This is a genomic window from Lachnoclostridium sp. An118 (assembly GCF_002160985.1).
GTDB lineage: Bacteria > Bacillota > Clostridia > Lachnospirales > Lachnospiraceae > Claveliimonas > Claveliimonas stercoravium.
The window spans coordinates 173,015-260,896 of record NZ_NFLQ01000004.1 but is presented as its reverse complement, the minus strand read 5'-3'; the positions used below and the strand labels follow the sequence as shown (position 1 = coordinate 260,896).

Annotated in this window: 83 protein-coding genes, 1 tRNA gene, 1 pseudogene and 1 riboswitch; of the genes and pseudogenes, 15 read left to right on the top strand and 70 right to left on the bottom strand. The window is 53.3% G+C overall.

Annotated features, from left to right (window positions below):
- Positions 1–189: 189 nt before the first annotated feature.
- The 16 genes and pseudogenes from B5E62_RS05690 to B5E62_RS05615 all read right to left on the bottom strand — a co-directional run bounded on the left by B5E62_RS05690 (position 190) and on the right by B5E62_RS05615 (position 15,612).
- Complete coding sequence (locus tag B5E62_RS05690; RefSeq protein WP_087173651.1) at positions 190–1,149, bottom strand: carbohydrate kinase family protein; 960 nt, start codon at positions 1,147–1,149, stop codon at positions 190–192.
- The gene (locus tag B5E62_RS05685) at positions 1,142–2,518 is read right to left on the bottom strand and encodes an MFS transporter (protein ID WP_087173650.1); all 1,377 of its coding nucleotides are present in this window, start codon (positions 2,516–2,518) and stop codon (positions 1,142–1,144) included. The genes B5E62_RS05690 and B5E62_RS05685 overlap by 8 nt, the downstream gene beginning before the upstream one ends.
- Before the next feature lie 19 nt (positions 2,519–2,537).
- The gene (locus B5E62_RS05680; RefSeq protein WP_087173649.1) at positions 2,538–2,936 is read right to left on the bottom strand and encodes a VOC family protein; all 399 of its coding nucleotides are present in this window, start codon (positions 2,934–2,936) and stop codon (positions 2,538–2,540) included.
- An 80-nt stretch (positions 2,937–3,016) separates the two neighbouring features.
- The gene (locus tag B5E62_RS05675) at positions 3,017–4,066 is read right to left on the bottom strand and encodes an NAD(P)-dependent alcohol dehydrogenase (protein WP_087173648.1); all 1,050 of its coding nucleotides are present in this window, start codon (positions 4,064–4,066) and stop codon (positions 3,017–3,019) included.
- A 219-nt stretch (positions 4,067–4,285) separates the two neighbouring features.
- Positions 4,286–5,413 (bottom strand): ROK family transcriptional regulator, encoded by a 1,128-nt coding sequence (locus B5E62_RS05670; RefSeq protein ID WP_087173647.1) that lies wholly within the window; start codon positions 5,411–5,413, stop codon positions 4,286–4,288.
- Positions 5,414–5,893: 480 nt separating this feature from the next.
- On the bottom strand, positions 5,894–6,481 hold the full coding sequence (locus B5E62_RS05665) for a LysE family transporter (RefSeq protein ID WP_087173646.1): 588 nt from the start codon (positions 6,479–6,481) through the stop codon (positions 5,894–5,896).
- A gap of 182 nt (positions 6,482–6,663) precedes the next feature.
- Positions 6,664–7,188, bottom strand: coding sequence for a GNAT family N-acetyltransferase (locus B5E62_RS05660; protein ID WP_087173645.1), 525 nt, complete (start codon positions 7,186–7,188; stop codon positions 6,664–6,666).
- A 114-nt stretch (positions 7,189–7,302) separates the two neighbouring features.
- Positions 7,303–7,602: pseudogene (locus tag B5E62_RS05655) on the bottom strand (HAD-IA family hydrolase); the annotation flags it as partial.
- A gap of 72 nt (positions 7,603–7,674) precedes the next feature.
- Positions 7,675–8,502 carry a LysR family transcriptional regulator gene (locus B5E62_RS05650; protein ID WP_087173643.1) on the bottom strand — a complete coding sequence of 276 codons (828 nt, stop codon included), beginning with the start codon at positions 8,500–8,502 and terminating at the stop codon, positions 7,675–7,677.
- Positions 8,503–8,551: 49 nt separating this feature from the next.
- Positions 8,552–8,920 (bottom strand): ACT domain-containing protein, encoded by a 369-nt coding sequence (locus B5E62_RS05645; protein ID WP_087173642.1) that lies wholly within the window; start codon positions 8,918–8,920, stop codon positions 8,552–8,554.
- A 119-nt stretch (positions 8,921–9,039) separates the two neighbouring features.
- Positions 9,040–10,371, bottom strand: a complete 1,332-nt coding sequence (locus B5E62_RS05640; RefSeq protein WP_087173641.1) for an MATE family efflux transporter — start codon at positions 10,369–10,371, stop codon at positions 9,040–9,042.
- A 22-nt stretch (positions 10,372–10,393) separates the two neighbouring features.
- Positions 10,394–11,734 (bottom strand): MATE family efflux transporter, encoded by a 1,341-nt coding sequence (locus tag B5E62_RS05635; RefSeq protein WP_087173640.1) that lies wholly within the window; start codon positions 11,732–11,734, stop codon positions 10,394–10,396.
- 59 nt (positions 11,735–11,793) lie between these two features.
- Positions 11,794–12,333 carry a nitroreductase family protein gene (locus tag B5E62_RS05630; protein ID WP_242957729.1) on the bottom strand — a complete coding sequence of 180 codons (540 nt, stop codon included), beginning with the start codon at positions 12,331–12,333 and terminating at the stop codon, positions 11,794–11,796.
- Positions 12,334–12,964: 631 nt separating this feature from the next.
- Positions 12,965–13,819, bottom strand: a complete 855-nt coding sequence (locus B5E62_RS05625) for a S8 family serine peptidase (RefSeq protein ID WP_087173638.1) — start codon at positions 13,817–13,819, stop codon at positions 12,965–12,967.
- A gap of 71 nt (positions 13,820–13,890) precedes the next feature.
- Positions 13,891–14,505: a rubrerythrin family protein gene (locus B5E62_RS05620; RefSeq protein ID WP_087173637.1), complete on the bottom strand. Its 615-nt coding sequence runs from the start codon at positions 14,503–14,505 to the stop codon at positions 13,891–13,893.
- 90 nt (positions 14,506–14,595) lie between these two features.
- Positions 14,596–15,612: a glycosyltransferase family 2 protein gene (locus B5E62_RS05615; RefSeq protein ID WP_087173636.1), complete on the bottom strand. Its 1,017-nt coding sequence runs from the start codon at positions 15,610–15,612 to the stop codon at positions 14,596–14,598.
- Between the two features lie 186 nt (positions 15,613–15,798).
- On the opposite strand from B5E62_RS05615, the gene B5E62_RS05610 reads away from it, so the two are divergent.
- On the top strand, positions 15,799–17,025 hold the full coding sequence (locus B5E62_RS05610; protein ID WP_087173635.1) for a 6-phosphofructokinase: 1,227 nt from the start codon (positions 15,799–15,801) through the stop codon (positions 17,023–17,025).
- 65 nt (positions 17,026–17,090) lie between these two features.
- Here the strand turns inward: B5E62_RS05610 and B5E62_RS05605 are convergent, their stop codons facing one another.
- From B5E62_RS05605 to B5E62_RS05550, 12 genes are all read right to left on the bottom strand, one after another.
- On the bottom strand, positions 17,091–17,471 hold the full coding sequence (locus tag B5E62_RS05605; protein ID WP_242957728.1) for a hypothetical protein: 381 nt from the start codon (positions 17,469–17,471) through the stop codon (positions 17,091–17,093).
- Between the two features lie 129 nt (positions 17,472–17,600).
- Positions 17,601–18,368 (bottom strand): phosphonoacetaldehyde hydrolase, encoded by a 768-nt coding sequence (phnX, locus tag B5E62_RS05600; protein ID WP_087173633.1) that lies wholly within the window; start codon positions 18,366–18,368, stop codon positions 17,601–17,603.
- 57 nt (positions 18,369–18,425) lie between these two features.
- A complete protein-coding gene (gene phnW, locus B5E62_RS05595; RefSeq protein ID WP_087173632.1) occupies positions 18,426–19,535 on the bottom strand; it encodes a 2-aminoethylphosphonate--pyruvate transaminase in 1,110 nt (369 codons plus the stop codon).
- A 43-nt stretch (positions 19,536–19,578) separates the two neighbouring features.
- Positions 19,579–22,254, bottom strand: coding sequence for an extracellular solute-binding protein (locus B5E62_RS05590; protein ID WP_242957727.1), 2,676 nt, complete (start codon positions 22,252–22,254; stop codon positions 19,579–19,581).
- Positions 22,255–22,265: 11 nt separating this feature from the next.
- A complete protein-coding gene (locus B5E62_RS05585) occupies positions 22,266–23,021 on the bottom strand; it encodes an ABC transporter ATP-binding protein (RefSeq protein WP_087173672.1) in 756 nt (251 codons plus the stop codon).
- Positions 23,022–23,193: 172 nt separating this feature from the next.
- Positions 23,194–24,072: a MurR/RpiR family transcriptional regulator gene (locus tag B5E62_RS05580; protein ID WP_087173631.1), complete on the bottom strand. Its 879-nt coding sequence runs from the start codon at positions 24,070–24,072 to the stop codon at positions 23,194–23,196.
- Between the two features lie 128 nt (positions 24,073–24,200).
- Entirely contained in the window at positions 24,201–24,863 is a 663-nt protein-coding gene (locus B5E62_RS05575) for an HD domain-containing protein (RefSeq protein WP_242957726.1), read from the bottom strand.
- Positions 24,864–24,892: 29 nt separating this feature from the next.
- Positions 24,893–26,266 carry a PhoH family protein gene (locus tag B5E62_RS05570; RefSeq protein ID WP_087173629.1) on the bottom strand — a complete coding sequence of 458 codons (1,374 nt, stop codon included), beginning with the start codon at positions 26,264–26,266 and terminating at the stop codon, positions 24,893–24,895.
- 579 nt (positions 26,267–26,845) lie between these two features.
- Positions 26,846–27,253: a HEPN domain-containing protein gene (locus B5E62_RS05565; protein WP_087173628.1), complete on the bottom strand. Its 408-nt coding sequence runs from the start codon at positions 27,251–27,253 to the stop codon at positions 26,846–26,848.
- Complete coding sequence (locus B5E62_RS05560) at positions 27,246–27,581, bottom strand: nucleotidyltransferase domain-containing protein (protein WP_087173627.1); 336 nt, start codon at positions 27,579–27,581, stop codon at positions 27,246–27,248. The genes B5E62_RS05565 and B5E62_RS05560 overlap by 8 nt, the downstream gene beginning before the upstream one ends.
- A 104-nt stretch (positions 27,582–27,685) precedes the next feature.
- On the bottom strand, positions 27,686–29,488 hold the full coding sequence (locus B5E62_RS05555) for a YARHG domain-containing protein (protein ID WP_087173626.1): 1,803 nt from the start codon (positions 29,486–29,488) through the stop codon (positions 27,686–27,688).
- Positions 29,489–29,502: 14 nt separating this feature from the next.
- On the bottom strand, positions 29,503–30,357 hold the full coding sequence (locus tag B5E62_RS05550) for a zinc ribbon domain-containing protein (RefSeq protein WP_087173625.1): 855 nt from the start codon (positions 30,355–30,357) through the stop codon (positions 29,503–29,505).
- A 249-nt stretch (positions 30,358–30,606) separates the two neighbouring features.
- Between B5E62_RS05550 and B5E62_RS05545 the strand changes: the two genes are divergently transcribed.
- Positions 30,607–30,927 (top strand): helix-turn-helix domain-containing protein, encoded by a 321-nt coding sequence (locus tag B5E62_RS05545; RefSeq protein WP_087173624.1) that lies wholly within the window; start codon positions 30,607–30,609, stop codon positions 30,925–30,927.
- Here B5E62_RS05545 and B5E62_RS05540 read toward each other — a convergent pair.
- A complete protein-coding gene (locus tag B5E62_RS05540; RefSeq protein WP_143468807.1) occupies positions 30,911–31,222 on the bottom strand; it encodes a DUF6809 family protein in 312 nt (103 codons plus the stop codon). The genes B5E62_RS05545 and B5E62_RS05540 overlap by 17 nt on opposite strands.
- A 249-nt stretch (positions 31,223–31,471) precedes the next feature.
- On the opposite strand from B5E62_RS05540, the gene B5E62_RS05535 reads away from it, so the two are divergent.
- Positions 31,472–33,304 (top strand): GBS Bsp-like repeat-containing protein, encoded by a 1,833-nt coding sequence (locus B5E62_RS05535; RefSeq protein WP_087173622.1) that lies wholly within the window; start codon positions 31,472–31,474, stop codon positions 33,302–33,304.
- A 70-nt stretch (positions 33,305–33,374) separates the two neighbouring features.
- Here the strand turns inward: B5E62_RS05535 and B5E62_RS05530 are convergent, their stop codons facing one another.
- The 26 genes from B5E62_RS05530 to B5E62_RS05405 form a co-directional block, all read right to left on the bottom strand.
- Positions 33,375–34,415, bottom strand: a complete 1,041-nt coding sequence (locus tag B5E62_RS05530; protein ID WP_087173671.1) for an alcohol dehydrogenase — start codon at positions 34,413–34,415, stop codon at positions 33,375–33,377.
- Between the two features lie 34 nt (positions 34,416–34,449).
- Positions 34,450–36,303, bottom strand: a complete 1,854-nt coding sequence (locus B5E62_RS05525; RefSeq protein WP_087173621.1) for an Ig-like domain-containing protein — start codon at positions 36,301–36,303, stop codon at positions 34,450–34,452.
- The gene (locus B5E62_RS05520) at positions 36,288–37,838 is read right to left on the bottom strand and encodes a serine/threonine-protein kinase (protein ID WP_087173620.1); all 1,551 of its coding nucleotides are present in this window, start codon (positions 37,836–37,838) and stop codon (positions 36,288–36,290) included. Before B5E62_RS05520 ends, B5E62_RS05525 begins: the two co-directional genes overlap by 16 nt.
- A gap of 154 nt (positions 37,839–37,992) precedes the next feature.
- On the bottom strand, positions 37,993–39,423 hold the full coding sequence (locus B5E62_RS05515; RefSeq protein ID WP_087173670.1) for an MATE family efflux transporter: 1,431 nt from the start codon (positions 39,421–39,423) through the stop codon (positions 37,993–37,995).
- 25 nt (positions 39,424–39,448) lie between these two features.
- Positions 39,449–40,090, bottom strand: coding sequence for an ATP-binding cassette domain-containing protein (locus tag B5E62_RS05510; protein ID WP_087173619.1), 642 nt, complete (start codon positions 40,088–40,090; stop codon positions 39,449–39,451).
- A 32-nt stretch (positions 40,091–40,122) separates the two neighbouring features.
- Positions 40,123–40,887 (bottom strand): ABC transporter permease, encoded by a 765-nt coding sequence (locus tag B5E62_RS05505; RefSeq protein ID WP_087173618.1) that lies wholly within the window; start codon positions 40,885–40,887, stop codon positions 40,123–40,125.
- Positions 40,859–41,914 (bottom strand): ABC transporter substrate-binding protein, encoded by a 1,056-nt coding sequence (locus tag B5E62_RS05500; protein WP_087173617.1) that lies wholly within the window; start codon positions 41,912–41,914, stop codon positions 40,859–40,861. Before B5E62_RS05500 ends, B5E62_RS05505 begins: the two co-directional genes overlap by 29 nt.
- A gap of 211 nt (positions 41,915–42,125) precedes the next feature.
- Entirely contained in the window at positions 42,126–43,364 is a 1,239-nt protein-coding gene (locus B5E62_RS05495; RefSeq protein ID WP_087173616.1) for a 6-phosphofructokinase, read from the bottom strand.
- A 163-nt stretch (positions 43,365–43,527) separates the two neighbouring features.
- Positions 43,528–45,024 carry a glycerol kinase GlpK gene (gene glpK, locus B5E62_RS05490; protein WP_087173615.1) on the bottom strand — a complete coding sequence of 499 codons (1,497 nt, stop codon included), beginning with the start codon at positions 45,022–45,024 and terminating at the stop codon, positions 43,528–43,530.
- Positions 45,025–45,153: 129 nt separating this feature from the next.
- Complete coding sequence (locus B5E62_RS05485; protein ID WP_087173614.1) at positions 45,154–45,876, bottom strand: 4Fe-4S double cluster binding domain-containing protein; 723 nt, start codon at positions 45,874–45,876, stop codon at positions 45,154–45,156.
- Between the two features lie 50 nt (positions 45,877–45,926).
- Positions 45,927–46,202 (bottom strand): acylphosphatase, encoded by a 276-nt coding sequence (locus B5E62_RS05480; protein WP_087173613.1) that lies wholly within the window; start codon positions 46,200–46,202, stop codon positions 45,927–45,929.
- Between the two features lie 78 nt (positions 46,203–46,280).
- Positions 46,281–46,880, bottom strand: coding sequence for a thiamine phosphate synthase (locus B5E62_RS05475; protein WP_242957725.1), 600 nt, complete (start codon positions 46,878–46,880; stop codon positions 46,281–46,283).
- A gap of 7 nt (positions 46,881–46,887) precedes the next feature.
- Complete coding sequence (gene thiH / locus B5E62_RS05470) at positions 46,888–48,105, bottom strand: 2-iminoacetate synthase ThiH (protein WP_087173611.1); 1,218 nt, start codon at positions 48,103–48,105, stop codon at positions 46,888–46,890.
- 28 nt (positions 48,106–48,133) lie between these two features.
- A complete protein-coding gene (locus B5E62_RS05465; RefSeq protein WP_087173669.1) occupies positions 48,134–48,922 on the bottom strand; it encodes a thiazole synthase in 789 nt (262 codons plus the stop codon).
- Between the two features lie 77 nt (positions 48,923–48,999).
- Positions 49,000–49,638, bottom strand: coding sequence for a sulfur carrier protein ThiS adenylyltransferase ThiF (gene thiF, locus B5E62_RS05460; protein WP_087173610.1), 639 nt, complete (start codon positions 49,636–49,638; stop codon positions 49,000–49,002).
- A 5-nt stretch (positions 49,639–49,643) separates the two neighbouring features.
- Complete coding sequence (thiS, locus tag B5E62_RS05455) at positions 49,644–49,838, bottom strand: sulfur carrier protein ThiS (RefSeq protein ID WP_242957732.1); 195 nt, start codon at positions 49,836–49,838, stop codon at positions 49,644–49,646.
- A gap of 261 nt (positions 49,839–50,099) precedes the next feature.
- Positions 50,100–50,205, bottom strand: a riboswitch (TPP riboswitch).
- A 49-nt stretch (positions 50,206–50,254) separates the two neighbouring features.
- Positions 50,255–51,283: an ABC transporter substrate-binding protein gene (locus B5E62_RS05450; RefSeq protein ID WP_087173609.1), complete on the bottom strand. Its 1,029-nt coding sequence runs from the start codon at positions 51,281–51,283 to the stop codon at positions 50,255–50,257.
- A 118-nt stretch (positions 51,284–51,401) separates the two neighbouring features.
- Positions 51,402–52,325 carry a sensor histidine kinase gene (locus B5E62_RS05445; RefSeq protein ID WP_076778390.1) on the bottom strand — a complete coding sequence of 308 codons (924 nt, stop codon included), beginning with the start codon at positions 52,323–52,325 and terminating at the stop codon, positions 51,402–51,404.
- A gap of 50 nt (positions 52,326–52,375) precedes the next feature.
- Complete coding sequence (locus B5E62_RS05440; RefSeq protein WP_087173608.1) at positions 52,376–53,245, bottom strand: hypothetical protein; 870 nt, start codon at positions 53,243–53,245, stop codon at positions 52,376–52,378.
- The gene (locus tag B5E62_RS05435; RefSeq protein WP_087173607.1) at positions 53,238–54,155 is read right to left on the bottom strand and encodes an ABC transporter ATP-binding protein; all 918 of its coding nucleotides are present in this window, start codon (positions 54,153–54,155) and stop codon (positions 53,238–53,240) included. Before B5E62_RS05435 ends, B5E62_RS05440 begins: the two co-directional genes overlap by 8 nt.
- 89 nt (positions 54,156–54,244) lie before the next feature.
- Entirely contained in the window at positions 54,245–54,922 is a 678-nt protein-coding gene (locus B5E62_RS05430; RefSeq protein ID WP_087173606.1) for a response regulator transcription factor, read from the bottom strand.
- Positions 54,897–55,682: a LytR/AlgR family response regulator transcription factor gene (locus B5E62_RS05425; RefSeq protein ID WP_087173605.1), complete on the bottom strand. Its 786-nt coding sequence runs from the start codon at positions 55,680–55,682 to the stop codon at positions 54,897–54,899. Before B5E62_RS05425 ends, B5E62_RS05430 begins: the two co-directional genes overlap by 26 nt.
- Entirely contained in the window at positions 55,682–56,950 is a 1,269-nt protein-coding gene (locus tag B5E62_RS05420) for a sensor histidine kinase (RefSeq protein WP_087173604.1), read from the bottom strand. The genes B5E62_RS05425 and B5E62_RS05420 overlap by 1 nt, the downstream gene beginning before the upstream one ends.
- Positions 56,951–57,012: 62 nt before the next feature.
- Positions 57,013–57,351: a thioredoxin family protein gene (locus tag B5E62_RS05415; RefSeq protein WP_087173603.1), complete on the bottom strand. Its 339-nt coding sequence runs from the start codon at positions 57,349–57,351 to the stop codon at positions 57,013–57,015.
- A 143-nt stretch (positions 57,352–57,494) separates the two neighbouring features.
- On the bottom strand, positions 57,495–60,410 hold the full coding sequence (locus tag B5E62_RS05410) for an insulinase family protein (RefSeq protein ID WP_087173602.1): 2,916 nt from the start codon (positions 60,408–60,410) through the stop codon (positions 57,495–57,497).
- Positions 60,411–60,679: 269 nt separating this feature from the next.
- Positions 60,680–61,687, bottom strand: coding sequence for an Rpn family recombination-promoting nuclease/putative transposase (locus tag B5E62_RS05405; protein WP_083582550.1), 1,008 nt, complete (start codon positions 61,685–61,687; stop codon positions 60,680–60,682).
- A gap of 477 nt (positions 61,688–62,164) precedes the next feature.
- On the opposite strand from B5E62_RS05405, the gene B5E62_RS05400 reads away from it, so the two are divergent.
- The 5 genes from B5E62_RS05400 to B5E62_RS05380 all read left to right on the top strand — a co-directional run bounded on the left by B5E62_RS05400 (position 62,165) and on the right by B5E62_RS05380 (position 68,119).
- Positions 62,165–63,109 (top strand): ketopantoate reductase family protein, encoded by a 945-nt coding sequence (locus B5E62_RS05400; protein WP_087173601.1) that lies wholly within the window; start codon positions 62,165–62,167, stop codon positions 63,107–63,109.
- Between the two features lie 31 nt (positions 63,110–63,140).
- A complete protein-coding gene (locus B5E62_RS05395) occupies positions 63,141–64,913 on the top strand; it encodes an ABC transporter ATP-binding protein (protein ID WP_087173600.1) in 1,773 nt (590 codons plus the stop codon).
- Entirely contained in the window at positions 64,906–66,675 is a 1,770-nt protein-coding gene (locus tag B5E62_RS05390; RefSeq protein ID WP_076778423.1) for an ABC transporter ATP-binding protein, read from the top strand. The genes B5E62_RS05395 and B5E62_RS05390 overlap by 8 nt, the downstream gene beginning before the upstream one ends.
- 134 nt (positions 66,676–66,809) lie before the next feature.
- Positions 66,810–66,883: transfer RNA gene (locus B5E62_RS05385), tRNA-Arg, on the top strand.
- A gap of 330 nt (positions 66,884–67,213) precedes the next feature.
- Positions 67,214–68,119, top strand: coding sequence for a pyridoxamine kinase (locus B5E62_RS05380; RefSeq protein ID WP_087173599.1), 906 nt, complete (start codon positions 67,214–67,216; stop codon positions 68,117–68,119).
- Here B5E62_RS05380 and B5E62_RS05375 read toward each other — a convergent pair.
- A complete protein-coding gene (locus B5E62_RS05375) occupies positions 68,061–69,782 on the bottom strand; it encodes an ABC-ATPase domain-containing protein (RefSeq protein ID WP_087173598.1) in 1,722 nt (573 codons plus the stop codon). The genes B5E62_RS05380 and B5E62_RS05375 overlap by 59 nt on opposite strands.
- A 24-nt stretch (positions 69,783–69,806) precedes the next feature.
- Positions 69,807–70,397, bottom strand: coding sequence for a xanthine phosphoribosyltransferase (locus B5E62_RS05370; RefSeq protein ID WP_087173597.1), 591 nt, complete (start codon positions 70,395–70,397; stop codon positions 69,807–69,809).
- A gap of 181 nt (positions 70,398–70,578) precedes the next feature.
- Between B5E62_RS05370 and B5E62_RS05365 the strand changes: the two genes are divergently transcribed.
- Both B5E62_RS05365 and B5E62_RS05360 read left to right on the top strand, forming a co-directional pair.
- A complete protein-coding gene (locus B5E62_RS05365; protein ID WP_087173596.1) occupies positions 70,579–71,295 on the top strand; it encodes an HAD family hydrolase in 717 nt (238 codons plus the stop codon).
- A gap of 156 nt (positions 71,296–71,451) precedes the next feature.
- The gene (locus B5E62_RS05360; protein WP_087173595.1) at positions 71,452–73,551 is read left to right on the top strand and encodes a sodium-translocating pyrophosphatase; all 2,100 of its coding nucleotides are present in this window, start codon (positions 71,452–71,454) and stop codon (positions 73,549–73,551) included.
- Between the two features lie 87 nt (positions 73,552–73,638).
- On the opposite strand, the gene B5E62_RS05355 is transcribed toward B5E62_RS05360, so the two are convergent.
- From B5E62_RS05355 to B5E62_RS05350, 3 genes are all read right to left on the bottom strand, one after another.
- The gene (locus B5E62_RS05355; protein WP_143468806.1) at positions 73,639–73,935 is read right to left on the bottom strand and encodes a hypothetical protein; all 297 of its coding nucleotides are present in this window, start codon (positions 73,933–73,935) and stop codon (positions 73,639–73,641) included.
- Positions 73,936–74,026: 91 nt separating this feature from the next.
- A complete protein-coding gene (locus tag B5E62_RS16885; protein WP_162610260.1) occupies positions 74,027–74,173 on the bottom strand; it encodes a hypothetical protein in 147 nt (48 codons plus the stop codon).
- A 106-nt stretch (positions 74,174–74,279) separates the two neighbouring features.
- Entirely contained in the window at positions 74,280–75,170 is an 891-nt protein-coding gene (locus tag B5E62_RS05350; protein ID WP_087173593.1) for a DUF362 domain-containing protein, read from the bottom strand.
- Between the two features lie 227 nt (positions 75,171–75,397).
- Here B5E62_RS05350 and B5E62_RS05345 point away from each other — a divergent pair, with 227 nt between their 5' ends.
- The 3 genes from B5E62_RS05345 (at position 75,398) to B5E62_RS05335 (ending at position 76,610) form a co-directional block, all read left to right on the top strand.
- Complete coding sequence (locus B5E62_RS05345) at positions 75,398–75,697, top strand: hypothetical protein (RefSeq protein WP_087173592.1); 300 nt, start codon at positions 75,398–75,400, stop codon at positions 75,695–75,697.
- A 22-nt stretch (positions 75,698–75,719) separates the two neighbouring features.
- Positions 75,720–76,157, top strand: a complete 438-nt coding sequence (locus B5E62_RS05340) for a cupin domain-containing protein (protein WP_087173591.1) — start codon at positions 75,720–75,722, stop codon at positions 76,155–76,157.
- 174 nt (positions 76,158–76,331) lie between these two features.
- Complete coding sequence (locus B5E62_RS05335) at positions 76,332–76,610, top strand: type II toxin-antitoxin system HicB family antitoxin (protein WP_087173590.1); 279 nt, start codon at positions 76,332–76,334, stop codon at positions 76,608–76,610.
- A 37-nt stretch (positions 76,611–76,647) separates the two neighbouring features.
- Here the strand turns inward: B5E62_RS05335 and B5E62_RS05330 are convergent, their stop codons facing one another.
- From B5E62_RS05330 to B5E62_RS05320, 3 genes are all read right to left on the bottom strand, one after another.
- Positions 76,648–78,558 (bottom strand): ABC transporter ATP-binding protein, encoded by a 1,911-nt coding sequence (locus tag B5E62_RS05330; RefSeq protein WP_087173589.1) that lies wholly within the window; start codon positions 78,556–78,558, stop codon positions 76,648–76,650.
- A 184-nt stretch (positions 78,559–78,742) separates the two neighbouring features.
- A complete protein-coding gene (locus B5E62_RS05325) occupies positions 78,743–79,624 on the bottom strand; it encodes a DMT family transporter (RefSeq protein WP_206414300.1) in 882 nt (293 codons plus the stop codon).
- An 11-nt stretch (positions 79,625–79,635) separates the two neighbouring features.
- Positions 79,636–79,983, bottom strand: a complete 348-nt coding sequence (locus B5E62_RS05320) for a metal-sensing transcriptional repressor (RefSeq protein ID WP_087173588.1) — start codon at positions 79,981–79,983, stop codon at positions 79,636–79,638.
- A gap of 320 nt (positions 79,984–80,303) precedes the next feature.
- Here B5E62_RS05320 and B5E62_RS05315 point away from each other — a divergent pair, with 320 nt between their 5' ends.
- Together B5E62_RS05315 and B5E62_RS05310 are read left to right on the top strand one after the other, a co-directional pair.
- The gene (locus B5E62_RS05315; RefSeq protein ID WP_087173587.1) at positions 80,304–80,696 is read left to right on the top strand and encodes an ArsR/SmtB family transcription factor; all 393 of its coding nucleotides are present in this window, start codon (positions 80,304–80,306) and stop codon (positions 80,694–80,696) included.
- A gap of 8 nt (positions 80,697–80,704) precedes the next feature.
- Positions 80,705–81,361 carry a nitroreductase family protein gene (locus B5E62_RS05310; protein ID WP_330398014.1) on the top strand — a complete coding sequence of 219 codons (657 nt, stop codon included), beginning with the start codon at positions 80,705–80,707 and terminating at the stop codon, positions 81,359–81,361.
- Between the two features lie 3 nt (positions 81,362–81,364).
- Here the strand turns inward: B5E62_RS05310 and B5E62_RS05305 are convergent, their stop codons facing one another.
- The 7 genes from B5E62_RS05305 to B5E62_RS05280 form a co-directional block, all read right to left on the bottom strand.
- Positions 81,365–82,216 (bottom strand): aldo/keto reductase, encoded by an 852-nt coding sequence (locus B5E62_RS05305; RefSeq protein ID WP_087173586.1) that lies wholly within the window; start codon positions 82,214–82,216, stop codon positions 81,365–81,367.
- Between the two features lie 27 nt (positions 82,217–82,243).
- The gene (locus B5E62_RS05300) at positions 82,244–82,882 is read right to left on the bottom strand and encodes a flavodoxin family protein (protein WP_242957724.1); all 639 of its coding nucleotides are present in this window, start codon (positions 82,880–82,882) and stop codon (positions 82,244–82,246) included.
- An 89-nt stretch (positions 82,883–82,971) separates the two neighbouring features.
- Positions 82,972–83,577 carry a cytidylate kinase-like family protein gene (locus tag B5E62_RS05295; RefSeq protein WP_087173584.1) on the bottom strand — a complete coding sequence of 202 codons (606 nt, stop codon included), beginning with the start codon at positions 83,575–83,577 and terminating at the stop codon, positions 82,972–82,974.
- Positions 83,578–83,579: 2 nt separating this feature from the next.
- A complete protein-coding gene (locus B5E62_RS05290; RefSeq protein ID WP_330398013.1) occupies positions 83,580–84,611 on the bottom strand; it encodes an MATE family efflux transporter in 1,032 nt (343 codons plus the stop codon).
- Between the two features lie 14 nt (positions 84,612–84,625).
- Positions 84,626–84,838, bottom strand: a complete 213-nt coding sequence (locus tag B5E62_RS17485; RefSeq protein WP_330398012.1) for a hypothetical protein — start codon at positions 84,836–84,838, stop codon at positions 84,626–84,628.
- Between the two features lie 265 nt (positions 84,839–85,103).
- The gene (locus B5E62_RS05285) at positions 85,104–86,474 is read right to left on the bottom strand and encodes an ATP-binding protein (protein WP_087173583.1); all 1,371 of its coding nucleotides are present in this window, start codon (positions 86,472–86,474) and stop codon (positions 85,104–85,106) included.
- 148 nt (positions 86,475–86,622) lie between these two features.
- Entirely contained in the window at positions 86,623–87,822 is a 1,200-nt protein-coding gene (locus tag B5E62_RS05280; RefSeq protein ID WP_087173582.1) for an ATP-binding protein, read from the bottom strand.
- Positions 87,823–87,882 lie beyond the last annotated feature (60 nt).

Genomic DNA, 87,882 nt, shown 5'->3' with positions numbered 1-87,882 from the left:
TCTCAGGGCAGCGCCCTGAGCCCTCGGAGAGCTTTTCAATATCAATATCTGCAATTTTCAAGGTTCTTCTGAGCCTATTTTTTATGACTTATTTTTTCATAGATTACTTGACACTACCCATATCCATTTATTTGCTTTTCTAATTTGCATTACAACTTAACGGATTACCTATGTATTGCATCCAATTAATCAAATACGATTAACAATAAGAGCGCAGACCTCTTCTTTATTTGGCATAGAACAAATCGCACCTTTCCGAGTTGTAACAATAGATGCGGCAGCATTGGCAAACAACAGCATCTGTTCCAATTGGTCCTTTTCCAGATTATTTAATCCGTTCTCCAATATAAAAGCAAGAACACTGGCACAAAACGTATCCCCTGCCCCTGTAGTATCAACTGTATCTTCGCTGAGAAACGGCTGACCAAAGATTTTTTTATTGGAATAGTATGAAATGCTTCCGTTTTTACCTAATGTCACATTAATCAGTTTTGCCTTGGAATGTTCCCTTATTATCTTTACACCCTGATCGTAATCATTTACTCCAGTGAGCCATTTTATTTCATCGTCAGCAATCTTCAGAATGTCACACTCTCTTATTCCATACCAAATAGCTGCCCTTGCCTGTTCCAAATCAATCCACAATGGTTTTCTTAAATTAGGGTCAAAAGAAATCCATTTACCTATCTCTTTTGCATAAGTAACAGCAGCTTTTGTCGCTGAAGCGGCCGGTTCGTCGGTCAAAGAAAGGGAGCCAAAATGAAAAATACGACAATGTTCAATCAATTCTTTACAAACGTCTTTCTCCTCCAGCATGATGTCAGCCCCTGGTTTTCTATAAAATGAAAAGTCTCTGTCCCCATCTGCCATCGTATGAACAATTGCAAGTGTAGTATTCGCTCCGTTATCATAAATCAAGCCTTCATCAGAAATACCAATCCTTTTGATCGTATTCCCGAGCATTTTCCCAAAGTAGTCGTCTCCCACCTTCCCTATAAAAGCGGTTTTATAGCCCAAACCGGCCAACATTGATAATACATTACATGGCGCTCCTCCTGGATTTGCTTCAAATATCGGATTTCCATTGGAACTGCTGCTATTTTGAATAAAATCAATTAGCAGTTCACCTAATGCAACAACATCATACATGATTGTTCTCTCCCTTTCTTACCTGTATTTCATGCACAATCTTATTATATGTTTTCTTATTTAAACGATAGAAATACAAGACTACAGCCGTTATAATCCAAAGTATCCCCGGAACCGTTGTAAACGAATGCTTAATAACTGACAGTACAGCTGCATTCTGCTGTTGGTTTGCAGCATATCCGAACATACCCAAAATTCCTGCAAGCACGGAAGTTCCAATCGCCATTCCGATTTTGTTTCCCAGTGAAATAAACGCATACTGAAATCCGTCATTTCTAAGCCCTGTCTTCCATTCACCATACTCCACACAGTCCGGAACAATAGCATAGATTGCAGTATTAAAACCCGAAAAGAAAAATTGTGCCAAGCAGGAAAATATATAAAATGGAACAGGGGTTTCTCTGACTGTAAAGAAATACATGCAAAACATGCTAATTCCTGTCAACAGTGCAAAAATGGATGCAGACCGTCCTTTATTATTCGTAAGCCGAAATACAAACGGAAAACATGCTGCACCAATAATGGATGGAAGAATGATAAACATGGAATAGGTGCTAAATAGTGCTTGGTTTCCCTCCACATAGGTAAAATAGTATAATGCATCCGCATTTCTTCCATAAAGTGTCACACCAAACAGAAACTGTCCAGCAAGAGCGATCATATATGGACGATTTTTCATCACAGTTCCTAATTGAACCTTTATGGAAATTTTTTCTTTCTCTGGTACTTCCACCACTTCTTTCGTTTTTGCAAAACAGAAGATATGACATGCTGCAAAAATACATCCATATAAAACAGCAATCAGCAAATATCCTCTTTTATCATTTCCATTACCAAGGGTCTCAATAAGCGGAACCGTCACGATATTGATAATGCCAATCGCAATCATTGCGCTGACAGATCGAAATGTATTGATTTTAGCACGTTCCTCTATATTTTGTGTCATCGCTCCGCACAGCGTACCATAAGGAATATTCACACAAGTATAGCCCAAAACAAGAATACAATAAGTAATTGCCATATAGATAATCTTGGCAGTAGACGACCAATCCGGATGTGCCCAAAATGTCATAATCAATACGATTGCTGTCAATGGTGCCGCAATCAGCAGCCACGGTCTGTATCTTCCCCATTTTGTATGCGTTTTATCACTTAACCCACCAATAACTGGATCATTAATCGCATCCCAAAATCGTGAGAACAACATCAAACCTGCTACGGCTCCCATACCAATCCCAAAAACGTCTGTATAGAAAATCATCAGGAAATTTCCTACAAACATCCAACTGAAATTACATCCTACATCACCCATGCCGTATGCAATCTTACTAATCAACGGCACTTTTACGTTTGTATCTTTCTGATCCATTACAATCCCCCTTTACCACTTATAAATACTGGCTGAACTCTACTTTTTCCCTGTTGGGACCGGTAATTGTAAAAAATCTTACCCCACGTTCCCAAAATGGAAGAAACTGGATTCCCTTTTCCAAAATTGAAAATCCTGCTTTCGTTACCAATTTGTATACATCTTCAATATCTGTAACATTCAGCGCAATATGATCCAACGCACCATTTTCCATCGCTGCATGTTTATTTTCATAAGTCTCAATTACCGTATGACCCAGCTTTAAGAAAGTAACCTTCTCATCTGCTTCCTGGTTCACAGTTTGAAAAACAACCCGAAATCCCAGCAATCTATAAAAATCCTTTGTTTTTTCAATGTCATTTGTAGGGATTCCTATATGCTGTAATCCGGTAATATACTTTTTAAAATCCTTTTCCATCTTTATCTATCCTTTTCAGGCACCTGTTGGATACGACCATGCAGGTGCCATGCCAGCCTTTCCTGCTTTTGACTCTTCTCTTATTCTGCAATACGAATAACAGCCTTTACAATATCAGCTTTGTTATTCACGCTGTAGTCCATTGCTTTCTGCGCTTCATCCAACCTAAATACATCCGTTACAATTCCTTTCAGGTTTACCTTTCCTGCCGCAACCGCATCAATTGCCATCGGATAAATATGGCGGTACCGGAATACGGTCTTAAAGGTCAGTTCTTTGTCCAGCACAAGGCTCATGGGAAGTGTCATCTCGCCGGTCTTGCTATATCCTACAAGAACAATGTTGGAACCTTTTTTAGCCATATGAATTGCCTGCCTTGTTGTAATTTCTGTACCTGCTGTCTCAATTACCAGATCCATACCTGCTCCATCTGTCAGTTCCTTTACCCGTTCCAGGACATCCTCCTTCGCCCCATTGATTACTCCGGTTGCCCCCAGTTCCAATGCTTTCTCAAGACGTTTCTCCATAATGTCCACCACATATACCTCAGATACTCCTCTGGCTTTCAGCGCCATCATGGAAACAAGACCGATGCAGCCTGCACCCATGACAACAGCTTTCTGCCCAAGATGCGCATCTCCCTGGATTGCTGCATGGAATCCCACTGCTAAAGGCTCGATCAAAGCCCCCTCCAATGTACTTACATTGTCCGGCAGTTTGAAGCACAGCTCTGCTTCGTGGGCGACATATTCTTGAAATACGCCATCTACAGGAGGCGTTGCAAAGAACACCACATCCGAACACAGATTGTATCGCCCCGTTTTACAAAATTCACAATGACCGCACGTCTTTCCCGGCTCCAGTGCAACTCTATCTCCAACTTTCAGATGCTTTACATTCTTCCCGACTTCAACAACCGTTCCACCTGGCTCATGTCCCAGTACAAAGGGCGGCTCTACCACATAATCCCCGATTGCCCCTGTTTCGTAATAATGCAGGTCGCTTCCGCAGATACCCACGTATTCCAGTTTTACCAATACCTCGTCATCTTTTACTTTTGGAATCTCCCGTTCTTCAAAACCCATTTTTCCGATTCCCAGCATGACTGCAACTTTCATTTTTCCTTCCATTGTCGCATCCTCCTTTTTTGCTTACTTTTATTTATACTTTATTAAATAGTTTTATTATGTTTTTTATTTTATATCCCCTATACAATTTTGTCAATGCATTCCTATCAATCAAGTGGTATTTCGTCATTATACTCAAAAACACATTCTATATTTTAGTAAAACTGCATCAAAAAAGGAGATTTCATTTCTGAAATCTCCTTTTAAAGCATCGTGTGCTTCCTATATCTGCTTTATAAAATTTTCAATTACTTCAAGTGCTGCTCCCAGTGCAGCTGCCCCAACCTGATATCTGCAGCTATTTACAAATTGCCGATCCTCTGTAAATGTATTCCGCTCTGATACTTTATTCCATATATCCAATAAATAAGGCTCTACATAACTTCCCACATATCCCCCCAGAATAATATCACAGTCAAGAAGCATATGGATGTTATTCAATGCCACAGCCAGATAACCTGTATAGACATCCCATATTTCCGCTGCCCCTTGGTCTTTCTTTTCCAACAGTTCAAAGAACTTTCCTAACTTTCCTTCTGCCGCACCTGACAAAATTGCTGCACTGCAATACGCATCCAGACATCCTTTTTTTCCGCAATAACATATTTTCCCATCAGGGATCACAGTCATATGCCCGACTTCCCCGCATCGGAAATGCTCCCCCTGTACAAGTCCATTACGATCAAAAATTGCTCCTCCAACTGTATTACTTAAAGACAAGTAGAAAAACCGTTTCCGTTCATCGGAACAGATTCCTTCCGCATAAGCTCCTGCATTTGCATCATTTAAAAAACAGCAGGGGTATGCAAAAAAGCTGCTTATGGAACCAAAAGATATCATTTTTACACCAAGGATATGTGAATATGTAATCAACTGTCTGTCTAAATCAACAATTCCAGGGAAAGAAATTCCTATACCCAAAATCCTCTTCCGATCAATCTTGCTTTCCTCCAAAAAAGCTTCCAGTTCATCATTCACCCTGCGATAATACGTCTCCTCATGTGCATAGGGAAGAAAAATACGCATATGTTTTAAAATCTCACCTGTAAGGTTGGTAAGTACAAAACCAATATGATTTTTTGTAATATCCACCCCAACCGCCTGCTTTACATTAACCGCAACCGACAGCGCCTTTGCACGTCTTCCTCCCGTAGACTGCAATTCTCCGGTTTCTTCAATTAATCCCTTCTCAATCAGTTCCTTTGTAATCTGCGTTACAGTGGGAAGGCTCATCTTCATATCATACGAAATCTCCGGATTTGAAACCGTTCCATGCTTGCAGATATAGCGGAAAATGCGATTTCTGTTTTTTTTCTTTACCTCTATGTTTGTTGTCTGCTTTCTTTCCATGTTATACCGCCTATACTTTATTAAAGTGTTTTCTTTAGTATAACACCTCGCCTTCCAAAAAGCAACTTCACCATTTCGACACGGTATACTACTGTTACATCTGGGAAAGTAAAGAACAACAAATACCACCAATCAGATTTAATTAGTATTGAAACGGAAGTTTTACGCTGCCCTGATTACTTCTTGAAAGTTGTTTATACATTGTTTTTATGATAAAATACAGTTATTAATTTTAACCGGAGGTGCTATATGGCTATCAGTTCCAACAATATACAGGTTTATACAACTCTTTCAAAAGAGTTGGTAGCCGAAATCGACAAGGACGCAAAAGAGAATTTCCGCACACGTTCCCAGCAGATTAATATGATCCTGACCGAGTATTATAAAGTCAGAATATTCCCTCATAGCCAGAAAAGGTAAAACACTGATACAGCCTGCAAATGCAGGAAATATCAGTGTTTTCTTTATTTTTCGCTTGTTTTATGAGAACAGGATGCTGACCACACACTCCAGCAGGGTCAGCGCCAAAATAATGTTAATGGCACGGAAATATTTTCGATACCAGGTCTGGATCAGCAGCCCCATGCCTACCCATGTCATGGTAGCGATAGAGCCGATGGTAGCAATGACCAGTTCAAAGCCGCAGAGCACCCAGAATGAAGTGCTGTAATCTGTAACATAGCCCGTCAATGCTGTGATTCCGAAAAGATAGATCTTTACATTGACGAATTGGAGCAGAAAGCCTTTCAAAAACGAGGCGGAGGCTTCCGCATCTTCCTCCGGCAGCTTGCTGACAGCAATGTGAACGGCCAAAAACAGGATATAGACTGCGCCTATGTATTTCATGACGCCCAGAACACCGGGCAGAAAACTGCTCAGCCCGAACACAAAGACAGCGCATAGAATCTGGACGACATAATATCCTGCGAAGATTCCCAGGAACAAAGGCCGTCCCTTTTTATATCCGTAATTTGTCACAGTATTCAGCGCCAGGATATTGCCCGGCCCCGGCGTGAACGCGTTGATCAGAGAAAAAATAAAAAAATTACCTATCACATAGGCAGGCATTCTGCCACCTCCTTCCAATCTAGCATACCACGGAAAGGAGAGCGATAGGTAATATCGATATTCTATGCTATAACATAGGATGAACCTATAAGTAATTGACTGGCGCCGTATCAGACAAAGTCAGGTTTTCAGACGGGAATACAGAAATCCGTACACAGCATTTCTAAATGGCAGTCGGAGATTTACAGCAATATCTCATAGAGAAGGAATTTTTTGGGCGTTCCGATATCAGGATACGTGATCCTGACAGAATCAATATATTGAAAGCCAAGGGACTGATACATTTTCTGAGGAATGTCATTGCCTTCAATGCAGTCTAGACGAATTGCTTTTTGTCCCATTTCTTTTGAAATCTGGATAGCATGTCTGACCAACTGTTTGGAATATCCGCGCCTGCTATATTCAGGAAGAACGCGCAGCGCATGCAGGATCATAACCTCTTCTGTTTTTGTATTTATCTGCCACTGAACAGAATGATATGCCGGATCACAGTTGTGATCGATGATATAAGCAGCGATGATTTTCTCATCTTCTATCCCGACAAACTGCGCTTTCGCTGCGATAGATTCCCGTATCATTTCTTCTGACGGAAAACCGCCTTTGTCTCCCTCGGGCAGAAAATCCTGCTCCCCCAATACACTGCACATCCTGTTATAGAAAGACAGTAATTCCGAAAAATCTTCTTTATTTGCAGTACGAATTTCCATATGTTCTCTCCTCATTCTTCATTTATCTATCAGTAAAGTCAAAAGTTCCGGCAATCCCCGGATCTCATAGTCGGGGAGCGTATCGGATGGATTTGGCTTCTTTGTCCTGTTCAGCTAGCAGGTTTTTAGACCGCTTTTCGCTCCGCCGGCAATATCAGCCTGCAGGCTGTCTCCGACCATCAACACTTCTTCCGGGCGAAAATGAATCCGATGCAAACATTTTGAAAAAAATCGGCTGTCCGGTTTTTCAAAACCCATCTCATCAGAAACGAAGACATCAGAAAAATACGAAAATAATCCGGCGCTTTTCAAACGGGAAAGCTGCATCTGCAGTATCCCGTTCGATGCGGCAAACAGCGGAAAACTCCCGGACAGAGAGCGGAGGACATGGTCAGCGCCCGGCACCAGAGCTGTCTGCGCAGATAAGGTCCGTTGAAACGCCCCAGACCGGAGCGCCGGACCAGAACAGACGGCGCAAAATGAGGGCTATCGAAAATTTTTTAAGGCTTCCACATAAATCCTGCCCAGTTCGGACAGTTCCTTATCCCGGTTGATGACATAGCCAATCCGCATGGTTTCCTGCTCATCCAATGGAAGGGAGACAATGTCGTCCCCCTGCAAATATTTGGGGAAAATGCCGCTGGAGATCGTATATCCATCGACACCGATCATCAGGTTTACAATGGCCGCCCGATCACTGACTTTGATGCTCTTTTCCACTGGCACAGTACTGAACAGTTCTTCCGAAAAATAGGCGGACTCATAATTGCCCTGCACAAAGCTCAGACGGGGATAGGGTTTCAGATCCTCCAGTTTCAGCAACGGGCGCTGCGCCAGGGGATGGCCTCTGCGCAGGAACACATGAGGGGAAGCACAGAGCAGCTCGTAAAATTGCAAATCATATTCTTCCAGCAGTTTCGTCAGAACGCTCTCGTTCTCCTTACTCAGGTAGAGGATGCCTATATCGCTGAATCGGTTGCGCACATCCTCCAGGATCTGGTGGGTCTGCGTTTCATTGAGGATAAATTCAAACCGCTCCTGTCCGAATGTCTGAATCAGCTCCACGAAAGCGTTCGTTGTAAAGGTATAATGCTGGGTGGAAACACAAAACCGCTGCCTGGGCGGCTCATTGTTGATGTATTTTGCTTCCAGCAGCTCCATCTGCTGAACCACCTGACGCGCATATCCCAAAAATTCCATCCCTTCTTTGGTCAGCGCTACACCGGCCCGGCAGCGGGTAAAAATAGTCACGCCCGCTTCTTTCTCTACCTGCCGCACCAATGCGATTTTACAACTGTTTTCTATGTCTTTCATGGCGGTAGATTTATCCTTCCTGAAAATTTCGATTCACCGCGCTGTGCGGTCACTCTATTATTTTGTATCCGGCGGCTTCAAGCGCTTGTATCGCTTTCTCATAATTCTCCTTTTTGACCAGAAGATAGTCCGTATTGTAAGTAGATACTGCAAAAATCGGAATGTTATGATCTGCTAAGATCGCTGCGATTTTAGACAGTATCCCGATCAACGAAAACTCCAAAACGCCTTGAATTCGAAGCGCTTTCCAGCCATCATCACGCCGAATTACATTTGGCGGGACTTCGCTTGTGAGGCAAACAAGAGATTTTTCTTCGTCCGTTTTCCCGATAAAGCTATACTCGGAATCTAAATTTACAAAGGAATAATCTTCTACCTGACATACTGAAAATTCCTGATGGATTTTTTTTATTTCCATCGTAGTGCCTCCTTTCATTTGTCACTGTCTCCATTATACGATAGCTGCTCATCTTAGAGAAGCAGGAATTTATCCGGCGCGGTGGAGTAAGGACGGTGTACATGGCTTTCGGACCGCCGTCACGGGCCTGTGATTGCCTTGCGGTAAATGACAAGGGAAATGATCGCAGTAATCGCTTCCGTGATCCAAAACGCATTCCAGACGCCAACTGCTCCGAAAAACCTGCTGAGTAAAAACGCAGCCGGGATGATGACCACTACATACCGGCAAAGAGAAATCAGTAAGGAGGGCGTGCCTTTCCCCAGCCCCTCCAATGCGCCGGAAGAAGTAACAGAAACCGCCGAGACGATAAATCCGGCCCCGATGATGCGCAAGGCAGTTTCCCCGGCCTGGATCGTCGCTTCCGTGTGGGTAAACAGCCCTATCAGCTGGCCGGGGATCAGCAGACATAGCGCGGTTCCAAGCACCATAATGATACCGCTCATGCACAAAACAATCTGATAAATCTGGCTGACTCGTTTGTGCTCCCCTGCACCGTAGTTATAGCCGATCAGGGGGCGCATCCCCTGCACAATGCCATTCGCCGGAAGATAGATGAAGGTCTGCAATTTGTAATAGATCCCCAAAACCAGAATATACACTTCGGAATAGGCAGCTAAAATCGCATTGAGCGCCGAAATCAAAAGAGACGGAAGTGCAAGATTCAGGGTTGCGGGAATGCCGATAGAATACAGCTTGATGACCATCTTTTTGCTGGGCAAAATGTACTGCCTGCGGATATGCACGCGAATTGGCCGCAAAAGATAGACTACAAGGTAAATCGCCAGTGTCAGAGCCTGTCCGATGCCGGTTGCCAGCGCAGCGCCTTCAATTCCCATTTCCGGGAATGGGCCATAGCCAAAAATCAGAACGGGGTCTAAGACGATGTTTGTGATGCACCCGCACATCAGGCTGATCATGGTTGTCTTCATGTTTCCTACTGCCTGGAACAGTTTCTCAAACGCCATGCTGACGGTAACAATGAGCGTAAAGGCGAACGCAACGATAGAATAGCGGACGCCAAGTTCAATGACCGCTTCGGATGAAGTGAACATCCGCAGGAAAACCGGCATGATGGCGATACAGCAGACTGTCATAACAACGCCATGAATCACGGCAAGCACAAGTCCCTGCGTGGCGGCCTGATCCGTTTTTTCATGATCCCCCGCGCCCAGATAGAAGGCGATCACTGCATTGATCCCAACGCCAAATCCAATTCCGGCAGCATTGATAAAATTTTGAACCGGGTAAACCAACGATAATGCCGTCATAGCCTCCTCGCTGATCTGCGCGACGAAAAAACTGTCCACAATGTTGTAGAGGGAATTGACCAGCATGGATAACACCATAGGCAGGGACATGGATAAAATCAGCGGTAATACCGGCTTTTCTTTCATGAAAGTGTCGTTCATCATTTTTCCTCCCTGGAACACGTTATGAGATATTTTTGCGGCGATGCCATGCCATCATCACAAGAGCAACGAGCAAAGTGGCAGTTTCGGCAACAGGAAATGCAAGCCAGATCCCGTTCAGATGGAACAATTTGTCCAGACACCATAAGGATGGAACAAGGAAAAGCAGTTGCCTGCATAATTGAATTGCCATGCTGGAACCTACTTTTTCTGTGGCCTGAAAATAGGTGGAAATCATAGTAGAAAGACCGCAAAACAGATAGCTTGTCGCCATAATCCGCATAGCGGATATTCCAAAGGAGCGCATGGCTTCCGATGCCGTAAACAATCCCAAAATCTGCGCCGGAAAAAGGATGACAGCCAACGTTCCCAGTATCATCATGCCGGTGACCAAAGCAGTTCCGTATCGGAAAGCGGAATGCAGCCGTTCGCTGCTCCCTGCGCCGTAGTTAAACCGCATGACTGGCAAACAACCCTGGATTAAGCCATTTACCGTCATAACAATCAACTGCTGCACCTTAAAATATGCACCGAAGAATGCGATCGCCGTATCGGAATACGCCACCAGAAACAGATTGACGAAGGTCACCATAAACGAACTGAGGGCGTTCATAATAAAAGATGGCAGGCCAAAGGCAAAAATATGGCCGATCATCTGTTTCTGCAAATGAAAGCCTTCGATCTTTACCTTCACCTTCTGCTTTTTCCCCAGCAGCAGAGCCAACGCCAAAATCATGGACAGCAAATAGCCCGCGACAGTAGCCACTGCAGAGCCAAGGATTCCCATAGCCGGGAAAATGCCAATGCCAAAAATCAGAATGGGGTTGAGCACAAAGTTAACAACGACTCCTGCAATCTGGAACCACATGGGAGCAACCATATTTCCGGTGGCCTGTATCATCTTCTGGATTGCGATATGCACCATATTTGGTATTTGCATAAACGAACATACGCTCATATAGGCGATACTCAACTGATAGATTTCTTCATTACTGGTAAATGCCCAAAAGTAGGGCCTCATAATCAATAACGCAAAGAGATTAAGTAACGCACCGATTCCAAATGCCAGCAGCAAACCGTGCGTGACAACCGTATCCGCATTGTCCTGTTCCTTCTTTCCCAGATATCCGGCAATCAGCACATTCACACCAACGCCAATCCAGATAGAAGCCGCATTCATAAGTGTTGTAATGGGAAACGACAGAGAAACAGCCGTTAGTGCATTCTCACTCAACTGCGCCACAAACGCGCTGTCTATCAGGTTATAGGAATATTGCAGGAACATGGAGATCAGCGGCGGTATCGACATTTGCCAAATGAGCTTTCCAACAGGGGCAACCGCCATTTTATTATTGGTCTGCATACTTTCCCTCCTCTCCACAAAGTATCCGGCGCAAAAACATTGCGCCGGACAGCAGGACATTAAATCCGAACAATATAGTTTTGTTTGCGTGCTGCGGGTTGACCGGCTTCCTGGGCTGGATAACCCAATGCAATCGCCCCGACGCCGCACAAGGTTTCCGGCAGCTTCCACTCCCGCAGGAGAGCCTTGCCTTTTTCGCTGTCAAAAATCTCACGTTCTCGATGTACCCATACGGTTCCAAGGCCAAGGGCATGGGCGGCCAGCATCATATTTTCAAGGACGCAGCTTCCGTCCTCCACAAAGGTGCTTGCACCGCCATCTGCCAAAACCAAAACCACGACAGGCGCGCCATAGTAGGGGTCTGTGCTGCTCCCCATCACTTCGGCGTTTAACTTTGCGATCTCCTGTCTATATTTGGGGTCTGTAATGGCGATAATGGTGGGGGATTGACGTCCGCCACCGGTAGGCGCGTAAGTTCCCGCTTCCAGTACAGCGTCCAACGCCTCGGGAGGGACCGGTTCCGCTTTATAGGCCCTTACGCTGCGGCGCGTCTTGATCAGAGACAAGAAATTGTTTTCCATACAAAAATCATCCTCCATTCTGTCAACATTTCCGGAATGTAGGCATCAAAAAAAACCACATAACTATCATAAGATAGCTGTGTGGCAAAAAGATGACCGAATCCGGAAAAGTCCACTCAAATTTTACGCTCATTATTATAGCGTTCTTTCAGGAGACTGTCAAGCATCAATCATTACGGAATTGTGGCGCCTTGATTTTGTTTTTCCGATAATGATTTGAATAAAAGGCAACATAACAGTAGACATTCGCCGACTCGTAACAATCGGTGCTCAAATTTTAGTAAGTTGAAACCTTCGCATTTCTGTGATAAACTGCTTTTCATAAAGAATAAATTTTTACGATCCAATACACTTAGATTGCGTTGTTCCAACATCATAAACTTTATAGAATAGATTTGTAAAAACAAATATGGAGGTATACATATGGCTATCAGTTCCAATAACATCCAGGTTTATACCACTCTATCCAGAGAGCTTGCTGCTGAGATTGACAAAGATGCGAAAGAAAATTACCGCACACGATCTCAACAGATCAACATGATCCTCACTGAGTATTATAAAGCCAGAACATCTTCTCATAACCGGGAAAAGTAAAACACTGATACAGCCTACAAACGCAGGAAATATCAGTGTTTTCTTTATTCTTCCCTTAATTATAAGGTTCATGGGCCCCGTATGTGTTCCCAAAGCTGACATTTACGGCCAGGGGCATCCGGTATTCCAGAGACCTCCTCACCACGTAGTCTATGCCCGCCATCAGCTCTGTTGTCCTGGGAAACCCCTCCTCTCTGGATACGCCCAGCTTTACGACAAGCAGGCTGCTGCGGGGTGCCACGCCCCTGTAGCGGCTCTCCCCACCCCCGTTTCCCGCTGCGATAGCGGCCACGGAGGTGCCGTGCCCGGAGGTGTCCATGCTGGGAACGATAGCTCTTCTCTCCTCCTCCCCGGGAGCAGCTATGGCCTCGTTGATCTGCTCCCGGGCATACTCTGTTCCCAGGGCATACCCCGGCGGGGGGCCCTCCCCCCGGTCCTGCCGGGGCGCCGCCGACTGGTCCCACAGGGAGAGGATGCGGGTCCGTCCCTCCTCATCCCGGAAATCCGGCAGCATATAGTCGATCCCGGAGTCTATGACAGCCACCAGTATCCCCTGTCCAAAAAGAGAGAGGCGCGTGTCCTGCACCGTATCTATACAGGACACGCGCCTTGCGTCGGCAGTCTGAAAGAACAGCCGCTTTGGCTTTTCGATGTATTCCACCTCTGTCAGCGCAGCCAGGCCGGCCAGCCGGGACTCCGTCACGGTAACAATGGCATACTCATTGAGGAGCTCCGTCACTCCGGATGCCAGCGCTCTTATATTGTCCAGGCTGCCGGAATATTTTACGATCACATCCCACTCCCTCTCGATGGGATCGTACCCAACGTCCAGCTCCAGGGACTTTTCCCTCTCCTCCTGCGTGGTGTCCAGGGCCAGATTCAAAAGATTTTCTATCTTCTGTCCCGCCATCTGCTCTCACTTCCTTCCACTGATTTCTTTTCCTCGATCCCTGTCCCGCGCGTCAGCATCATGCCGCCTGTTTACATGGACTCGATACTGCCATCCGTGTAGGGAGCCAGCGACAGGGGTACGAAGAAGCCCTTCTCGTGCCTGCACAGAGGACACACCTCCGGCGCCTTTGTCCCGCGGTGGATGTGGCCGCAGTTGAGGCACATCCAGGCCCCCTCCTTCGCCAGCTCAAAGTAGGTGTTCGTCTCCATCAGCTCCCGCATTTTCCCGAAACGCTTCGCATGGGTCTTCTCCACCTCGGCGATCTGGTAAAAGGCAGAGGCCGCCTCCAGAAAGCCCTCCTCCTTCGCCTGGTCGCCGAAGGAGCGGTACACGTCTTTATACTCCTCCGTCTCGTTGTGCTCCGCCGCCCGCAGGAGGTCTGTCAGGGAGTCAAAAGTATCCGCGGGAAACCCGCCGCAGATTTCTATGGTCTCCCCCGCGGCCTCCTTCAGCAGCTCATAGTAGCGCTGGGCATGAGCCCTCTCCTGGTCCGCGGTGAAGAGAAAGATCTGTCCCACCGAGTACATGTGGTGCTCCATGGCCATCTCCGCCGCGATGGTGTACCTGTTCCTTGCCTGGCTCTCCCCCGCAAACGCCTTCATCAGATTTTCCTTTGTCCTGCTCTTGCAAAAATCAACTGCCATGATACATACTCCTTTATCTTTTTACATAGAGTATGTACCATGGCAGTTATTTTATACCTGGTATCCCACGCTTCTCCGGCCCGGCTGTCCCTACTGGAAGCCGATCAGCCTTCTGGCCACCAGATAGGCCAGGGAAGATATCTTCCTGCCGGACCTCCCCGGCAGGTTCATGGTCTGTCCCAGTATGCCGTAGCGGATCTTCAGGTAGGTCCTGGCGTCCTTCTTCCTCAGATACAGCCAGAGCTCTTTTTTCTTATCCAGATTCTCCTTCTCCTTGGACCGGATACACAGGATAGAGGAGACCGTCATCATAATGGCCAGGTAGTTGACCATGTATCTCTTAAGCTTCTTGTTGGTTATCTCCTTCATCTGGTACATGTCGATCATCTTCTTCGTCACAAAGATCTGCTGGTCCAGCCGCCGTATCATCACCTTCTCGTTGACCGACTGGTCCTCACGCCCGATATAGTAACGGTAGAAATCCTCATCCATATAGTAGAGCTTTCTCACATGGGGCAGAGGATAATATACATAAATATTATCCACATAGAAAGTGTGCTTCGGCAGCCTGAGCTGGCACAGGAGCAGGAGCTCTGTCCGGTAGATCACGGAGTGCATGAGGATATACTGGTCCAGATGGAAATGGCCGATATCCGTCCAGTGGAATATCTCATCCTGGGGCAGCACATTTCTGTAGTGGATGCACTTTTTGTTGTCCACCCCCTCCTTCTCGTACACGTAGTTGGCGATGAGCATATCCACCTCCTCCCCCTCGTCCTCAAATCTTCTGAGGACCTGCAGGATATTGTGGAGGGACTCCTCCTTCACCCAGTCGTCGCTGTCCACGACCTTAAAATATTTTCCTGTCGCGTTGGCAAGGCCGCAGTTTACCGCGTCTCCGTGTCCGCCGTTTTCTTTGTCGACCACCTTGACAATATCCGGATATTTCTCTGCGTACTCATGTCCTATCTTTGATGTGTCATCGCTGGATCCGTCATTTACAATGATGATCTCCACGTCCTCCCCTCCCGGGAGGATGCTCTCGATCGCATGCGCCATGTAATCCTGAGAATTATAGCACGGGATCGCAAACGAAATGTACTTCATGATTTTCTTCCTCCTGACCATTATAGTATATAGTATTCCTCCCTTTTTTCCAACTTAAACTTTGCAAAATCTTCATCACACAATTGTAAAAGGAAAGGTTTTCCGGTATAGTTATGTATATAAGTGCGGCGGGCCGCCAATCTCTGGAGAGCCCCGTCCGCTGAACAAAAGCTTGGAGGAGAGAACATGAAGAAAAATATCATCGTGGGACAGTCCGGAGGTCCCACCGCAGTCATCAACGGGAGCCTCTACGGCGTTGTGTCCGAGGGAGTAAAAAAGACAGCACAGATAGGCACTGTGTACGGCATGGTCAACGGGATAGAAGGATTTCTCCAGGGGCACTACATGGACCTTGGCGCCCTGGACAAGACCAACGAGCTGGAGCTTGTGCGCACCACGCCGGGCGCCTACCTCGGCTCCTGCCGCTACAAGCTGCCGGAGGACCTGCACGACCCGGTGTACCCGGAGCTGTTCCGCCGCTTTGAGGAGCTGGATATCGGCTACTTTTTCTACATCGGGGGGAACGACTCCATGGATACAGTGAGCAAGCTGTCCCGGTATGCCGGATTCATGAACAGCACCATCCGCTTTATCGGCGTTCCCAAGACCATTGACAACGACCTGGTGGAGACCGACCACACGCCGGGATACGGGAGCGCTGCCAAGTATGTGGCCACCACTGTCCGCGAGATAGCCATCGACGCTTCCGTGTATGACAACAAACAGTCAGTCACCATCGTGGAGATCATGGGCCGCCATGCCGGATGGCTGACAGCCGCCAGCATGCTGGCCAGAAAATTCAAGGGGGACAATCCGGTGCTCATCTACCTGCCGGAGGTTGCCTTTGACCAGGACGCCTTCATAGAGAAGGTGCGGACCTCCCTGGAGACGACCCCCAATCTGGTTGTCTGCATCTCCGAGGGCATCAACGACGGAAAGGGCACCTTCATCTGCGAGTACGCCAGCGAGGTGGGGACGGACACCTTCGGTCACAAGATGCTCACCGGCTCCGGAAAGTATCTGGAGAACCTGGTAAAGGAGCGGCTGGGCGTCAAAGTCCGCTCGGTAGAACTGAACGTCTGCCAGAGGTGCTCCTGCTCACATCTGTCCCGGGTGGACCTGGACGAGGCTGTCAATGCGGGCGTATACGCCGTGCAGGCCGCCCTCGCCGGGGAGAGCGGGAAAATGATCACTTTCATAAGAAACAAAAGTGTGCCCTACGAGCTCTCTTACAGCACGGCAGACGTGAATATCATCTGCAATAAAGAAAAATGTGTCCCTCTCGAATGGATCATTAATGACGGCTCCGACATCAGCGACGCCTTCGTCGACTATGTACGGCCCCTGACCCAGGGCCATGTGGAGCTTCCCACAAAGAACGGCATCCCGCTCTTCGCCTACCGCAAGGCGTAGACAGGGAACAAAAGAAGGAACCGAAGACATGTATGAAAGAAAAGCAGGACAGCATAGCTTTACGGCTACGCTGTCCTGCTTTTCTTTCTGGCTCTGTCCCGCTCCAAGACGGCCTCTGCTTTCATCATCTTCCCAATGGTCCGGCGTACATCCTCCTCTGTCGTCTCCGGGTTAACGATGCACATGCGCAGCACCTTCTTCCCTGTCAGCTCTGTCGTAAAGACCTGGGCGAAGCCGCTACCGGTCATCTCCACGGATATCTCCTGGTTGGTCTCGTCCAGTTCCGCCTCAGTCAGGGAGCCGTCCGCCCTGTAGCGGAAGTTCACGATCCCCAGCCAGGGACCGGACAGAAGCTCCCACTCCGGCGCATTCCTGATGAGCCCCGCCGCCAGCTCTGCCAGCTCGCAGCCGTGGTCCACCACACGCCCCATCTCCTCTGTCCCCATAGTCTGGAGCGTGAGCCACAGCTTCAGGCCCCTGGCCGGCCGCGTCAGCTCCGGTCCCAGATCCCAGGCAGGCAGGATAAAACCTCTGCCCGCCTTTTTATCATATATGATAACCTTTTGACCCTGGCATCATATGTACTCCAGGATGCCCCGGATATCTCTCACCACGGCGTCCGCCCCCGCGGCCCTGTACTTTTCCTCTCCCTCCTTCAGGAGCTTCTCCTTCTCCGCCTCAGGGAGAGACTCATACTCCTCCCTGGACAGTCCCAGGAGGGAGCTTCCCTCCAGGATACCGATGGTAAAGACGCCGGCGTTCTTTCCCTCCCTGATGTCAGAGATGGTATCTCCCGCCTTTATTACCCTGTCCACAGCACTCACCTTCAGCTCCTCCATGTTCCTGAATATCATGTAGGGATGAGGGCGGCCCATGCCGCCGGTGGAGTCGGGGCTGAACCAGCAGTCCGGCTCATATCCCAGCTCCCTTGCTCTGGGGACCACAATGCCCATCATCACATCCGTGTAGCCTGTGGTGGACCCAATCTTGATCCCCTTATCCCTCAAGGCCTGCACTGTCTCCAGCACATAGGGTTTGGGGTCCGAGTACTGGTCCAGTATCTTCAGAAGAGAGGGCTCATAGCTCTCGTACAGCTTGTCCGCGTCCTCGTCCTCGGGCTCCCTCCCGTACAGCTCCTTCCAGGCCGATCTGATCCTGGGCATCTCCAGCATGGTCCTTATGTGGTCCCACTTCAGCATGCCCATGGGCTCCCGCACCTCCTCCATGGTGGGCTCCACGCCCGCGTTTTTAAACACCTCTGTAAAGACCTGGACCGGGGCAAAGCACCCGTAATCGACAGTCGTGCCCGCCCAGTCAAAGATCACCGCTTCTATCCTGCTCATTTGCGTTCTCCTCCGCATTACCTGACTTTGTATATTTTTTTATTTCTTTTTCTTCTTTTAGCTTGCTTTCTTTTCCTTCATCCGGGCAAAGAACTCCTCAAAGATGTCACACAGCTTCAAAATGTCCTCCTCGTATATCTCCCCGATATTGCCGATGCGGAAGGTGTCCGCGTCTGTCACCTTGCCGGGGTAGATGGCGTAGCCTCTCTCCTTGATGAACTCGTACATCTCCTGGAAGGAGAAATTGTGGTGCTCCGGATAGAAGAAGGTGGTGATGATAGGGCCCTGGTGCTCCTCTCCGATGTAGGCCTGAATGCCCATCTCCTTCATCTTGCGTATCAGCAGACGATTGTTGTCATAGTACCTCTTTGACCTGGCGGGGATCCCGCCCTCCTCCTTCAGCTCCTCCATGGCCTTCGCAAAGGCAAGCACTGTGTGCGTAGGAGAGGTAAATCTCCACTTTCCATCCTTTTCCATCGTCTTCCACTGGTCATAGAGGTCAAGAGACAGGCTTCTGGCCTTTCCCGCGCTCTCCATCAGCTTCTGCCTGTTGCAGATGATAAAGGAAAATCCGGGCACTCCCTGGATGCACTTGTTGGCGCTGCTGATGATAAAGTCAATACCCAGCTTCCCGACCTCAATATCCACGCCCCCAAAGCTGGACATGGCATCCACGATCATGGTCTTTCCGGCCGCCTTCACCACCTCTGCCACGGAGGCAATATCGTTGAGGATGCCGGAGGTGGTCTCTGAGTGGACCATGGCCACGTGGGTGATGGCCGGGTCCTCCTCCAACAGCTTCTCTACCCTCTCCGCCGAAGGTATCTTATCGTACTCCTCCTCGTAGAGGGCGTAGCTGATCCGGGCGTGCTCTGCGATATCCACCATCCTCTCCCCGTAGGCGCCGTTGGCCACGATCAGGAGCTTCTCATCGTCCCCCACCACGCTGGTGATGACGGACTCCACGCCAAAGCTGCCGCTGCCCTGCATGAGCACGACCGTGTAATCCTTCTCAGACACGTGGGCAAGCTCAAGGAGCTCCCTGCGTATCTTCTGTGTGATCTGCTTGTAGTCGTCGTCCCATGTGCAGTGGTCTGCCAGCATCTCTCTCTTTACAGTGTCCGTTGTCGTAAGCGGTCCCGGTGTGAGCAGTTTATAGTTTACCATTTCTTATTACCTCTCTCGCATAGTTTTTTATAAGTTTAGTGCCTTACGGCATACAGCTCTCGGAGAGCTTCTGGTGCTCCTCAAGGAGCTGGGCGGTCAGCGGCTCAGGGAACTTCTTCGGATAGGCGGACTGGTTTGCCTCGTCCGTCGTCTCCCCCTCGTAGAGGGCGTTGGGATAGGTCTTCTGCAGCTCCTCCCGGCCGTTCTTTATGATGCACTCCGCCATCTCCATGGCAAGGTCATTGGAGTTTTCCCCTTTATCCACAGCAGCCACCGACTCCGTGAGGGAGAAATTGCCCTCTGTCGGATCCACATAGTCAATAGGCATGCCCTCGTTCTTGTCCGCCACTGCCTGGTGTCTCAGGCCAAATCCCAGGGCCACCTCCCCGGATCGCACCTTCTTGATGGGGCCGGACCCGGAATCCTCAATGTGGGGGCCTGCGTTCTCGTAGATACCGGAGAGCACCTCTGCCGCCCCGTCCTCTCCGTACTCACTGACCACTGCCTGTATCAGGAGCCAGGCTGTGGAAGAGCTCTTGATATCCGTCACGGAAATCTGGTCCTTATAGACAGGGTCCGCCAGGTCTGCGATGCTGTCCGGAACAGGCAGCCCCGCGTCCTCAAGGGCCTGCGTATTGTAAATGACAGCCCCCTCCTGGGATGTGATGGGCCTGTAGAAGGAAGGAGTCTCCTCCAGCGTGGGGCCATCAAATGTGATCTCCTGGAACATCTCATTTGCCTCCTGGGCGCTGTCCAGGTAAAAGGAGCTCATAGTCACAAGGTCCGCCTCTATATCTGCCCCCTCTGCCAGGAGCTTTCCTCCCAGCTCAGAGGTCCCGAAGGTCTGAAATATATATTGTCCCTCATATCCGTTCCCGTCCAGGGCACTCTTCATGGCAGCCACCGCCTCGTCATCTGCGTTGGAGTAGATGACTACCTGGTCCGTATGGTTGGAGCCGTCCTTGCCGGAGCCGGCCACCACATACCCGGTGCCGGCCACCAGGACCAGGGCCACGCAGACAGCCGCCGCTCTCGCCAGCTTCCCGGCAGGCTTTTTGGGTGTACTTGCTCTCTTTGCCGCGCTCCTTCTGTAGGCAGCTACTGTCTGGAAAATGAGCTTTGCCACTATGTTTGTGAAGAGGATGCAAAGGGACAGCACGAAAATCTCGTTAAATTTCGCAAAATGCTGCAGCTCCTTGATCTTCGTCGTGATGACCATGGTCCTGGCTCCGGCAATGAAGATGACTGCGCTGACTGTCACCATAGCGTTCACGAAGTAGTAGCTGAACACCTCCAGGATCGTCGGGAGCGCATTTGGTGTCACGATGCGGAAGATCGTCTTCATCCAGTTATCACCCATGAGCATGGCTGTCGTCTCCCAGGATGCATTCATCTTCTCCAGTGAGTTCTTCATCATCAGATACGGGGTGGAGAAATAGTGCACCACGTTACAGATGATGATGAGCGCAAAGGTGTTCTGCAGGGATGTCCCGGAGAACATCAGGAGGAATGCGATACCTATGACCATACCGGGGATGGTGTTGGTCACAAGGGCAATGCTCTCGATGATCCCCTTGCATTTGGGCGAGATCTTGCTCCTGGCAGTCACAAGCGCCGAGCCGTAGGCCACAATGGAACCGATCACAGCCGTCAGCACCGCCACCAGAAGGGAGTTCCTGAACACGCTGGCCAGCACATTGTCACTGAACACATCCCGCACATGGTCCATTGTAAACGTCATCTGGTAGGGCCATTCGCTGACAAAAGGCACGATAAACACCACAGCAAAGATGATGACGATCATGAGCAGGACGATGCCGCAGCAAACGGCACAGGCAATATCTCTGGCCCTGTTCCTGAAGTTCTCTACGATAGAAATCTTGTTGTATCTGACATTGTACCTCTCCAGATAGTGGAGAAGGAGGATACTTACCACGGAGGGTACCAGCATGACCATAGCCACCACGGCACCGTTGTTGAAGTTGGGCAGGCTTCCCAGCATCTCGTCGTAAAGCACGGAGGCCACCACCTCATACTGTCCGCCCACGGAGGCCGGGATACCGAAATCCGTGAATGCCAGGAAAAAGCACTGTACGAAGGAGGCTGCCAGGGTTCCCAGCAGAGGCCGTATGATGGTGATCCAGAAGGTCTTGGTCCCCCTGTCCCCCATGATGCGGGAGACCACCATGAACTTCTTGTCAATGTATCCCATGGTGTTGTGTATCAGCAGGAAGGATACGGGCAGTGTATAGATCACATAGCCCAGCAGCAGTCCTGCAAATCCGTAGATGTCAAAGAGCTGGTGCCCCAGGAGCCGGGTGATGAGCCCCTGCTTCCCGAAGGAGTAGATGATGGCAAAGCCGTAGGTGATGGTGGGCAGCAGCATGGGCAGCACCGCACCGCCGTGTATCAGCTTTTTCAGAGGCTTCGGAAGGTTGGTATAGTGTACGGTGTAGGCAAGCACAAAGGCAAGCACCGTGGTGACGACAGCACTCAATCCCGCCGATTTAAAGCTGTTCCCCACCGCGGTCCAGAAGCCGTTCTCCGTGAACACGTCCACGTAGTGGACCCAGAAATCCCCTCCCGTGCTCTGGAAGGATTTTAAGAGCAGCAGGATGATGGGCGCTGCCAGGAACCAGATGAACAGGACTGCCACAGCTATGAAAATGATCTTTATCTCTATCTGGGATTTTATCAGTCTCTCAATCTTTTTCTTCATCTGTCCGCCCTCTATGCTGTCGCTTCACACTGGAACAGGGTGAAGATGTTGGTTCTCTTGATCTCGAGCTGATTTAAGATAAATTCCTTTATAAACGGATTGCTGGGCCTGTTGATGATCTCCTCCGGCTTTCCGTACTGGGAAATCTTTCCTTCATTTATAATGAGGACACGGTCAGACAGAGTCAGGGCCTCCTCGGGGTCATGGGTCACGATGATGGTCGTCAGATGATACTCTCTTGCGATGGTCTTGATCCTGTCCTTGATGGACTCCTTGATCACGCCGTCCAGGGCGCTTAAGGGCTCATCCAAGAGGAGGATCTTCGGCTTCATGACCATCGTACGGGCCAGAGCCACCCTCTGTTTCTGTCCTCCGGAGAGCTGTTCTATCTTCTTGTCCAGATGCTCCTTCAGTCCGAGGAGCTCGATCAGGTCATCCACCTCTTCCTGAGTGGAGATCCCCGGCTTGTTCTTCAGTCCGTATGTAATATTCTGATAGGCGTTCAGGTTGGGGAACAGGGCGTAGTCCTGGAACACGATGTTAAATCCTCTCTGCTCCATAGGAACATTTGTCATATCCTCCCCGTTGTAGATGAGCTTTCCGCCATCCACCTCCGTGATGCCCAGTATCAGGTTCAGAAGGGTAGTCTTTCCGCTTCCGGAGGGCCCTAATATAGAAATGATCTCTCCGTCCTGCACATCCAGGCTGATGTCGTTCAGTATGGTCTTTCCGTCAAATGACTTCTTAATGTTCTTCAGTTCCAGCATGATCTTGAAACTCCTTTCTTCTCCCGCGGCGCCTGTTCTTTCGTGCCGGTGTCCTCTGGTTTCGTTCATGTCACGCCCATATTATATGTTCTCCCATTTTTCACCTTCAATCAAATCAGAGTGAACTCTTTGTTAAGGGAATGTAAAACCAAAAAAGAGGCTTGTAGATTTTCTACAAATCCTCTTCCTCTTCACTGTACGCCCTCCGGGTCACGATCTCGTTTGTCTTTTTCAGCTTTTTGGAAAGGACCGGATAGTTCCGGTTCAGCGCTCCCGCATAGAGCATATCCACCAGCGCCAGCTGGGATATCCGGGAGAAGATCGTATCCCCGTAGAAGAACTGTCTGTGGCTGGCACAGAGCAGGATGTCCGCATACTTGGCGATAAGGGCGTTCTCGAAATTGGTCAGCACCAGCGTCCTGGCTCCCGCCTTCTTTGCCGCCCGCATCACCTCCACCGTGTTCCTGGAATATCCGGAGTAGGAGACCCCGATAGCCAGGTCCTTCTTGGTCAGATTGCCCGCGCTCACATTCTGCAGATAGTAATCCGTGTAGGTCCTGCAGTTCAGCCCCAGGTAGGTGAGCTTGGTGAGCAGGTCGTTGACTGTGCACAGGGAGTTCTCCACACCGTATATCACAATGTTGTCCGCTGCCAGGATGGCGTCAACCGCCCGCTCAAACTCCTTTTTGCGGATGCTCTTGAGCGTCTCCTCCAGCATCTGGATGGAGGTGGTGACGATCTTGCCCGGTATCTCCTCCAGCCTGTCCTTGCTTGAAAGGCGGAAGCCGTACAGCCCAAGCTCCTCCTCTCTTCCCTCTGTCCTCTCCCGCATCTCCTCCTGCATCATGGCGTATTTGAACTCCCTGAAGCTCTTGTAGCCCACGGCCTTGGCAAAGCGCACCACCGTGGGCTGGCTGACCTTTGCCTCCCGCGCCAGCTCCTCGATGAGGAGCTCCCCCGCCTTTCCCTGATAGGATAGGATATAGTCGGCCACCTTGCGCTCTGACGGCCGCAGAGCAGCATAGATGTTCTGTATCTTCTGTCTCATCATTTTTCTTTTTTCCTCTCTGTAGAAACTCTACGATTTTACTTCCCTTTTCCGGCTCGCCGGATGCCGCCCCTCCGTCCGCCTTTTGTTATATTTTTCTCAATCTTCGGATTGTACGAAAAAAAATACAATCAGCACAGCTTGCTCCCGTTGGCCACCAGCTTGAACTTGCATCCCAGCCGCTCCGCCGCCCTCCTGCACATGATCATCCGCTGGAGAAATATCTCAAAGTAATCCATCACCGTGCACATGGTATCGTCCAGCTCGATCTCCATGCGTATCACTCTCTTTTCCTTATCTATCGTCAGTGCGGAAGACAGAGCCGCATAGTTCACTCTGTCGTGAATGTCAAAATTTGCGGGAACCGGGTTCTGCACCCGATTCCTCCGCACATCTGTCTTGTCCGCCAGGATCAGGGCCGCGGATACCTCGTCCACCGCTGCCCCCGTGTCCTCATCGTGGTGGCCGATGGCTGTCATCACAGTCATGGCGTCCCCCAGGGGCATCTGTCTTTCCTTTAATATCTGGTAGGCAAGCACCGCCCCGCTGTGGGGATGGTCATGCCGGTTCACGCTGTTTCCGATGTCGTGCATATATCCCGCGATGCGGCCAAGCTCGATCTTGTGCTTCCCATAGCCCAGCTCCTTTAATATCTTTCCCGCCGTGTCCGCCACCTTAGCGGCGTGTTTCCTGGAATGCTCCGTGTATCCCAGCTCATTGAGTATCCCGTTTCCCTGCTCTATCAGGAGACCTATCTCCTCATCACTCCTGATCTGTTTATATGTGACTGACAAACTCTTTTCCTCCAATATTTCTATGTATCTTACAATCGCCGGATGGCGTCCATGGCCAGCTCGGACCTCTCGCACTCCTCCGCCGTCATGGTCACCTGCCAGCACAAGGGACTGCCCTTCATGTGCTCCGAGGCGTAGCTGAGACCGTTGGTCCTCTCGTCCAGGAAGGGCCGGTCTATCTGGTCCGGGTCGCCCAGGAGGATGATCTTGGTATCCTTCCCCGCCCTGGTGATGATGCCCTTTATCTGGTTGGGCGTCATGTTCTGGGCCTCATCTATGATAAGGTAGGTCTTGATGATGGACCGGCCTCTGATATAATTCATGGCCTCTGTCTGTATCAGACCTCTGGCAAAGATTTCCTCTATCTTCCCCTTCAGCTCATCCTCATCCGCGTACCGCTCCTCCTCGTTGGAGTCGATCAGCTGCTCCAGGTTGTCGATGATGGGCCGCATCAGCGGTGAAATCTTCTCCTGCTCATCCCCCGGCAGAAAGCCGATATCCGAGTCGAACTGCGCATTGGGCCTGCACACCAGTATCCGCCTGTACTCCCCTGTGGGATTGTTCAGCACCTTCTCAAGCCCCACTGCCAGGGAGTAGAAGGTCTTGCTGGTGCCCGCCATGCCCTTGACGATGACAAGAGGCGCCGTCTTTGCCGGCTGCATGAGGGCCTCCTGGAGAAAATACTGCCCCGCGTTCCTCGGATGGATGCCGTAGGGTGCGCTCTTTTTGTACTCCAGCTTCCGGATGACTCCGCTTTCCACTCTTCCCAGATGTGTCTTTTTCACGGACTGGTCCGCCCGCAGTATGACAAACTGGTTTTCTGTGAGCTCCGGCGCAAACCGGTTTCCCTCCCCGTCCGTCACGTACACGCACTGGGCCGGGATGCCCTTTTTCTTAAAATCCTTGAAGATCTCCTCAGGCACGTACACCTCGATCCTGCCCTTGTACTGGTTTTCGTTGTCAAACACCTGCTCCGTCGTAAAGTCCTCGGCGGATATCCCAAGGATCTGCGCCTTAATGCGAAGAAGGATGTCCTTGGTCACAAGTACCACCTGCTCCTCGCGGGTGTTCTTAAGGCCCAAGCATACCTTCAGTATCCGGTTGTCCATGACCTCCTCGGACAGCTCAGGCGGAAGCTTCACATCCACATAGTTCCTCTCCACCCGGCAGCTTCCCCCTCCGGGAAGCGGTACACCGGCGAGCAGGTCTCCCCTGTGGCGGAGCTGCTCCAGGAACCGGATAGCCCGCCTGGCGCTCACGCCTCTCTCCCCCTCCGCTTTCTTCAGATGGTCAAGCTCCTCCAGCACAGCCATGGGCAGCACCACCTGGTTGTCCTCAAAGCACTCGGCTGCATAGGGCGCCTGGATCAGGACATTCGTATCAAGCACATAGATCTTTACCATAGAGTATCCCCTTTCCGGATCATATTTATCGATGCCAGGGGCAAAAGGTCTAAGCCCACATGAGCTTGCTCATAAGTGGGTGAAAGACCTTGGGACCCGCCCCGATATGAGCATAAAAGTGGGATGTATATCCCACGATATGCGAATATCGGGTAGGATTGTGAGAGTGCGCAGCACGGAACAATCCGCAGGCATCGTAGCCGGGGGCTTTTGCCCCAACATTGCTTTACCTACAGTATATCGTTCTTTCCTTTTCTCAAGATCAAGGTCTTGTAAAATCTACGTAAAATTTCCTTCGTTCATAATTTGTTCATTTATCATTTAAAAAAGTTTCATTTCTTGAACACCATTTCTTCACAGCTCTGCCTTATACTAAAACCATCAAATAAATCAAGACGCTTCGTAGTAGAAATACTATTGGAATAAACTTTTTCATAATACATGCCGGGGACTGAGAAATCGGTCACCCGGCATCCTCCCGTTTTAGGGGGTTTTTCTGGTGTATCTGTATTTTTTCAGCAGATCACACTAAAAAAGCACAGAGAGTTCCTTCCCTGTGCCATTATTCAATATATTTTTCTAGATGGTTTGACGGCTGATATATTCTGACAGAATTCTGTATACATATTCCGCGTTGTTTATCTGCTCTTCCGTTTCACTTTTACTTGCAATAAACATATCATCGTAATCCGAAGCATTACGGATTGTAAATGCGGAACCTATCATCTTTGATATCTCAATAGGAAATATGCCTTCTTTGATATACCTTCGTCTAAATTCCGCGATCACCCCACTGTGCTTGCTGGAGTCAAAATTATCAAAGACAAGAACTGCTCTCATAGCATGAAATATAGCATAATAGGCGCGGTTATTTGCAATCCTGTAATTGCCTGCATCATAAAGCAAATGAGCCGCCTCCAGATCTTCTCTTGCGCGCTCTATTCGATATTTTGCATAATCCTTCTGTAAAGAATTGTGATCAGGCAATCTTCACACCCTCTCTTTCCACATTTTGATAGAATACCGATACTGAAATATATTTTTGATACAGTTCATAATTCTGGACCACAGGAGCTAATACAACATCATACTCCAGGTCAAGTTTATCAGATATATCCAGAATACGTTTTCTTTCAGAATTGATACTCTCTAAGGGAACATTCAACAGGATCAAAATATCTATATCACTGTCATTTTCAAAATCACCTCGTGCACATGAGCCATATAATATAAGACTTTCCAGTTTTGTCCCATATATCTTTTTTGCTTCCTCTGCAAATTTATCCAGAACTTCTCTGATCTTTTTCTCCGTCATGCTATCACCTTCTTTATGATGCTGGAACTACTCTGTTTTAATCATTATACTTCGTTTTCTGCTATTTTACCATCCTTTTTCCTGCGCCGCTATACCATCATCCGTCATCTCTGATTAAATTCTGCCGCCCATACAAAATTCAGTCCACCCGTTATCTCGTCAAGATAAGAGTCGCCAAGGCTTCCGCCGTTTCTAATCATAGTCAGGTTACTATCTCCTGACCATATCAAAGTTACAGTAATTCCATATGTCGTAAATTCCGCGGTGCTGCTGTCAAGGACCTGCGCTGTCTCTGACAGCAGGACAGCTCCGCCCAGCCATCCCAGGTCAACCTGGACAGACCCATTTCCAAGATCTGTCACCTCCACTCTTCCAGTTTCTATTCCTCCCGGCTGAGTTGTGCTGCAGTACACACCCATCTTTCCTGCGAATGCAGCACTGCCTGTCCCGTTTTTCTCATCCTCAATCCTCTTAATGAGGTCTGCATTGGCGCGTTCGTGATCATTGAGGACAGACGAGTCAAACTGATCCGCAGGGATTGTTCCGTTATACCAGGGCTGGCTGTTAAAGTAATCCGCAAGCTCCTGCATATCGAACATTCTTCCGTGTCTGGCAAATATCTCGTTTCTTCCAAGCAGAAGCTGGTGGGCGTCAAGGGCTCTCACCTCGTCTTCTGTCAGATAGCGCTTATCGCTGTCCGGAAAGATGTAGAGGGAGGCATTGATCTCGTCCTGCATTTCTGCATACTCTTCCTCTGTCAGTGTCCGGTATTCTATCAGCTTTACCAGTCCTTCTTCCAATGCGCATGTAACGCACTCTCTTGTCTCAGATTTTACCCTGGAAAATCCTACATCTCCGCTGTCCTGTAATATATCATATGTATCTGAAAGAAGAGTATCCGCCTCCTCCTTTTCCATATCCATTGTAACGCCATGGAAAGACGGAGCCTCGTCTGCATCTCCTTCTATTATGACCTCACTGACCTTTCCGTTATCATCGTATACGATTGATACAGGACTATCTTCAAGTATTCCTGTATCATCAAATCCATATGCCTCCATCTCTTCCATCGTAGCCCCGATCATGTCCTCCATGTCTACATCTGCCAGGTTTGCAGGCTCCTCCTCAGGCTCCGTTTCCTCCAGGTATTCCCCTGGATCCACACTGGGAGTCGCTGCCGTGGGGATAAGACAGATAACAGCAATAAGGATACTCAGCCCTGCAAGCTTTAAAGCGCTCCTTATCCCAACACTGGCCTTAGAAAGCTGTTTCCCGTTTTTCTCCCTGGGTGAACAGAGGAAAATCTGATAGAAAGCGATCGCTGCTGCCAGGAGGTTCGCCATAATGAGCAGGATCATTGCAAACTCGACTGTGACAGACAGCGGCGTACCGTCCGCACTGCCTGTGAGCGTCGCTGAGAAGTAGAGCGCCAGAAGTACGGCAGCAAATGAGCAGGCCGCGCCGATATAATGCTTTAAATTTCTCTTCTTACTATCCTCTGCCGTATTCTTTTTCCCGAAAGATAAAAGGAACGCTATAAGCGGAAGGAGCAAAAGAGCGCCAAATGAAAGTATGCCTTCCATTTCTTCCGACATATATTCAAATCCAAAGGTAATATCCAATCCGCTCAGTGTAAACAGTTCCCTTCCCGCACAGGAGAACAGATACAGCGGACAGAAAAAGCATACGACAGCCACCAATGATAAAATCTTTATCAGAAGCCTTCCTGTTACCTTTTTGCTTCCAGACGTCAGGTCCGCCTTCTCTTCGCCCGTCTGTACACTCTCCTTTGAAGAGACCGCCTCGCCGTTCTTCTCCGGATCATTTGACCGGTTTACGGCTTTTCCACAATAGGGACATATCTCCCATTCCTCTTTAAGTTCTTTTCCACAATTTCTACAGTACATAATAATCCCTTTCTTTATTCACCCAGAATAATAATAACCCCATCCATATATGGTGTTCCAAACTGATCTTCTCCTCTATAGATCCCTGCCGCATATCCATAGTCACCCGAAATCACATTTCCAACCTGTTCTCCGTTTGCATTATAGGCAGATTTGCCATCATACTTTACTTCAACTCCTCCCTGACCATCCCAAAGCCCAATAATAATGCTGTCCGCCACTATAGAGAAATCTCCTTCCAGCAATATATTTTTTCCAATATATGTGTCCGGGTTTCTGTTCAGTTCTTCCTGTGTTACGCTGATACAACTATTCAGATATTCTTCCAATGTCATCTCACCGGCAGGCTCAGAAGGCTTCTGATCATCTTTCTGCTCCTCCACAACGGCTGTTCCTGATGAAGATGTTGGCTCAGCATCAGTATCCCCACCAGGAACAAATACAGAAGCCAAAATGTACCAAAAGATAATACTTGCTATTATCTCAAATAAAATCTTAGAAGTCGTAACTTTTCCACTTACTGTTTTATAATTAATAGGCCCATATATGAGATATATTGCCAGCACACAGACAGATGCCTCGAAGAAATACTGAATAAATCCCGTAAATATGTGATCCATTTCAATGCCAAGCAGTCGTATGATAACATACAAAATGATCGGAATACATAAAACAGCTCTAACCGGATGAGCTTTAAACAGCGCTTTAACGAATAATAAATCCTTCTCTGTTTCCTCTTCTGTATCTGCTGGTCGCTCAACAGCTTCTTCTACATCTGAAATCTGAATTCCACAGTACGGACAATTCTTCCAACCTTCCTCAATTTCTTTTCCACAATTTTTGCAATACACTTTTTTCTCCCGTTCCATTTATATTACATAATTTTTCTTCTATCGCTTCTTCCTCATTTTCAAATACACTGTCGGTTGATTTCCAACTCTCATCCCCCAAAATGTCTCTGGTAATAAATAGTCTATATGTATATCCCCCTTTCTAAGACTTCGTCCACATTTCATGCGATTATTTGTTTGTAACTAATAATTTTATAGTTATAACTAATTATACTATAACTATAAAATAATTACAATTAAATCATATAACAAAAGGGGTGATGCAAAATGAAGGATATCAACTTTGAAAAAATCGGCCAGAAGCTCAAAAAAATCCGTATATCCAAAGGTCTTACCCAGGAATATATTGCCAATATGGTGGATGTGAACACCAGCCATATCAGCAATATAGAAAACAACCGGGTAAAGGTATCCCTCTCTACCCTTCTCCAGATATGCAACGCCCTCGGCGTCACAGTCGATTACGTCCTTTCCGACGAGTATACAGAGGCCTCCTCCGCTCTGGATCACGAGATCTTATCTGAGCTCCAGGGCTGCAGCGACAGGACAAAGGAGCAGATCCTTCAGATCATCAGGGTTTTGAGATAGATTTGTCTCCGGCAAGGCATTCCGCCATCAGGCCGGCTCCGTACTTAAAGCCTCTGATAAATCCCGCTCTCTCCGCCATGTCTGCGACTGCGAAGAGTTCGTCCCGGTACTCCTCAATCTCTCTCCAGTCCACCTCTTCCTTTTTCCCCTCAAAAAGCTCCATAATCTCTTTGTCTACAACCCGGCGCACTGTATCTCTTCCTTCTGAATTCCGGACACAGGCCTCGTATATTTCCCTGATCCTCTCATCCATAATATCCACAGGCCGGCATGCCGCCTCTCCTCCTTTCTTCACAGCTCCAGTTTACTGCACGCATGTGACATCCTTTGTCATCCTGCCTATAAAAGTGAAAAAATCCGAAGAATCCGCTCTTTTTCCATCTGTCCCACGGGCAGAAAAAAGCACAGGGGTATCCCGCCCTGTGCTTTCCAGGTATCACTGTATTTTCACATATTTTAGAGATTTTTTCTTGAAGCCCCACCTCAAACCTTTTATAATGAGTAGGTTAAGAAATGTAAAATCCAGGAGAAATGTGTGTAAAAAATGAGAAAATTGTCTGTTTTTATAAAAGTCTTCCTTCGGATCCTGTTCACGATACTGGCCGTGCTGCTGGCAGTCCTTGCCACGGTCATCACCTGCAGCCTGAACTGGATGTTCGACACATGGAGCAACCTGACGATGGACGAGCTCATCTACCATCTGACGTCTCCTCTGGAAGGCACAAACGATGCCATGATCAGGGAATATATCGACACATGTATTGTCCCGGCTCTCATCATCCTCCTTGTCCTCCTCGTACTTTTTGCCGCTTCACGCAAAAAGAAGCGCTACTATGCCATCCTGGCAGGGGCCATCGTCCTGTCTGTATCTGTCTGCACCCTGTCGGTCAGAGGAGCCTGGCAGGATCTGGATGTGGGAAACTACGTGGCAGACAGGGGCGCCTACTCCACTTTTATCGATGACAACTATGTAAGTCCGGTGGACGTGGAGATCACCTTCCCCCAGGAGAAGAGAAATCTCATCTACATCTTTCTGGAGTCCATGGAGACCACATACGCCGATACCCAAAGCGGAGGCGCTTTCTCCCGCAATGTGATACCGGAGCTGACCCGGATTGCCCAGGAAAATGAAGACTTTTCCGGAGAGACGGAAGAACTGAACGGCGGATACTCCATGCCCGGCACGACCTGGACCATCGGCGCCATGTTCGCCCAGACCTCGGGGCTTCCCTTGAGCGTCTCTATTGACGGAAATAACATGGACACTCAGACCAGCTTTTTCGCCGGAGCTGTGACACTGGGCGACATCCTGGAAAGCCAGGGCTATTCCCAGACTCTCCTCATCGGCTCCGACGCGGTTTTCGGAGGCCGGGAGCTGTACTTCACCGAACATGGAAACTACGAGATGATGGACTACAAATACGCAGTGCAGAACGGTCTCATCCCGGAGGACTACTATGTATGGTGGGGCTATGAGGATGCAAGACTCTTTGAGTTTGCCAGGCAGAAGGTGACAGAGCTGGCCGCCCAGCCGGAGCCCTTTAACCTCACCATGCTGACCGTGGACACCCACTTTGAGGACGGGTATGTGTGCGAGAGCTGTCCGCAGCTCTACGGCGATGACCAGTATTCCAACGTCATGCGCTGCTCCAGCCGGCAGGTGTCCGCCTTCATCCAGTGGCTCCAGCAGCAGGATTTTTACGAAAATACCACCATTGTCCTCTGCGGCGACCATCCCACCATGGACAGCGACTACTGCGAGGATATCGACAGCGATCACACCCGGAAGACCTACACCGCCTACATCAATGCCGCGGCCCGGAAGGAGACGGAGACGAGACGGGATTTCACCACCTTTGACCAGTTTCCTACCACTCTGGCCGCTCTGGGCGCACAGATCGAGGGCAATCGCCTGGGGCTGGGGACCAATCTTTTCTCCTCTGAGCCCACTCTGACCGAGCGCTTCGGCATTGAAAACGAGGAGACGGAGCTGAAGAAAAATTCCCGGCTCATCGAGGAGCTGGCAAATATCAACTATGACTCCCAGTCACTGATGGAGCGGGAGGGAAGGGTTCCCACAGGCACTGTCTACGCGGACCCCTATCTGCGGGACATCGGGGGCATTCCCGTCACCGTGACAGACCTGGCCAACCTGCCGGACGAAGTACAGAGCGTACAGATCGCGGTCTGGACCAATGAGGACCAGAGCGATGTGCAGTGGATACAGCTGGAGGCGCGGGAAGACGGAAGCTACGGCGCCAACATCAATGTGGCCAACTACGGCTTCAAGCTTGGCGTCTACTACATTGACGCCTATGTGATAGACAGCACCGGCGTTCCCCATTCGATCGGGCAGGCCACAGGCTATGTAGATTAAGGCCAAACATATGAAAAGAGAACCATTTAGCGGGACCCCTGCGGCTCCCGCTTTTTTACGGCGCTGCCCCTTACGGGGTCAGCGCCACTTTCATGACTCCATCCTCCTTCTTTTCAAACAGCCGGTACATTTCCATGGCCTCCGACAGGGGTGCCCGGTGGGTGATGAGACAGTCCCCCTTCAGCCTGCCCTGAGCTGTCAGCTCCAGTATCTCCCTGCAGCTGCAGGCATCCACGCCCCCTGTCTTGAAGATCAGATTTTTTCCGTACATCCGGGGCAGGGGAAGGATCTGGTCCTCCTCGTACATGGCCGCAATGACTACCACAGCGTTGGGCCTTGCCGCCTGCCAGGCAAGCCGGAAGCTGTCCTTTCCTCCCGCCGCCTCAATGACCACATCCGCTCCTCTGCCCTGCGTACACTCCCTCAGAGCGTCCGGCACAGAGACTTTGGACGGGTCCAGGAAGACGTCCGCCAGGCCGTGCCTGCGGGCAAATTCCAGTCTGCTCTCATCTATGTCTGCCGCCACGACCCTGGCAGGACTGTAAAGGGCTGCGCACATCATAGCGCACAGGCCGGCAGGTCCGGCGCCCAGCACAAGGACTGTGTCCCCCGCCTCTATTTCCCCGATCTTTGCCGCCCAGTACCCGGTGGACAGCAGATCCCCGGTAAAAAGAGCCTGCTCGTCTGTCACCTGGTCCGGTATGGGCGTCAGGGCCTGGTCCGCAAAGGGGATGCGCACGTACTCCGTCTGTCCCCCGTCTATCCTGCAGCCCAGCGCCCATCCGCCGTTTTCATCCTCACAGTTGTTGACAAATCCTCTTTTGCAGAAAAAGCATTCCCCGCAGAAGGTCTCCACATTGACCGCCACGCGCTGCCCGGGACGAACATTCCTCACCTTCTGCCCTGTCTCCTCCACGATACCCACAAACTCATGCCCCAGGATGACTCCCGGCACCGCTCTGGGGACCGCTCCATTTCTTATATGAAGGTCGCTTGTGCATATGGTAGTCAGGGTCACCCGGAGGATAGCGTCTGTCTCCTTCTCTATGTTCGGAAGAGGCCGCTCCTCCATGCCGATCTCTCCTTCTCCTCTGTATACGACTGCCTGCATTTTTCTCCCTCCCTGTCTGTTTGAGTCCATTCTATCACACTCCCCTCTTTTTTGCGATACGTCTGACCAGGGCAGCGCAGGGAGGGATAAGGAGCAGCAGAGCGGCAGCTGCCGCGGCCGGGAGCACAGCGTCCCCTGCTCTCTCTCCCGTCGCACCTTCTCTTGTCTCCTCCTCTTCCCGCTTAAAGCCATCCTCCTCCAGTCCCAGGGACTGCCTGGCAGGGGACAGGAGCCGGTCCACCAGCGTCTGCTTTGGTACCACCTGGAACATCACTGCCTCCTCCTTCTCATTTCCCGCTCTGTCCACAGCTGTCACACGGATACTGTATACCTGGTGCTCCTCAAATGTACAGCTGTACTCGTCTGTGTCCGTCTCCAGCGCCTGCCTTTCCCCGTTGATGCGGATCTCCTTTATCCGGTCAGAGCTGTTTCCCAGACGGACTGTGCAGGTCCTGCGCTCTTCATACGCCACGCCGTTTTCCACGCCCTCAAACAGGATTTCCGGCGGCGTGTGGTCGATGACGAACGCCGCCGCTGCCCGGGAACGGTTACCTGCCGCATCCACCGCCTCAGCCTCCAGGAGTCTCCTGCCCTCCTTTTTCACTGTCTGTCCGGGAAGATAAGGAACACCGTCCAGCGTCAGTCTGTAGGTATAGCTGGTAAAATCGGTAAATATCTCCGCCACGGGCCTGTCCCAGCAAAACTCCTTCACCCAGGTACCGTCCATTTCATCCACATAGGCGATCACAGGGTTCTGCTTATCCACGATCACCTGGGCTCTTGCCTCCGACTGCAGCCCCGCCCCATCGACAGCCCTGACCCACAGCCGATAAATGCCATCCTGGCTGAAGACCTGACTCGCCTGTCTCCGTCCGGTCTCCTCATTCCACTCTCCCTCCTCCAGCACGGTCTCCTCCCCCTCCGGGGAAGTCCGGGTCGTCTGCACGCTGCAGGAGGCCAGTCCGTTGTCATCAGCAGCGGAGAAAAGCGCCTGGACATCCCTGCTGGTGATCGAATAGTCCTGCACACCGCTGATTTCCACAGTGGGAGGGGTGTCGTCCACATACACCTGCATATCCCGATATGTCCGGTTTCCGGCCTGGTCACAGGCCACGGCCGACACAGGGATACCCTGGCCGCCCCTGGATGCCTGACGTATCGTGAATGTCCCCATCTCCTGTCCCGTCCGCTCCTGCTCCTGTCCATTTACATAGTATGCAATGTATTTTATCCCGCTTCCCACACTGTTTTCTTCCACTTTGTATCCGACATCAGCCTGATACTGATGCCAGCCTTCTCCCCCTTCCACCCACATGTCCAGGGAGGGCGGGCATGTATCTATTTTAAATATGAGCTCCCTCTCATAGAGGGTTTGGATCTCCTCGTCCGGCGGTGCGTACTCCGTCCAGACCCGGAGCCGGTTCTCCCCCTCACCGAAGGCCTCCGGCTCTATGACAGCCTGACCGCCCGGCTGGCTGATGCGGCCTTCGGTCAAAGCTCCGGCGGCATTTTCCAGAATATAGACCGTCTCCCCTGTCTCCCCCGGATGGAGGATCGTCACCTGGGGTTTCACTGTATAGTACTGCTCTTCCCCGTCCGGCTCCCCATATGAAACCTCATACGGAAGAGGCGGCTTCTCCTGAGTGTCATCTCCATCCCCCTCCGGGGGCTGCTCCTGCTCCGTCTCCTCCTGTCCCTCCTGGTCTGAGTGGTCCGTATCTGCCTTCGTCTGCTCATCCTCGTCTCCGCCTCCCTCAAGGTCATCTGTATCCTCCCTCTCCGCATGTGTTCCCTGACTGTCCTCCCGGGCAAATATCTCCTGCTGCCCGTACAGAGCAGCCAGAAGGAGCACCAGCAGAAGGAGCCGGACTGCTATTTTCCTACCCATACTTCCTCACCCTCCACTTTGATCTCATATTCTTCCTGCAGCTTCTTAAACTCCGGCTCTTCCGCTATCTTTGGGACCTCCCGGAGAAATTTCTGTATCGTCTGGGCACAGACCTGCCTGTCTGTCTCCGGCGAGGCGCACTGCATCCGGATATACTGGATACGAAGGAGCGCAGAGCCTGTCAGCTCCTCCAGGCCTCTCTGACAGTATTCCCAGGCCGCCTCAGCATCCCCGCTCTCTGTGCAGAGGGAGACCAGGCTGCTGTATATCTGCTCCCGCACCCCCTCTTCCTCTTCCAGCTCCAGTATGTACTCGTACTGCTCTGCCGCCTTTTCCGGCTCCTCCGCCGACTCATAGGCTCCGGCCAGCATCCATCTGGCCTCCTTTTCCTTCTCATGGTCCCTGTCCGTCTCCATCCAGTCCTGAAGAGCGAAAAGCTGCTCTCCCAGGCGGATGACCTCCTCCTTGACCCCGTCCTTCTCCAAAAGACCGTAGCCCCGAAGGATGGAGAGATAGTATCTGCCGTCTTCCCTGTCCGGTATCTTCTCCTGCATCTCTTGCAGGAGCGTTCTCAGCTCTTCCGCATCCATGTGGTCCGCTTCCAGCATGCAGGCGGACAGCTCCACGTAATCGTCTGCCAGAGGATTGCCGGGAGCTGCCTCCCGGAACAGTCTCCGGCTCTCCCGGTAGTCCTCAAGCTCCAGAAAATAGAGCATGGCCATGTCAAATTTCATCTGATCCTCCGCCTGCGTCTCCTCTTCTTTCTCCGCCTCTGCCCCCGTCCGGGAGTCCTCCTGCGGGCTGTCCTCCGAACCTTCACCCCGCAGGCTCTCCCCGGAGCTGTCCTGAAGGCTCCTGCCCGGGCTCTCCTTGGCTATCATGACCATTACTGCAGCAAAAGAGACTGCCGCCGCAGCGACGACCATGACCTTTTTTGTCCTTTTTATCTCCTGTCTGTCTCTTGGAAATTGTTCTGATATCTCTTGAACCGAATGATATTGTTTCCTGGATCTGCCTCTCTCCTCCTGACCAGGAGTCTGAATGAGGCACCTGAAAATGATCTTTCGCAGCCTTCGCTTTGTCCGCCCCCTGATGGGCGGGTCTGTCTCCACTGCTGCCAGCATATACTGAAAGGTCCGCCCTATCCCGTATATGTCGTCCGCCAGGCTTTCCCGCTGACAATACTGGTTGTCCGGCATCAGGAAGCTCTCCCGTATGCTCCTCCGCGTCAGCTTCTTCCTGAGCTCCTGCTGTCCCGGTGAGGACAGGTCCAGAAGATGGATCCTCCCGTCCTCCCCTGCTATCATGCTGTAGGGATTTACGTACTGATAACAGGGATTTCCCCTGCACCGATGAAATTTCTCCAGCTCCTCAAGGATCTGAAGCATCCACCCAAGGAGCTGCTCTCTTGGCAGGCTGGGGCGGTATTTCAGACAGGATGCCAGCAGATCGCCTGGCATGCAGTCCGAACTGACATAACACCGCCCCTGGTTTTCCACAAGTTTCAGAATGTCGTATTCTGTCTGCTGTTCCATATACACACCTCCGGCCTGTACTATAACTCTGCGTTGAAAAGGAATTAGTCCGGCGAAGCGCCGAAGAATAAAAAAGCGACCGCTTTTTGAAGCTTATACAGATAGTAGCACAGACCGGGGGAAAACGCAAGACAAAATTATGTGAATTTCAGTCTCATTTTTCAGACCGTGGCGGACAGGCAGCACTCTGTCCTCTCTCCTCTGCCTGCTCCTCCTGGAGCCGGCGCATATGCCCCAGTTCCCTCCCCACAAGGATGACCGTGGTCACAAAGGCGATGGAATCCGCCACAGGCCCTGCGAACATGATGCCGTCCAGCCCGAAAAAGACCGGGAGTATCAGGAGCAGGGGGATGAGGAAGATGACCTGTCTTGTCATGGACAGGAGCAGGCCCTTCACCGGCTTTCCGATAGCAGCAAAGAAGTTGGAAGAGATAAGCTGCACGCCGTTTGCGATGATCATGAACAGGAAAATACGCATGAAGCGCACCGCAAAGGTAAAATACAGCTCATCCCCTGTCCCAAAGAGGGAGATGATCTGCCTGGGGAAAAACTGGAACAGGACAAATCCCACCGCGGAGATAGCCAGGTTGACGCAGATCGCCAGCTTGTAGGTGCCACGCACCCGGTCATACTTTTTTGCCCCGTAGTTGAAGCCGATGACAGGCTGGCTCCCCTGGGATATCCCTATGATAAACGCCAGCAGGATGGCGTTTGTCTTCATGACGATCCCGCAGGCTGCCAGAGGGATGTCCGTCCCGTAGGGGGAGGAGGCTCCGTAATAGGTCAGGGAATTGTTCAGCACGATCTGCACAAATGTGATAGCCACCTGGTTCAGGCTGTTGCTCATACCCAGAGAGGCTGTTGTCAGGCACTCCCGGGGGATAAGGCGTATATCCTCTCTCTTCAGTTCAATGTTCTTAAATTTCCCTATATACCGCACAGCGGCCACAAAGGAGCAGACCTGACCGATGACCGTGGCCCAGGCAGCGCCCGCCACGCCCCAGTGAAAAGCAAAGATGAACAGCGGGTCCAGGATGGTGTTGACCACGGCCCCTATGAGCATGCATGTCATGGAATATTTGGGGCTGCCGTCCGCCCTGGCCAGGTTGCTCATGCCGTTGGTCACGATGAGGAAGGGCATGCCCAGCGCAGTGATCCTTGTATAGTCTACGGCGTAGGGCATCACATCTGTCGTGGCCCCGAAGGCAAGCAGAAGGGGATGCAGGAACAGCTCTATCAGCACCGCATAAACGACTCCGAAGACCACCATCATGCTGATGCCGTTCCCCACCACCCGGCGCGCTTTGTCCTTCTCCCCCGCCCCCAGGTGGAGGGAGAAACGAGAGGCGCTGCCGATACCGATGAGAAGAGCGATGGCAAGACAGATCGTGGTGAGAGGATAGGCCACATTGGTGGCCGCATTTCCCAGATAACCAACCCCCTGTCCTATGAAGATCTGGTCCACGATATTGTAGAGGGAGCTCACCACCATTGCGATGATGCTGGGGATGGCAAAGCTCCGCAAAAGCTCCGGTATGCTCTTGTATCCCAGCGGATTTTCCTGTGTATGTACTGTTTTGTTCATTCTGTCTCTTTTCTCCTTGTCTGTGTTATCCTTCCCTACAGCAGGCTTCATTTTCCCCGGCCAGGCTCACCCTGCTGTCTGCCGCTTCTTTGTCCATGGAAATGACCGCCGCAGCCCTCATGAGCCGGGCTTCTCTCTCGTCGTGGGTCACAAATAGTACAGTCCTTCCCTGACATGCTCCTGCTGTATAGACAATGCTCTTTTTCTTTGTCTCCTCGTCCAGCCCTTTGAAGGGCTCATCCAGGAACAGGATGTCACAGGGAGCCAGCAGCGCCCGGAGCAGGGCGACTCTGCGCTTCATGCCGCCGGACAGCTCATGGGCCGGCTGGCTCTCACATCCCTCCAGTCCCACTCTCCCCATCTCTTCCAGCACCTGCGCCTTTGTCCTGTCCGGACAGGTGAGACGGATGTTGGCCATGACGCTGAGATTTTCACACAGCCTGTCCTCCTGGAAAACAGCGCTCTTTTTCAGGGCTTCCAGCTCACTGTGCCCGCCAAAATCGTCGTCCGGCTTCTCCAGCCCCATAAGGATGCGAAGGAGAGTAGTCTTTCCGCAGCCGGACCTGCCCATGATACAGGTCGTCTTTCCTTCTTCCATGCGGAAGGAGAAATGATCCAGCACCCTGTGTTCTCCGTAGGTTTTACTTATATTTGTGATATCAGGCATATGTTCTCCTTTCTCTTTGTCCGCCGCATGGCTTATCCCATCCTCTCCAGACGCCGGACAAGACAATCCACGGCCTTCAAAAAGCCTTTTTCAAAGAGGACGCTGATGCAGATGATGACCAGGGTCCAGGCAAAAAGTCTGGGAGTATCCAGATAGATCTTCGCATTGTAGAGGTTTTCTCCAATGGAATCCTGGGGGATGCCGATGACCTCCGCCGCCACGCCCGCCTTCCAGCAGAGCCCCAGGGCCAGGGAGCAGCCGGCCCGGAAATAGGGAAGGACCTGGGAGACGTAAATGCTCCGCAGCCTCCTTCCAAACGGGATGTCAAAGACCTGCGCCATCTCCAGGAGCTGCCCGTCCATCTGGCTGATGCCGTCCAGCACGTTCGTGTATATTACCGGGAATACCATGAGGAAGGAGATCAGCACGGACAGATTCCGGGAGGAGACCCAGATAAGGACGAGGATGACAAAGGACGCCACCGGAATGGATTTGATGGTCACCACAAAGGGGAGGAGGAGCTCCCTCAGCCGCACCGATGCCGCCGAGAGCCCCGCAAGAGCCACCCCCAGGACCACAGCCAGCATAAATCCGCCCACGATCCGCAGCATGGAGGAGGCAATGGAGAGCCAGAACTCTCCTGTGACGGCCAGCTCAAAAAGGGTAGAGACAACAGTGACAGGAGATACAAGAAGTATCTCCTGTCCGATGCACATACTGACCGCCTGCCAGATGAGCAGCCAGACAAGGACTGCCCACAGTCTTATCTTATTCCTGGGTGTAGTAGAAATCTTCATCTGGCAGCTGTCCTCCTACAGCTTCCGGGTTCTGCTCATTTAAGACAGCAAGATATCCGGACAGTTTCTCCTGCATCTCGTCCCCTGTGATGCAGACGATGTTGCATGCGGGGATGGCCTTCTGGGCAACCTCCGCTGTGACGATATCATAACTTCCGACAAGCTGGGCTGCCTCTTCCACGTTTTCGTTTACAAACTCAACGGAAGACTTGTATCTCTCCATAAAGTCGGACACTGCCTCCGGATGCTCCTGGACAAACTCTGTCCTTGCGATCACCACACCGGTGAGGAGAGCGCTCGGATTTTCCGCATCCTCCTGGACCTTATCCCACTCTTCTGTCAGGTCCAGAGCAACTCTCAGGTCCGGATCCTTTGTCTGGGCTGTCGTCACAAAGGGCTGAGGGAGCATGGCAATACCGGAGGGATCCTGGGCCAGAGCCGCCACGCACTCCGAGTGCTCACTCTTCCACTCGATCGTCACATCCGCCGCAGGGTCAATGCCGTTCTCCTCCAGGATGTAGTTGAGGGCGTACTCCGGTGTAGCTCCCTTGCCGCTGGCGTAGATCGTCTTACCCTTCAGGTCCGCCGCGGACTGGACTGTATCTCCGTTCTCCACAATATAGAGGACGCCCAGCGTGTTGACGGCAAGGACCTGCACGCCGCCGTCCAGCTTATTATAGAGGACAGAGGACACATTGGCAGGAACTGCCGCAATATCCGTCTCTCCCTGAGAGATAGCCGGTGTCACTTCATCAATAGAAGCCGCAATAGTAAACTGATAATTTTCGTTGTCAATCTTTCCGTTATCCGCATCGTCCATCATCCGGACCATGCCCATGGCTGTAGGCCCCTTGAGGGCTGTCACGTTCACATCCACAGGCTCACTGCTCTGCGCCTCTTCCACTTCACTCTGGGTCTGCTCTTCTCCCTCGCTGTCAGCCGGACTGCTGCCACAGCCCGCCAGCATGGATGCGGTCATGGCAAAGGCCAGCAGGATAGCGCCAAGCTTTTTCGTTCTCTTTTTCATGATTTATGTTCCTCCTTTTGTCGTTCAATGATGTCCAGGAAATATTATAACTCGGCAAAACGAAGGTGTAAAGGCGACAGTACTGTTTTTACGCCTGCATATCCTGCCGCAGCGACTCTTTTCTTTTCTGCAAAAATCCCGCAAATGCAAATTTCAGCATCTGCGGGATTTCATAACAAGCATTAAAGTAATACAAAAGAAAGTTTTTTATTTACAGATTGTAGGGTCTGAACAGATGTCTCGGAATTCCATCCACCATGACAGGAGACACATCTCCCTGGATAAGGGGCCGAACATAAGCCACAAATTCGTCTGTCACGCCTGTTCCCTCCTCGTTGACCCACTCTCTTGGCACCAGCTTCTCGTCATTGGCGATCTTGTGCACGTCCTTCACCTCCGTACCGCACTGGTACGGGTCATCGGACAGTCTCTGGAGAACTACCATTTTCCCGGAGTCCCCTTCATCGGCCGCCTTGACCGCCGCACCGCCTACCTGGTAGGCTTCCAGGATGTCCACTCTGGAGGCCGCATGGGAGGCGGACCTCTGGAGGCTGCTCAGCTCGATAGCCCGGGTCTTGCATCCGATCTCCCCGGCGATAAAGCTTGCGAGATAGGAGGCGGTTCCGGACAGCTGCTTGTGGCCGAATGCATCCACAAAGTCAATACTGCTTCCCAGCTCGCACACATAGGTACCATCGGCCGTCCTGATGCCTTCCGATACTGCCACCACAACAGAGGGCTTCCTGGAGAGGAGCTCCTTTACCTTATCGCTGAAGGCATGAAGGTCAAAGGGAATTTCAGGCAGGTATATCAGGTCCGGTCCCTCACAGTCCTCTCCCCTTGCCAGGGCTGCCGCTCCTGTCAGCCATCCCGCGTTTCTTCCCATTATCTCCACAATGCTCACAAGACCCTTGCTGTACTCCAGGCAGAAGCTGTCCCGGATGATCTCTTTTACAGAGGTTCCGATATATTTGGCAGCGCTTCCATAGCCTGGGGTGTGGTCCGTCAGCGCCAGGTCATTGTCAATGGTCTTCGGGCATCCGATAAAGCGGGTCGGATGTCCGGTCACGATAGCGTAGTCGGAAAGCTTCTTGATCGTGTCCATAGAGTCATTTCCGCCGATGTAGATAAAGGCTTCGATATCCAGCTTGTCAAGGATAGAAAAGATTTTCTCATAGACTCCCTTGTCCTCATGGATCTCCGGCAGCTTAAAGCGGCAGGACCCAAGGAATGCCGCCGGGGTCCTTTTCAGGAGCTCCGCATCCAGCTCCGTGGTGATATATTCTGACAGATCCAGATATCTCTCCTGCAGAAGTCCCTGTATACCGTGAAGCATGCCGTACACTTTATTGGCCCCGCGGTCCTTTGCTGTGCGGTACACACCCGCAAGGCTGGAATTGATGGCAGCCGTGGGGCCGCCAGACTGACCTACGATTACATTTCGTTTCATGTTATGCTACCTCCGTCTTCTATGCCCCGGGTACAGCACATCCCTTTTGTCACAGTATACTGTGACATCACCTATGGCCGCCTCAAGGCTCTTAATATATCTATTTTAGTATATTTGGCCATATATGTCCATAAAAAGAATGCTTTTTTGTTTATTTTTACAATTACTCCTCTTTTGCCCAGTGGTAGGAATAACGGACCGCCCTGTTCCAGCCTCTTATTTTCTTCTCCCGCTCCTCCTCCGGGATGCCGGGCATGAAAATACGGTCAATGGCCCAGTTCTGCAGCACTTCTTCTTTATTCTTCCAGTATCCGACAGCGAGACCGGCCAGGTAGGCAGCTCCCATGGCTGTAGTCTCCACGCATTTCGGCCGGTTCACAGGTGCATTGCTGATGTCAGCCTGGGCCTGCATCAGGAAGTCATTGGCACTGGCGCCTCCGTCCACCTTCAGGGAACTCAGTGTAATCCCGGAATCCGCCTCCATGGCCTTCAACACATCGTTTACCTGGTAGGCCAGGGACTCCAGTGTCGCCCGGATGATATGGTATTTGCTGACTCCTCTCGTAATGCCCACGATGGTCCCTCTGGCATAGGGGTCCCAGTGGGGCGCTCCCAGGCCGGTGAAGGCGGGCACCACATAGCAGCCGTTTGTGTCCGGCACCTTATTGGCCATATACTCGGAATCCTCGGAAGAATCAATCAGGCGCATCTCATCCCTGAGCCACTGGATGGCGGCTCCCGCCACGAAAATGGAACCTTCCAGGGCATAATTTATCTTTCCGTCCAGCCCCCAGGCAATGGTAGTGAGCAGCCCATTGTCAGAGAAGACCGGTTTCTCACCAGTATTCATAAGAAGGAAGCATCCTGTTCCGTAGGTATTCTTGGCCTCGCCGGCCCGGAAGCAGGTCTGTCCAAAGAGAGCTGACTGCTGGTCCCCGGCAGCCCCGCCGATGGGAATGCTACCGCCGAAGTAGGAGGCATCACTCTCTCCGTAAATGCAGCTGGAGGGCTTCACCTCCGGCAGCATAGATGCCGGGATATCCAGAAGCTCCAGTATATCCTCGTCCCACTGAAGGGTGTTGATGTTAAAGAGCATGGTCCGGGACGCGTTGGAGTAGTCTGTCACATGCACCTTGCCCTTTGTCAGCTTCCATATCAGCCAGGTCTCCACTGTGCCAAAGAGGAGTTCTCCCCTTTCAGCCCGCTGTCTCGCACCCTCCACATGATCCAGTATCCATTTTATCTTGGTTGCCGAAAAATAGGCGTCTATCTTGAGCCCGGTCTTCCGCCGTACCATATCCTCCAGACCGTCCGCGATCAGTTTATCACAGAAGCCGGCCGTCCTGCGGCACTGCCACACAATGGCGTTGCAGACGGGCTCCCCTGTCTTTTTGTCCCACACAATGGCAGTCTCCCGCTGGTTGGTGATCCCGATCGCGGCAATGTCCGCCGCCTCGGCCCCTATCTTGCTCATGGCTTCCACTGCCACACCAAGCTGGGTCGACCAGATCTCATCCGCATCGTGCTCCACCCAGCCCGGCTTCGGGAAATACTGCGTAAACTCCTTCTGCGCCACGCTGCGGATATTCCCCTGACGGTCAAATAAAATGCAGCGGTTGCTGGTCGTCCCTGCGTCCAGCGCCATCACAAATTGTTTCATAATTGTCCTCCTTTTTGCAATTCCGGACGTAATACTTTTTAAAAGTATTACGTCCGGAATTGCAGTAATTGGTATGTTATTTTGTATTTACCTCTGAATACTTTCCTTATTGTCTGTTATCCTATTGAATTATCTGCCTGCTTCTGCGTCTTCCCTTGCCAGATAGCGGCGGGTATAAGGGCACACGACAAAGCATTTTCCGCACAAGTCCGCCTCGATCCCGGTGCGCTGCCGCATAAGTTCCACCTGTTTCTTATAGCAGGTATCCTTGTCGAGCAATGTCTCCCGGTCCATGCCTGCACTCCACAGTGTCCCTTTCAAGGCATGTGCAGGACAGTTATCCACACAGGCCCTGCAGGCGCCGCAGCGGGAACTTGTGACCGGCTGTCCGCAGGGAAGAGGAGCGTCTGTGAGAAGCGACGAAAGGCGGATGGCTGACCCGAACGCTTCCGTCACAAGGATACAGCTTTTCCCTATCCATCCGAGCCCCGCTCTCGTGGCCACTGTTTTGTGGGGAAGAGGCGTGATCCAGTTTTCATCCTGGCAGACTCTGTCCGTAGTCTGGGCCCAGGCTTTGAATCCCCGGCTTTTCAGGAAATCCTCTCCGGCCAGCACGATCCTGTTCAGTTTCTGATTTAGGGAATGGTAGGTCTCATAGTATTCCAGCGTGGGGCCGTCCTGGATCTGCCGGACGATCTTTTCCGGAACCGGGACAGCCACAGCCACGCCCACAGGATATGGCGGGGTATGCTCCTGCCGGGACATGATTCCGGTCAGATCCCCGCACCCTGCCAGCGCCGCCCCCTCATCCTCCAGCACAGATTTCAGTTCTTTCCAGAGTGTATCCTCCATGCCCTGTCCCTCCTCACCTTACAGAATTGCAGTACTTAAAAGTATTCACATTACAGCAGGACCTTAAAGCTCTTCTCATCTTCCTCCAGCGGGAGGTCTTTCCCGTCGATCCAGTCAATCTCGATAAAGCTGTCATGGTTCAGGCTGTACAGGAGCTTGTCCACAAGCTGGGGCCTCCCCTGGATCTCCAGCGTCACGGTCCCGTCCATCTCATTTCTCACCCAGCCTGTGAGCCCCAGGGATTGGGCCAGGTATTTAGCTTTATAACGGAAGCCCACTCCCTGCACTCTCCCGCGGAAATTCAATTTCTTTCTGACTCCAGCCATATATTCCTCCTGTTCTCTTTCATCTGAGGTATTATTTTTATTCTAATTCTTTTTCCACAGGCTGACAAGTCCTTCCAGTTATATCCGCATCATCTCCGACATGATGCAGCCGCCCGTCGCCCCGCAGGACAAGATTTCCTCCATCTGACCCGTGCCCATATGTATACCGCCGATGGCCCACACCGGCACATCCACCAGAGCGCAGATTTCCTGCAGAAAGGCGGTTCCCCGGGGAAGCAGCCCTTTTTTACAGTCCGTAAGATAAATATGCCCCGCAGTCAGGCAGGTGGCGCCCAGCCGCAGCGCTTCCTCAGCCTCCCGCACAGAATGGACTGATGTTCCCACATGGGTGAATTCCTTTAAAATTCCTTCTTCCCTGTATCTTTTCAGAAGCGCCAGCGGCAGGTGGATGGCATCCACCCCCGCATACAGCGCGGTTTCCGGGTATGTATGATATACGCAGGGCACCTGGTACTCCCGGCAGACCGCAAGCACCTGTCCGGCCAGGCGGGCGTAATCCTCCTCTTCCAGATCCTTCTCCCGCACGATCACAGCCGTCGGATGTAACTGGCAGACCCGGCGGATCTGCTCCAGGTAGGGCCGTGCGGCCAGATGGCGGTTTGTCACCACCGCCACCCGGGACAGGACGTCCTCATCCGGAAGGCCTCTCTTTGCCATTTCTTTCCTACACATAGATGTACTCCGCCATGACGGGCTGCAGATGGTTGGCCTCCAGAGCCCGGTAGACCTCATCCACGGACCGGCCGTCTGAGATTTCAAACTGCTCGTCCCCCTTGTCCGCGACCTCCTCTCCGTGCTCCCCGATACCGGTGCTGACTCCCGCCGAAATCTTTGTGGCAGCGATCTGCACCAGGTTATCCCGGACTCTGGCACATTCCCGGCTGGAAATGGTGATGCTGGCAAAGGGCATGAAGAGCCGGTAGGCGCACACCACCTGCAGGAGCTGTGCCTCGTGGACATCCATGGGATTGATCCTGTCATTGTTGATGATGGGCCGAAGCCTGGGGCAGGAGAAGGCGATCTCCCCGTGGGGATATTTCTTCTGCAGGAGCCAGGCGTGCATGCCCGTGGCAAACGCGTCCTTCCGGAAGTCATCCAGTCCCAGGAGAGCGGCAAATCCCACCCCTCTCATGCCTCCCAGGAGCGCTCGCTCCTGGGCGTTAAACCGGTAGGGAAAAATCCTCTTGTGCCCCGCCAGATGGAGGGTCTCATACTTATCTGAATCATAGGTCTCCTGGAAGACTGTCACATAGTCCGCCCCGCATGTTTGCAGGTAGGCATACTCGTCCGAGTTCATGGGATAGACCTCCAGGCCGATGACCCGGAAATATTTCCTGGCAATCTGGCAGGCCCTTCCGATATACTCCACTGTGGACTTTTTCCTGCTCTCCCCGGTCAGGAGCAGGATTTCCTGAAGTCCGGTCTTTGCGACAGCCGCAAACTCTCTCTCCATCTCCGCCTCGTCAAGCTGGGCCCTCTTTATCTTGTTGTGGCAGTTGAATCCGCAGTAAATGCAGTAATTTTCACAATAATTTGCGATGTACACCGGCGTGAACATGGCGATGGAATTGCCGAAATGCTTCCTGGTCTCCGCCTGTGCGGCCTGGGCTATCTCCTCCAGGAGCGGCATAGCCGCCGGGGAGAGGAGGGCCTTGAAGTCCTCCAGGGACCGGCTGTCCCTTCCGAGGGCTCTGCGCACGTCGGCCTCTGTGTAGCTGTCATAGTCATAGAGCTCCATCTCGGAGATGACCCTGTCCATCACCTCTGAGCCGATATCCTCCATATCCGGCAGGTAGGTCATATGGTCGATCCGGTTCTCCCTCTGGTGCTCCCGTATCTCATCACTTAAAATGCTTTCATTTACATGGTTTTCTGCACTCATTTCCGCATGCCTCCTTCTGTGTCAGCTGTTAATCTCTCAGATATCCGGTGAGAGGCGATGAAGCGCTCCCTCCCTTTGCCCGGACACCTCCCATCCCTGCAAGGTGGGCGGCCCGTCCCGCCTCCACAGCCAGCTTCATGGCGCCGGCCATGGCCGCGATATCCCCGGATGTAGCAATGGCCGTGTTGGCCATGACGGCGGCGGCCCCCATCTCCATGGCCTCGCAGGCCTGGGAGGGTCTCCCTATCCCGGCATCCACGATGATGGGAAGGTCTATCTCATCGATGAGGATCTGGATAAATTCCTTTGTGCACAGCCCTTTGTTGGACCCGATGGGAGCCCCCAGAGGCATGATACAGGCTGCCCCCGCATCTGCCATATCCCTGGCCATGTTCAGGTCCGGGTACATGTAGGGCATGACGGTAAACCCTTCCCTGGCCAGGATTTCCGTGGCCTTGACCGTCTCATAGTTATCCGGGAGCAGGTATTTGGTGTCCCGCATGATCTCGATCTTGATGAGGTCACTGCCGCAGACCTCCCTTGCCAGGCGGGCAATGCGCACTGCCTCCTGGGCGTTCCTGGCCCCCGAGGTGTTGGGCAGGATGGACACGCCATCCGGTATGTAGTCCAGGATGTTGGCCAGTCCTCCCTCGTTGGCCCGGCGCAGGGCCATGGTGACGATCTGGGCCCCGGCGTGCTCCACCGCCGCCCGGATCAGCTCCAGGGAATATTTCCCCGACCCCAGGATAAACCTGGACGTAAATGTGTGGTCTCCCAACTTCCATGTATCCGTTTTACTATCTGTATGTATCTCCATTTTTTCTCCTTTCCCGCCGCCCTTCAGGAGGCCGGCGCCTTCCTCTTTGTCTCTTCCGGCACAAACCATACAGCCCCTTACCGCTCACCCAGTATGAGCCGCAGCACCATGTTGGCCTGGTGTGCTGCACACAGGGCCACCCTGGGTGCCATGAGCCCCCGTCCGGCGGCCGCCTCGGTAGTCTCATCCCCGCACAGGTAAAAGCGGGAGGAAACCCTCCTTGTGTGGATCGCATTGCCGTCCCCGTATCCGGCCATGCCGCTGGCTGCCACCAGATATGTCCCCGGCAGCTTTTCCAGCACCTCCCGGACAAGCATTGCCTTGTTCCCGGCATCGTCAAAGGCCTCACATATGTACATGTCATCCCGCAGCAGCGCTGCCGCGTTCTCCTCTGTCACGCGCAGGCAGTCCGTCCGCAGCTCAAGCCACGGATTGATGCGCAGCAGGTTTTCCCGGAGCGCCTCTGTCTTGTACATCCCCACCTGGTCAGCAAAATATTGCTGTCTGTTCAGGTTAGTCACATCCACGCGGTCAAAATCAATGAGATGAAGACGTCCCACCCCGATCCTGGCAAGGCTGACTGCTATGTTGGACCCAAGACCGCCAAGGCCTGCCACCGCCACCCGGGCAGCGCTGATGCGGGACTGGACTCCCTCCGTGTGGCGGCCATTGAGGGCCTGACGCATCTCCTCTTCTGTTATCCTGATATCCCCCATTCTCTCTAGCCTCCTCCCACAAAGCTTACGACCTCCAGTGTATCCCTGTCGTTGATAAGGCAGCTTTCATATTCCCTCCTGGGCACGATGGCTCCGTTCTTTTCCACCGCCACCCGGTCCGTCCTGTAGCCCTTCGCCTCCAGGAACGCACTGACAGAAAGTGCGGCAGTAAAGCTCTCCTCCTGCCCGTTTATGCGCACTGTGATCAAAATGGTCCCCTCCTTTCCTCTCCGCAGGCCCCCTGTGCGTGACAGGTGCGGGACTGCCTGCCCGCGGCAGGCTCCCCCTCATTTCCCATAAAAAAGGTTCACGAAAGAATACACCCGCGGTGGTGCACCCCTTCGTGAACCGTCCTTATCCATTCACTGTTCACTCACATGGTCCTGCCCTGTTCTGTTGTCTGTAAATTTCCTGACCTGCCCGCAAAATAAGAAAAGGGAAATGGCATCATGCCATTTCCCGCAGTCTCTCATCTATTTCCCTACGTTGGCATTATCCAAATCAGGTTCCCGGGTCGAAGTTCCCAACTTCCTCTCAGCCTGTCTACAAGCTCCCCCTATGCAATTTACATGTTCCAATATACCCACTTTGCCAGGAAAAGTCAATAGCTTTTCCTCTACTCGGCTTCTATGGCCTCATATCCCTCCGGGATGGTGATGCCCAGCTCCTCACAGATAGCGGGATTGTACTTTTTCGTCACCTGGGCCGCTGTCTCCACCTCCATGGATGCAATGTCTTCTCCCTCTGCCAGTATCTTGTATGCCATCTCGCCGGTCTGGTATCCCAGGTCGTAGTAGCTGATGGAGAGCGTGGCCACGCCGCAGCCGCTGCAGATGCCCTCCTCTCCCGCGATCACCGGGACCTTGGCGGGAAGGCAGATATTGTTGATGATCTGGGTGTTGGACGCCATGGTGTTGTCCGTGGGGATGTAGATGGCATCGCACTCCTCCACCGCGTTTTGAGTCACAGACTGTATCTCGTTGGAGTCGGCAGCTGTGTACTCTTTGTAGGAAATGCCGTCCGCCTCCAGCTCTGCCTCAAAAAGCTCTGCCTGGTACTTGGAGTTGGACTCTGCGGAGCAGTAAAGGATCCCCACTGTCTGCGCCTCCGGCACAAGCTCCAGCAGCATATCCTCCTGCTCTTCGATGGGCGCCAGGTCGCTTGTCCCTGAAATGTTCACTCCCGTGGCTCCTGTCCAGTCATCTATTCCCAGCGCGCTGCCATAATCAGTAACGGAAGTTCCCAGGATCGGGATGTCTGACGTCGCCTGGGCTGCTGTCTGGAGAGGCAGGGTAGCGTTGGCAAGAATTAAATCTACATCAGAAGAAACAAAATTATTGACGATAGTGGAGCACATAGTCTGCTCTCCCTGTGCGTTCTGCACGTCAAACTCTACATTGTCCTCGCCAAACAGCTCCCGGCAGGCATCCTGAAACCCTTCCGTGGCCGCATCCAGAGCCGCATGCTCCATCTGCTGGCAGATTCCTATAGTATATGTACCGCTTCCGCCTGCGTCATCTCCGCTGCTTCCAGAGCTGTCTCCTGAGCTGCTTCCAGAGCTGTCTCCTGAGCTGCTTCCGCAGGCTGCAAGTGCGGCTGTCATGACTGCTGTCAGTAAGATTGCTGTTACCTTTTTTAACTTCATGTCCTTTTCCTCCTGTCGCTTTATCGCTTAAAACTTCTACACTTTATAGCACTAAAGTATTTATGAAATAAATTATACAGAGATACGCAGAAAAGTCAAGCCCTTTTTTATTTTCTTTTCACACGTCCTCTGTATACCCCTTTGCTCCACATGGCAGCGCCGCAAGCTGCACCTCAGCCACAAACCAGTCTTCCTCCATGCGAGCGGCGATATCTCCCTCCATCCTGCGGGCCAGCTCTCTGGCAATGGAGAGGCCCAGGCCCGTGGAGGTCCGGCTCCTTGCCTCATCTGCCTTGTAGAACCTGTCAAACACATGCTCTGTATCAATCTTGTCCGGACAGGACACCTGGTTGGCAAAGGTCATGACAGCCCTGTCCCCCTGCCTCTTGAGCGCAATGCGGATCTTCTTCTCGCCGTGGTCCATCCCGTTCTTAATGAGATTCTGGATGACCCGCCTGAGGGCACGGGGGTCTGCCTCCACACAGATTTCCTCCTCAGGAATGGAAAACTCCGGTCTGATCCCAAGCGCCAGCCATTCCTCGTAGTAGGAAAACAGCGTCTCCTTCAGGATCCGGTTCAGCCGGCAGGCTGTCCTCTCTATTTCATAGCGCCCGCCCTGGAGTTTCGTGTAAGTGAACAGCTCCTCCAGCATCTCCTTCAGACTGCCAATCCTCTCCTGGATGATGCGGATATACCGTTCCTGCTCCTCCGGGTCTCTGGTCTCCCGGAGGAGCTGAAAATACCCGTCCAGGGAGGTGAGAGGCGTGCGGATATCGTGGGACAGGTCCGTGTAGATGCGGGCAATCTCTCCCTCCTTTTCCATGTACTCTCTGTGTTCACTTTTCATCTCCAGCAATAGTTCATTGAGCTCTTCTGCCAGCTCGCCCACCCCGCCGGCCCGGATCTGGGTCGTGATGAGCATATTGCTGTCGTGCTCCCGCAGGAACGCAATCTGGCGGCAGATGTCCTTCATCTGCCGCTGGTATTTCCACAGCACTACCGCCAGGATCACGATACCTGTTATAAGGATAATAGTCAACATCCTGTCTCTCTCCTTCTGTAAATGCTCCTCCTGTTGACTTCTCCTGTCCCCTACACATCCCTCTTCTGGAACACGAGAGCCCCCAGGCCTGCCGACAGGACAAGGAACAGGGCCGCTGTCAGCAGCGCTCCTGTCACGTCTGACGCGGAGGGCGCCAGGGGGAGCATGGCAATCTTTCCCGTGATGGTGTGGGAGATAATGTCAACATCTCCAGCCCCCATCCTGCGCAGCAGTGTCTCCGCCCCACCGTACAGGATGATAGCCAGGTTCTGGCAGAGCAGCACCCCCAGCACCATGCTCAGCACACTGCTCCGTATGATCACTGTAAGGGCACACAGGACCACCATAAAGGCACAGTGCAGTGCTGTCTGCGCTCCCAGATAAGGGAGGAACTCTCCCGGGTCACCCCAGGCCAGGGTTCCAAAAAGCAAGGCATCAGAAATCGCCTCAATGGCCACGAAAAAGAGGATGGTAAACACTGTGTACACCATCACAGCCACCGCCTTGGCCGCCACAAGGGCCGCCCGGCTCCTCACCTGCCCCGCTGTGTTCTTCACATAGCCGCTGCTCATGTCCGCCCCGGAAAACAAAATCGTGAATATAGCAATAAAAAGAGCTATAAATCGCCCCTGTATATTTGCCGCAAACAGGTCAAACACAGTCACCTGCTCTCCAGGTGTGGTGGGGAGAGTGACAGTCATACCCAGGTTGGGCGTCTCCTCCCCGCTCTCATCCGGCGAGGAGGGACTCACCTGCACCATATCCACCGATGCCTCGGCCGCCTTCCTTGTGTCTGCCCGATACTCATCCCGGCTCATGATATTAGTAAAAAGCACGCACCCCGTCAGCACGATGAGGATCACATAGGCGCTCCTTGTGTGGAGCATCCGATATATTTCCATTTTTATCATATTAAGCATCTGCGCCGCCTCCTGTCAGTTTTAAGAAATAGGTCTCCAGCTCCCCGTTTGTGACAGAGATGCCCCGCACAGGGATTCCTGCCTTTGCGAAGGCCATGTTGAGCGCCGCGCTCTCCTCCAGCCTCTCAAAAATGTAGATGTGCTCCCTGTCTGCCACCTGGTATCGTTTTATTCCCAGGCGGTCCATCACCGGAACAGCCCGCTCCGGGTCATCCAGTGTGACCTCCAGCCTCTCGCTGCATTTTTCCATCAGCTCTTCGTTCGTCAACTCCTGGAGAAGAGTCCCGTTGTGGATGATCCCGTAGTCTGTGGCTATCTTGGAGAGCTCCTCCAGGATATGGCTGGAAATGAGGATCGTCATATTCCTTTCCCTGTTCAGCTTCAGCACCGTATCCCGCACCTCCGCGATCCCCTGTGGGTCCAGGCCGTTGATGGGCTCGTCGAGGACCAGCAGGTCCGGCTCTCCCACCAGGGCCAGGGCGATGCCCAGCCTCTGCTTCATGCCCAGGGAGTACCTCTTCACCGGCTTCTTGCCCACGCCCCCAAGGCCCACGATATCCAGAAGCTCCTCCTCGTATCCCCTCTTGTACACGCCAAGGAGCATGCTCTTCATTTTCAGGTTGTCTCTGGCAGACATGCTTCCGTAGAGGCCCGGCCCCTCGATGAGGCAGCCTACCCTGGAGCGTACCCGGCTCAGATCGCGGCCCCTGCACCCGAACAGCTCGATCTCTCCCGCCGTGGGGGAGGCCAGACCGCTGATCATCCGCAGGGTAGTGGTCTTGCCCGCTCCGTTCCTGCCGATAAAACCGTATATCGCCCCCTTCTTTATATGCATGCTCACCTGGTCTACTGCCCTGTGCCTGCCGTACTGTTTTGTCAATGCTCTTGTCTGCAGCAGCATCTCACTCATATTTCTCACTCCTTTTCTCTCGATCTGTCTTACATTCTAAGGACCTTTCCTTAATCCTTCGCAAATAAAATCTAAAGAAAAGGTAAAGCTTACCGGGGCATACGGTAGCCGATACCCCATATAGTCTCAATGTACTCCTCCTGCGTCTCCCTCTTTATCTTCCTGCGGATATTGCTGATGTGCACGTCCAGTGTCTTGGTCTCCCCCATGTAGGGCTCCTCCCAGGCGTACTCAAAAATCTCCTCCTTGCTGTAGACCCGCCCCGGGTGGGACAGGAGGAGTTCCAGGATGGCAAACTCCTGGCGTGTAAACCGGGGCAGCTCTCTTCCCCTCACAAAGACCTTAAAGGTCTCCTTGTCCAGGGTCATCTCCCTGTGGCTCAGAGTGTTCCCGGCAGCCTCGGCTGTCCCCCGCCTGCGCAGCTGCACCTCGATCCTTGCCAGCACCTCCCGTATCTCAAAGGGCTTTGTCACATAGTCGTCCGCCCCGCTCTTTAAGAGGTCCACCTTGTCGTCCAGCCGGTCCTTCGCAGTCAGCACGATGACCGGGATATCCCTCTTTCTGCGTATCTCTTCCAACACCTTCTCCCCCGGCATGCCAGGCAGCATAAGGTCGAGAAGGGCCAGGTCACACTCCTCCATGTCGAGGCGCAAAAGAGCCTCGGTCCCGGAGTATGCCTGGCTGCAGGAGTAGCCGGCTCTCTCCAGCGCCTCCTTTAAAAGTCCGTTGATATTCGCATCGTCATCTATGATCAGTATGTGGTCCATCTTGCCCTGTCTCTCCTTTTCTTCCTGTTCCTTTTAGGAAGGAGATGCCCAGTTTTTCCATCTCTTCCCTAAGCTTTCCGTACCGGCTCCTGCTGACCGGGACGGATGTCCCTCCCTCCAACTTGGCCTCGTAGGTCTGGCCGAAACGGCTGGCGCCTACTGCCTGTATATTGGCAAGAGGCACCAGGAAGGACTGATGGCAGCGGAAGAAATGGTAGTCCAGGAAGATCCGCTCCAGCTCCTCCAGGGTGTGGGAGGTCTGGCAGATTTCCCCGTCCTTCCTGTGGATCTGCACTTTTCTCTTCTCCTTACAGATGTAGAGGATCTGATCTGGCTCCAGGAACAGGTAGTCTGCCCCGCTCCTGACAGCGATCTTCTCTTTTCTCGGCGCGCCCGCCTTTTTCCGCACCTTCTCAAAGGTCCGCTCCATCCGCCGGATATCCACTGGCTTAGTGAGGAAATCCACCGGCTCATACTCGTAGCTCTCCAGGGCAAAATCCGCGTGCCCGGTGAGGAACACATAGGGCAGCCCCGGATGCCTCTCTTCCATGTAGGCCGCCAGGGAAAAGCCGTCCCCGCCAGGCATCTCTATATCCAGAAAGGCCAGCCGGACCGGCTCTGTATCCAGGATCTGCCTGGCCGCCTTGGCGTCCCCGGCAAAGAGGATCTGGGAAGGCTTTGCAAAATGCTCTAAGGCGGCGATGGAGTCCTGCGCCGCCACAGGCTGGTCGTCCACCAGAAGTATCTTTCCCTCAAACATCACGATGCCTCCTTCACTAGTCTAAGCGGGATCTTTGCCACAAAATGGATGACCTGGCCCTCCATGCGGGAGTACACCACGCCCCCGTACCTGGCCGCCAGGGCCTGGATGGAGGCGATGCCGATGCCCTCGTGCCCGCTCTTGGAGGAGGCGCCTGCCTGGTAGGAGGCCATGGGGTCTCCCTGCCGCGCCTCATTGGCCACATTGATGATGCAGAACTCGCCTCTTTTTAGGATCGTCAGATGGATGCCAAATGACCGGTCCGGCAGCCGCTCCGTCTCGTCCAGGGCATTCTGCAGAAGGTTTCCGATGATCTTGTTTGTCTCATAGACATTGGTGGCGATCTGGGACAGGTCGTTCTCCACCGTGATCTCCAGGCGGATGCCCTCCTGCTGGGCCCGGCTCTGGAAGGAGAGGATGAGGGCGCTGACCGCGGCGTCTTTTAGGGGCAGCAGCCGGTTCATGGCCACTGAATCCTGCAAAAGCTCCTCCAGATACTTCTCGCAGGCCTCGTAGTCCTTCCTGAGGAGCAGGCCGTGGAGGGTCTGCACGTGGAAATTGTAGTCGTGTCTCTGAGAGCGGACCACGCTCATGTAGGTCTGCATGTCATCCCGGTACTGCTTTTCCGTGCGCAGGGATTCTCTTTCCTTGCAGGCTGCCGCCACCAGGCAGAAAAGCCGCAGTCCTCCGAAGAAGGCAAAAAGGGCGAGGGCTGCCGTGGGCAGGGAGTTCCTCCCCAGGACAGGGAACGACAGGCACAGGCCAAAGGCCACAAAGAGCAGCGCTCTTCTCCCCGGCCTGTCCCCATCCTGCGTCCCCTCCTTGCAGAAGTACTGCTGCCAGCCTTCCTCCGGGAACTCCCGGGACAAATAGGCCAGGCCTGCGCAGACCCCCAAAAAGGCCATCAGCGCCAGCATCACCCGGAAGAAGGGGGAGAGGTAGGAAATCCCAAGGAGCGCCTCCGCCACCACCCGCAGCATGCCAAAGCAGCCGCAGGAGAGGGAGACAGCGGCCAGGATATCGACCAGGGATTTCTCCTGCTCCGCCCCATGGCGCAGCAGCACCGCCATGTAGGAGGCCAGAAAGAGAAGGCAGGCCACGCTGCCTAGCCGTATCCCTGCGTCCAGGCACCAGGCCAGCCCGCAGACGGCTCCGCCTATAAAAGAAAGTACCAGGCTGCGCCCTGCTCTCTCCCTCTCCCAGCGCAGGGCCGCAAAGCATGACACGGCCCCGCCCAGTCCAAGAAGTGCATAATCGGCGATCAGCATGGTACCTCCTCCTTCGTTTGTGATCGTTGTCTTAAATCTGTTTTAGTATAGCATCCCCTCTGCTACTTTTCAATCGTTTCATCATGGTACAAAAGCTCTGCCAGCTCCCTGTGGATCCTCTCTGTGTCCATGCCGCCTACGGACTGGTGGACCACCTGCCCGTTGTGGAAATAGCGGAAGGCCGGGATGCCCATGATCTTGTATCTCCTGGCCAGTTTCCGGTACACAGACGTGTTCACCTGGATGAAGCGGATGAACGCCATATCGTCCGCCACCTCCCGGTAGTAGGGAGCCGTGCCGACGCAGGCCCCGCAGTTGTCCCCGTAGAAATCCACCATCACGTACTCTGCGCCTTGTACCAGCTGGTCAAAATTTTCCTCTGTCGCTTCTATCACTGCCATCTTCTGCCACTCTCCTTAGACAACTGTATCTTGCGTGTTGCTCATATTCCTTCTGAAATAATTTTAACAATCTTAACACGTCTCCATTTTTCCGCACAACACGACATGTCTATTCGGATGTTTTTGTTGTCTGTTCGGCAGTTTTACAGGTCCCTTCTGCAGGATAAGGCCCCGTCTGCCGCCTCCAGGATCTCCTGGCCGCCTACGATGCACGAGCCTCCTTTTTCACAGATCTCATCCAGGATACGGCTGACCTTCTCTAAATCCTCTTTGGTCGTACAAAGGATCTGCCTGCGGTCCCTTTGGCGCATCTGCCCTGTCACCTGCTCCATGTAATCTTCCGCTGCCTGCATCCCTTTCTGCCTTGCTGTAAGAAGTGGCTCTGTGGCTGCAATGGTGCTGATGATATAGGAGGTCAGCTCCTGCCCGCTGGCGCACAGTTCCCGAAGGGAGGCCCCGGCCTTGTCAAAGGCGGCCAGGGAGGCGGCGGCAGAAGGATCGCGGAAACTGGTAAAGGCCACGTCCCCGCCAGGCGTGATGGCAAGCCGGGTGCCGTAGGCTCCCCCTTTGACCCGGACGGTGTTCCACAGATACCCGTAGGACAGGATGCGGGCTGCCACTGCCATAGCTCCGCTGTACCTGGCCCCGCACTGGGCCAGATGTCCTCCCTTGCCGGCAAAGCCCACCGGGGCCGGGACAAGGATGCCCTCCCTCACCTGCCTTCTCCTGAACCAGGAGGCCGCCTCCGCCGGGGCCTCCCCCTCAGGCAGGCTGGAGGCCAGCCCTGCGATCTTTTCTCCCGGGATCTGTCCTGTGACAGAAAGGACGGCGCGCCTTCTCACGAAGAGCCGTCTGCACAGTTCTTTCAGCCTGCCTGCCAGCTCCGCGCCTCTCTCCTCAAACTGGCTGTCCATCTCCCGCAGCCAGTCCAGCATACTGACGCCCCGCAGCGCCTCCCTGGCCCCGCCTTTCGCCGAGCACCCGGCGGCGATGCGCAGGGAGGCATAGCTGTCACCGTGCATGAGGACGTGCTGTTCCAGAGACAGCCTGAGCTGGCGCAGACGGCCTCTTAGGTAGGCAAGATCACCAAAATCCGTGTCCAGCAGCACTTCCCTTGTCAGTTCCTTTGCCTCCTCCAGCTTTTCCTCCAGGGCTGACACATGGACGGCAAAGCAGGGCTTACACGTTGCCGTCTCCCCTCTTGGCGCGAACACCTCCACACTGGTCTGAAAACGCCCCAGCTCTCCTTCCAGAGACGCCGCAAGCTCCAGGACGGAAAAACGCGCCGTCCTGGTCTGCCCCAGCAGGGTCTGCAGGAAGGAGAGAAGGTGCAGCTCCTCCTCTGTCAGGTCCCCGGCCAGGAAGTACCAGACAAGATGGGCGATGCCTTCTGTCTCCAGAGGATGACAAAGGACCCTGACCCCCGCCTCCTCTGTCACCTGCTGGGGGATGTCCGGCGTCTCTTCCTCTATATCCGCAAGGGACAGCACCGGAAGCGCGGCCAGGTCCTGGGGGCGGTCCGGCCTATTCTGGAAGGCCCTAAGGGCTGCCAGCTTCTGGATGACCTGCTCCCTCTCCTGGCTGCTCCAGCTCTCTTTTATCCTGCGGAAACGCTCTGCCTCCTCCTTTCTCTTCCTCTCTCCCAGCTCCCTGGAGGGGAAAAGCACCACCTGGGCACAGTGTGGGTTCTCCAGGAAATTCTCCCGGATAAACTGCTCAAAATAACCTCCTTCTATCCCTTCCCGCAGGCGCAGGAAGGCGTCCCCCAGGCAGAGATTCTGGGCCGGGTCCCCGCCGTAGAGGCAGCTCTCCAGCATTTTCATGCAGTTGACAAGCCCCTGTGGGAAACCTCCTGTCTCCTTCTCCCGATAGCGGAACTCCATCCGGCTGATGACCGCCTCCAGCCTTCTGTGGTCCAGCCCCTGGGCGGCCAGCTGCTCCAGCACTGTGCGCACGGTATCCCAGATCTCCTGCTCCTGGTCTCCGGCAGCATTTCTCACCACCAGGACGGCAAAGGGCTGCTGGACGCCGTCCACCTTGGAAAATTCCACGTTCTCAGCCAGCCCTCTCTCCAGCAGCGCCTTCTTAAGAGGCGCCTCGTTGGAGCCGCAGAGCATCTCGCAGAGAGCCTGGCAGGCCAGGTCCTTCTCCGGCTCGTCATAGCGCCCGTAGACCCACCCCTTGGCCAGGATCGTCTTCTTTGCGATATCCTCCTCCCCGGTCTCATAGGGAAGCCGCGTCTCATCTGGGTGTACCGGGCTCTGAAGGGGGATGGGATGATCCTCTTGCTGCGGCTCAAAGCCGGACAGCGCCTGCCCGATCTTCTCCAGCACCGGCCCGATCTCCATCTCCCCGTCCAAGAGGAACCATGCGCCTGACGGGTGATAGTATTCCCGGTACTGCGCCTTGTACTCCTCGTAGGTGAGCGCCGGGATGCAGGCAGGGTCCCCGCCGGACTGGAACTGGTAGCAGTTATCCGGGAAGAGGGCCCGGTTCAAGGCGCTGTCGATCAGCGTGTCCGGCGACGCGTACATCCCCTTCATCTCGTTGTACACCACGCCGTTGCAGGAGAGCTCTCCCTCCTGGCTGTCCAGCTCGTAGTGCCAGCCCTCCTGGCGGAAGATCTCCTCCTTCTCCAGGCAGAGCGGATGCAGCACAGCGTCCAGGTACACGTCCACCAGATTGAGGAAATCCTTCTGGTTGCGGCTGCTTACCGGATACATGGTCTTGTCCGGGAAGGTAAAGGCGTTCATAAAGGTCTGCAGGGAGCTTTTGATCATCTCCACAAAGGGCTTGCTCACCGGGTATTTCCGGGATCCGCACAAAAGCGAGTGCTCCAATATGTGGAAGACCCCCGTATCGTCCGACGGCAGCGTCTTGAATGCCGCCGCAAACGTCTTGTTCTCCTCCCCTCGCTCCAGCCACAGAAGCCGGGCGCCGTTTTTCGCAAAGTGCATCTGCCAGAGAACAGCCCCTGTCTGCGGCAGCTCTCTCCTTGTATCTATGACAAAGCCGTGGGCCGCAGCCGCCTGCTCTGTCTTCTGTCTTTTCAAGTCCATCCTTTTTTCTCCTTACTGTGTCATTATTTCTTTCAAACTTCTCTCCATTGTCCAGATGCCGGGAGAAGCTGTCTGCAAAGAGAACTGATTCCCAGAGGGGGTGATATGTCTCCTTGCAGCGCTTGAGTCCCGGCATCTGTCTGCATAAAATAAAAGAAAAATGGACAGCCGTCAATGCAGACTGTCCATTTGGCATCTCTCTTTGTCTATCTGGCAGTTTTCCCGCCTGGTCTATCCCGCTTCCACAGCGCCGGGATCAAAAGAGTGGATCACTCCAGCCCCATCTCCTCCAAAAAGCACTCCACGCTGCCGGCTTTTGCCGCTGCTTTGTGCCATTTGCTGAGAGTCGGCAGATCCTGTTCTTTCATGATCTGCTCCCTGACCTTTTCCGGCACAGGACCGAGCTCTTCCAGAAGCTCTAGCACATCCTCTGCTTTTCCCTCTGCCTTGCTGACTCTCCGGGTCTCCTGCACATCGTATGCCTCAAAATTTTCAAATAGCATATGAAACTCCCTCCGCTCAATACGATCGGTGAATTCCTCCACCTCTCCTTTTGGAACATTCAGCCGCAGCAAAAGGACAGAAATGATCTTCCCGATCAGTTTTAAGACAGTCTCAGGCGCTTTCTGGCTGATATCCTCAAAGTATTCCTCCGGGATATCTTTGAGAGTCTGGAAATCCGCTGCGCTCCGCAGCTTGTCCACCAGCATGATCAGCGACAGCTCATTTCTCTTGTCCAGCAGTTCCTGGTTCGAGTATCCCGACAGGCGCACCACCATATAGCGAAATGACGGGATATATTCTCCAAGCACATCACCCAGATACACTCTCTCCTTAAAATCAGCGGACGCCGTCCATCCACCGGAGCCATCATAAAAGACTACCGGGAGAATAGGTGGATAGCGGAAATCTTTCAGCTTTGTCGCACCTTTCCTCTTCGCCTCCTGCTCCTGGGCGTAATCCGTCCAGATCTGGACAGAATAGCGCAGTGTCCGGAACGACATGTCGTAGTCCACCTTTGACTGATGCTCGATCATGGCGATCACATACACTTCCTCCATACCGGGAACATCTTTTATCCGGATTTTCTTTACAGAGTCAGAGTCTCTGTTCTCCTGCCACATCCACAGAAATCTTTCCGAGATGTCCTCAATATCCTCCGGCTCCACATTTCTTAGTATCCCCACGTCTACATAGTCCTGCAGGAACTGTGCACACAGGACATGGTCGTCAAAGATCAGCTTTGCACTGCTGTCTTTTGGCTTCGTGTTCCGTATTCTGTTGTTTGCGTCCCCCCATTGCTCCTCCTTTCACAGCTTCTCCTGACAGGCAGGGTTGCCGGGAGCACATTCCGGGACATATCTACAGTGCCATTGTATCAACATAACTCAGGAAAAACAAGACAGTTTTTATCCCCTGTATCTCCCGCCTTCTGCCAACTGCCAGGGAGCGTTTCTCTTTTTAATTGGTTGACCTGGTTTCTTTTGGATTTCTGAAAGATGTTTCTGACAGTCAGATACGATCAGATTTCATACAGAATGCTTTTCCAGGCCGGAATGGCCCGAAAGGATTACATATAGTATATGGCAAGCCGCCCGGAATTGCAAGCGCTCTTTTCCCCCTTCCAAAAAATATTCCCCGCCGGCCCCTGCCTGTGTTATAATTCATGCGTATGTAAATGCAGGCAGAAGGCGCGGCGGCGCTTTCGGACTTTCATTTTAATAAAGAAAAAACGGGAAAGAAGGCATGTACCTATGAGAGCATCAGACGACAAGAAGATCACAGTCCTGGGGCTGGGCGGCGTAGGCGGCTACGTGGGAGCCCTGCTGGCGGACGCCTACCCCCACGTCACCTTTGTGGCCAGGGGAGAACGGGGAAAATCTATTCGGGAGAACGGCCTTGTCCTCCACAGCGACTACCGGGGAGAGCGCACCGTGCGCCCGGAGAGAGTAGTGGAGACAGCAGAGGGCCTGGAGATACAGGACTACATTTTCATCTGCGTCAAGAATTATTCCCTGGAGGAGGCCTGCCGCTCCCTCACAGGCTGCGTGTCTGAGGATACGGTCATCGTCCCTGTCATGAACGGAGCGGACCCCGGAGACCGGGCCCGGGAGTATCTGCCAGGCGGCACGGTCATCGACTCCCTCATCTATATCGTGGCCTTCGCCAACGCCGACTTCTCCGTCACCCAGCAGGACAGATTTGCCAACCTCTACGTGGGCATCCAGGACGCCTCTCCTGACGACTGGAAGAAATGCTGCGATGTGACGGATCTCCTCAATGGGGCCGGGGTGGACTGCACCGCCTCCCGGGATATCCAGGCGGAAATCTGGAAAAAGTATATACTGAACTGCGCTTACAATGTGGAGACAGCCCTCTACGACAACTGCATCGGACAGCTCCGGGAGGACCTGGAGAAGGCCGCCATCTACGAGGCCCTCGTGGACGAAGCCTGGCAGGTGGCCCTGGCAAAGGGCATCCACGTGACGCAGGCGGACCGGGACTCCATCATCTACCGCTTCTACCACAAACTCCAGTACGATGCCACCAGCTCTCTTCAGCGGGATGTGAACGCCGGACGCCCCACAGAGCTTGAGACCTTCAGCGGCTATATCGTCCGGGAGGCTCAGCGCCTGGGCGTGGCCGCGCCGGTATCCGGGGAAATGTACACGAAGCTGAAGGAAAAATGCCAGGCATAGGCTCCAGGCAAACAGAAAGGACGAACATGCAATGAAACGATTACTAAGCTACTTAAAGCCCCACCCCTTCATCACGGTCATGGCTCCTCTCTTCAAGATGCTGGAGGCCACCTTTGAACTCTTTGTCCCCCTGGTGGTAGCGCAGATGATCGACGTGGGGATTGCCGGGAACGATGGCCCCTATCTCTGGAAGATGGGGGCTCTCCTCATCCTCCTGGGCATCGTGGGCTTTTCTTTTTCCCTGACCGCCCAGTACTTTGCGGCCAAATCCGCTGTCAGCGCCGGCATGGCCATGCGCAGCGACCTGTTTGCCCACATAGGCACCTTCTCCTACCAGGAGATCGACACCATCGGCACCTCCACCCTCATCAACCGGATGACCAACGACGTGAACCAGGTGCAGAACGGAGTCAACATGTTCCTCCGCCTGTTCCTGCGCTCCCCCTTTGTGGTCCTGGGCGCCATGGTCATGGCCTTCACAGTGGACGCCAGGGCGGCCCTTCCCTTTGCCGTCACCATCCCCGTGCTCCTTGTGGTCGTCTTTGCCATCCTTCTTGTCAGCATGCCCCTCTACAAAAAGGTCCAGAGACAGCTTGACCGGGTGCTCCTTGTGACCCGGGAAAATCTCCTGGGCATCCGGGTGGTCCGGGCCTTCGCAAGACAGGAGGAGGAGAAGGAGCGGTTCGGCCGGGAGACGGACGGGCTGTACCGGAAACAGATTTTCGTGGGAAAGATATCCGCCCTCTTAAATCCCCTCACCTACGTCATCATCAACCTGGGCATCATCGCGGTCCTCTGGTCCGGCGGACGCCAGGTGGACGCCGGGGACCTGACCCAGGGACAGGTCATCGCCCTCATCAACTACATGTCCCAGATCCTGACAGAGCTGGTGAAGCTGGCCAACCTGATCATCCTCCTCTCAAGGTCCCTGGCAAGCCTTGCCCGGGTAGACGCCATCTTCGATGTGGAGCCCTCCATCCCCGACGAGGGGGATGTTCCTGCTGTCCCGGGCGAAGGGAACACTTCCGCCATCCCGGGCAGGGAGGCCGGACAGCCGGCTGTCTCCTTTGAAAATGTAGGCTTCACCTACGCCGGGTCCAGGGAGGAGACCCTCCACGGCATCAGCTTCTCCGCCATGCCAGGAGAGACCATCGGCATCATTGGCGGGACCGGCTCCGGAAAATCCACCCTGGCAAATCTCATCCCCCGGTTCTACGACTGCACCTCCGGCACCATCCGGCTTTTCGGGCAGGATGTGCGGTCTCTCAAGCCATCCGCCATCCGGAAACGGGTGAGCATCGTGCCCCAGAAGGCCACGGTCTTCTCCGGCTCTCTCAGGAAAAACATGCAATGGGGCAAGCGGGACGCCACCGACGAGGAGATTTACCGGGCGCTGGACATCGCCCAGGCAAGAGAGTTTGTAGACAGCAAGGGCAGGGGGCTGGACCTGATGCTCCAGCAGGGCGGCAGCAACCTGTCCGGCGGACAGAAGCAGCGGCTCACCATCGCCCGGGCCCTTGCAGGGCAGCCTGACATCCTCATCCTGGACGACAGCGCCTCAGCCCTTGATTTCGCCACGGACGCAAGGCTTCGGAAGGCCATCAAGGAGAGCACGGGAAATATGACTGTGTTCATCATCTCCCAGCGGGTATCCGCCATCCGCAGCGCGGACCACATCCTTGTCATGGACGACGGGCGGCCCGCCGGGTACGGCACCCACGAGGAGCTGCTCTCCTCCAACCACGTATACCAGGAAATCTGCGCGTCCCAGTCTGCCGGAAAGGAGGCATCTGCAAATGCATAACGAGACATCAGACAAGAAAGTGAACAACAAAAAGACGCTGCGGCGGATCCTCCACTATATCCGCCCCTACACAGCGCTCGTCATCCTCTCCCTCCTGCTCTCGGCGCTGACCGTGGGGCTGACCCTCTACATCCCCATCCTGACCGGGCGGGGCGTTGACTATATCGTGGGAGAGGGGCAGGTGGATTTCACAGGGCTCATGGCTGTGATCGCGGGGATACTCATCTCCATCGCCGTCACCGCAGTGGCCCAGTGGGTCATGAACCACATCAACAACAAGGTCACCTACCGCATTGTCCGGGACCTTCGGGTCCAGGCCTTTGACCATCTCCAGGAGCTGCCCCTGTCCTATGTGGACCGCCACTCCTCGGGGGACCTGTTAAGCCGTGTCATCACAGATATCGACCAGTTCTCCGACGGGCTGCTCCTGGGCTTCACCCAGCTCTTTACAGGGGTGGCCACCATTGTGGGGACCATCATCTTCATGCTGGGCATCAATCCCTGGATCACATTGATCGTGGTAGTCTTAAGCCCCCTGTCCTTCCTGGTGGCGGATTTCATATCCAAGAAATCCTTCACCATGTTCAAAAAGCAGTCCGAGACCAGGGGTGAGCTGACAGGCTTCACGAACGAGATGCTGGGGGGCATCAAGGTGGTCCAGGCCTTTGGCTACCAGGACGAGGCAAACGAGGAGTTTGACGAGATAAACAAAAGGCTCTCCGAGTACTCCCTGAAAGCCACCTTCTTCTCCTCCATCACCAACCCCGCCACCCGCTTCATGTACTCGGCCATCTACGCGGGTGTGGCCATCGCGGGATGCTTCTCTGTCATGGGCGGCATGCTGACTGTGGGACAGCTCTCCAGCTTCCTGAGCTACACAAACCAGTACACCAAGCCCTTCAACGACATCACCAGCGTGCTGACCGAGTTCCAGAATTCCATCGCCTCCGCCGCCCGGGTCTTTGAGCTCATAGACGAGCCGTCCGCGCCGGCGGAGCCCGCCGACGCGGTGGTGCTGACAGAGCCGGAGGGCCGCATCCTCCTGCAGGATGTGGACTTCTCCTACACGCCCCAGACGCCTCTCATCCAGGGGCTTTCTCTGTCCGTAGAGCCGGGACAGCGGATCGCCATCGTGGGCCCCACGGGCTGCGGCAAGACCACCCTCATCAACCTGCTCATGCGGTTCTACGATGTGCAGAAGGGCTCCATCCAGGTGGACGGCCACGACATACGCCAGATCACCCGCCACTCCCTGCGCACCAGCTACGGCATGGTCCTCCAGGAGACCTGGCTGAAATCCGCCTCCATCCGGGATAACATCGCCTACGGCCGCCCTGACGCCACAGAGGAGGAGATCATAGAGGCGGCCAAAAAGGCCCACGCCCACAGCTTTATCATGCGCATGCCGGAGGGATATGACACCATCATCTCCGAGGGCGGCGGCAACCTGTCCCAGGGACAGAAGCAGCTCCTTTGCATTGCCAGGATCATGCTCTGCCTGCCTCCCATGCTCATCCTGGACGAGGCCACCTCATCCATCGACACCATGACGGAAATCCGCATCCAGCGGGCCTTTGAGACGCTGATGAAAGGGCGCACCAGCTTTGTGGTGGCCCACCGCCTCTCCACCATCCAGACGGCGGACGTGATCCTTGTCATGGACAAGGGGCACATCATCGAGCAGGGGACACACCAGGAGCTTCTGGCGAGGCAGGGCTTTTACGCAAATCTGTACTACAGCCAGTTCGCGGCGGACAGCTAGGCTGTTCCATTCTGTCCTTCACCAAATCGACCCGTCAGGATCTTACGTCGGCCTGTCAGGATTTTTCATTTTTTTCTTGACAGGTCTGACATTCTGTAATATAATAATTTTTGCTGTGAGAGATACACAGTGATGTGGGCATAGCTCAGCTGGATAGAGCGTCTGGCTACGGACCAGAAGGTCGGGGGTTCGAATCCTCTTGCCCACGCTGCCATGACGGGTCCCTGAGAGGGACCTGTTTTTTTGTATTCCGTTGTATCCCGGTATCCGGCGGGCCGTCAGAAAACCTTCATTTTCATTTCACATTTATTTAATAACACAGTCACATTTTTATCACATTTTCCCGGTATAGTAATAATCGAACAAAGGAACAAAACCTTTATTCAATTTTCTTTTTCATAATTTCCCCCTCCGGCCAGAGTGTTTTCACTCTGGTCTTTTTATGCCCCTTTTGTTTGACTTGCCCGCATCCCCGGGTATACAATAGAGTGGATCGACACAAAGGTCATTCCACATCAAATGTAAAGGACTGAAAAAAATGACAAAAAAAATAGCCGTTATCAACGACCTCTCCGGATTTGGACGCTGCTCTCTCACAGCCGCCATATCCGTCATCTCTGTCATGGGAGTGCAGCCCTGCCCCCTGCCCACAGCCATCTTGAGCGGGCAGACCGGATACCCTCACTACTACTGTGACAGCTATACAGATAAAATGCCTCTCATCCGCACCGAGTGGGAGAAGATGGGAGTGCGCTTTGACGGCATCTGCACCGGTTTCCTGGCAGATGAAAGGCAGGTAAAGCAGATCCAGATGTTCCTGGACAGCTTCCTGACTGAGGACACCTTTCTCCTGGTGGACCCGGTCCTGGGCGGGGACGGCAAACCCCACGGCCTCTTCACGGAGGGCCTCCTGGAAAAAATGAGGGAGCTTTGCCAGAAAGCGGACATCATCACCCCCAACCTGACAGAGCTCTGCCTCCTCACGGGAGCAGACTACGGGGAGCTGGGCTCCATCAAAAATATTTCCCTCCTCATGGAGGTGCTCAGCGAGCTGGCCCGCTCCCTCCTCCACGGAAGGCTCCGGGAGGTGCTCGTCACCGGCATCTGCTACACGGACGGGGACGGCGTTCCCATGATGGGCAACCTGGATGTGACCGCCGGCGGACATGATCTGATACCCTTCCCCTGCATCGGGGGCAGCTACTCCGGCACCGGGGACCTGTTCGCCGCCTGCATTGCGGCCGGCATGGCCAGAGGGGACACGGTGACGGACACGGTCCGGCTGGCCGGGAAATTTATCAGCCTGGCCCTCTCTGACTCCATAAAAGAACAGGTACCTCGCAATGACGGCGTCAATTACGAAAAGTACCTGTCCATGCTGGCCCCTAGCGGAACCCTCTGTAACGGTTCAGACACGCATATATCTCCTGCTTCCTCGTCATAGCAAGGGAGGAGGGGATGTATGTCCCCTTCACCAGGCAGGAAAGTCCCCTGCCCTCTATCTCTCTCCAGATTTTCTCCGCCAGCTCCTCAAGGCTGACGTTCTTTTTTGTCTCCATCTCCTCGATGACATTTTTCAGCACATAGCTGAGCGTGGTGGTCTGCTCGCTGTCCGTTATCTGCTCCACATACTTGAGCTCCACCGTGTCCTTCCCGATGGAAAAGCTGTCCTTTCCATACTGCTTGACCTTGATCTGACCGTGCTTTTTGTCAATCTTCCCAAGGCGCGGGTGCCGGGACATGGCCCCCCATCCGGCAATCCCCTCGGATTCCCTCCGGTGGGCTGCCACAAACTCCATCTCCTCCTTGTTCCGGCTGCAGATATCCTTCACATGGTCCGTGATATCGCAGGCCCGGTAGGTGTCCATCTGGATGATCTTGTCCGCGATGTAGAAGTAGGCTCCCGAGCTGCCCGCCACCAGGATGACCGAGACGCCCTTCTCCTCGTAAAGCTTCCTGGCCTGCTCGATAAAGGGGGTGATAGGCTCCTGCTCCCTGGCGATGACAGACTGCATGAGGGCGTCCCGCACCATGAAGTTGGTGGCGGAGGTGTCCTCGTCTATGAGGAGCGCGCCTGCCCCCGCCTCCACAGCCTCCACCACGTTGGCCGCCTGGGAGGTGGAGCCGCTGGCGTCCTCCGTGGAGAAGTCCACCGTGTCCTTTCCATTTGGCAGATGGTTGATAAAGGGGGAGATGTCCACATGGGCCACAGCCCTTCCATCCTCCGCCCGTATCTTCATGGCTGTGTCATCGGTGATGACATACTCTCTCCCGTCCCCCTTGATGTGGTTGTACACGCCCAGCTCCAGGGCTTTCAGAAGGGTGGATTTGCCGTGGTAGCCGCCTCCCACGATGAGGGTGATGCCCCTGGGGACCGCCATCCCCTTCAGCGCCCCTTTATGGGGAAGGGAAAGCTCCACCTCCATGCTCCTTGGGCTCTCAAACACCACAGCCCCCTTCATGGGCTTGTCCGAGACGCCGCTCTGCCGGGGCAGGACAGCGCCGTTGGCCACAAAGGCCGCCAGATTTCTCTTCTTTAGTTCCTCCCGGATAAAGGTCTGGTCCTCCGCCAGGTCCGCCACCTCCCGGAGCACCTTCGGGTTCAGATTTTTGTAGTACAGGGCCCTCTTCACGCACTGGGGCACATAGTCAAACAATATCTTCTTCAGCTCCGGCGCGTTGATAGTCCGCCCGTTTGCCGGAAATCCCACCTCAAACCGCACCAGTATCCGCTTTCCGTTCATCTCCAGGGCCGTCCGCTCCAGCACCTCCTGGCCGCATCGGCTGATGCTGATGAGGCCGCTCTTGCCGGAGCCCTTTGCCTGGAACATGTACTCCCCGACCTGCCGCGAGAACTCCCGGGTGAGATGGTCCTGCAGGGCGATCCTCTTGTCCTTCCTGTCAAAGAGCTCCTCCGGGAAGGCCGCCGTCTTCTGGGACACCTCCACGCTCACCTTGGAGGGGGCGGCAAAGGGGTCCCCCTGCACATGGTCGATGTGGAGGATAAAGCCGGGAAACTGCCAGCTCCCGGCCAGGCTCTTGTAAGCCGGGTAGCTCTTCCTGTGTATGCTCATAAGCTGCTGTTCCAGCTGCACTGCTGTGTTCATGATCCTGTCCTTGCTCCTTTTCGTCTATTTTTCTTTCTGCTCCCGGAACACAAAGGTTCCGGTCTTCTCGTCCATGGAGTCCACAATGGCCAGTGACTCCAGCTGGTATCCCAGATTTCTAATGATGCTGCCGCCGGCCTGGAATCCCTTCTCGATGACGATGCCGATGCCCTCCACGGTGGCTCCCGCCGCCTGGACGATCTGGATCAGCCCCTGGAGCGCGCAGCCGTTTGCCAGGAAATCATCGATGATGAGCACATGGTCCTCCTCGCCCAGGAATTTCTGGGACACGATGACCTGGTTCCTGCAGCGATGGGTGAAGGACTCCACCTCCGCCACATACATTTCCCCCTCCAGGTTGATGCTCTGGGTCTTCTTTGCAAACACCACCGGCACCCTGAAGTGCTGGGCCGCCACACAGGCGATGCCGATGCCGGAGGCCTCGATAGTGAGTATCTTGTTGATGGGCTTTCCCTCAAATCTCCTCTTGAACTCCGCCCCGATCTGGTCAAACAGCTCAATGTCCATCTGATGATTCAAGAAGCTGTCCACCTTCAGCACGTTTCCTTCTGTGATGATTCCATCCTTTACGATGCGTTCCTCTAAAAAATTCATACCAAATTCCTCTTTTGTTTTTGATTTTACTATCTATTATAGGAGAAAACAGCATAGTTGACAATCATTGTTTTTTCATTCTATACTTTATCTGTCGCCGCAGGGCCGGGTGCGGGCATCTCCCCAGAGAGCTGCACCGCCCTCTCCCCTGCACTACCTATCTGGACAGGAGAGGATACATATGGAAAAGATCACAACTGTTTTATTTGACCTGGACGGGACCCTGCTCCCCATGGACCAGGACCTGTTTATAAAATCCTATTTCAAAAGGCTTGCGGAGAAAATGGCACCCATAGGCTACGACCCGGAAAAGCTCATCAAGGCCGTGTGGGGCGGCACCGCCGCCATGGTGCAGAATGACGGCAGAGCCACCAACGAGAAGGTATTCTGGAAATTTTTCAGCGGTATCTACGGGGAGGAGTCGCTGAAGGATATCCCCGTCTTCCAGGAATTTTACCAGGTGGAATTCCAGGAGGCCAGGCAGGTGTGCGGCTACACTCCCCTGGCAGCCCGCTCCGTGGAACTGTGCCGGGAGCTGGGGCTGCGCAGGGTCCTTGCCACCAACCCCCTCTTTCCCTCCATTGCCACCGAGAGCCGGATGCGGTGGGCCGGCGTCTCGCCGGAGGACTTCGAGTACTATACTACCTACGAAAATTCCGTCCACTGCAAGCCTAATCCCGACTACTACCGGGACGTCCTCTCCCACTGCGGCCTGCGCCCCCAGGAGTGCCTGATGGTGGGGAACGATGTGTCAGAGGATATGGTCACGGAGTCACTGGGGATGAAGGTCTTTCTCCTCACAGACTGCCTCATCAACAAAGAGGGCAGGGACCTGTCCTGCTATCCCCGGGGAGGCTTCGAGGACCTGCTTTCCTTTATAGAAAAACTGAACAGGTGACAAAATGCCCGGTTTTTCCGGGCATTTTTTATTATGAACAGACCATTCAAAATGTTTACAATTTATTCACTGAAAAATAGTAGTTTTTCACAACAAAAGTGCTATAATAGGTCTCAAATCGTTAATTTTTCAACATAGGAATGGAGGAAGGATCAAATGGACAATCAATTGGCATTACTGACACTCTGCGGCTCGGTCATTGCACTTCTTTTTGTGGCAAGCCGGGCCAAAAAGGTCCTCAGTTTTCCTGAGGGCAATGACCAGATGAAAAAAATCTCCGCATCCATCCACAACGGGGCCATGGCTTATCTGAGGCGCCAGTACAAAATACTGGTGTGCTTCTTTGCAGTCATGTTTGTCATCCTCTTTGTCATGGCGGCCCTGGGACTCCTGACATGGTTTGTTCCCTTCGCCTTTGTGACAGGAGGATTTTTTTCCGGCCTCTCCGGCTTTGTGGGCATGCAGATCGCCACAAGGGCCAATGCCCGTACGGCGGCCGCCTGCCAGACCAGCCTGAACAGAGGGCTGAACGTGGCATTCTCAGCCGGCTCTGTCATGGGCTTCACCGTAGTGGGACTGGGTCTTCTGGATATCTCCATCTGGTATCTCCTTCTGCGGCTTGTCTTTCAGCTTTCGCTGGAGGACCTCACCAGCACCATGCTCACCTTCGGGATGGGAGCCTCTTCCATGGCTCTGTTCGCCCGCGTGGGCGGCGGCATCTACACCAAGGCAGCCGACGTGGGGGCTGACCTGGTAGGAAAGGTGGAGGCAGGCATCCCGGAGGACGATCCGAGGAACCCGGCAGTCATCGCGGACAACGTGGGGGACAATGTGGGGGACGTGGCCGGCATGGGCGCTGACCTCTACGAGTCCTACGTGGGCTCCATCCTCTCCGCCTGCTCCTTGGGCGTCATCGCCTTTGACAAGGTGGCCTCCGTGGACAGCGTCAACGCCGTGGTGATCCCCATGGTCCTGGCCGCCGTGGGCGTGCTGGCATCCATCATCGGCTCCCTCCTGGTAAAGACAGGGGAGAGCACAGACCAGAGCACCCTTCTCAAAGCTCTCCGCCGTGGGACCAACACAAGCGCTCTGATCATAGCGGTCATCGCCTTCCCGCTCGTGTGGTTTATCCTGGGAAGGGACTTTATCGGCGTGTACTTCGCCATCCTGGGCGGACTGCTGGCAGGCGTGCTGATCGGCTTTTTCACCGAGTACTTTACATCTGACACATACAAACCCACCCAGGACCTGGCGGACAAATCCGAGACCGGCTCCGCCACCATCATCATCGGGGGCCTGAGCCTGGGCATGCTGTCCACCGCAGTTCCCATCGTCATCATCGCCGTGTGCGTCATGGCTGCCTACGCCTTCTCCGGCGGCTTTGCAGAGTCCACAAGAGGCCTCTACGGCATCGCCCTGGCGGCAGTTGGCATGCTCTCCACGCTGGGCATCACTCTGGCTACAGACGCCTACGGTCCCATCGCCGACAATGCGGGAGGCATTGCGGAAATGGCCGGGCTTGAGGAGAATGTGCGGGAGCGCACGGATGCCCTGGACTCCCTGGGCAACACGACTGCTGCCACAGGGAAGGGATTTGCCATCGGAAGCGCGGCACTCACCGCCCTGGCCCTCATCGCCTCCTATGTGGAGAAGGTGCAGGAGGTGGGCGGCAGCGGCGTGGTGCTGGACATGAGCGTCATGAACCCCGCTGTCCTTGTGGGCATCTTCATCGGCGCCTGCCTGCCCTTCGTCTTCGCGGCTCTCACTATGTCCTCTGTGGGCCGTGCGGCACAGAGCATCGTCGTTGAGGTACGCCGCCAGTTTAAGGAGATACGGGGCCTGATGGAGGGGAAGGCCGAGGCGGACTATGAGCGGTGCGTGGACATCTGCACAAGGGCCAGCCTCCACGAGATGATCCTTCCCACCCTGCTGGCCATCGTGACCCCTGTGGTGACGGGTCTCATCCTGGGTTACAACGGTGTCATCGGCCTTCTCACCGGCTCCACGGCCACCGGCTTCCTGATGGCCATCTTCATGGCAAACGCAGGCGGCGCCTGGGACAATGCCAAGAAATACATCGAGAGCGGAAAGCACGGCGGCAAGGGGAGCGAGCAGCACAAGGCCGCTGTCGTGGGCGATACAGTGGGAGACCCCTTCAAGGATACATCGGGACCCTCCATCAACATCCTCATCAAGCTGCTGTCCATGGTCTCCATTGTCTTTGCGGCGCTTGTCGTGAACTATCACATATTCTGACAGAGACGGAAAAAGGCCGGGCAGAGTTGCCCGGTCTTTTCATGTTCCTTTCGCTTTTCTATTGTCTGTACATTCTTATTCTTCTCTCTAATATCTCCAGGAGTCTCCGCTTCCGCTCTCCATCTCCTCTATATTTCCAAATCCCGTGATGTCCACCTTGTACCAGGAGTCGCCGTTGACTACCGTGTAGCTGTACTCGTTCCAGAGTCCCTCATTGCTTATCTCGCTCTCCACGATCTCGCCTCCGCCCGCCTGGTTCAGGGCAATCTGCTCCGCCTCCACAGGGCTGACTTTCATCACGTTGACGGCGACGAGAGCCGCCGCGATGACCACTACAATGACTGCTGCCACAATTCCTGCTGTTTTCTTCGATATGTTTTTCATGTTCTTCATCCTCCATCTCTTTCACTTATCTTGTCAGTGAGATAAATATACCAGTGAAAAATTAAAGGAAGATTAAAGGAGAAAAAATTTTCTATTTCCAGATCCAGCACATACCGTTGTAAAAGTACTGCAGCGCGTACTCTCCGCTGTGGATGCCGCCCTCCCTCACCAGGAACCAGATATTGCCCTCCGCCTCATTGTCCGCAGGGCGGAAAACGCCTCCGTCCGCAGCCTCCATGGCCTCGATCTGTCGCCGGAAGGAGGAGTAGGCAAAGTCGTCTGTCCTTCACTCCACAGTCTCCAGGGTGAGAAGGCTCTCCCCGGCATAAATCCTGTCTGAAATGTTAGAGCTCGATCAGCTCATACTCCCTGGAACCAACTCCCAGGTCCTCCGCCGCCTCGATGGTGTGGATACCGTTGCGGCTGTTCACCCGCTCCATAAAGTGCTCCCGTCCTGGGTCATCGGAGTTCATGACCAGGTCGATGCAGGCCTGGTCGATGGCCACCGGGTCTGTGGAGGCAAGGATGCCGATGTCCTCCATGCAGGGGTCCTCCGCCACAACGCAGCAGTCGCAGTCCACGGAAAGGTTCTTCATGACGTTGATGAACGCGATCTTTCCGGCGAAATGCTCCACCACGCTGGAGGCCGCATCCGCCATGGCCTCCGGAAAGACAACATTGGATGCGTGCTGCTTCCATGTCTCAAACCGGTCGTCTGTCTTCCCGGCAGAGTGGATCAGCGCCTTGCCCGCCCGTGACGCGCAGCCGATAGCCAGCTGCTTGAGGGCCCCGCCGTAGCCTCCCATGGGGTGTCCCTTGAAGTGGGCCAGCACCAGCATGGAGTCATAGCTTTCAATGTTCTTTCCCAGCTTGTTCTCCTTCAGGATCTTTCCGTTCGGGATGGGCCACACCACGTCCGGTCCCTCCGCGTCCATCAGGTCCACATCGAAATATTTCGTCCAGCCGTGCTCATCAAGGAGCTGGAGATGGGCAGGCGTATTGTCCCGCACACCGCCCGCCGCGTCGCCGTAGGCCGTGTTGCACTCCACGATGGTCCCCTTTATCTTGTCCACCATGGGCTTCCAGAATTCCGGGCGGAGGAAGTTCTGGTTTCCCTTCTCCCCGGAGTGTACCTTCACAGCCACTCTCCCGGGAAGCTCCACGCCCAGCGCGCTGTACATCTCAACCACCTTTTCAGGTGTGATCTCTCGTGTAAAATATACTTTTGCCTTCATGATCTCCCTCACTTTCCTGCTATCTTCACTTGAGACAGCATCTGTACTCTATTTTGATTTTAGCACCTAAAGTTGACTTAAGGTCAAGTCTTTTCTTCCTCAAATTTGCTTCAAAATACCTCCGGTCAAAAAAGATACCTCCCAGGCATAGGATACAATGAAATCTAAGCATTAGACACTTTCCCGCCCTGGTACTACAATAGAAGCATCCAGAAAGGAGGCGGCAAATGACCATAGAGGAAGTGAGCAGGTGCTGCGGCATCCCCCTCAAGGCCCTGCAGGAGTATGACGACACTGACCCGGAGCATCTGAGCGTGCTCATTACCCTGCACGAGATCGGCTTTGAGCGTGCCGAGATAGAGACCTACATGAGGCTGATGGAAAAAGAGGACAGCGATGGCCAGCGCCTCCGGATACTTGACCGGAAGCGGCGCGGCCTTCTTGACGAGATCCATTTCCGGGAAAAGCAGCTCAGTCATCTGGATTATCTACGCTATAGCATCCGCAGAGAACAAAACAAAAAATAAACCGTTTAAGGAGGCATTTTTCATGAAGATCCAAGACAAAGAGACTTTTGACAAGGCAAACATATTTGGACAGGGACAGGCGAACACCGCATTTGCCCAGTATTTTATCGGAAATTCTTATCTAAATCCGCTGACCGACCCAAAGGAGGCAGGCGTGGGCCTCGCCAACGTCACCTTTGAGCCGGGATGCCGCAACAACTGGCACATCCACCACGCAAAGACTGGCGGCGGGCAGATCCTCATCTGCACTGCGGGCAGCGGCTGGTATCAGGAGGAGGGCAAAGACCCTGTCAGTCTGGAGCCCGGCACGGTCATCGTCATCCCGGCGGAGGTCAAGCACTGGCACGGCGCCAAGGCTGACAGCTGGTTCTCCCACATTGCCTTCGAGGCACCCGGCACAGAGACCAGCAACGAGTGGCTGGAGCCTGTGGACGATGAAGCGTACTCCAGATTAAGCTGAGTATAATAGTGAACTTCAAAAACGCCATGCTCTGTCAGGTACAGCCTGAAGCAGCATGGCGTTTTTGTTTCTGTGTTCCGGCTATGTCCGGGAAAACTTGGTGATTGCCTTACAGCGGGATTTATCTTATACTTAACTGTGCCAAAAGAACATAGCTGAAAGGAGAACACACATATGAATTTTATATATCCCGCTGTCTTCCGAAAAGGGGAAGACGGAAAATACCACGCTTCCTTCCCGGACCTGGAATGCTGCGAGGCGGTAGGCGATACCCTGGATGACGCCATCGACAACGCCAACGACGCAGCCCGGAGCTGGCTTTCTGTAGAGCTGGAGGAGGAGGAGCCGGAGCTGCCCCGTGTCTCCGACATGGAGGACATCCCTGCAGAGGAGGGAGATATCATCCGCAACATCTCCGTCAATATACGCTTCTACGAGGGCTGGGACGAGTAGAGCCGGCTCACAGCAGTCCTCCTTAGACGTCCCCGGCCTAGCCCTGAGCCGCAAAGCTTCCCGTGTAGAGCTGATAGTATTTTCCTTTTTTCTCTATGAGCTCATCGTGGGTGCCCCTCTCGATGATGCGCCCCTGCTCCATGACCATGATGCAGTCAGAATTCTTGACCGTGGACAGCCTGTGAGCGATGACAAAAGTGGTCCGCCCCTTCATCAGCGCATCCATGCCGGCCTGCACCAGCTTCTCAGTGCGGGTGTCGATGGAGGAGGTGGCTTCATCCAGGATCAGCGCCGGCGGGTCTGCCACAGCGGCTCTCGCAATAGCCAGGAGCTGTCTCTGACCCTGACTCAAGTTGGCGCCGTCGCCGGTGAGCATAGTGTCATAACCGTCAGGCAGACGCCGGATAAATCCGTCCGCATTGGCCAGCTTCGCTGCCTGGATACACTCCTCGTCCGTGGCATCCAGCTTTCCGTAGCGGATGTTGTCCATGACTGTTCCTGTGAACAGGTGGGTGTCCTGGAGCACCATGCCCAGGGAACGGCGCAGGTCCGGCTTCTTTATCTTATTGATATTGATGCCATCGTAGCGTATCTTGCCGTCCGCAATGTCATAAAACCGGTTGATCAGGTTGGTGATGGTCGTCTTTCCGGCTCCCGTGGCACCGACAAAGGCAATCTTCTGCCCCGGCTTTGCATAGAGGCTGATGTTATGCAGAACGATCTTCTCATCTGTGTATCCGAAATCCACATCGTCAAACACAACGCCGCCCTCCTGCCTCGTGTAGGTGACGGTTCCCTCCGCCCTGTGGGGGTGCTTCCACGCCCACAGGTTCGTGCGCACGTCAGACTCTGTGAGCTGTCCGTTCTCGTCCTCTCTGGCATTGACAAGCTCCACGTATCCCTCATCCATCTCCGGCTCCTGATCCATCAGATCAAAGACACGCTGAGCGCCGGCCGCGGCGTTGACAACGAAGTTGAGCTGCTGGCTCACCTGGGTGATGGGGTTGGTAAAGCTCTTGTTCAGACCCACGAACGTGACCACCGTACCTATGGTGACGCCTGCCAGGCCGTTGATGCCCAGGATGGCGCCCACGATGGCTACCAGAGCGTAGCTGATCCAGCCGATATTGGCGTTCACGGGCATCAGCAGGTTAGCGTAGCGGTTGGCCTTGTCGGCGCTGTTCCGGAGCCTTTCATTGACCTTGTGGAAATCCTCCATGGCCGCCTGCTCGTGGCAGAATACCTTGACTACCTTCTGGCCGTCCAGCATCTCCTCGATGAAGCCGTCCACAGCTCCCAGGTCGATCTGCTGGCGGACATAGTATTTCCCGGACAGCCGGGAGAAGCTGGATGTCACAAAGATCATGACCACAGCCGTGAGTATGGAGATCACGGTAAGGGCCGGGTTCAGGAGGACCATGGTGACCAGGGTGGCCGCCATGGTGATAACGGAGTTGATGATCTGGGGCACGCTCTGGCTGAGCATCTGCCGCAGAGTGTCCACATCGTTTGTGTACACGGACATGATGTCGCCGTGTGCGTGGGTGTCAAAGTACTTGATAGGCAGGGACTCCATTCTGAGGAAAAGGTCATCCCTCAAGTGGCGCATGGTCCCCTGGCTCACATTGACCATGATGCGGTTGTAGGCAAAGGCGGTGAGCACGCCTCCTGCCATGATGCAGGCCAAGCGGAACAGATCGGAGGCCAGTCCATCAAAATCGTCTGTCCCGTTCTGCAGCATGGGCGTGATGTAGTCGTCCACCAGCGTCTGGGGGAATGTGGCCCCCACCACCGTCGCGATGGCAGTGAGCAGGATACAGACAATGACAATGGAAAACGGGATTTTATAGTAGTGGAGCATGTAGCGGATGACCCTGCTGATCAGCTTTGTCGCTCTGGCTGACCTGTCCTGGGACTTCCGCTCATTTATTTTCTCATTTATAGACATAGTTCCTTTTCCTCCTTTATGTTTTACGCCGGCTGGTCGAAGTCGCCGCCGCCCTCCATCTGGGAGCTGTAGATCTCCTGGTAGATGGCGTTGCTCTCCAGCAGCTTTTCATGGGTGTCAAAACAAAGTACAAGGGCGGTTATCTATGCTTTAAAACATTATCTGATAAACATAAATATAATTTTCACGTAATCTTCTCCGTCGCCAGATACGCTCCCAGCACCATGATGACAAACGCGGCCGGGAAAAAGCCTCCCGGAAGCTCCCCGAAAATGAGGAAAGAAAACAGCACGCCGATAAACGGGGCTATCCCGTAGTAGGCGCTTGTCCTCGCCGCCCCAAGGCAGCGCTGGGCATATACATAGAAGAAAATGCTCAGCCCGTAGGACACAAATCCCAGCAGCAGGACAAGGGGGATATCAGAAAGCGCCGGGAAATGCTCCCCGGACAGGAGGGCGATCAGCATCGCGCCCATGCCGGACCCCAGCCCCTTGACGACCACGATTTCCAGCGGGTCACTCCTGGACAGCATCCGGGTGCAGTTGTTTTCAAAGCCCCAGCAGACGCAGGCTGCAAGCACAAGGAGGGAGCCCGCTGAGAAATCGAGACTGCTCATATCCTCAAAGGACAGTAGCATGCTGGACAGAGTGATCAGGCCCACGGCCAGTCCCAGCCGGCGGCTGATCTTCTCCTTGAAGATAAAAAAAGCCACAACAGAGGTCGCAACAATCTCAAAGTTATTGAGCAGGGAGGCGTTGGCCGACGTGGTCATGGTAAGGCCGAACATGAGGAAAACAGGCGCGGCAATATCCAGAGCGATCATCCCTGCCGTGTAGGGCAGGTCGCTTCTCGTGAGCCGCTTCTCCTCCCCTCCTCTGCCAGTCCCCCTGCGGGCAATCCCCAGAAGGAGCATGCCGGCCCCGGCCCCCAGATACAGAAGGCCCGCCATCATGGCCGGCTCCACGTCCTCAAGGAGCAGCTTGGCCACCGGGGCGTTGACCGCGTAGAGAGCTGCTGCCAGCACGGCCCAGAAAACAGAAAGGCTTCCTTTTCCACTCTCTTTCACGCTCCCACCTCCTATTTGACAAACCGGTCGATGGCTTCCGAGAGGTCCTCCAGCACTTTCCTGTCCCCTGTCTCCACGGCGTCCACAACGCAGTGGTCGATGTGGTCCTTCAGGATGATTTTTCCGATATTATTCACAGCAGACCTGACTGCCGCGATCTGGACCAGTATCTCGGAGCAGTCCCTCCCCTCCTCCACCATCTTTTTGACAGCTTCCATATGGCCTATGGCCCGGGAGAGGCGGTCCAGGACCTTTTTTGTCTCCGTGTGGGTGTGGGTATGGGTGTGGATATTGGCTTGGGTGTGGGTATTGGCATGTGTGTGAGTATCAGTATTCGCCTGTGTATGGGATTGGTTCATGATATCGGCCTCCTTTCCATATCCCCCCATGGGGGATATGGAAAGGATAGCACAATTGAAAAAAAGATACAAGTATTATGAGAGTTCTCATCAATGTTCCGGCGTTTTTTGTAAGACAGCTCTGGCAAAGGCCTCCAGGGAGCTGTCCTTCCTCCCCGTGCTCTTCCGCCCTTGCGGCGTTTCCTGTCTTTCTCTATCTTATCACAGGGATCTGAAAAACTGCAATCGCCCCGGTCCGTCTCGATTTTCTTTACCAATGTGGCGCGGGCGGCAATACATGGTATAATGGTTTAATCCGATGGACCAAAGGAGGTGCAGCTATGGAAAAAACAACGGAAGAACTCCATCTGGAGAAAATCCACCGTCTGGCCGAGGAATTCCAGGGATGCCGGAAGCTTCTTCTCGCCCTGGGCGATGAAAACCGGCAGCATCTTATCCTGGAAATGATGCGGATGGGAGAGTGCGGCGGAGTCCGGGTCGGCGCCATTACAGAGCGGACTAATCTTTCCCGGCCCGCCGTCTCCCATCATATACAGATACTCAGGGAAGCCGGACTCCTGAAAATGAGAAAAGAAGGCACAAAAAACTTCTACTATTTCGATGCGGACACCGAAGCTATGGACCGTCTGCTCCGGATGCTCACACACGCCAAGGAGATCATGGAGCACCGCCCGGAGCACATCGTAAAAGAAAATGGAGGAAATGAACAATGATGACTATCATGGAAGCAATAAGACAGCGCCACAGTGTGCGCCAGTACACAGATAAACCCCTGGGGGAGGATGTGATACGCCCCCTGGAGGAGGAGATTGCCGCCTGCAACAAAGAGAGCGGCCTCCACATCCAGCTCGTAAAAAATGAGCCCAAAGCCTTTGACAGCTTCATGGCTCATTATGGAAAATTCAGCGGCGTCACCAACTACATTGCCATGATCGGCAAAAAAGGCCCGGACCTGGAGGAGGCCTGCGGATACTACGGGGAGAGGCTTGTCCTGAAAGCCCAGCAGCTGGGGCTGAACACCTGCTGGGTCGCCATGACCTACAGCAAGATACGCTCCGCCTTTTCCGTGGGCGAGGGGGAGAAGCTCTGCATTGTCATCTCCCTTGGATACGGGAAGACCCAGGGTGTTCCCCACAAGTCAAAGGCCATAGAAAAGATGGCAAAGACAGACGGCCCCGCGCCGGACTGGTTTACATCCGGGGTCGAGGCCGCCCTTCTGGCTCCCACGGCCATGAACCAGCAGAAATTCCAGTTCACTCTGACAGATGACAAGGTGTCCGTCAGGGCCGGCGTGGGATTTTACACAAAGATCGATCTTGGCATTGTCAGGTACCACTTTGAGGCAGGCGCCGGGAAGGAGCACTTCACCTGGGCCTGACGCCTACTGCTCAAACCGGATATGGAAAAGCCGGTACACCTCCAGGAGACTGCGGATGTCCAGTATCTGGCTTACGCCCCTGTCCATCTGACTGATGCGGACCAAGTCCTCATCCTCCAGCCTGAAGGAGTCAATGTCAAAATTTTCCTCGATCCGCTCCCTGTGAACGGACTTGGGGATCGCGATAATATTGCTCTGGCGAAGCCATCTCAGGATGACCTGGGATGGTTTTTTCCTGTACTGCTGCCCTATGGCCGAGAGGGTCTCATTTGTAAAGATCCCGTCCCTTCCCTCTGCAAAGGGGGCCCACGCCATGGGCGTGACGTCATAGTGGTACATGATTTCCCGCAGCTTTTTCTGCTGGCAGAAGGGATGGAGCTCCACCTGGTCCACGGCGGGCACGACCTGGCTGTTCAGGATCAGATCCACCAGCCGGTCCGCCTCAAAATTGCAGACGCCGATGGCACGGACCTTTCCCTTCTTGTACAGCTCCTCCATGGCCCTCCAGCTCCCGTAGTAGTCCCCGTAGGGCATGTGTATCAGGTAAAGATCCAGATAGTCTGTCTGCAGATTTTCCAGCGTTTTCTCAAAAGAACGCATCGTCCTTTCATACCCCGCATCCTGTATCCACACTTTAGACGTGAGGAAGACGTCCTCTCTGGCTATGCCGCTCTCCTTCACGGCCTCGCCCACGGCCCTCTCATTTCCATAGCAGGCGGCCGTGTCGATGAGGCGGTACCCTGTCCGGAGCGCTGTCAGCACACTCCTTTTGCACTCCTCCTCATCCGTGATCTGGAACACCCCGAAGCCAAGCTGGGGTACTTCCACATGGTTGCTCAGACGTATCACTTTCATAACCTGTACCTCCTCTTCTCTTATTTCCTACAGTCCCCGCCCCAGCTCATAGGCCATCTTCGGGTAGGGACTTCTCTTTGTCATCGAGGGGCTGCCACAGCCTCTGCCCAGCACCATGCCGCAGTCCTCAAAGTCCAGATACCGCACCAGGGTCTGATAGTGGCTCTCCAAGGCGTCAAAGGTCCAGTCGTCGCTGTTCCAGGCCACGGTCAGGAGGGCGGACTTCATGTGCTTTCCCGTGATGCTGCTGTTGTAGGAGCAGAACCGGTCCACCACGGTCTTCAGCTGGGCGGACATGCCGTAGTAGTAGAGGGGCGTGGCAAAGACCACCATGTCCGCCTCCAGCATGGCTGCCCGCACCTTCCGGTTGTCGTCCTTCTGCACGCAGGGCCCCTCGTACCCGCAGGCCACACAGCCCGTGCAGGGGTGGATGATGAGGTCTGTCAGGTCAAACCTGCGGACCTCATGCCCCGCCTCCCTGGCTCCTCTTGTAAACTCCTCTGCCAGAATATCCGTTGACCCCTTTTTGTTGGGGCTTCCCTGTAAAATGACGATCTTCATCTTCATACCTCCGTTCATCACCTGACACTGTATTTCTTCTTTTCTCCATTTATTGTGACACAGTGTCAGCGCAAATGCCAATGCCTGTTCCGCATAAAGCTTCATACCCGGGAGGCATGCAAGAGCCCCCGCCACATCGATGCCCCAGAGCAGCCCCCAAAAGCGTGCCGGGTCTGAAATCTCCAGATCAGATCTTAAGCTTCAAACAATTTCGCCAGAGCCGGCACCATCTCCTTGATGACGGTCCGGGACGTGTTGATACAAAGGTCAAAGTTCAGCCTGTCGCCCCACTTGTGGCCCGTGTAGAACTCATAGTATTTCGCCCTCTTTTTGTCAATGCCCAGGATATGCTGCTTAAGCTCCCTGTCCGTCATCTCCTCATCTTCAGGCGCCTTCCTGCGGCACCGCTCCATCCTGCTCTCCATATCCGCATAGACGAAGATGCGGAAGGGCTCATACTCCCTGAGGATGTAATCCCCGCAGCGGCCCACGATGACACAGTCCGACTTCTGCGCCATCTCCTCGATGATGCGGGCCTGCTCCCGGTAGACCGACATGCTCTGGTCAAAGACCGGCGTGGGAGCCGGGTAAAAGCTCCTGCCGATATGGATGGGGAAGGAGACAGCCGGCTGATGCTCCACAATGGACTGCACATACTGCTCCGACAGCTCTGTCCGCCTGGCAATCTCGCTGACGATCTCCTGGTCGTAGTAGGCAATGCCCAGCTTTTCTGAGAGCCTGCGCCCAAGCTCCCTTCCCCCGCTTCCGAATTCACGTCCGATCGTAATGATCCTGTTCATACTCATACCTCCCTTGTACTGAGCTGTTTTGTATATTTTACCATCTCATGGATCACATAGAAAGCCACGGCTGCCTCTGTGATGGGCATGGCAAACCAGATCGCATTTCCGCCAAACGTGGCCGGAAGCAGATAAATAAGGATGCCGCTTATCACGAGCCCTCTGGCCACCGACGCGATGAAGGCCACCCTCGGCTTCATCAGAGCCTGGAAATAGTATGTGGAAAAGATGTTCAGCGGCAGGAGCAAAAAGGAGAGACCGTAGCACCGGAAGATGGAAGGCGCGATCTTTAGTACCCCCGCCGTGGGCGCCATGAAGAACCGGATAAATACATTTGGCATCAGCATCGACAAAGCCGTCCAGAACAGGCTGAAAAAGGCTGCCGTCCCCAGAGCGTATTTCAGCGTCTCCCGTATCCTGTCTCCCTTTCCCGCTCCAAAGTTGGTGGATATGATGGGCTGAGAAGCCTGCCCCACACTGTAGGAGCAGCACTGCACGAAGGTGCTGATATTTACAATGACTCCGTACACCGCCAGGGCGTTCGTGCCAAGGTAGATCATGATCTGACGGTTGAAAAGGATGGTCAGTATGCCCATGGCCACATCGATGAAGAAGGTGGAAAATCCGGTCACTGTGATTTCTTTTAATTTATAGAGGAGTCTCTCCGGTCTCACCAGGCGGAGCGTGTTCTTCTTCATAAAGAAGTGTGACAGCATGGCCAGGAAGCTGATGGTGGAGCCGATAGCTGTGGCAAGCCCCGCGCCGTATGCTCCCATATTGCAGACAAACACAAAGAAGTAATCCCCGAAGATATTAAAGATACCTCCTGCCAGCACGGCCCCTGTGGCCAGCGCCGGATTTTTGTCGTTTCTTAAGTAGGCGGCCAGCATCTGGTTAAAAAGGAAAAACGGGATGGCTGCCTTGACAGGCTGCACATATTCCCTGGCCAGTGTCAGCGTATGGTCCTGTGCCCCGAAGAAAAGAAGGAGCTGTCTGTCAAAGCAGATGATGACCGCCCAGATGATCAGCGCCAAAATGATGGAGCCTGTCACCGAGGCTGTAAAATACTCGTTTGATTTCCGAACATCCCCGTCCGCTTTTCCCCGGATGGTGCTGAAAAGGACGGACCCTCCGGTCCGTGGTACTGCCCTACCATGGCCATGTCCACGATAGAGTAGATGGACGTGATCAGCGCGCTTCCAAAGACGGCTGACAGATACTTGAAATAAATGGTCTTGATCTTCCCGCTCAGAAAATCCATTCTCTCATCCTCCTGCTGCAAAAAATGTGTCTTCCCCCGAAAGAGCCTGCGCCGGAAAAGCCGGAATACAGTCCGGTCAAAATGCAGTCCGCAAAGAAAAAACCGGATAAGGAACAAGCGTAAGGCTCGTCTCTTATCCGGTCCATCATTTCCGCCGAATGACTTTCCCTCCGAGGAACGGGCATCTTAAGCCCGCCTCTTATCCGGCTGTCTGCATGATCCTGTGCTCCTGCAGCCAGCCCTCCGAGAACTGTAGGTTAGTGTATCACAGGAGATTTTGTTTGTCAAACAGCGCCGAAGCACGCTTCAGGTAATCCTTTAAGAGGAAGGCACAAAAGTATGGGAAACTATAGATTCCATCACTGTATCCAATATTCCCCCCTGTAAATTTAATCCCGCATTGAATATCTGGATAGCGTTCGCTTTTTATCAGTGTTCGGAGAGATTTCGCAGTTCCACGTTTTGCTTTTACTTCTACAGGAATAAGCGCCTCTTTGGTTCTCACGAAAAAGTCCTCTTCCAGCGTAGAATCTTCTCTCTTGTAGTAATACAGGCCATACCCGCTTTTAGTCAGCGCTTCCCCTACAATATTTTCATAGAGAGCGCCTTTATAGACACCCAGATTTTTGTTTGCCCGCAGATCTTCCTGCGCCTCTTCATCCAGCATCGCCACGAACAATCCCGTATCAAAAACATAAATCTTGTACTTGGTATCGTCATAATTCCCCCGAAGCGGAAGTTCAGGGAAATTCAGGCAGTAACAGATGTTAATGATCCCTGCGTCCCGCAGCCATTCGATGCAGCCGCGGTAGTCCTTGAACCGTGCTCCCTTTGCGACCTTGGAAATCTGGAACTTCTTATTGTCCTTTGCCAGCTGGACAGGAATCTGCTCAAACACATTCAAAATCCTGGTCTGATCCATTCCGTCTGCATACTTTCTGATAGCTTCTCTGTAATCCTCCAGAAGCTGGCGCTGGATATCCAGTGTCCCCTCAAAGGTATTTCTTTCGATATACTCCCGTACAACCGCAGGCATACCGCCAAGGATGCAATAATCCAGAAACAGATCACTGTATCCCCGCATCATGGCTTCCGTGAAAGGTTTCTCTGTCTCCATGTGCCACAGCATCTCCTCGATTGCTGCACGGTCGTACCCCTTTGCCCACAGGAACTCCTCAAAATCCATGGAGTACATATTATAGTCCATTTTATAGCCCACACTGTTGCTTTCAATCCGCTTGTAGGAAATCCCCAGCAGAGAGCCGCTGCAGATCACGTCAAAACGTCCGTCGATCTTAAAGAACTTCAACGCAGTTGCAATTTCCGGATATTCCTGAAGCTCATCGAAAAACAGAAGCGTCTCTCCGGGTTCAAACCTTTTGGAGGGATCCATTCGGGAAATGTTGCGGATGATATCTTCCGGCTTGTAGCCATTCTCCGTGATGAGCTTGTATTTGGGTTCCTCCACAAAGTTGATATAGATCACGCTTTGATAGGTGTCTTCTGCGAAATGGAGGATGGACTCCGTTTTTCCCACCTGCCTCGGTCCTTTCACAATAAGCGGCTTCCGGTTTGGATCTTTTTTCCATGAGTGCAGATATCCGTCTATTTTTCGCTTCAAATATGTCTCCGGCATGTACATCGCTCCTCTCTGTATCTATATTATACAAAAATCGAGCGAATTATTCAAGATTTGTCGCAAAAAATGAGCGAGTTTTATATGAACATCAGCAAAAAATGAGTGAGTTATCATAGCTTACAACAAAAAAATGAGCGACTTTCAACTACCAACGTTCTGAAAGCAGGAAATCTGACAGATGCACGATCCGGATGCCATTCTCAATTCCAACGTCCATGCCATTTGTTGTCACCACGTATTTCGGATAGTGGTCCGGGATTTCCATTAAGTTGCCAATTTCCCGGTCTGAATTTTCAGGAAGCTGTACACAGACCTGAACATAGATCTTCTCATCACGGCGCACACCAATAAAATCTATTTCTCTGGCTGCATTCTTTCCTATATAGACTTCATAGCCGCGTCGCTTCATTTCCAGGAACACAATATTTTCAATAGCACCATCCAGCATCTTTCGGTTATAACCCAAAAGACAATATTTTAGAGTGACATCCGCAAGGTAGTATTTTTCCTGCGTCTTCAGAATACTTTTCCCCTGGATATCATAGCGATGGCAGGGATACACGATAAAAGCCTGCTCCAGCCAGCGCAGATAATTATAAATGGACTCTACAGAAACCGTCCGGTGCTCACTTTTTAAAAATCTTGCGATAGAGTTTGCGGAAAAAGTCTTTCCCATATTTTCAACAATATACTTCACCACTCTGTCAAAAAGATCCTGCCGGTTGATCCGATGACGCTTTACAATATCTCTGGAGATTACTGTATGGTAGATGCCATTGACGATCTGGTAGGCGCTCTGCTCGTCATACCTGCCCAAAGCAATGATGGGAAAGCCACCAAAGCGGATATATTCCTCCAGCAATTCCTTTTCAGAACGGGAATCCCGGCTCTTAAACTCCAGATATTCCTTAAAAGACAGTGTATAGACAGGAATGGATACGAACCTCCCTGTCAGATACGTGGATAATTCGCTGGACATCAATTTTGAATTGGAGCCAGTCACATAGATATCAACGTTCTGCCCTTCAAACAGGCTGTTGACACATCGTTCCCATCCTTTGACTTCCTGTATCTCATCCAACAGCAGATAGCAGTGCCCTTTTCCCTGAAGCTGTTCCATCAGTTCCCTGTACATATCCGCTGCAGATATATCTTCCGGGATATCCATTTCCGTATACCTTTTTTGTATAATATGGTCATCCGGAATCCCACGGCTCCGAAGCTCTTCTGCGAGCATTTCGAAAATAGTGGATTTCCCACTCCGGCGAATACCTGCAAGGATTTTCACAACAGGCTTGTCAATAAAAGGCGAAACTGCCTTAATATAGTCCGGTCTGACAATCATGCGAATGCCTCCTTTCATGTAAAAGAAAATCTGGACAAAACACCCAGTTCATCATTTCTG

What these genes read in the sequence shown, in the direction of transcription:
- B5E62_RS05690 (WP_087173651.1), bottom strand. Translation starts at nt 1,149, where the DNA reads ATGTATGATGTTGTTGCATTAGGTGAACTGCTAATTGATTTTATTCAA.
- B5E62_RS05685 (WP_087173650.1), bottom strand. Translation starts at nt 2,518, where the DNA reads ATGGATCAGAAAGATACAAACGTAAAAGTGCCGTTGATTAGTAAGATT.
- B5E62_RS05680 (WP_087173649.1), bottom strand. Translation starts at nt 2,936, where the DNA reads ATGGAAAAGGATTTTAAAAAGTATATTACCGGATTACAGCATATAGGA.
- B5E62_RS05675 (WP_087173648.1), bottom strand. Translation starts at nt 4,066, where the DNA reads ATGGAAGGAAAAATGAAAGTTGCAGTCATGCTGGGAATCGGAAAAATG.
- B5E62_RS05670 (WP_087173647.1), bottom strand. Translation starts at nt 5,413, where the DNA reads ATGGAAAGAAAGCAGACAACAAACATAGAGGTAAAGAAAAAAAACAGA.
- B5E62_RS05665 (WP_087173646.1), bottom strand. Translation starts at nt 6,481, where the DNA reads ATGCCTGCCTATGTGATAGGTAATTTTTTTATTTTTTCTCTGATCAAC.
- B5E62_RS05660 (WP_087173645.1), bottom strand. Translation starts at nt 7,188, where the DNA reads ATGGAAATTCGTACTGCAAATAAAGAAGATTTTTCGGAATTACTGTCT.
- B5E62_RS05650 (WP_087173643.1), bottom strand. Translation starts at nt 8,502, where the DNA reads ATGAAAGACATAGAAAACAGTTGTAAAATCGCATTGGTGCGGCAGGTA.
- B5E62_RS05645 (WP_087173642.1), bottom strand. Translation starts at nt 8,920, where the DNA reads ATGGAAATAAAAAAAATCCATCAGGAATTTTCAGTATGTCAGGTAGAA.
- B5E62_RS05640 (WP_087173641.1), bottom strand. Translation starts at nt 10,371, where the DNA reads ATGAACGACACTTTCATGAAAGAAAAGCCGGTATTACCGCTGATTTTA.
- B5E62_RS05635 (WP_087173640.1), bottom strand. Translation starts at nt 11,734, where the DNA reads ATGCAGACCAATAATAAAATGGCGGTTGCCCCTGTTGGAAAGCTCATT.
- B5E62_RS05630 (WP_242957729.1), bottom strand. Translation starts at nt 12,333, where the DNA reads ATGGAGGATGATTTTTGTATGGAAAACAATTTCTTGTCTCTGATCAAG.
- B5E62_RS05625 (WP_087173638.1), bottom strand. Translation starts at nt 13,819, where the DNA reads ATGGCGGGACAGAAGATAGAAAATCTTTTGAATCTGGCCCTGGACACC.
- B5E62_RS05620 (WP_087173637.1), bottom strand. Translation starts at nt 14,505, where the DNA reads ATGGCAGTTGATTTTTGCAAGAGCAGGACAAAGGAAAATCTGATGAAG.
- B5E62_RS05615 (WP_087173636.1), bottom strand. Translation starts at nt 15,612, where the DNA reads ATGAAGTACATTTCGTTTGCGATCCCGTGCTATAATTCTCAGGATTAC.
- B5E62_RS05610 (WP_087173635.1), top strand. Translation starts at nt 15,799, where the DNA reads ATGAAGAAAAATATCATCGTGGGACAGTCCGGAGGTCCCACCGCAGTC.
- B5E62_RS05605 (WP_242957728.1), bottom strand. Translation starts at nt 17,471, where the DNA reads ATGGGGACAGAGGAGATGGGGCGTGTGGTGGACCACGGCTGCGAGCTG.
- phnX (WP_087173633.1), bottom strand. Translation starts at nt 18,368, where the DNA reads ATGAGCAGGATAGAAGCGGTGATCTTTGACTGGGCGGGCACGACTGTC.
- phnW (WP_087173632.1), bottom strand. Translation starts at nt 19,535, where the DNA reads ATGGTAAACTATAAACTGCTCACACCGGGACCGCTTACGACAACGGAC.
- B5E62_RS05590 (WP_242957727.1), bottom strand. Translation starts at nt 22,254, where the DNA reads ATGAAGAAAAAGATTGAGAGACTGATAAAATCCCAGATAGAGATAAAG.
- B5E62_RS05585 (WP_087173672.1), bottom strand. Translation starts at nt 23,021, where the DNA reads ATGCTGGAACTGAAGAACATTAAGAAGTCATTTGACGGAAAGACCATA.
- B5E62_RS05580 (WP_087173631.1), bottom strand. Translation starts at nt 24,072, where the DNA reads ATGATGAGACAGAAGATACAGAACATCTATGCTGCTCTGCGGCCGTCA.
- B5E62_RS05570 (WP_087173629.1), bottom strand. Translation starts at nt 26,266, where the DNA reads ATGGTAAAGATCTATGTGCTTGATACGAATGTCCTGATCCAGGCGCCC.
- B5E62_RS05560 (WP_087173627.1), bottom strand. Translation starts at nt 27,581, where the DNA reads ATGACGGAGAAAAAGATCAGAGAAGTTCTGGATAAATTTGCAGAGGAA.
- B5E62_RS05555 (WP_087173626.1), bottom strand. Translation starts at nt 29,488, where the DNA reads ATGTACTGTAGAAATTGTGGAAAAGAACTTAAAGAGGAATGGGAGATA.
- B5E62_RS05550 (WP_087173625.1), bottom strand. Translation starts at nt 30,357, where the DNA reads ATGGAACGGGAGAAAAAAGTGTATTGCAAAAATTGTGGAAAAGAAATT.
- B5E62_RS05545 (WP_087173624.1), top strand. Translation starts at nt 30,607, where the DNA reads ATGAAGGATATCAACTTTGAAAAAATCGGCCAGAAGCTCAAAAAAATC.
- B5E62_RS05535 (WP_087173622.1), top strand. Translation starts at nt 31,472, where the DNA reads ATGAGAAAATTGTCTGTTTTTATAAAAGTCTTCCTTCGGATCCTGTTC.
- B5E62_RS05530 (WP_087173671.1), bottom strand. Translation starts at nt 34,415, where the DNA reads ATGCAGGCAGTCGTATACAGAGGAGAAGGAGAGATCGGCATGGAGGAG.
- B5E62_RS05525 (WP_087173621.1), bottom strand. Translation starts at nt 36,303, where the DNA reads ATGGGTAGGAAAATAGCAGTCCGGCTCCTTCTGCTGGTGCTCCTTCTG.
- B5E62_RS05520 (WP_087173620.1), bottom strand. Translation starts at nt 37,838, where the DNA reads ATGGAACAGCAGACAGAATACGACATTCTGAAACTTGTGGAAAACCAG.
- B5E62_RS05515 (WP_087173670.1), bottom strand. Translation starts at nt 39,423, where the DNA reads ATGAACAAAACAGTACATACACAGGAAAATCCGCTGGGATACAAGAGC.
- B5E62_RS05510 (WP_087173619.1), bottom strand. Translation starts at nt 40,090, where the DNA reads ATGCCTGATATCACAAATATAAGTAAAACCTACGGAGAACACAGGGTG.
- B5E62_RS05505 (WP_087173618.1), bottom strand. Translation starts at nt 40,887, where the DNA reads ATGAAGATTTCTACTACACCCAGGAATAAGATAAGACTGTGGGCAGTC.
- B5E62_RS05500 (WP_087173617.1), bottom strand. Translation starts at nt 41,914, where the DNA reads ATGAAAAAGAGAACGAAAAAGCTTGGCGCTATCCTGCTGGCCTTTGCC.
- B5E62_RS05495 (WP_087173616.1), bottom strand. Translation starts at nt 43,364, where the DNA reads ATGAAACGAAATGTAATCGTAGGTCAGTCTGGCGGCCCCACGGCTGCC.
- glpK (WP_087173615.1), bottom strand. Translation starts at nt 45,024, where the DNA reads ATGAAACAATTTGTGATGGCGCTGGACGCAGGGACGACCAGCAACCGC.
- B5E62_RS05485 (WP_087173614.1), bottom strand. Translation starts at nt 45,876, where the DNA reads ATGGAGGATACACTCTGGAAAGAACTGAAATCTGTGCTGGAGGATGAG.
- B5E62_RS05480 (WP_087173613.1), bottom strand. Translation starts at nt 46,202, where the DNA reads ATGGCTGGAGTCAGAAAGAAATTGAATTTCCGCGGGAGAGTGCAGGGA.
- B5E62_RS05475 (WP_242957725.1), bottom strand. Translation starts at nt 46,880, where the DNA reads ATGGCAAAGAGAGGCCTTCCGGATGAGGACGTCCTGTCCCGGGTGGCG.
- thiH (WP_087173611.1), bottom strand. Translation starts at nt 48,105, where the DNA reads ATGAGTGCAGAAAACCATGTAAATGAAAGCATTTTAAGTGATGAGATA.
- B5E62_RS05465 (WP_087173669.1), bottom strand. Translation starts at nt 48,922, where the DNA reads ATGGAGATACATACAGATAGTAAAACGGATACATGGAAGTTGGGAGAC.
- thiF (WP_087173610.1), bottom strand. Translation starts at nt 49,638, where the DNA reads ATGGGGGATATCAGGATAACAGAAGAGGAGATGCGTCAGGCCCTCAAT.
- B5E62_RS05450 (WP_087173609.1), bottom strand. Translation starts at nt 51,283, where the DNA reads ATGAAGTTAAAAAAGGTAACAGCAATCTTACTGACAGCAGTCATGACA.
- B5E62_RS05445 (WP_076778390.1), bottom strand. Translation starts at nt 52,325, where the DNA reads ATGTTGACTATTATCCTTATAACAGGTATCGTGATCCTGGCGGTAGTG.
- B5E62_RS05440 (WP_087173608.1), bottom strand. Translation starts at nt 53,245, where the DNA reads ATGCTTAATATGATAAAAATGGAAATATATCGGATGCTCCACACAAGG.
- B5E62_RS05435 (WP_087173607.1), bottom strand. Translation starts at nt 54,155, where the DNA reads ATGAGTGAGATGCTGCTGCAGACAAGAGCATTGACAAAACAGTACGGC.
- B5E62_RS05430 (WP_087173606.1), bottom strand. Translation starts at nt 54,922, where the DNA reads ATGGACCACATACTGATCATAGATGACGATGCGAATATCAACGGACTT.
- B5E62_RS05425 (WP_087173605.1), bottom strand. Translation starts at nt 55,682, where the DNA reads ATGTTTGAGGGAAAGATACTTCTGGTGGACGACCAGCCTGTGGCGGCG.
- B5E62_RS05420 (WP_087173604.1), bottom strand. Translation starts at nt 56,950, where the DNA reads ATGCTGATCGCCGATTATGCACTTCTTGGACTGGGCGGGGCCGTGTCA.
- B5E62_RS05415 (WP_087173603.1), bottom strand. Translation starts at nt 57,351, where the DNA reads ATGGCAGTGATAGAAGCGACAGAGGAAAATTTTGACCAGCTGGTACAA.
- B5E62_RS05410 (WP_087173602.1), bottom strand. Translation starts at nt 60,410, where the DNA reads ATGGACTTGAAAAGACAGAAGACAGAGCAGGCGGCTGCGGCCCACGGC.
- B5E62_RS05400 (WP_087173601.1), top strand. Translation starts at nt 62,165, where the DNA reads ATGAGAGCATCAGACGACAAGAAGATCACAGTCCTGGGGCTGGGCGGC.
- B5E62_RS05395 (WP_087173600.1), top strand. Translation starts at nt 63,141, where the DNA reads ATGAAACGATTACTAAGCTACTTAAAGCCCCACCCCTTCATCACGGTC.
- B5E62_RS05390 (WP_076778423.1), top strand. Translation starts at nt 64,906, where the DNA reads ATGCATAACGAGACATCAGACAAGAAAGTGAACAACAAAAAGACGCTG.
- B5E62_RS05380 (WP_087173599.1), top strand. Translation starts at nt 67,214, where the DNA reads ATGACAAAAAAAATAGCCGTTATCAACGACCTCTCCGGATTTGGACGC.
- B5E62_RS05375 (WP_087173598.1), bottom strand. Translation starts at nt 69,782, where the DNA reads ATGAACACAGCAGTGCAGCTGGAACAGCAGCTTATGAGCATACACAGG.
- B5E62_RS05370 (WP_087173597.1), bottom strand. Translation starts at nt 70,397, where the DNA reads ATGAATTTTTTAGAGGAACGCATCGTAAAGGATGGAATCATCACAGAA.
- B5E62_RS05365 (WP_087173596.1), top strand. Translation starts at nt 70,579, where the DNA reads ATGGAAAAGATCACAACTGTTTTATTTGACCTGGACGGGACCCTGCTC.
- B5E62_RS05360 (WP_087173595.1), top strand. Translation starts at nt 71,452, where the DNA reads ATGGACAATCAATTGGCATTACTGACACTCTGCGGCTCGGTCATTGCA.
- B5E62_RS05355 (WP_143468806.1), bottom strand. Translation starts at nt 73,935, where the DNA reads ATGAAAAACATATCGAAGAAAACAGCAGGAATTGTGGCAGCAGTCATT.
- B5E62_RS16885 (WP_162610260.1), bottom strand. Translation starts at nt 74,173, where the DNA reads ATGGAGGCTGCGGACGGAGGCGTTTTCCGCCCTGCGGACAATGAGGCG.
- B5E62_RS05350 (WP_087173593.1), bottom strand. Translation starts at nt 75,170, where the DNA reads ATGAAGGCAAAAGTATATTTTACACGAGAGATCACACCTGAAAAGGTG.
- B5E62_RS05345 (WP_087173592.1), top strand. Translation starts at nt 75,398, where the DNA reads ATGACCATAGAGGAAGTGAGCAGGTGCTGCGGCATCCCCCTCAAGGCC.
- B5E62_RS05340 (WP_087173591.1), top strand. Translation starts at nt 75,720, where the DNA reads ATGAAGATCCAAGACAAAGAGACTTTTGACAAGGCAAACATATTTGGA.
- B5E62_RS05335 (WP_087173590.1), top strand. Translation starts at nt 76,332, where the DNA reads ATGAATTTTATATATCCCGCTGTCTTCCGAAAAGGGGAAGACGGAAAA.
- B5E62_RS05330 (WP_087173589.1), bottom strand. Translation starts at nt 78,558, where the DNA reads ATGTCTATAAATGAGAAAATAAATGAGCGGAAGTCCCAGGACAGGTCA.
- B5E62_RS05320 (WP_087173588.1), bottom strand. Translation starts at nt 79,983, where the DNA reads ATGAACCAATCCCATACACAGGCGAATACTGATACTCACACACATGCC.
- B5E62_RS05315 (WP_087173587.1), top strand. Translation starts at nt 80,304, where the DNA reads ATGGAAAAAACAACGGAAGAACTCCATCTGGAGAAAATCCACCGTCTG.
- B5E62_RS05310 (WP_330398014.1), top strand. Translation starts at nt 80,705, where the DNA reads ATGGAAGCAATAAGACAGCGCCACAGTGTGCGCCAGTACACAGATAAA.
- B5E62_RS05305 (WP_087173586.1), bottom strand. Translation starts at nt 82,216, where the DNA reads ATGAAAGTGATACGTCTGAGCAACCATGTGGAAGTACCCCAGCTTGGC.
- B5E62_RS05300 (WP_242957724.1), bottom strand. Translation starts at nt 82,882, where the DNA reads ATGAAGCTTTATGCGGAACAGGCATTGGCATTTGCGCTGACACTGTGT.
- B5E62_RS05295 (WP_087173584.1), bottom strand. Translation starts at nt 83,577, where the DNA reads ATGAACAGGATCATTACGATCGGACGTGAATTCGGAAGCGGGGGAAGG.
- B5E62_RS17485 (WP_330398012.1), bottom strand. Translation starts at nt 84,838, where the DNA reads ATGGATTTTCTGAGCGGGAAGATCAAGACCATTTATTTCAAGTATCTG.
- B5E62_RS05285 (WP_087173583.1), bottom strand. Translation starts at nt 86,474, where the DNA reads ATGCCGGAGACATATTTGAAGCGAAAAATAGACGGATATCTGCACTCA.
- B5E62_RS05280 (WP_087173582.1), bottom strand. Translation starts at nt 87,822, where the DNA reads ATGATTGTCAGACCGGACTATATTAAGGCAGTTTCGCCTTTTATTGAC.